The organism is Segatella hominis (assembly GCF_019249725.2).
Taxonomy (GTDB): Bacteria; Bacteroidota; Bacteroidia; order Bacteroidales; family Bacteroidaceae; genus Prevotella.
This window is the reverse complement of the sequence record NZ_CP137559.1, coordinates 3,316,374-3,431,716: the sequence shown is the minus strand read 5'-3', so window position 1 is coordinate 3,431,716 and position 115,343 is coordinate 3,316,374. Positions and strand designations below refer to the sequence as shown.

The window sequence follows — 115,343 nt, the reverse complement described above, 5'->3', positions numbered from 1 at the left end:
GCTGATGCTGTCCAAGCGACTCTACTTCTGTGACTTCCAGACCCTTTATACCTATCCGGGTATCGGAAAACTGGTAAAACCGCAAATGGATTTGGAGAAAACATTCGCAGTAGACTGTGAATATTACTTCGGTAATTATAATAAGGTTATCAACATCGTAGAAAAGACGGAAAATCCGGACCAATACATGAAGTTCTACTATAACCTCGTGATGGCGCAAAACGGATATCTTCCAGACAACCTGCTGGGATTCCAGAATAACAACCTGGGTACATTCGAGAAACTGGGACCAGACACCCCAACCCTCACCATCAAGACCCTGAACGAACTGTATTGGGTTCTGGGCGACATGACTTTCTGCGAACGTGCCACAATGCTTGCCAATGTCTGCTCTCCGAATAACCGGAATATCAGAATGGTAAAGCGACTTGCCGAAATCAATCTGGTGAAGGGCGACTACGCTGCAACCCGCAAATATCTCCGTATCCTGCAAAAAACCTTCGTATGGAGCAGATGGGCAAACCGTGCTTTCTCATCACTTGGCAGAAAAGCAACAACTGATGAAAAAGCCCTCTTGCAACAATACATAGAAAAGCGCCCGTTCATCAACCGGAAGGATACGCTACGACTGAACGAGAATTGCCACACCATCATGTGTGAACTGGCAGAAAGTAATCCGAACAACAAAATTGCCATCGACTACATGCTCTGCAGCGATCTCCTCCTGAAAGACATGGAAACCTTCAAGCGGGATTATGATACTTATTATCTCAAACAGAAAAACGTTTCCTACGAACGCCTGTATCAGGAGGCTCTCATGATTTATCTGGCAGGAACCAAGGCTAAGCCGGAAGAATGGGCAAAGTATATCAAGCGTCAAGATGTTCTGCAGCGTTTCCATCAGTATAATGAAGAACGGGGCAACCAGGCTTTCTGCGATACCTACTGGTATTACTTCGACAAGGCAGAGGTGCCTAAGTTGAACATCAACTGAGGAAATAATTGACGCTAACTGTTTATTTAAGAAGAAAAATGAAATACAAGAATATCCTATACAGTGCCATGGCGGGCATACTGTTGCTCGCCTCATGTGCCCAGACTCATGAGAATGCTGAGCAGGTAGACCACCTGCCCAACATGTATCCCGACTATGCCGATGTAACGATTCCGGTCAATATCGCTCCTCTCAACTTCGAGATACGCGACAAGAACCTTACCAACATCGAAACCACACTCACGATTGAGGGAGCAGATGCCAACGATGCAGCCAACACTCTTACTGCCACCAGCAACAGCCAGAATCTGAAATTTGATATGGACGACTGGAAGGCTTTCCTGCAAAAGGCTGTGGGCAAGAACATCAAAGTTCAGATATATTCAAAGAGCAATGAGGGAGAATGGACGGCGTTCAGGCCCTTCACCTGGCAGGTAGTAGGCGACAGTCTGGATGCTTATCTCACCTACCGACTGATAGAACCCGATTACGAAGTATGGAACAAGATACAGATTAAGCAGCGCTGCATAGAGAATTGGCAGGAGAAGATTCTCGCCGACCACAATCTGCAGGAAAACCGCTGTATGAACTGTCATGCTTTTGGCAACCAGGATCCCAACCTCAGTATGGTATATATAAGAGGTGAAGGCGGAGGAGCCATTCTTAACCGCAATGGCAAGCTGCGCAAGCTGAACCTGAAGAATGCCAACATGATTTCTTCAAGTGTATATTACGGTTTCAGTCCATCGGGCAAATACGTAACGTTCTCTACCAATATCATCATTCCAGCCTTCCATGCCAATGCCGACAAGCGACTGGAAGTATATGATTCGAAGAGCGATGTATATGTTGCCGACCTAGACAACAACCGCATCATCTCCTCGCCACTTACCTCCGACAGTACACATCTTGAGACATTTCCTACTTTCTCACCGGACGGGAAATACGTTTATTACTGCGTAGCTAACAGAAAGGGACTTGAAAGTACGAACCTGAAGGGATTGAAATATTCGCTGGTCCGCATCCCGTTCGATGAAAAGACAGGGAGTTTCGGAACCGAGGTAGATACTCTTTACAAAGAGCGTTCAGTCTGCCATCCTAAGATAAGTCCTGACGGCAGATACTGCCTCTTCACCGTTGCCGATTACGGCACCTTCCCTATCTGGCATCCAGAAGCAGATCTCTGCATGTTAGACCTACAGACGGGTAAGATAGACAGCCTCAGCATCGTGAACAGCGAGAAGAGCGATACCTATCACAGTTGGTCGCATACCGGCAGATGGTTTGTCTTTGCCAGCAAGCGCGATGATGGTCTTTACGGCAAGCCTTACTTCTGCTACGTAGACCGCCAGGGCAAGGCTCACAAGCCTTTTGTTCTTCCACAGAGGGAACCAACCTTCTACGATGATTGCCTGAAGAGTTTCAACATACCGGAGCTGAGCCGCGGCCCCGTTCCATTCGATGCCATCGATATAGAGAATGTAATGAAGCAAGATGCAGAAAAGTTCAAATAAAAAACAAAAACGCTCCTGTTACCATATTGCAACAGGAGCGTTTTTTATAAACATACATTTGAATTCTTCACTCTTCGTTCTTCACTCTTCACTTACTTAACCTTCGTCGGAATCCTCTTATCACTCATAATTTCATTTCCTGCCGCACGGGCATCCAGCTCTACTGGCTTCGAAGTGAAATCAGGGGTATTATAAGAATCCAGCAATTCATCGTAGTACTTCTTCGGATTGCGCTGTGGCAGCAGGAATGGCTTGCTAACATTGCCCTTATCATCAATGCAGGCAAGGTAAAGACGGGTATAGAGTCCGTCGCCACGGCGGGATGTAAAGACAAACCAATGTGAATCCTTGCTCCAGTTGTGCCAACTGTCCGTATTCTTACTATTGGCTGCAGCCAGAGGCTTAGCCTGACCTGTCTTCAAATCCAGCAACCAGTTATCCGCTTCCTTATGCCAGATAGGGAAACAGCCATAATCGCTCATCGTAAACATGATGTACCTACCATCATACGAAGGACGAGGATGGGTAGCACTCTTGCCCAGTTCACGTGCATTGAAGATGGTATCCACCTTGTTGCCAAACTTACCCGTAGCCGCATCGAAACCAATCTTGCAGATATTATACTTGATATCCTTGTAACCGCTTGGGATAGGCTCTGCGGTAGAAGAGCAGAAGTAGAGCGTCTTACCATCAGGCGAGAATACCGGATAAGTCTCGTAATGGTCTTTCGTCATCAGGAGAGAATCCAATATCAACTCATGGGTTGATGGCTGATAAACGAAGACATCCGATGCCTGGTCGAAGACTTCAATTCGCTCATCCTTCACGGCATGGAAACTCTGATGGGTGGTATTGGTGCTGTAGGCGCAATACTTGCCCGATGGATGCCAATAAGGATAAACCATCGAACCCTTCAGGGAATCATTCTTAGCCTTCAGCCACTCCCGCTTGCCGTTCTGCGAAACCAAGGTAGCACCATGGTCACCACGCACATGGAAGGTAAACTGATCGGGATTGGTTCTGTTTGCCGTATGACAGTTGAGACAGGCACCCGGTGCTGCCGTATTCTCAAGGATTGCCGTTTCCTCAAAGTTACTCAAGTTGCGCTGATAAATGCCCAACTTGCCATACACCTCATAACCAGGAGCGATGCGACGATAAGTCAAGCCCCAGTCGTTCAGCTCGTATAGGCTGACATAGATATTGAAGTCCTGATACTTGAACCTTTCACCATTTTTCAATACATACACTGAGACGGTGAGTTTTTCACCCTTGTTCTTTTTCAAGTAATCATGCCATTCATCTACCTCAAACTCCGCATACTTCTTGTCGTAAGAATATAGCCCCTCTATGGTTTTCGGACCATGCACACATACATACATATCCTCAATATCCTCGTCCGCCATGTTAAAATCGAGCGGTGCGATATTGGCAGGAACTGTAACCCCAACATAATCGGGGAATATCTTAGGGAATTGATTGATTTCCTTAGCATCTTTCCACGCCGGAGGGTAACAACATGCACTAAGCGAAGCCATCACCACTCCAACCAACAGAGAGCACAATAAAGATTTTATCGTTTTCATTTTCTAACCAAATATTATCAACGTGTATTATGCACTAATTATCAGCAAGATTGCCAACTTAACATTTAACACTTAACATTCAACATTAATATATAGTTTTCTTCTCCTCCTTCTTTCTGGCAGCCTCATCAGCCCCCTGCACCATCACATAGTACCAGGCATTGGATACATACGGCTGCTGACTGAGTTGAGGATCCTGCGGATTCTGCATATAGAGCTGGATGAAGTTGAGCGTATTGTTCACATTCTGCGCATCCACACTATACGGGATGGTACGTGGATCGCTATGTGTCTTCATCCAGTTACCGATGAGAATCTCCTGGAAGGTACGTGGAATATGGTCGTAACCCACGAATCTGCCCAGCGGATAATACTGCATGAACTTCTCCATATCGCGCTGCAGGAGTTCGTAGCACATCAAATATTCGTATGCCATCTTGTTATGGTTATCATTCAGGAAGAGCAAGCCCAACATCTGGTCCATCTCCCGGTCACTGAAGAGGAAGTCCTGCTTTTTCTCACGATACTTTCTCAACTTTCCATAAACGGGATGCCGGTTGATAGCCTTCTCATTACCCAGCAGCGCCATGGTCTGGTTCGCCCAGTTGCTATAGAAGAGCGTCTTCTGCAGTCGGCGGAGCAGCTTGGCTGCTACCTTGTAATTACCGTTGATGATTTCGCACTCTATAATCCTGCGGGTCAAGCGGGCACTCTTGCGATAATTCGGTATCGCCTCCTGCGCTTCGAACATATATCTTTCGGCATCATTCACCATTCCCAGACGGAAGAAGATTTCTGCAGTAGATACCGGCGAAATCATATCGCGGGTAAAGGTAGGGAACAAGCCCTCGCCTCCATTCTGATAGAACTCGAAAAGGCGGTCGGCAAGCATACCCTTCTGACTCAAGGCAAGATTCACACAAGAAACACTGAGCGGTGTGGTTGCCGACTTCTTCTCTGCCTTCTCTATAATCTTATCCCACTGTTCGGTGCGAACCAGGAAATCATAATCTATCAGGTCGTAGGTCATCTCATCAAAAGATGCCTTGATACCAAACCATGAAGCCACAATCACCAATACATAGCTCAACACTATGACCACTTTGGATTGCTGCAACTTCTGCAAGGATTTCCGGTGGCATGGAATCATCCCCAGGAAAGGAATCACAACAGCCCATACCATCACAACAAAAGGCAACGGAGATACAGCACCCGGATAGCGATAATAATTAAGTCCGGCAAAGATGCGATACAAAGGATATTGCAAAGTCTGCGTGGTCAATAATATCCAGGCGATAGTAAGAATAAGAATGACGGCAGAATAGCCTATTCCGGAAGAAACATTTCCCTTCTGCTTGGCATTCTTCAGCGTATCACCTATCATCAGGGCGGCATAAAGGAATACCACCGGACCCAGGAACCAATAAACCAATGCCGTGCTAACCAGTTCGAACACCACCTTCACCAACCGGTTATGGAATCGGTTATGTATCCATCCCATCACCAAGGCTCCGAAAAGTGCAACCACAAAAGAGAGCAGCACATTCTGGTCGCCCATGGCACACCATAAGGCGATACTTGGAAGGAAACTCAGGAGATAACCCGGGAAATCATGCCTTGCTCCATATTGTTTCATCAATCCCCATACGGCAGCCTGAATGCCCATCAGCAGCAAAGCGATGATGGCACCGCCCAATACAGGCATATAATAGAACTGTACCAGAAACTCACTGATATAGTCAGCCAATCCTCCCGGCAGTACAATGCGCTCCAGGAAATAGCCGGTATCAAAGAGAAACATCTGATACTGTTCCTGAAAGCAGAGTCCGCCTACGAATGGCACTGCCCAAAATATCACGACCGCCACACCGAAGAGCAGCGACAGCAGCGGTTTCCAAGTTTTTATCATCAAATTCTTCATGATTCTCCAATCTAAATTTTTATTCGTTTATTCTCTCACAGTCACTTTCGGACGATCATCCGAAAAGATCTGATTGCGGGTTTCCTTTATATCCAGTTCCACCTTAGTCTTTGTGAAATCCGGTACATTATAGGCATCAAACAGCCCATGATAATATTTCCACGGATTGCGCTGCGGAAGAAGGAAAGGTTTGGTTGCCTTACCCTTATCATCAATACTCGAGATGTAGAGACGGGTATAGTTTCCGTTACCACGCTTGCTGACGAAGACAAACCAATGCGAGTTGCTGCTCCAGTTATGATAGCTTTCGCTCATCTTACTGTTCACCGCTGTCAGCGGATAAGTCTGCCGGGTCTTCAGGTTCATCATCCACAGATCAGCATCTGGTTGCACGATAGGGAAATTGCTTCTGCTGCATCGTGTATACATCAGCCATTTTCCATCATACGACGGACGAGCCAAGACGTAACTCATATTCGTCTTCGGACCATTCAGCAGCGTATCCACTTTTTCTCCAAACTTCCCCGTTCTGGCATCGAAAGGAATACTTACCAGCGAGCACTTCACTTTCAGATACTCAGCCGGTACACGGCAAGCTTTCGAAGTACTATAATATAAGGTATTGCCATCTGCACTGAAAGCAGGGAATATCTCCAGCCAATCGGGAGTCATCAGTTTCTGGTCTGTTACCAGCTGATTGTTACGCGTATCCAGTATCACGATATTACTGAAGTCGTGATAAACTTCTATCGGCTTGTAAGTTCCCACGAAGAAACACTGGTGAACGGCATTGGCAGCATAAGCCACATAATTGCCTTCCGGATGCCAGTAGGCATAGCTTCCGGCAGCCTTGGTAGAATCGGTCTTGGTATCTATCCATTGCTGCTTGCCATTCTTCATGATCAGGGTACCTCCACCCTCACCACGTATCTGGCAGGTCAGTTGTCGGGCATCAGTACGATTGGCTGTATGGCAATTGAAACATCTGCCCGGCAAGGCGGTTTCTGTCATGATAGCCGTTTCATCAAAGGTATGGATATCGCGCTGATAGATGCCGATGTTGCCACCCACTTCGTAGCCGGGAGCGATACGGCGATAGGTCAAACCGTAATCATCCAACCGATAAGGACTCACCATCATCTGGAAATCCTGATATTGCTTCCACTTGCCATCCTTACGGGTACAGACGGTAAAAGAGATGCTGCCACCGATGTTCTGCTCAGTAAGCTGATGCCAGTCTTCCACATCAAAGTCTGCCCATTCACCACTGACGTGCAGTTCCCCGCCCTTGCTTCCTTTTGCCACGACATCCACCACATCTACGGTATCACCTTTGATATTGAAGTTCATCGGAGCAATATCAGCAGGAATGGTCACCCCAATATAGTCTGGATAGATACTAGGCTTACGATTCACCATGGTAGGATTCTCAACCGATGGAGTACATGCGGTTATCCCCATCCATACGGCGATGAAAGCATAAATTATCTTTTTCATTCTTCGCCTCCTTTCTGTTTACTCATCATTCGTTTTACGTATTCTGCGTATGGCGAACCCGGCACATTACCTTGATTCTGTATGCACTTCACAGCATCCTGATAACCCACAGGCATCTGCATATAGCCACCATATTGCTGTACCCAACTGCCATAACGCATGAATCCCTGGATATCTCCCTTCAAGAGCATCTGCCCCATGAAATAGTCGAGCGCCATTTTGTTTTCCGGATTGTTGATGAAGAGCAATCCCATCATCTTGTCAATCTCATTATAACTATAAATCATCTCCGTCTTGAAGCGCATTCTTCTAGCCCTTCCCAAATCAGGATCATGACTGATAGCCGTATCATTGCCCAGCATCGCTTCCATCTTCACAGCCCAGTCATGATAGAAGAGCGACTGTTTCAAGAGATCGATATTCTTACGTGCAACGGCATACTTGCCATTCACAATCTGACATTCGGTAATGCGCTTCATCAATCTGCCACTCATCTTTCCATTCAGGATGGAAGCTTGCAAATCGCTGGCATAGCGAAGAGAAGAATTCACGAGCCCCAGACGCCAAAAGGCTTCCATCGTAGGATACATCGACATGTTATCGCGGGTACGGGGAGCCAGCAAGGCATCTTCCCCACTCTGATAGAAAGAAAACATGCGGTCGGCAAGCTGACGGGTCTGAGCAAGAGCAAGATTTACGCAGTTGCTGGTATAGAACACCTGTACCTGATTCTCCTGCGCATCATGGATGATATCTTCCCACTTCCCGTTACGCACCTGTTCGTTCTGCTTGAGCAAAGCATAGAGGTCCTTGTCATATCCCCATTTCTGCCCCGGATACCGCATAGGCACGCGATAATAGTTGATACCTGTCATCACAGACATCAATGGATATTGAACCAGAAGGGTACTATAGCAAATCAGCTGGATAGCCAGGAGATAGAGAATAGACAAAAGATAGGTAATTGAAACGGAAGGGAGTTTGCCTTTCTTTACTTGTATCAGGAAAGAAGCCACACGGAGGAAGACATAAAGCCAGGTTGCCCCGCCTCCAATCAGCCAGAATATGACGGGTATCAGAAGTACATCTGCCCACGCTATCTTTGCTCCCCATCTTCTGGTAGCAAGATTCATCAACCATGTTGACAGCAGGGCTAAGGTCAGAGCTACCGGAAAAGACAGGAGCACTTCGATATCTCCCATCACTTCCAGCAACAGGATAGAAGGAAGAAGAGCTATGAGCATTCCATACCACTTCAATGGTTTGGCTGTATAACTCCTGATTACCTGATAGGTAAGCGACAGGAAAGCCACGAAGAGAAAAGCCAGAATGGCAGCACCCAAAACTGGAACATAATAGAACTGTACCAGGAACTCACTGATATAATCAGCCAAACCACCTGCCACACTCAGGTCATGCCAAAAGTAGTCGGCAGACCAGAGAAAGAGTTGGTTCTGCTCTTGGTAACATAAGGCTTGTGGATAACCACAATACCAAAAAAGGAAGATGCATAAGCCGAACAATGCGACCAGAGTCATTTTCCCATATCTAGAAATGAACTTTTTCATGTACTCAATAGATTAGTCCGGATACCCATTTTTATCAACATCTTCTACAGCAGACAACCTACTTGGCAGAAGGTTACATGTTCTGAAGAAAATCCTTAAACACTCCAGCAGGCTGACGCTTGAGGAAGGCGATGTTATATTCTTTCAACTGGTTCTGCATCTCCTTACCCTTGGTCATCAGCAACTGGTCAGTGCCTTCCTGACGGGCTTGCATACGAAGCTGGTTGTAGGCGCTGTTAAACTTCATGATCTGATCTTTCCATACCTGGAGAGAATCGTTCTGAGGAGTTCCCCCGGAAATACTGTTGGTACCAACAGTAACCTTGATGTCGCCCGGTTCGGAAACAACCAGCAAGTCCTGAACCCCATCACGATAGTGATAATCTACGCGAATCACCTTCATCTCTGTAGTATCGGCAACAAATTCAAATTTGCCGTCCTTGATGACAACAGAGTCTACATGGGCAGCATCCTGCAGTCCGAACATAGGCACAAGGAAAATCTTCTTGCCATCCCATCGGTTCGATTCCATCGTACCATGGATACGGCAATTTCCCTTTTCGGCAGACTTACAACCTGCCATTACTACCATACTCGTAACGGTCATCAGAGCGATAACCATCAATAAAATCAATTTCTTCATTATACTCTTAGGTTTAATATTTATCATCGTTGTTTACTTACAGTTCCATATTGGTTTATGGACTTGTATCAGAAGTTTCTCTATTCACATACAAAAGTACAATAAAAACTCGTAAACACCAAATTTTTTCTGCATTTATACAAGATAGTACAGAAGAAAAGCAATAAAAGTCAAATCCTGCTAACGTAATGAAACGAAAAAACCCCATTCTCTATTTCGCCCCCAACTTGGGGGTGAAGAACCAAAAACTCTTCACTCTTCACCTTATGCCCTGAAACGCCCATAAACAGGGCGTTTCAAGGGGTGAAGAGTTATCAGCGACTCTTTACCCACTCTTCACCACTCTTCACCTAGGCACGAGGTTTCGAGGCTTCGAGGCATAAGAAGAAACTCAAATCCGCCAAACAGAAAGGTGAAGAGTGGTGAAGAGTAGGTGAAGAGTGCCCAAACACTCTTCACCCCTCGGAATACCGATAAACACAGGGGATTCCAGGCGAAAGGTGAAGAGTGAAGAGTATTTCTACATAAGCCTTGCATTAAAACGAAACAAAGCCATTTGGGATGGCTGTTCTAGGCAAACAGCCCACTAGCAGCTAAAGCGCCAGTAGGCTGTCTGTGGTTTGCCAGTTAACTGTCTGTATTAAACAGCCTTCTTTTTACCAATTCACTGCAGGTTAAAACAGACAAATAAGAACAGCATTCAGTATATCAAAAAAAAGAAAAGCCCCGACTACAGAACGGCAGCCGGGGTTTAGCCTCATTGATATGATAATCATGACGATTATCAAACTTACTCATTTTCTAAAGACTTTCAAGCCACTTTTGACCAGCTTTCGTCTTAGACCAAACAACTAGCCCTGCACCAATAGCGCTAGCCAGGGCAAATATAATAGTTAACATTTCCATATCTCTATTATTTAAGTTTTACTTTAAGAATTTCGTTACCAAAACTAGTTATCTCTCTATACTCTGCTCATCTAACAAAAAGTCGAAGAGTCCAATCGTGACGACACCATCATCATCAATCTTTCTCTTAATATCATCTTTCACAACAATTACTTTTCTAAAATTGTCAGCGATATTTATAAGAGAACGACGCTCCTGTTTCTCTTTATCCTTAGTTGGCATATTAAAAGCCGACTGAATATACACACGTTCGGGACCATTATTTACTACAAAATCAACTTCTAGTTTACTACGTTTCCTTTTTCCATTCTCGTCCGTTGTCCAACATTCAACTAAACCGACATCAACCAAGTAACCTCGCATTCTTAGTTCATTATAAATGACATTTTCCATAATATGTGTTTCTTCTTGTTGTCTGAGATTCAATACTATATTTCTCAATCCCAAATCACAAAAATAATACTTAGTCTCTGTACCAATATACTTTCTACCTTTAACATCATACCTGAGAGCCTCTTCTATAAGAAAAGCATCCTGTATGTCTGAGATGTATTCATTTATTGTCTTATCAGTTATTTGTAATTGACTTACAGATTGAAAGGTATTACATATCCTGGTCGGATTAGTAGAAGAGCCTATTCCTGATGCTAAAATACGCACAAGTTCACGTAACCCCTCTGGCACTTTAATTTTATTACGCTCTACAATATCCTTAATATATGTCACTTCATAAATATCCCTAAGATAGCTACGTTTGGCTCTTTCTGTACCTAAAGACAAAATCTGGGGAAGTCCTCCAAAAGTATAGTAGTCTTTCCATGCTTGCGAGCGTTCTCCCCCCACAGCACCATAATATTCAGAAAACGACAACGGCCAAATTCTTATTTCCTGTCCTCTTCCACGGAATTCGGTAACAACATCTTTGGACAGGAACTTCGAGTTTGAACCTGATACATAAACTTCAGTATTAGGAGTATGCATTAGGCTAAGCAATACTCCTATAAAATCATCAACAAGTTGAATTTCATCAAGAAAAATAAAATTTGTTTTGCCATCACTTTTTATACGAGAATCAAGATAATCAAGCAAAGCATCAGGATCACAAAGTTTGCGATTACGTCTATCATCAAGAGACACTTCTATCAGATGCCCTTCATCTACCCCATGCTGCAAAAGATACTGATGAAAGATTTGGAACAGCAAAAAGGACTTTCCACATCTTCTTCCACCAGTTACTATTTTTACTAGTCCATTACCTTGACCAGCTACCAACATTTCCAAATATTTTTGCCGAGTTATAATCATTGTATTCCGATTTTTTGTGCAGTTGCACAGATTTTCGGAACAAAGGTAAGAAATACTGCTGAAAATCAACTAATAAAGCATTAATAATTAAGAATAATTATCATTTGAATGTATCTTTTCTGTAAGAACACTAAGTTTACAATTATCTTCTAAGAATCCCATAATTACTTTATCATTTCTGCCCACATTTTACGTGCAGCTAATACACCTGGATTCTTATTCCAATCTATTGCAGGCTGAGCCTTGAACTTACGTTCTACCTCATCTGCACGTTTTTTGAAATTCACAGTCTCTTCACCAAACAAGGTTGGAATTGCTTTTATTGCTGTTGCCATATAAGTATATTTTGAACTTCTTTCTTAGACTTACTTGGATAAAGAATCTGTTTCAATCCTTCATTAAATCAGCCATTAAATCATCCACGTTATCAAATACGTCTTTCTTTGCCCATTCTTCACCTCGCTTATATGCTTCTAAGTGAGTCTGGGCTTCATGAAGTACGGATTTATCTCTTAATTCTGTCATATACCCTACCTCCTTTATTATTTTATTCTTTTGACTTCTGCTATTATCTTCTGTTCCAAAGTGTGGAATTCAATTGTGTCGTATGATAACATCTGTAATCCTCCTTTTTTGTATTAGTAATTGCGCAAATGTATGATAAACATACAGGATCTAACGTACGTATATTCTTGCATACGTCCGCTATTTTTTCTAATCCATAATATTTTAAGATAATGTTCCAATCACTCCATTGACCATACTCCAAGACTCTTTGTACAAAGAATGAAGGATATGTATCCATATCAAGTTGGGATCTATCTACATCCCAAAACAATACAGGTGACAACTGGTTGATATATTTTTCTTTATCCATACAATTATACTTAAATCATTAACCGCAGCAAAGGTACGATTATTTATCGTAACCGCCAAACATTTCGGATAAAATTTCAGCATAAGGCAAACAGAAAAGCCCCGACTGTAATCACTACAGCCGAAGCCTAACCTAATCGTTATACTTACTTGTTTTTATCTAACTGCTTCAACAAGAAATCCTCCAATGTTTTCTTGTCGGGCAACTGAAGCATATAAGTGGAAACAAACAATTGGTTATCCATACCAGCCAAGGCATACTCCACCATTTTCTTACCCTTTCTCGTACAGAGCAAAATACCAATTGGAGGATTGTCCCCAGGCTGCATCTCATTTTCTCGATAATAAGAAACATAAGCATTCAGCTGCCCGAGGTTCTCATGCGAGAACTCCGAATCTTTCAATTCCAGAATGACGCTACAGTGAAGATACCGATTATAAAACACCAAGTCTGGATAATAATACTCGTCATCTATCACTATACGTTTTTGACGAGACTCAAAACAGAAGCCTTTACCTAGCTCCAAGATAAATTCTTGCAAATGAGTAATCAAAGCATCCTCTATATCCTGTTCTGTAACGACCTCTTGAGCCCTCAATCCCAAGAATTCAAACGTAAAAGGCTCTCGAATCTGCAGTTCATTAGAATCATGCCCTTTCATACTTGGGAGAGACAACATCTTTTCGGGATTAGTACTAATACCAGCTCGAACATAGAGATTGGTACTTATCTGTCGACGCAACTCACGAACAGACCAAGTACACTTGATGCACTCCTGTTCGTAGAAGTAACGAGCAAGGGGATCGTCTATCGCCATAATCTCACGTATATGACTATAGGATAGCCTTGAAATCAAAATAGCTCCCGGGGTCATAAAATTATGAGACGCTGTCGCACTTTTTCTAGCTATAAACTTGATTCCCTCAGATTTATGCGACGCTGTCGCACAAATTCCTTTATCCTTAATAATATTCATAGGAGCTAGATTATCTGCCATCTGAGGATAAAGATTATAAAACTTTCGTGCCCATTGGAACAAAGTCACATTTAGACCTTTACGTTCCACCTTTTCCTCCAACTTCTTAAGAAGACGCGAACCATACTCAGCACGGTCTTTACCATGCTGTTCAAACTCCACGATATAATAGCCAATGAGCCAATTGCGCATCGTTTGCATACGATTGATAGCTTTGACGGCACAAGTTTGTGCTGCATCATGAGTACTTTGAATCACATGCGTCAACTCCACGAAAGAGTGTTCTCCATGCTTCCAATCATCAACAGGAAGTTCCATCCCATCATGATTATAAATAATAGAATCTTTTGCCATAGCAGCCAACATTTAAACCATTCCGCAAATGTACGACAAATAATTGAATATACCAAACATTTCGGATAATATTTCAGCATAGGGCAAAAAGAAAAGCCCCGACTGTAATCACTACAGCCGAGGCCTAACCTTATTTATATTATAATCACAACGATTATCATTTTTTGCATTTCTATTTACTAAAGGCAACAGAACCACTATCTAAAAAAGTAACCTTAAAACCTTGATAAGCAGTGAATCCATTAATCTTAGTCTTATAGTCGGAGCCTACACTCACAACTTGGTAATCACCTTTTGGTATAAAATAATACCATTGCTGATAATAAGTGGCACTACCTAAAATCCTATACAAATTACCATCAGAAAGGCGCTTCAAAGAAACGACACCATTTATATAATCTTTACTAGAGTCTACTATAATCTTTGAATAACCAGGAGGTATTGCCTGTTCATAATGCATCGAATATGGTCCATAAGATTTTGCATACTCAACAACAGGAGTTTCAAACTTAGACTCCAAGGTAAAATATCCAACGGAAGGAACATCGAAAGAATCTCCATTTTTCAATTCTCCTTTTGCAGTATTACAACGCTTAACATTACTCATTGATACCACAGTATACTTTCCATTCGGAATAAAATACATATAAGGAGCTCCATTTGAATCCTTGGCTACAAGTTCAAAAGTTTCACCTGATGCATTCTTTATTATCATAGAAGGAATTGCTGAACACGTCGTACCCTTTACAAATACAACCTTAGTGCATCCATCAGGAGTTGGAGTAGAGGTGTCAGAGGCTAATATTCTCTGTAATTCACCAGCATTAACGGAAAGTAAATTGCATAACAAGAATAGAAATAAAAATATCTTTTTCATAAAACATCATATTTTATAAGGTGTTGGATTTGAAAAACAATTCCAACACCCATATAATTACTTATTAGGAATCTTCTTGAATGACAAGAACCAACCTTCGGTACCAGATGATGACTGGGCTGCGAGGATAAGTTTATCTCCCGTTGCCTTGATAATCTGATACTTGTAACAACGTGCATTACCATCGTTTGGAAGTACACCCAGCAAAGGAACAGTACCAGAGAATGTCATAGTGCCAATATCCCAACCTTGCTGAGAAGGTTTATCGTTAACGGCTACAGTACCAGTTTCACCACGACTAGTCTTGACACCTTCGCTCAAGCTAAGAGAGAACCAGGCATCAGGTAAGCCATCACCTGCTAAGCCCTTACCACTAGCCTGACCTTCCAAGTCGGCTCCAGCATTGAAGCCCCACCAAGAAGGCCCCTGGTCGCTTCCCCAGCCACCATTGCCCCAGCACTTATCGGATGAATCATCCCAAGTCCATGTAGAGGTAAGATAATTACCATTGGCATCCTTTCCAAATACTTGGTCAAAGATAGCAGGTAACTTTGTGTAGTTTGTCACTGCAACACCTTTCTTAGAAGACTTTACTACAGAGCCATCAGGATTGATAGTCTCAATATAGTAATTAGCCTGGGTCACAGGAGGCACTACCTGAGTTTTCAAAACTCCAGTTCCTTGTGTTACAAGACCGTCATTATCTGCGTTATAGATCTTAACATAACAAGAAGGAGATACAGTGAATGTAAGGTTATTATTGCCTTCACTCTCCTGAGTAATGGTAAAACCATTTGTCAATTCCTCGGAACTAATATTAGAACCAGGTCCATTATCTTCGCTTATTGGGTCACATGCAGTGAACAATAAAGCCAATAATGGTATCATAAACAATATCTTTTTCATAATTCCATTGTCTTTAAAACATTAAACGAACAAATATTACTCCTTCCAACCATTATACTCACCAGATGCATCAGTATAACCAGCATTCTGCTGAAGCATACCATGATTCAAAGTGATTTGGTTCTCTGGAATCTTAGCAAAGCCGGCAGTTGCATTATAACGAGTAGTATAGCCACCATTCTGAGCTACATTCTTCGATTCTGCACCTGCAGTATAAATTGGCTGATTCGTCTGCTTCTCAAGAGCTGCAGCTGCGATGTGCCAACGACGGATATCATTCCAACGGGTACCCTCGAAAGCCAACTCCCAACGACGTTCTTTCTGAAGATCTGCCAAAGAATAAGAAGTATAATAGTTTGCTACTCCTGTTGCACGCTTATGAACTTCATTCATACCAGCCACATTTTCTTCCAGCTCCGACTGCATCAAAAGTACATCGGCATAACGAATCAATACCAGGTCATGGATGTTACCAGTCTGCATATAGTCATTATTCTGCCAACCATCCAATCCATACATAGCCAACTCAAAGACCTCCATATAATCTTTTTTATAGGCAGAGCCCACAGGTGTCTTACAAGAGACTGGTCCTATCTTCATCTGATAGTAATCAGTTTCCTGGATAAAATCAGCCCAACTTGCACCACCATGCCTATAAGCAGGCATATCGTTGACATTTTTTACAGATGCGTCCTCTCGAACATCCGTATTCTTAGGGTTAGCCACCTTCCAGTCATTAACAAGATTAGGAGCTACAGGACCTGCACCCCAACCCTGACCGAATGGGAATGTATCAGCATAAGGCTGGCCACCACGAACACCGAAGTGAAGAGCATAACCATTACAAGTTCCAATACCCCAACCTTTATTCCAGCTGGCAGTCTTGTTGAACTTAATAGCAAACATAGACTCTGGATTAGCCTGATTATCATCCTCTGCCCACTTTAAGTTCTGTCCCTTTGTATAAGGGAAGTCCTCAACTGTATATTTATTGGTATAAGCCCATAACTCACGGTAGTCTGGAACCAAAGCATAACCAGCAGACTTGCCATTATTGACACAGTCATCAATCAAATCGCTAACCATCTTCTTTGTCAGAGTGGTACCATTAGGTAAAGCGACCTCTGTCTTTGGAGAATAATTTGTACTGGTCAAATCCTTGATTTCTTCACCATTGCAATAGAAACCTGTATAGAACAACCAAGCACGACCCAACATAGCCTCTGCAGCATACTTGTCAACATGACCATTGGTCAAACGCTGAGCAGGCATTGTTGTTGATGCTTCATAAAGATCCTGAAGAATCTGACCCCAAATCTCGGCTGCAGATGGAGGAGTTGTATTGTCTGGAGCCGTAGATGTAAGGTTCAATGGAACACGACCATACATAGATGCCAACTCATAATAATAGAAGGCGCGCAAGAACTTAGCCTCACCCAAAGCCTGAGCTTTAGCCGTAGCCTCCATCTCCACATTTTCCAAAGCCTCAATCAAAGTATTGGCACGGTTGATACCCTGATATCTAGCCTTCCAGAAGTTCTCGGTCATATTGGTACCATAGTTGCAAAGCAAGTCACAAGCCTGCATCAACTTATCATTGAAACCACCACCACCCAGCATATCATCACTGGCAAGAAGAGACCAATACAAGTATGATTCTTGTGGATTCTTGGATATCTCATTCAAATTCTGATATACACCAGCCAAAGTCTGGTTAATCTGCTCAGTAGTCTTAGGGAAGTTGGTTGTATCAGCTTCCTTCATGCTTAAAGAGTCTAAGTCGCAAGACGACATGCTCAAGGCAACAATCGCCGCACTTATATATAATGATATTTTTTTCATTGCAATTTCGCTTTTAGAATTTAACATTAACACCCACCATATAAGTACGTGGCTGTGGATAGTTACCTACATCTACACCAGTAACCCATGCCTCATTACCATTAAGGGACATACCATTTTCTGGATCCATACCCTTATAACCTGTTATTGTAAAGAGGTTCTGAGCAGTGAAGTAGAGACGAAGCTGCTGGAATGGACAATTCTTCCAGATATTCTTGAAGTCATAACCGACTGTCAGGTTCTGCAAACGGAAGTAACTTGCATTCTCAACATAAATATCAGAAATCTGCTGCCAGTTTACACCCGTATTACCTGGAGCGAGGAGAGGATACTTGTTAGATGTACCTTCACCATGCCAGTAGTCATAAACCTCTGTGGTATAGTTTTCGTACTGACCATCGGTAAACTTACGCCAAGAACGAGCTACCTGCTGCCCAAAAGCGCCATAAGTAGTAGCGCTCAAGTCGAAGCCCTTATAGCCGATATTGAAAGAGAAGCCCATTGTGACATCAGGATGAGGATCGCCAATATCGGTCTTATCATCTGCATTGACAACACCATCACCATTGACATCAACAAACTTCAAGTCACCAGGCTTGATACCTGTACCCTGAAGAGAGTTAGCGGCATTGCCCTTGCAGTTCTTGTCAAGGTAAGCCTGAACGTCTGCCTCATTCTGCATAACACCTTCTGTCTTGTAACCATAGAAACATCCAATAGCATGTCCCTTCCACATACGAGCCATATTACCAGTATTCTGAGCCAAGAGATCCTTACCACCCTCAATGAAGTCGGCATCACCCTTAATCTCTGTCACCTCATTCTTATTGATAGCCATATTCCAGTTCAAGCCATAAGTGAAGTCCTTACCCACTTTATCATTCCAATTAAGTGCAAGCTCCACACCCTTGTTCTCTACAGTACCTCCGTTTACCCACTGAGTACTGAAACCAGAAACAGCATTAGCCTGGACATTAATCAAGAGGTCTTTGGTCTTCTTACTATACCAGTCTGCAGTAAAGCCCAAGCGACCATGCAAGAAACGGGTATCGATACCAATGTTCAACTGCTCAGAAGTCTCCCAAGACAAATCTGGGTTTGAAAGGCGGTTTGGATAAGCACCTGTAGTATTGCTAGTCTTGTCGTTGAAAGGATAAACACCATACTCACCAAACTCAAAACCAGCACGCCACTGGCTACTTGGCAAATTACAGTTACCATTCTGTCCCCAACCTGCACGAAGTTTCAAGAAGTCCAACCAAGAGGCAGTACTTTCCATAAACTTTTCATTAGAGATTACCCAACCAGCAGATACAGAAGGGAAGTAGCCCCAACGCTTATCTGGAGAGAAGTTAGAAGAACCATCAGCACGGATAATTGCAGTCAACATATATTTCTCATCAAAGTCGTAGTTGACACGAGCAAAGTAAGACAACTTGCTCTCATAACCAGCAGGTTCACCTGTAACGACAGATGCCACAGCATTGCCATCAGCCAAGCTAGGATAAGCATGTGCAAAATCCTTAAAGATAGAACCATTAACAGTCGCATTAACAGTCTCTCCATAGTCTGGTCTAGACTTGTAATACTCCATACCTACCAAAGTATCGAAGTGGTGTAACTTGGCTATATTGAACTTATAATTCAATGTGTTAGTCAACGTCCAATTCCATCCCAAGCCAACATTGTCAGACAACTGATCCTTATCACGGCTAGCGCCCTGGTCATTCAAACGATATTCAGCCAAATAGCATCTCCATGAATTAGACCACTGCTTATAAGCAATCTGGCCACGATAGGTCAGACCTTCAATAGGTGAAATCTCTGTATAACCTACAGCATTCAAGTTAAAAGACTTGCCCTTATTTGCACCAGACTGGTTATTAACCATTGAAGCAATAGGGTTGCTTGTATATGAATTGAAAGCAAACCAACCGGCAGAACCAGAGTTCTTCAAATCGTCATACATAAAATAATTACCATCCTTGTTATAAATAGGTACACAAGGATTAGCGCGAAGCATGTCAGAAAGAACATTTGAATATTGGTTACCAATCTGAACACCCTGATTCTGCTTGTGCTGATAGTAAACATTCTCACCGATCTTAATTACATCACGCTTACCTACACGGTAAACAACATGCTCAGAGTTCAAGCGGAAAGTGAAACGGCGGAAATCAGACTTAACGACATTGCCGAGAACACCATCCTGATACTGATAACCTACACCCATAGAGAATTTAGACAAGTCGTTACCACCTGTCACATTCAAAGAATGGTTGGTTACGATGGCATTCTTATTGCGAATTGCATCAATCCAATCTGTACCTGCATTAGAACCATCCTGGTATGCATTCAACAAATCTGCATCAATATACTTAGACCAATCATAAGCAGAGCCTCCATTATTGTAAGATACCTGGTCTTGAACAGCCATATACTGCTTTGCTGTCAACAACTGAGGCTTCTTATACATATTCTGCCAACCCACGTTAGCATCATAAGTAACCTGAACCTTGCCCATCTTACCTTGTTTGGTAGTTACAAGGATTACACCATTGGCTGCGGCAGAACCGTAGATGGCACAAGATGCGGCATCCTTCAATACGTCGATACGCTCGATGTCGGCAGGATTCAAAGCATTGATGTCACCACCAGAAACTCCATCAATTACATAAAGAGGAGCGGTAGAGCTGTTGGTACCGGCACCACGGATAGAAATTTTAAATCCATCACCTGGCTGACCGGAAGCCGCCTGAATGTTAACACCAGGAGTCTGGCTCTGCAAAGCGCCGAGCACCTGTGTGGTATTCATCTTCTGAATATCATCACCCTTTACCTCGATGGTAGCACCGGTAACGAGCTTCTTCTTCTGAACACCATAACCTACGACAACAACTTCATCGAGAGTCTTGTCGTCTGTCTTCATTGTAATTTTAAGACTAGACTGGTTACCTACAGCAATTTCCTGTTTCTGGTAACCGATATAGGTAATTACAATAGTAGAACCAGGCTTTACGTTCAAGGTAAAGTTACCATCAAGATCTGAAACGGTACCATTACCAGGGTTGCCCTTTTCTACTACACTTGCACCAATAATAGGACCTTCTGCATCGCTCACATTACCGGTTACTTTCTTTGCCTGCTGTACAGCATTTACGCTCTGACTAGGAGATGCCGCCCATGCTTCAGTTGTATAACTCAAGCCTAACGATGCTAACGCTCCCACAAGCAGCATTGATTTTTTTAAGTTCAAATTCATACTTTAGTACTTTCTAGGTTGAATAGAATTAAACGTTTGTTGACTCTGACTATCAAAAATAGTCATTCTTTTAGTTCCCGACATATCTATCAGATACGAAGGAAACAAACAGGTTAAGTTGAATTCGGTTTCATAATGGTTATTGTTTATATTGTTTATTATTGTTTCATTTCATCATCAATCTGAAGTCATTTTTAATGGAACTATAAGTGACAAACAGATTTTCGGTTGCAAAGTTACATTTCTTTTACGAAAAAAGCTGATACTATTTTGCTAATTTGAAGTATTATTTTGATTTTAGTTATTTTTTTTAATAAATCCCGATAAACACTAAAGATTTATTAACATTCTGTGTTTTTCTTACACTTATTATATATGTATGTTTCGTTAACTCTGAGCAAAAAAGTATTACCTTGCCGCTATTGAGCAGCAAGGTAATTACGTACAGGATTGGCATACATCTCGAGAATTCTCTCTCTCAAGTAAGCTTCATCCTTATTTGGAAGGTCAATTTTCGCAAGCTGACCAGCCATATATTTTTCAAATTTTGCCTTATCTTCGGCAGTATATTCTGCCTGATGAGCAGTTGAGTTTTCAAGCAAATCAAGAGCCACATAGTTGCCCGGATAGAGGCGGTAGTTCTTGAATATCTGCTCATCCATGTAGGCGGCTACCTTATTATATATATCCTGCTTTGGCATATCCGGATCCAGAGAATCAAGATACTCATCAAGACATGGGGCTGCATGATAATGTACGTGTCCCTTATAACCGAAGATACCTGTCTGCATACTTACCAGATCATCAGTAGGTCCCTTTTTCCACTCCGCATGATCACGCTTCTGCTGGAATTCCTTTGCCTTCAGGAAATCGCATGGGTCATACTCATAACTGATAGACAGAGGAACCAGATGCAACTGCTTCAATCGTTCTATAATACTTCCCTCACCACCCATAGACATCATCTGGAGAATTGATTTCTGGGTACGGTCATTGCTATCCTTGGCACGACCTTCACGCTGGGCAATCCAGATATTCTCATTTTTCTCCTTGATAGCAAAGTGCATATAGTCGGAAAGACGCTTACTGGACATCAACATCTGACGCATACTCAAGGCACGCTCTACGATGAATGCCTTGTTGACACGTACCAGATCCTTGACCCATGGAAGAGACAGGAGATTATCGCCGATGGCTATCTCGCAAGTCGTTTTGAACTTGTTCTCTATCAGCATGACATCGAGGATAGCAGAATCGAGCACAATATCACGATGATTACTGATGAAGGTATAGTTGCGGGTATTGTCGAGTGACGAACAGTCCATCTCGCAGCCCGTAGCCGCCTTCTTCAATATGCCAAGAACGAAGTCATAAGCGAAAGCCAGCTGGAAATCAAGATTTGTCTTACAAGCCTTCAACTTTTGGGCAATCATTTCCAATGGTACCTGTGGATACAGGTATGCCAACACTTGCTTGAACTGGTCGTTTGCCAGCAAACGATCAAATACCTCTGGGAGGTCTTCCGGCTCCCAAGGTCTAATGGTATCAAATTCTTGAGGGATTTTCATGATGTAAAGCTTTTAAAATTGATTCTCTACAATGTCACTGAGCACATCCTTGATATCAAGTCCTGCGGCACGAACCTGCTGCGGAATGAAACTTGTAACGGTCATACCCGGTGTCGTATTGATTTCCAGCATGTTCACCTTATCCTTACCGTTCTCATCCTTGGTGATGATATAATCAATACGGATAATACCATTAGCATGAAGGATATCATAGATGCGGGAAGTAGTCTTAGCCACTTCTGCTGCAGTTTCAGGAGAAAGACGAGCAGGAGTAATTTCCTGTACCTGTCCATTGTACTTGGCATCATAATCGAAGAATTCATTGCTGGTCACCACCTCAGTAGCAGGCAAAACCACACACTTGTCGGCAGTCTTGTATATACCCTGAGAAATTTCAACACCATCCATGAATCCCTCAATCATAGCTTCCTCAGCCTCCATAAAAGCCAGACGAAGAGCAGGAGCCAACTGGTCTGCCTCCTTAACCTTGGAAACACCAAAACTGCTACCATCAGCAGCAGGCTTTACAAAGCAAGGCATACCGATGCGCTTGGCTATAGCCTCATCATCATATTCCTCACCACGGCGGAGCAAGATGCTATCAGCTACATTGATACCAAATCCACGAAGATAATTGTTGAGTACATACTTATCAAAAGTCATAGCCTCTACAAGAACACCACTTGTAGAATAAGGCAAATGAATCAGGTCGAAATAGCCCTGCATTACACCATTCTCACCAGGCTGACCATGAATCGTAATATACGCATAATCAAAATACTTGCGCTGTCCATCCTTGACAAAAGAGAAATCATTCTTGTCAATTTCGGCAGTATCACCATTATCAAAGGCTACATGCCAGTCGGTGCCCTTGACATCGACTATATATATGTTATAGCGCTCTTTATCAAAGAAAGAGTACAAACCCTGACCTGAGCGCAATGATACGTCGTGCTCAGAAGAATCACCACCGCAGACGATGGCTATCGTTCTTTTGTTATTTTCCATCTCTTATTTATATTTAATGAATTAGAATCTGTTTTTATCTGTCACTTTTGACCTATAGAATCATCACTTAGTCTGGAACGTATCTTGTGTGGTTCCTGCGATGAATCCTCTCCACTTCTCTATGAGTTTGCGGAAGTCATCAGGCCACTCGCTATCGAAGTCCATCTGCTGTTGGGTAGTAGGATGCACAAAACCAAGTGTCTTGGCATGGAGTGCCTGTCTTGGGCAGAGTTTGAAACAATTTTGTATAAAAGCCTTGTAACTGCTACTTCTCTGTCCTCTCAATATTTCTGCACCACCATACGTCTCGTCCATAAAGAGCGGATGACCGATATGCTTCATGTGAGCACGAATCTGATGGGTTCTACCTGTCTCCAGCACACACTCCACAAGCGTGGTATATCCAAAGCGCTCCAATACCCGATAATGCGTTACCGCACTTTTACCGATACCACTATCCGGGTCGAACACCTTCATACGAAGACGATTCTTGGGATCTCTTCCGATGTTCCCCTCGATACGACCTTCGTCCTCAACGATATTTCCCCATACCAAAGCATTGTATCTGCGATGGGTGGTCTTATTGAAAAACTGCTTTCCCAAAGAGGTCTTGGCACCAGGAGTCTTTGCCACAACAAGCAAACCAGACGTATCCTTATCAATACGATGCACCAGGCCCACTTCCGGATCGTTGGCATCAAATTCCGGCATATCTCTCAGATGCCAGGCTACAGCCTGAATCAGCGTACCATGGAAATTACCAGCGCCAGGATGCACTACCATACCAGCCTCTTTATTTACGACCATCAACTGGTCATCTTCATAAACCACATTGATGTCAATCTCCTCTGGTTTGATGCTGGTCTCATGTCTTGGACGGTCCATCATCAACGTGATCATATCATTCGGGCGAACCTTATAATTACTCTTTACAGGTTTCCCGTTGACATGGATAAAACCGGCATCAGCAGCCTGCTGAATACGATTACGGCTCTGGTATGCCATTTTATCAGCCAGGTATTTATCAATTCTCACCGGATCCTGATTAGCATCCACCTGCACCTTCCAGTGCTCATAGAGTTCACCATCCGACGAGGACGACTCGCCGATAGGCTGAAATTCATCATCCAACTCTTCATCAAGCCCATCAACATCTCCAGCATCATCAAAACCGAAATCATTCTCCACTGGAGCATATACCTTATTATATATATAATCTAAAAATCTCATTCGTTCGTACAATTGAATTCTTCACATATCTTTCTTCATTCATCACTTACCTATTCTACCACTTCTTTATGTGAATGCGAAGGAGTCAAAGGCTCAGTGGTCTCCGTGCCAGGAACGACCTCAAAATTGTCAGCATCTCCCGACTCTTGAACCTCCTTCTCAAGCTCTTCCTGTTCATACTTAGGATCAACATAGTTGACGGAATCAGCAGCATCACGCTGACCATTTCCCACCTGTACCGTAAGAATCGCATCAATGGACACCTTATCACCAGCAACCACATGCTTTCCCTTGACCAGGATACCATAAACCCAGTCTTCCTCACCAGGTATATACTGAGGAGCACCCAACTTGAAGCCCATGGCAGTCAACTTAGCCATAGCCTCTCGCAGAGAACTGTTGTCAATCACATCAGGGATGGTCAAGGTAGGTGTGTGATCAGAGTTGATAGTCACATAAATCACTCGTCCAGCCTTTACCCTTTCTCCAGAAACAGGAGATTGTTCCAAGATACAGTCAGGAGGAAGATTGCGTACATATCCCGTATCCGTCACTTCAATCTGAAGTCCGGCATCATCAAGGATACGCTCAGCGTCAGCGAAACTCTTATATCGAATATCCGGAATCAGAATAGCCTCACCATGATGAGTATAGAGTTCAATACCGAACTTAACGCCCACACAAAGCAGTGCGACAACCACTCCCATAGCGAAGAGATTGCCCCAGAGATACTTGCTCTTAAACTTATTAAAAAATTCAGATGAAGTCATTCTATTTCATTTTTGTCTGCAAAGATAGTATAAATCGAAGACAATACAAAATAAAAAAATGATTTTTTCAATTTATTGTTGAGAAGAAGGCTATAAATACAAAAGAGACCTAAAACAAAAAGAGGTAAAACACCTAAAGGTCTATAAACACAAAAAGCAGCATAGGAGTTATCCCTGCTGCTTTCAATGTCATCGTTAATTCTGAAGCCCAACGAATATTATTTTCCGTGGTGCTCGTCAGACACAGTTAACTTCTTACGGCCATGAGCACGGCGAGAAGCCAATACACGACGACCATTCTTTGTTGCCATACGCTCACGGAAACCATGCTTGTTCACGCGACGACGATTGTGAGGCTGAAATGTTCTTTTCATTTTTCTTTATTATTTTTTTAATTAATATTCCAAAAAAGAGGGCATAACACACCTTTCGGGCTGCAAAATTACGCATTATTTCTGAAATAACCAAGAAAACTGCAAAAATTAGCTTAAATATTTATGTTTTTTTCGATAATTGCTTGGGTTTTTCGTGATTTTACCGTAACTTTGCACCGTTTTACAGAAATATAATATAATTCAAAATAAACAAAATGATTAATTCACAGGAAATTAAGATTGGTACTTGCATCCGCATGGATGGCAAAGTTTGGGTTTGTATTGACTTTCAGCACAGAAAGCCAGGTAAGGGTAATACTGTCATGAACACCAAGTTGAAGAACGTGGCTGACGGCCGTGTTTTGGAGCGTACTTTCCAGGTAGGTTTCAAGTTGGAGGATGTTCGCGTTGAGCGCCGCCCTTATCAGTATCTCTACGAGGATGCTACTGGTTGCATCTTTATGAATCAGGAGACTTTCGAGCAGGTGCCTATCGCTAAGGAGAACGTTACTGGTGGTCAGTACATGAAGGAAGGTGATGTTGTAGAGGTTGTAACTGATACAACTGATGGTACTATCCTCTTGGCAGAAATGCCTGTTAAGACTACTTTGAAGATTACTCACTCTGAGCCAGGTGTTAAGGGTAACACTGCTACCAACGCTACTAAGCCTGCTACTTTGGAGACTGGTGCTGAGGTTCGCGTTCCTTTGTTCGTAAACGAAGGTGAGACTATCCAGATCGATACTCGTGACGGTAGCTACCTCGGTCGTGTAAGCGAGTAATTCCTCGCCTGTTCCTATCAGAGTTCTAATCAACTAAACTTGAATCATATATGAAATATTCCATCATTGTCCCTGTATTCAATCGCCCTGATGAGGTGAGTGAACTACTTGAGAGTTTGACACACCAGACCGTCAAGGACTTCGAGGTCATCATCGTTGAAGACGGCTCTAAGATTCCTTGCAAGGAGGTTTGTGATGCGTACAAAGACAAGATGGATATTCAGTATTTCTTCAAGGAGAACTCTGGTCCAGGACAAAGTCGCAACTATGGTGCCGAGAGAGCATCAGGCGAGTATCTGTTGATACTTGACAGCGACGTAGTCCTCCCTGAAAATTATCTCAAAGCAGTAAATGATGAATTGAGCCGTGAGCCTGCTGATGCATTCGGCGGTCCTGACAAGGCGCATTCATCATTTACAGATACCCAAAAGGCTATATCTTACTCCATGACATCTTTTTTCACCACCGGTGGTATCCGTGGCGGCAAAAAGAAGATGGATAAATTCTATCCCCGTTCATTCAATATGGGTATCCGCAAGGATGTTTATCTCAGATTGAATGGTTTTTCTGCCATGCGTTTCGGAGAGGATATAGATTTTTCTATCCGTATATTCAAAGCAGGCTGCCGTTGCCGCCTCTTCCCTGAAGCATGGGTATGGCACAAGCGCCGCACCGATTTCCGTAAATTCTGGCGTCAGGTCTATAATAGCGGTATTGCCCGCATCAACCTCTACAAGAAATATCCAGAGAGCCTCAAGCTCGTGCATTTACTTCCAATGGTCTTTACCGTTGGCATCATAGGCACGCTGTTACTCCTGTTCTTTGGTTTCTTACCATACCTATTGGGCACAGAGCACATTTTCCCAGTACTTGGCAATGCCATGGCAGCATTGGGTTGCATCGGCTTATTCTTGATCCTACTCTATATCGTAGCGTTAGTTATCGACAGTACCAAACAGAATCAGAGTTTGAAGATTGGCATACTGAGTATCCGAGCAGCGTTTACCCAACTGATGGGCTATGGTTGCGGATTCCTGTCTGCATGGTGGAAGAGATGCATCTTGGGCAAGAGCGAATTCAGCGCTTACAACAAGACCTTCTACAAATAAAGAATTCCTGCGAAAACTTTTCAAAATTAACAAATATGAGCGAAAAACTATCCATAGCGAAGTGGGCTTCAGAAGACCAGCCTCGCGAAAAGCTCGAAAGTTTAGGTCCCAGTGCATTGTCAAATGCAGAACTGTGCGCCATCCTTATCGGTTCTGGTTCCAGAGACGAAAGTGCTGTAGAACTGATGAAACGTATTCTCAACAATTGCGACAACAACCTCAATACACTCGGCAAGATGACCCTACAGGAACTACAGCAATACAAAGGTATGGGACCTGCCAAAGCCATCACTTTACAAGCAGCTTGCGAACTTGGCAAGCGCCGTGCTCTTGACAAAATTGGAGTACGTCCCGACTTAGGCTCATCATTGGCTATTTACAACTACATGCTCCCCCGCATGCAAGATCTCGATGTGGAAGAAGGTTGGATTCTCCTGATGAACCAGAACTTCAAACTCATTAAGGCTGAACGCATCTCTCATGGCGGTATCACAGAAACAGCCATAGATGTCCGCCTCATCATGAAAGAAGTGTTCCTCAACAATGCCACCATCTTGGCTATCTGCCATAACCATCCCAGCAACAATCCTATTCCAAGCAAAAACGATGATCTGCTGACCAACCAGATCAACAAGGCCTGTCAGATCATGCGCATTTTCTTCATGGACCATGTCATCATCACGGATGGAGCCTTCTACTCTTATCATGACAAAGGGAAACTGTAAATATCAGCATTTCTCAAGCAAATATCAGCTCAAAGAGCGAAAATAAATCACCTTTTATTTTGTTTTCTCTGTATTTTATGCTACCTTTGCAAAATATAAGCAATAATCATACAGGTAGCATTTCGTGTGCCCCTTCACAAAAAGAATAAAGAATTTATGACACAAGAAGAAAAGACAAAAATAGAAGAGAAAATCGTAGATGTACTCAAAACCGTTTACGACCCTGAGATTCCTGTGAATATCTGGGAATTGGGAATGATCTACAAGATAGATGTCAAAGACGATGGCAATGTAGATATTGACATGACATTTACTGCCCCATCATGCCCTGCTGCCGACTTCATTCTGGAAGATGTGCGCACCAAGGTGGACAGCGTAGATGGTGTCAATTCAACAAACGTCAACCTTGTTTTTGAACCTGCCTGGGATCAGAGTATGATGAGCGAGGAAGCTCGCGTAGAACTTGGCTTCGAATAAAGACAAAGCCGTTGAATTCTTCACTCTTCATTCTTCACCTTCACTTAAAAAGTTTCGCTTATGAAAAATGTATATTTCCTTTCAGATGCACATCTGGGTTCGTTAGCCATACCGCATGCCCGCATGCAGGAACGCCGTCTGGTACGCTTTCTGGACAGCATCAAGACAAAAGCCTCTGCCATATATCTTTTAGGCGATATGTTTGACTTCTGGAACGAATACAAATATGTGGTACCCAAAGGGTACACCCGCTTTTTGGGAAAACTCTCTGAGTTGACCGATATGGGAGTGGAAGTACATTTCTTCACGGGCAATCATGACCTCTGGACATACGGCTATCTGGAGCAGGAATGTGGGGTCATCGTGCATTACAAACCTCAGACCGTAGAAATTTACGACAAGGTATTTTTCCTGGCTCATGGTGACGGACTTGGAGATCCGGACAAGAAGTTCAAATTATTGAAATCCATGTTCCACAACCCTACCTGCCAACGCCTGCTGAATGCCATCCATCCACGATGGGGAATGGCATTGGGACTGAACTGGGCAAAGCATAGCAGACTTAAACGGACTGATGGAAAAGAAGAACCATACATGGGCGAAAAGAAGGAATTCCTCGTCCGTTTTGCCAAACAGTATATGCAAGGGCACAAGAACATCGACTACTTCATGTTTGGCCATCGCCACATCGAACTGGATCTCATGCTCAGCAAGAAAACCCGCATGATGATTTTAGGAGATTGGATCTGGCAGTTTACTTATGCCGTATTCGATGGAGAACACATGTTTATGGAAGAATACGTGGAAGGCGAAAGCCAACCATAACAATAAAGGGCAGCCAATGAAGCTGCCCTTTATTGTTATCGCTGTATTCTTCCTCCTGAAGAAGTCATATTATGGATAATCTCCTCTTCCGACACCAGATTCTGGTCACCTGGAATGGTATTCTTGATGGCACTTGCCGACAAGGAGAAGTCCAGACAATATTGATTTTCATCGCCCCATTTCTGATGAGCATGTATATAGGCAGCCACAAAAGCATCTCCTACACCCATCGGGTCAATGATAGGCTGAATATCGTAGATTCTGGTAGAATAGAGTTTGTCTTCCTGAGAATCGTAAAGCAAACCACTCAGGGTATGATGACTGCTGGCAATCTGATTGCGTACTGCCATCACCATTTTCTTACACTTAGGGAAGAGTTTGTGCATCTTGCGGAAATACTCCAGATAAGCCTCCTTATCTATCTCATAGTTTTCATCCAGAGCCTCAAAAGGAATATGAGGTACACCGCTGGCAACCTCCCACTCATTTTGGTCGCCAAAGATAATATCGCTGTATTGCATCATCTGGAAGAGCACATCATGAGGTTCCAATCCGTATCCCCAAAGATTCTTACGGTAGTTGATATCGCAGACAATGGTCAAGCCATCCGATACCGCCAATTTGATGGCATCCATGGTAGATTCCATCGCATCACGGCTGATGGCACAAGTAATACCTGAGCAATGGAATACAGCCGCATCAGCCAAGACCTTATCCCATTTCACCATATTCCTTTTCAATGAATAAAAAGAAGAATTCTTGCGGTCATAAATCACGCGGGAATTACGCATCGCCACGGCTTCCTCAAAATAATAAGTACCCAGACGTTCTCCGCCACGTACCACATGCGAAACATTCAGACCATACTCTCGGAGATGCATCAGCGCAGCTTCTCCCATTTCACCATAAGGCACACGGGTGACATATTCTACGTTGTTTCCCAAATAAGCCAGAGAGATAGCGACATTCGCCTCACTGCCTCCATAATTGCCTTCCATGCGACGGCCCTGGAATAAACGTTGATAACCAGGCTTAGAAATTCTAAGCAAAATTTCTCCGAAAGTTACAATCTTTGTTTTCATCTTTTTATCATTGAGATTAATACCTAGTAATAATATAGCTGATGAGTATGGCTTGTTTCACAAAGACAAAGCCTAAGTGTTATAGTAAAAGAATTAAGGTGAAGCATTTCTATCGTTGCAGAAAAGCTTCACCTTATTATATATAGGATGATTACTTATTAGCAACCAAATCCATAGTATCGCGAGCAATAACGATTTCCTCGTCTGTAGGAACTACAACTACCTTCACCTTACTGTCGTCAGTAGAGATGATAGCTTCCTCACCACGAACCTTGTCGTTAACCTCCTTATTGATCTTGATGCCAAGATACTCCAGGTTCTTGCAAGCTTCCTCGCGAAGGTCGGTCTGGTTCTCACCAACACCAGCTGTAAATACGATAGCGTCAACGCCACCCATAGCTGCTGTGTAAGCACCGATATACTTCTTGATGCGATACTCGTACATGCGGAGAGCCAGCTGAGCCTTCTCGTTACCCTCGTTGGCAGCGTTCTCGATGTCGCGCATATCAGAAGAAATACCTGTAATACCGAGCACACCACTCTTTTTGTTCAGGAAGTCAGCCATCTCCTGTGGCTTCATGTTCAACTTCTCCATCAGATAAGTAACAGCAGAAGCATCGATGTCACCACAACGTGAACCCATCATCAAACCAGCCAATGGAGTCAAGCCCATTGAAGTATCCAATACCTTACCATTCAATACAGCAGCTACAGAGCCACCGTTACCGATGTGGCAAGTGATGATCTTAGAGTTGTTCTGGTCGAGACCGAGAATCTCACAAACACGCTTAGAAACATAGCGGTGAGATGTTCCGTGGAAACCATAACGGCGTACATGATACTTCTCATACAACTCATAAGGAATTGCATAGAGGTAAGCGTAGTCTGGCATTGTGCTGTGGAATGCGTTGTCGAATACACAAACCTGAGGAGTGCCTGGCATCAAAGAGTCAACGGCACGGATACCCTTCAGGTGGCCAGCGTTGTGAACTGGAGCAAGGTCGCAAAGTTCCTCGATACCATCCTCAACGCTCTGATCAACAATAACGCTCTCCTTGAACTTATCACCACCCTGTACGACACGGTGTCCTACAGCGTCGATTTCCTTCAAGTCCTTGATAGCGCCGATTTCTGGGTCGAGCAAGCACTTGAACACGAAGTTCACACCTTCCTTGTGGTCAGGCATATCGTGCATAATCTGCTTCTTCTCACCATTAGGCAATTTCACCTTGATGAATGCGTTATCAAGACCGATACGCTCTACACCACCCTGTGCCAATACAGACTCATCGTCCATATTATATAACTTGTACTTGATAGATGAACTACCACAGTTCAGAACCAATACTTTCATAATGTTAATTTTGTAATGTTATTGATTGAATAAAGTTAGTTTACGCCTTCTTAGCATCCTGTGCCTGGCAAGCGGTGATAGCTACCATGTAGTAGATATCATCTACAGAGCAACCACGAGAGAGGTCGTTTACAGGACGAGCGATACCCTGAAGGATAGGGCCGATAGCGATGGCACCACCCAAACGCTGAACGAGCTTGTAACCGATGTTACCCACCTCAAGGTTAGGAACTACCAATACATTAGCCTTACCAGCTACATCAGAACCTGGAGCCTTCTTGGCAGCTACCTCAGGAACAAGAGCTGCATCGGCCTGAAGCTCACCATCAAGATGAAGCTCTGGGAACTTCTCCTTAGCGATTGCTACTGCGTCTGTCACCTTGTCGATGATATATACGCTCTTACCAGTCTCCTTGTTGATAGCATCCTTAGCACTACCCTTTGTAGAGAAGCTCAACATAGCAATCTGAGGATCCTTAATACCTGCTACTGACTGAGCTGTATGAGCTGTAGTATAGGCAATCTGAGCAAGCTGGTCTGCTGTAGGGTTTGGAGTTACAGCAACGTCACCCATTACCACTACGCCATCCTGACCATACTGCTTTTGATCAGAGATGAGCAACATAGCACCACTTACGCAAGTGATACCTGGAGTACACTTGATAATCTGAAGAGCTGGACGGAGCGTATCACCAGTTGTGCTCAATGCACCTGAGATCTGACCATCAGCACCCTCAGTCTTGATAATCATACAACCGAGGTAGAGGTTGTTCTTAGTTACAAGTTCACGAGCCAGCTCTACTGTCATGCCCTTCTTCTTACGAAGTTCAGCGAGCTTCTCAGCATATTCCTCAGTCTTAGGGTTGTTTTGTGGATCAACGATAGTAGCCTTGTCGATGTTGTTAAGACCCCACTGTGCTGCGAGATTCTTAATATTGGCAGGGTTACCGATGAGGATGATGTCTGCGAGACCATCAGCCAAAACTTTATCGGCTGCTTTCAATGTACGCTCCTCTTCTGCTTCAGGGAGCACGATGCGCTGCTTATCAGCTTTAGCGCGAGCTACAATTTGCTGTAATAAATCCATTTTATTTTTTTATTTATTTAATTTTTGTTATTTGCTAAGTAGATTTGTCCTAGATGAGGCATCACATTCAGGCATAAACCCGTTTGTTTGCCACATCGACTTTGCAAAAGTACATAAAAAGTTTGATATAAGCTAAATATTATTGTGTAAAAAAAGCTAAAATCAGAGATATTACTATTTGTAAAGGTTTACGGAGCAAGAAAAGTGAAGAACGAAGAGTGAAGAGTGAAGAATTCAAGAGTGAAGGCATATGAATTCTTCACTCTTCACTCTTCGTTCTTCACTTAAATAATTTCCTGCGTCAATATACTCTCCAACTCCTCTGCAGAAAGTCTCAGTTTAAACTCACCCTTGATAGCCACACTAATTCTTCCCGTCTCTTCCGATACGATGACGGCAATGGCATCACTACTCTGCGAAATACCCAAGGCTGCACGGTGACGGAGACCTAATTCTTTAGGAATATCCAGATTATGACTCACAGGGAGAATACAACCAGCCGACATGATTCGCTTGTTGCTTACCACCATCGCGCCATCATGCAAAGGCGAGTTTTTGAAGAAGATGTTCTCTATCAACCGCTGGTTAATCTTAGCATCTATCTCCTCTCCCGTATCCATGATATCCTTCAGCGGAACTCCCCGCTCGATAACGATCAGGGCGCCCACATATTTCTTTGCCATGCTCATACAGGCCATCACGATAGGCATGATGGTTTCCTTATCCGCCTCCCGCTGACTATCCTTGTTGGAATGGAAGAAGCGCACCAATCGCCTCATCCCCTTCTGCGAACCTATCTCATAAAGGAAACGGCGGATATCTTCCTGGAAGATAACAATCAGCGCAATGACTCCCACGCTCACCAACTTATCCAAGATCGAACCCAGGAGACGCATTTCCAACACCTGACTCACAAAAAGCCAGATAAGCACAAAGAGCATGATGCCCACAAATATGTTGAGGGAGCGGGACTCCTTCATCAAGCGATAGACATAGAATAGCAGTGAAGCTACCAGCAGGATGTCTAAAGCATCTTTTATACCGAATTCTATCATTTCAACTTAATCTTTATCCATCATGGCATCTACAATCCTTACAGCCTCGACAGCCTCCTTCACATCATGGACACGCAGTATCTTGGCACCCTTCATCAGAGCAATGGTATCAAGCACCGAAGTGCCATTGAGAGAAGTGGTAGCATCACCACCCAACAGCTTATAGATCATGCTCTTACGGGAGATACCCACAAGCACAGGAAGTTCCAGCACATTCAGCTTTTCCATCTCATTGTATATCTGATAATTCTGAATGAGATTCTTGCCGAAACAGAACCCCGGATCCAGAATGATATCCTTGGCACCAAGATCACGCAATTGCTGCACTTCCTTGGCAAAGCCCTTCATCATTCCGGCAAGTGTAGGCTGCACAGACATTAATATATAAGGTACCTTCAGTTCACCAACCAACTGGAACATCTCCGGATATTCCTCATGACGCTGCTCAAGTGGAACATTGACAATGCCCGTGATACCACCTTCCGATACATCATTAATGATATCAGCCCCCCACTCTTCTATACACTTGCGTGCCAAGGTTGGGCGATAAGTATCTACGGAGACGGCAGCATCCGGTTGCTCCCTGCGAACGATGTCGAGAGCGAACTTCAGTCGTCTTCCCTCCTCCTCTTCCGAAACTTCATCAGCACCCGGACGGGTAGAGAAAGCCCCGATATCGATGATGCTTCCACCTTCAGCAATAATTTGGTTGGCTCTGTTGGCAATTTCCTCCTCAGTCTGTTTTCTACTACCAGAGTAAAAACTGTCGGGTGTTACATTTAGAATACCCATCACCTGAGGAGTATTCAGATTCATCAATCGTCCCTTTATATTGATTGTATATTCCATTTATCAACTATTTTCTTGCAAAAATAGAAAGAATATTCGAGATAACTCGCTTTTTTTAAGAAAATTGTTTGATATTTCCACGATTTAAAGTACTTTTGCACTCAAAACAATAGTTATAGACTATGGAAATTTCAGAACTCTATCAGATTTACCAAGCGCACCCGGTGATTACCACCGATAGCCGCGACTGTCCAGAGGGCAGCATCTTCCTGGCTTTGAAGGGCGCATCGTTTGATGGCAACAAGTTTGCCGACATGGCTTTGGAGAAAGGCTGTGCCTATGTGATTATTGATGAAAAGGAGTATGCCAAGGAGGGCGATGAGCGCTATATCCTCGTAGAAGATTGCCTCACCACCTTCAAGGAACTCGCCCGTGAACATCGTCGCCACTTCGACATTCCTGTTATAGGTATCACCGGCACCAACGGCAAGACCACAACCAAGGAATTGGTTTCTGCCGTGCTCGATGAGAAATACAACGTGATGTTTACACAGGGCAATTTCAATAATGATGTCGGTGTTCCTAAGACGCTCTTCCGCCTCACTCCAGAAAATGAGATTGCAGTTGTAGAAATGGGTGCCTCCCATCCTGGCGACATCCAGAAACTCGTGGATTACGTGGAACCTACCTGCGGCATGATTACCAATGTGGGGCGTGCCCACCTGCAAGGTTTCGGCAGTTTTGAGGGAGTAAAGAAGACCAAGGGCGAACTTTACGATTTCCTTGCAGCCAACGATGCTTTGGTATTCATCAATGCCGACAACGAGCATCTGATGCAGATGGCAGACCAGCGTAATATCAACCGCCTCATCACCTACGGCAAAGATGAGAACTGTGATGTTTGGGGAGAGGTTATCTCCTGCGCTCCTTTCCTGAAGTTCCGCTGGCGCACCGAGAGTTGCGACTGGCATGAGGTTCAGACTCATCTCATCGGCTCTTACAATATCGACAACATGCTTGCCGCCATCACCATCGGTCTTCATTTCGATGTGAAGCCTCAGCAGATAGACCACGCTTTGGAGAATTACATTCCAAGCAACAACCGTTCACAGTTGGAAGAGACGGCACACAACAAGCTGGTGGTAGATGCCTACAATGCCAACCCATCGAGCATGGCAGCCGCCATCGAGAATTTCCGCGTGATGGATGTACCCCAGAAGATGGCTATCTTAGGTCAGATGGGCGAGCTTGGAGAAGTAAGTCACGAGGAACATCAGAAGGTAGTTGACCAACTGCAGGCTGCCGGCTTGGAGAATGTCTGGCTGGTAGGCGATGAGTTCAAGGATATCCCTTGCAGTTACCGCAAGTTCCATGATGTAGAAGAGGTAAAGGCTGCCATCAAGGAAGCACAGCCTCACGACCATTACATTCTCATCAAGGGAAGCAATAGTGTCAAGTTATTTCAGCTTCCAGAATTATTATAAGGATTTAGAATACGCCCCCAAAAATTATTTTCTGCCCAAAGCATAATTTCTACGTGGGCAAGGAGATTTTTTTTCCTTGGGCAGGGAAAAATGAAAGTGGGGTAAGCCCCAAGAATAAAGGCGGTGTTCCGATTTCACTCGGAGCACCGCCTTTGTCTATTTTTTCTCAAACATCCATACGGATGTAAGTTTCCGTTTTATTCTTCAAATTACCTGATTTTCAAGAATATAACTTGTTAAAAATCGACCTAACTTAACGATGCGCATCATTGCACCTTAACGATGCGCATCATTAGCACCTAATAAAGCGCATCATTAACACCTAATAAAGCGCATCGTTAGACCTCTATAAAACGCATCGTTAAAATTCATACATTTGCTTCCTTTTTTATCCCCTTAAACTCAGCTCCAAAAACTTGTCGCATAACTGAAATACCCCATCATCTTGCGTGATAAAATCTCTGTCCAGTAAGGTCTTGACAGCTCCTTGTACGGTGCTTGCCCCAAGATGATACTTCTGCAAAAACCCTTGTGACATCAGAGAAGAGGGTTTTCCTTCCAAAGCGATAGCCGTAAGCACCTGCTTCTGCTTGGCTGTCAACTGGTATATCAACGCTTGATAGGCAAAGCGATGCTGGGCAAGAATTCCATCAATCGCAAAAGTATTCCGGCGAAAGATCGCCTTCAATAATAAACGGATTTAACTGTACCATAAGCATTTACGTCATTATTAATTTTACGTAACGAAGAATTCATAATGCAAAGATACGATGAATATTTGTAAACGGCAAACATTTATCGGAAAAAAGTATCGGGCATTCAAAAAAGTATCTTAGGATACTGCCTATGTATCTTAACATACCAGGCAATGTATCCTAAGATACTTTGCAATATAGCTTCATGTGCCCATGAAGCCTGTTTCATCGGCTAAAGGAATAAGTTTCATCTTAGGATGAAGCCTACTTCTTGCACATCCCCAGAAAATACTTATGTATCTCTAAACTGTCGTTCAATTCCGGATGGAAGGCGGTAACCAGCTGGTTACCCTGACGGGCAGCTACAATCTTGCCATCTACCTCGGCAAGAACCTCGGCATCACCCCACACCTCTTTAATATATGGAGCACGGATGAAAGTCATAGGAATATTGCCCTCAATGCCCTTCATCGGAGCCTCAATGTAGAAACTGCCCAACTGGCGACCATAGGCATTTCTCAAAGCCGTGATATCCATGGAAGCAATGCGATGACTTGGCTCACCCTCTATCTTCTTGGCAAGAAGAATCAAACCAGCACAAGTACCATAAACAGGCAAGCCTGCTGCAATGGCCTCCTTCACAGGTTCCATCAATCCGAGTTCATTCAAGAGTTTTGCCTGGGTAGTACTCTCGCCACCAGGAATAATCAAGCCATCCTTAGGCTGCTCCCAATCCTTCAACTGGCGCACCTCAAAACTATCCACACCCAACTGAGCCAACTTCTGTCTATGCTCAGCAAAAGCACCTTGTAAAGCTAATACTGCTATTCTCATATTTTTCCTAATACAAAAGCCCCTTCTTTGCAGGAGGGGCCTTCCAATTAAAACATCATCATCTATTACTTACCTCTTTCAGCCATGAGGAGCGCAATCTCCTGCTCGTTGATACCAACCATCGCCTCACCGAGATCCTCACTCAACTCAGCCAACATCTTAGGGTCGTTATAGTTGGTAACTGCCTTCACGATAGCCTGAGCACGCTTAGCAGGGTTACCGCTCTTGAAGATACCAGAGCCTACGAATACACCCTCAGCACCGAGCTGCATCATCAGGGCAGCATCGGCAGGAGTAGCCACACCACCTGCTGCAAAGTTAACTACTGGCAACTTACCATTCTCGTGAACATACTTCACCAGGTCGTAAGGAGCCTGCAATTGCTTGGCAGCCTCGTAGAGTTCATCCTCGCTCATAGAAACCAAACGGCGGATTTCGCTCTGCATCATACGCATGTGGGTAACAGCCTGAACCACATCACCAGTTCCTGGCTCACCCTTGGTACGAATCATAGTAGCACCTTCAGCGATACGACGGAGTGCCTCACCCAGGTTCTTGGCACCACAAACGAATGGTACATCAAACTGAGTCTTGTCAATATGATAAACATTATCTGCTGGAGAGAGCACCTCGCTCTCGTCGATATAGTCGATTTCGATAGCCTGAAGAATCTGAGCCTCAGCGAAGTGACCGATGCGGCACTTAGCCATTACAGGGATAGAAACAGCCTCCTGAATACCCTTGATCATCTTAGGATCGCTCATACGAGAAACACCACCTGCTGCACGGATATCAGCTGGAATACGTTCCAAAGCCATTACTGCGCATGCACCTGCAGCCTCTGCGATTCTTGCCTGTTCTGGAGTTGTCACGTCCATGATCACACCACCCTTGAGCATCTGAGCCAAGTTGCGGTTCAATTCTTGTCTATTTTCTGCCATAATTTTATTCATTTTCTTAATTACGGCTACAAAGGAAACACTTTTCGATGAAACAGCAGAAAAATGTTCCAAATTCTGCAAACATTGAGTCATTTTGTATAAAGGATGATTCGCAAAAGTATAAGCCATATTCCGAAATATGCAAAGCTCTACACAGATTGAGCGGCAAAGAGCAATCTACAAGGAAGCTTTCCTTTAAAACTTATATAATAGGTAAAACCTTGACCTTCTATCCGAAAACTATTAAACAATAATAATTTAAGGGTTTTATCATCTGAGCATCTTTATTTTTTCGTATCTTTGCGAAAAGTTTCGTTACGAAAAAAATCGATTATGGAAAATCCGCTTTGTTCTCATTGGTTGATACCCCATACTTTACAGACAGAGTGAAAGAAGTGGACAACATCGTACAGTTTCTCAAAAGCGAGAACCACCTTGTTCTTATGTCACCACAACGTTTTGGCAAATCAAGTCTCGTAAAAAAGGCTGTTACTCAAACCCAGCGACCATACCTATGGCTCAATATACAAGCCCGATGACAGACAAGGTATCGGTTTCATTCCAACCATCAACCGACAATGGAACAACTGCAATAGAAGATGTTTTAGACAGACAAGTATGTAATGGTCAGTATCTGCGAAGGCAACAATCCTACACAAGACAGGAACCAACCTACCAGCACGATGACCAGTACCTTATTGCGTTTAAGCAAGAAAGGCTACATCATCCGAAGTGACAGATATGAAATAGAAGACCCATTCTTCAGGAAATGGATACTCAAGAATATGATTGAGTAAGATTATATATTGAGAAATCGCCAGCGAAGTCTTTCTACAGCTTCACTGGCGATTTTGCAAGAGAGGTTTATCTATGTGTTAACAAAACAAACTCGCTCCAAATTGGACTTGGATTGGATATCAAGAAGTTTCAACTCTATATTATCTGATTCTTTTTATTCCATATCAAACGCATTTTAGTTTCCCTCTTAGTTTTATTAGAAAACAGCAAAGAAAAGTCTATTCTTCCGGAATACCAAGTCTCTTCATTTCTACCTCTGCTGATGTTTGATCCTCTCTTTCTTTTATCTTATGGAAACGATATGTTAACGTCAATCCTACTTTTCGAGTTTCATACTTTGTATTAAAACTAGATTTAACATTATAAATCTGCCTACAAGCACGATTTCTATCTCCATTAAAAATATCATACCCATCTAATGATAACCGCAATCTATCGTTCAAGAAAGATTTTTTGATACTCAAATTGACAGAAGAAGATGATTTTACATTTATCGACTCCATGTATCCACCCCAAACTTGTTGCCAAGACAGAGAGAGCAGGAAATGCTTAGGAAGCCGGAAATCATTATCAAAATTAAGAATTGTCGACGGATGTCCATCATGAAATGTTGTTCCATCAATACCCGGATAATGCATTATTGACTTCTGAAAGAATCCCGTCAACGACGCAGTATAGCATTTATAGGTCTTACGCCAATTCAACATCGCCGACAATGCTTGACGATGCGACAAATTATCTTGTGACGAAACCGTTACTGCCGAATTACCTTCCAAAGAATAAATCACCGGCAATAATGGACGATAAACATAATCATAATTTAATGTAAGAAACAAAGACTTATACATCAACAGATAAGACAAGCTATGAGTGATGGCTGTCTTCAACTGGCTATTACCCTTAGATTGCTCATAACGGTTCACATACGTCACATTATCATTCATATCTGCATAATTAGCCCGCTCTGTTCCTATCGAATAGCTAAGATTCTGCACCAACAATCCATGACTATAACCCAGGGTTACTGACGGCAAGAATGTATTATCACTATGCGACTCTATCACAGACGCCTTTTCATTCTTCCGACGAGAATATAGATTCTGATAACGTATTCCTGTACTCAAAGAAAAGTCCCCCAAGGGTAATTCGTAGTTGATAAATACTGCATTTTTAACTTCCTTATTCTCAAAACGACCATCGAACTTCAACCGTTCATAATCTATCTTGTCTATTCCCTCACTATAGCTGAAATCATATCCCATACCCATAGTGCCCCATTTTCCAAAATCATGGGTAGCATGGAAATTAGAAGCCAGGACATTCCATTTAGAATGTCCCATATATGAAACCTCAGAGCTCGTACCTATATGATTTTCCTTTAAAGCAGAATTAGTGTTCGATGCTTTAGAAATATAATCCATCACTACACTCACGTGCCAGGCATGATTCAAACTTGCATCATAATACATATTGACATGATGCGTAAGGAGGTTGTTTTTGGATTTATTCTTATCAAAGAGATAATATGCAGGTCCTGCATTTGGCACTACACTAAATGTATCCCGAGTCTCAACCTTTCCATCCGTGTACATTCCACTATAAAGCATCCCTAGTTCTGATTTATCAGACAGATGATAAGTCATACCAGCAGAATAAGTATGACTACCAGAATGCGTTAAGCTTTCAATATGTTGCATTTTATTCCAAATGGTATCAGCCAATACCTGTTTATTATAATCAGAACTTTCGGAAGCATTATTTCTCCTATAGTAATACTTACCATACAAATCTATTTTTCCTGAATTGTATGTTGAAGAGAAACCTGTTTTATGAGCCAAATGCTTTGCCTGAGTGACATTTCCGATGACATTAAATGCCACACCATCTCCTAAAATCTTAGTTTTTATATCAATCACAGGTGAACCCGACGTGTCATAATCCGCCCCTGGCATGGCAACGATTTTTAAAGATTTGATTTGATCAACTGGTAAGTTATCGATAAGACTTTGATCTCTCACCTTACGCCCGTTTAAATAATAGACCGGTGCTCCCTTACCCAACACATTGAACGAATTCCCTAAATGTAAGACACCAGGAACCTTACCAATCAGTTCATATATATCATTCTGATGGTTAAGAATAGAATCATGCTCTACGTCTACGAGTAAATTATGACCAGACAACTTTATGTTTTTGCGATGCCCTATCACCTCTATATCAGATAGAGAGATTGCTGTAGAATCCGAGATACCAGTCATGTTTTTGGCAACAACGCTACTATCAGAATCAAGGATAGCAATGTTTGCAGGAACAGGTCTAAAATATTGCCCACTGTCTATCACATTGTTCTTAGCTTGCAACAGAAGCGCCCCCAAGAACAACATGGATATACTTATAAAAAATCTCTTAACAACCATATTAATATAACCTTTAAGTTTAAAGAATCACCTTTGTCATTTACTGAGTCCACTTAAAAAAGTAAGGCTTGTTGAAAGTAGGCTCAGTAAATTAAAATGATCTCGGTGCAAAATTACGGCAAATTGCTCAAACCACCAAACTTTTTACATCATTTCTCACATAATATTTGCCCCCTAAATTATTATATAAGAAGCCTTTCGACAGCCGTGAGTTTCTGGGATGGGTAAACCGCTATGCCAAGCGCAAAGACTTCAGCAATTCTCGTATGATAAACATAGGTGCCTACACCGTAGATACAGAGACTCATGTGCTCAGCTTCCGTGGCTGCAGCGAGAAGACACTGGGCAATACCGAGTTTGCTACACTCAAGCCGAAAGATGTTAAACAATAATAATTTAAAGGAGTTTATCTTCTAAGCATCTTTATTTTTTCGTATCTTTGCGAAAAATTTCGTTACGAAAAATTTCGATTATGGAAAATCCGTTTAAATTTGGCTCATTAGTTGATGCTCCATACTTTACAGACAGAGTGAAAGAACTGGACTACATCGTACAGTTTCTCAAGAGCGAGAACCACCTTGTTCTTATGTCACCACGACGTTTTGGTAAATCAAGTCTCGTAAAAAAGGCTGTTGTCCAAACCCAACGACCATACCTATGGCTCAATATGCAAGCCGTGCTCAGCAAAGAAGATTTTGCGGCAAAGCTTCTGAAGGAACTGCTCAATCAATTCAAACTGGAAAAGATGAAGCACTATCTTCGTAACTTCCGCATCATTCCTTCTATCAACATGAACCCGATGACAGACGAGCTATCGGTTTCATTCCAACCATCAACCGATAATGGAACAACTGCAATAGAAGATGTTTTAAATACAATTCAGAAGGTTTCTACACCTCAAAACAAACTGATTGTTGTCTTTGACGAGTTTCAAAGCATCCTGGAAATCGATAAAAACATGGATAAGCAGCTCCGTTCCATCATGCAGGAACAGACAGACATCAATTACATCTTTCTGGGCAGCCAGGAATCGATGATGACAGATATCTTTGAACGTGTGAAGTCTCCGTTCTATCATTTTGGAATGCTGATGAGACTCAACAAGATTCCATACGAAGATTTCAAATCATATATTGCAGACAGATTGAAAGATGTATCAGAGCAGCCTACTCAAATTGCAGACGAGATACTGGCCTTTACAAGTTGCCATCCATACTACACGCAACAGCTTTCATTCGCAGTTTGGAACAACCTGGAAGCTGGCAAAAACGAGGATGTACTCCAACTCGCCATAGAAGACATCATAACAACTCATGATTTAGACTACGAACGTTTATGGTTGAATTTCAATAAGACAGACAAGTATGTAATGGTCAGTATCTGCGAGGGCAACAATCCTGCACAAGACAGGAACCAACCTACCAGCACGATGACCAGTGCCCTATTGCGTTTAAGCAAGAAAGGCTACATCATCCGAAGTGACAGATATGAAATAGAAGACCCATTCTTCAGGAAATGGATACTCAAGAATATGATTGAGTAAGATTATATATTGAGAAATCGCCAACGAAGTCTTTCTACAGCTTCATTGGCGATTTTGCAAGAGAGATTTATTTATGTGTTAACAAAACAAACTCGCTCCAAATTGGACTTTGATTGGATATCAATTAGAGCGAGTGCTTATCCAGTGAAATCCCAATATTCTTGCAGCCTCATTGATGCCCAACATGGAGACACCTTCCGTTGTTGCAAAACAAATCTTCAACAGAGAGTCCAAAGAGTATTCCCTGTCGAAATATCTACATATCATCTGCAAGCAGGTGATACCGCATTGCATGCTTGCAAATGTTGGTGAACAACCTTAATATTACGCATAAACAATTACAATACTGACGTTTTTGTCGTTCCGTTAAATTTCAAATTGCTCCCATGATTAATCTTCTTGCCATAATCTAAAGTATAACTTGCAGATAATGACACATAGCGTCTATCCCATGGACGGCTTTGATAAGAATAACTATCAATATAATCAGAGATAAGCCAACTCTTCGTATTACCATTTTTAAGTATGAGGGAATTAACCTGTAATTTAACAAATAAATTTCCCTTGGTATATTGTAATCCTAACTTCAAATTATCTGAGAAGCGAGTAAGGTTGGAACTTCCACGCATATATCCTTCTCCAGAACTATAAGCGTAATTGAGATTTACAGTCCAGAATTTTCCTAGTCTGCAATACAAGGTAGGATATAGTCCCCAATAACCGTTGTTTATATGAAACAGACCGGAATGCCATTCATGCACATACGAAACTTTAGAACTCAAACGAATCTTACCATGTGCAAGGTTCAAAGATGGAGTCACATTGATATATATTGGATTGAACGAGCCACTATTAATCATCTCCTTTACCATCAGTCCATTTATTTCATGCCAATAAGGTACAATATCATTGATGATATTATCCCAACTAAAGGATGAATTAAGAGAGAACAAATTAGAAGGCATCCATGTATATGACAAAAGGGCATAGGCCTGGCGTACAGTTTTCAAATCAGCATTACCCTTGCTGCCTGTCACCTCATCGTCCTGGCGCACCACTGTATTGTAGTAAGTAGGATTAATAGAACTTTGAGTGATGTTAGCCTGTACATAAACGGAATGCTTCTCGTTAAACCGTCCACTAAGCGTCATGCCTCCATTAATATAAGCCTTTGTCATCGTTGGTTCATCTTGAACCTTATAACTCTGTACAGGTATGGACATTTTCAAACTGCCACTCCACTTTTTAGAGAACTTATGATTATAATTTAAGTCAAAGGAATAGTAAGAGTTCACTAATTTCTGATAAGTATCGGCGGTTCCATAATAGTTCGTGCGATAAATCTCAGAGTTGAGTTGAGCAGTAAACACCAAATAATTTTGTTTATAAACAGGCAATCCATAACCTAGCCATAAGCTTGGCAAATAAGCATTTTCCCTTGTTCCATTGATGATGCTTTGACCTTCCGATTCCATTAATTGATAATCCTCGCTACCCTTGTTGTGGTTATAGGAGAAAGAAAGTCCACCATATACATAAGCACGATGAGGCAGTCCCTCCAGATAGAATTGTGAGCTCACATAGGGCGTAAGAGATTGAGAGGTAGCATCAGAAACAGAAGAAGTCTCTTCAGACTCATTGTATCTAATGTTCTGTCGGGTATAAATATCAGGAGTTTTGTTATATCTCACACCAGCTTGAACCAACCAAATCAGATTATTGGAATCATATCTGGCGCTGATACCTGTAGAATAAATTCGCTGCTTTTCAACTTGCTCATAGTCAACCTTTTTGTTAAGCGTAGAAGCATCATTATAAGTATAAGTGATATTCCTGTTACCTCTTATTTCATGAGCATTTTTATAATATGCTTCCACAATTGCCTGATAAGTCATATGTCCCTTCTTCAGCTTTCCTGCGACATCATAATCACCACTATCATAGTTACCAAAGCTTTGGTTAGTCTCGGCCATTACATAACCTCCATATTTGTATTCACGCAATACAAAGTTGACTACAGCCTGATAGTTTTTATATTTTGCCTCAGATGGTGATTGTAAGAATTCCACACGGGCCACCTCTTTTGGTCGAAGAGTTTTCACCTCCCAATCGCTAGCCTCAAAACCATTGATAAAGAAATGAACTTCCTTGCCCCAATTTGTCTCAACTTTATTTGTAAATTCATCTACATGCAATCCTGCCACCATCATACGAGCCAGCAATGCAGAATAATTAGATGAAGACTTGCGTTCTTCAGGAGTTGGAGTGTATGAAACACCATCTTTGATTGCAACGTGATTCTTAGCAGTGACCACCACCTCTTTGATATGCTGAGTTTTCACAGAATCTACCTCTTGAGCAGAAACTGTAGCCGAAGATGCCAACAAAGTCAACAACAACAATTCTTTCATACTATTTTCTCTTTATATTAATTAAAATTATCTCGGTGCAAAATTACGGCAAATTGCTCAAACCGCCAAACCTTTTACATCATTTTTACATAATATTTGCCCCTAGATTATTATGTAAAAATGATGTAGAAAAGTGCGTGAGTTTAAAAATAAATTAGTACTTTTGCAGTTTATAGTATCAGACAACAAAACGCATAGGTATGAAAAGGTATTATAGTATAACGATTTTGGCAATCATAGTCATCACATTGTTGCAAGGATATAACATTTCCCTGCAATACAAAGACTATCTGCACTATAAAATAGAAAAAATAATGACTCATTCCATTTATTGCCTAACTATGGCACAATATTGCCCTCTACTGGGGCAACTTTTTGCCATTTCCGGGCACAAAGTGATGCGTCGGGAGAAAATTTTCGGGAGGTCTACCATACTACTTTTTTCGATATTTCCTCAGTTGGCTGGATTTCATTATTTCTTTTGGCTAGACTCATTTTAATTAACAGGCTTTGGTTGCCTGAAAGCAGAAGGCGTTACCCCTCTCATCTTCTTGAAGAACTTGGTGAGATGAGCCTGGGATGAGAAGCCGAAAGCGTTGGCTATCTCCTGCACCGTATGCGTGGTGGTAGAAAGCTCGCGCTCTATCTCCTTCACGATGTATTCATCGATGATTGCCTTCGGCGTCTTGCCAGAGATACGGCGGGTAACCTGCGCCAGATAACGGCCACTCACATTCAGCTGGTCGGCATAGAAATGCACATCGCTATAGGTGCGGCAGAAGTTATTCACCTGCGAGATAAACTGGTTGTAAAGCTCAGAACTCCTGCCCTGCAGATTGCTCTCCCTAGCCAGTTCTATATTGATAAAATCCTGCGCCATCGCCAACGCCTCTTCCATCTTCTTGCCCTGGTTCAGATAGATGGCAAGGGCAGAAGAGAAACGGTTGATGAGACCATGCGAATTGGCATTGTCGAGGCGATAGATCCGGAGCCCCTGCTTCTCGGCAAGCTCCAGGAGTCGGGAGTTCTGAAGAATGATGTCACTCTCCTTCTTTCTCGCCACGACTACCGAACAGAGCGGCAGCAGACGGTACTTGATCTGGCTCACCACATCCTCCGTCATCAGCGCATCGCCCTGACTAGACCAGATTGCTGGAGCATAGATGATATGAGCAGGACGATACCGGGTCAGGGCATCGATGACCACATTCAGCGTCTCCACCCTGCGTATCATACCTATCTTCACTATATCGGGCTGCATATCGTTCATGATAGCCTCTATCTGCCCCGAAACAATCTCGGCAGGAATATCGAAGAACTCCTGGATACCCAGGGTATTCTGCACGGTGATGCTGGTTATCGCCGATACGGCATAACCTCCCAATTCGAATATCGTCTTGATATCCGCCTGCACACCAGAACCACCCGTACTGTCAGAACCCGTAATGGTCAATATCGGTTGTATCGTCTTCATACCCTAATTACTATTGAATTCTTCACTCTTCGTTCTTCACTCTTCACTTAATTCTTCACTTAACTCTTCATATACTCCGTCGGCGTCATACCAAAAGCCTTGGAGAAGCACTTAGAGAAATAACTGTTGTTGGAGAAGCCCACCGTGTACATCACTTCAGAAACGCTGAACTTACCTTCTTTCAACATCACGGCTGCCTTGTTCATTCGGAGTTCACGGATATACTCTACAGGAGTTTTTCCTGTCATCGCCTTCAACTTACGGTACAGCTGCTTGCCTCCAATACCTAATATCTCCTGCAAGGTGGTCACATTGAAGTCTGAGTCTATCATGTGGGTCTCTATCGTCTCGGTAATCTCCTTCAGAAGCCGTTGGTCTGCAGCATTTAAAGCAGGTTCTTCTGCCTCCTTTTTCTCTATCTTCACACCTAAATAACGGTTGGTTAGTTCCAGAATTTCATCAAATGAGCGATGAGTCACAGCGGTCTTCAAATCCTCTGACAGACGATTGAAGAAACTGATACGTGCCTCTACCTGCTCCAGGATTTCAGCCTTCTGCCTGCGCTCCTCCGTCAGGCGCTCACGCACCAGATAGAACTTCATGATTCCCCAAGCCAATACAATAGCCAACAAAAGATAAACTAACTTTGCCCAAATGGAAAGATACCATGGTGGCAATATCGTAATATCAAGAGAATACACTTCGGCTCCTATATTACCCTCACCATCCACGACATGCACCTTCAGATGATAATTACCATATGGCAAACCATTATAGCTGATATCCAACCTTTTCTTATTCAGATAATGCCAGTCGTGATCACTACCTTCCAACCGATAAGCATAGACAGCAGAAGGATGGTCGGAGAACGGAAGATCTGTCAGCTGAAGGGTAAAGCTATTCTCATCACTTGCAAGTTCCAACTCCTTCATATTGCGAGGAGCTGCATCTTGCCATTGATTTCCATTGACCACAATACCTGCCAACATCAGTTTGGTCTGCAACCCTTTCTCCATCGGCATATCGGCACGCAGACAGATATAGCCATCGTTGCCACCCATCATTACCATGTGCTGAGCCTTAGAATAGAAAATGGCTAAAGGAGCAATAGAAGAAGGAATCTTGAAACGGGAACTCTTGCCACCCAAATCGATGACACAACATTCCTTACCGCTCACCACCCAGGTCTTGCCATCCACATCACACATAGTAATCACTTTTCCGCCTATCTTCCATGTCTTCGTCTCCAGCTGCGAGTGGTTGGCAGAAGGATTTATCACAAAGCATTTTACCTCTGTGTTTCCACCTGCCCAGACATTTCCTTTAGAATCAGCCATCAAATAGTTGATATCATCCTTGTGCTCAACAGGAACCACCTTCATAGTTTGCGGATTGATACGGTCCAAGCTACTGAAACTGGAAGCCCAAACCATACCTTGTGCATCTATCACCATCTGTCCTACATGCAAACCTGAAAGTGCATTCTTACCTTGGTCGGAGAAATGATAATCAGCCACGATGGTAGTAGAACCTGAAGAATGGGTCATCAAAGACAGAAGTCTCTGCTTGCTGATGACAAAGATGCCTCCCATATAGGAAGCCATCCACATTCTGCCCTGCTTATCTTCCAGCACATCGTATGCCCAGGCTGTAGAATATTTGCCAGTCTTGTCGCAGATGATAAAGTTATGCATCTGTTTGGTTTGGCGATTGTAGTAGTTGACTCCATGATCCGTACATACCCATACGTCCCCCTTGCGATCTTCATAGATTTTACGAACACGATTATGACTCAGGGGATAAGACGAACTGTTCTGCTTATACCAGGCAACATTGCCATCCGATGCATTTTGACTGGCATTCATTCCAAAACGAATCAAGCCATTGGTTCCTCCCAACCACCATTCTCCATCTCTGGTCTGACAAATTTCATGCAGACAGTTACCTTCCCCCGAAAGAGTGATCTTATCAAGCGAGGTATATTGGAAATAAGTATGCGTGGAAAGACGGGATAGACCATTATCCGTTCCTATCCACACATTCTGCCACTTATCCACAAAACAAGACCAGACGATATTATTAGGAATGGAAGAAGCATCACGGGAGTCGTGCTCGAAATGCAGAATGGAATTGTCCAAAGACAGGCGATAGAGTCCATTATCTGTTCCAATATACAGATTGCCATTGGATTCTTCTGCCAAACACTTGACGGAATTACCATTCAACTGAGAAATCCTGGTAAAATTCTTCAGTTGTAAGTCTGCACAATACAGGGCACCTTCTGTACCTATCCAGTAGCAACGGCGCTTGGCATCGTAAGCCAAGGCATTGACAAGAGGTTGCTGACTGTCGGGAAGCAGGATACGTTGCTTGTTCAATTTCGCCCAAGAATTCTTTCCGTTTAAAGCCTGCTTTTTTACTGAATACAAACCCGATAGAGTTCCCACGAGCAATCCCTTAGGTGTATCCAGCAAAGCATATACTTCGCTGCCAAAAACTATCTGTCTGTATTTCAGGAGGATCGCTCTCTGTTCCAAAGTGCTTTTTCTTCCATTATCCTTTGTTGCATCAGCAGACGGCTGTACATAAGAATTAGATTGCAGATTGAAGCACATCATACCCTTGTCTGTAGCGAGAAATAACTGCTCTCTATCTACAGCCATTGCATAAACGCGGGTATTAGAAAAAGTATGCTCTGTATATTGCTTATAACTATGATAACCATCATAGCAGTAAAGTCCATTCTCTGTACCAAGCCACATCATGCCCTGACTGTCTTGCTGGATAGAACAAACCGTCTGTGCCCCATCCAGAGCCACATTAACAAAACGTTGCGCATTAAGAGCACAACTCAAAAAAAGCATGATAAAAAACATGCCAATATGCTTAAGAGTCAACTTCATAAGTGCAAAAATACACATTATTAAGCATACTTGCAAACATATTGGCATAAAAAGAATTAAATACACTTCAAGACCATCGTCTTTTCTATATTTCTCTGGGTATCTTTCACCTTGAGCGTGATATCACCCACCTGTTTTTTACTTTGTACAACAACTACCAGTTTACCACTGAAAAGTTTCATTTGTGGCTGTGTAAAAGGCTCAAGCGAAGTAGCATCGCCATTACATGCTGCCTTAAAGATTCCAGCACCAGTTACCTCGAAAGTCAGTTCATCATCGGCAAGCGGACATTCGTTGCCATCCTTATCCAAGAGACTCACGGTGACAAAGGCGAGGTCATTGCCATCAGCATTCAGAAGCACATTGTGCTCATCTGTACAGCCCTCTACCATACAAGCGATAGGCTCATGATCAGGAGTTTCTACACTGAACTTCATTTGGGTAGGTTCACCGGCTGTACGCTTCACGTCCTCGCCTACCTTGTCGCCATACTGATTGTAGGTAACCACGCGAATCTCACCAGGTTCGTACTTCACGTTGTTCCAACGGAGGCGATAGCGGTCCAAACGACTTGACTTATCCTTGCGAACCCTACCCTGACTCTTGCCATTCACGAAAAGTTCACCTTCCACACCATCTGTATAGCAATAAACCGGAGTTACCTGTCCCTCACGACCTGTCCAATTCCAATGAGGAAGAAGATGGGTGGTATGCTGAGTTTCATTCCAGCGGGAACGATACATGTAATATCTATCCTTTGGAAGGCCAGCGAGGTCGCAGATGCCAAAGTAGCTGCTGCGGCTTGGCCAGTAGGTATCGTAAGGAGTAGGCTCGCCCAGATAGTCGTAACCCGTCCACACAAACTCTCCAATCACCCAACTGTAATCATCCTGCATCTTCCAATCATCATCTGGAAGATTACTCCAAGAACAATATTCTGTATCATAGCTGGAGCACTGACCATCTGGATATGGGTTGTTATTGCAAGCACGCACCTCTACCGGGAACTTATACACACCACGAGAGCTGACTGTAGATGCCGTCTCGGAGCCCAAGAGGAATCCCTGAGGCAACTGCCCTATATTCTTATAATATTTATGTACGCGATAGTTGAAACCGGGAACATCCATCACCTGAGCAAAGCCAGATTTCAGGGCAGCCTCAGCCTTATCCATTCCCTGAGTAACAGGACGAGAAGGGTCATACTGATGGCAGAGGTTCTGCAGATGCTTGGCTATCTCCATACCCTCCTTGCTCCACTGCTCAGGAATCTCGTTGCCGATGCTCCACATGATGATGCTTGGATGATTACGATGATGCTTCACCAAGTTGGTGATGTCCTTATCGCTCCATTCCTTGAAGAACTTGGCATAACCATTCTTACATTTAGGATAAATCCACATATCGAAGCTCTCTGCCATCACCATCATACCGAGGGAGTCGCAGATTTCCATCTGCATGGTAGAAGGCATATTATGAGCAGTACGAATGGCATCGCAACCCATCGCCTTCATCGTTTTGATCTGGCGGATAAGCGCAGCTTTATTCTCTGCAGCACCCAAAGGACCGAGGTCGTGGTGCAGGCAGACACCCTTGATCTTGCGGGTAATGCCATTGAGCTGGAAACCATTATTCTTGGATACCGAGATGGTACGGATACCGGTCTTCAAGGTCTGGATATCAGCCACCTTCTTTCCTTCATATCGGGTTAACTTCACCTGATAGAGATAAGGAGATTCCGGAGACCAAAGCTGAGGACTTGCCAGCTTCAAGGTAGTCTTGATTTCTGGAGTAGCACCCTGGATGGTTTGCTCAGCTACCTTAGTACCTTTCTCATCAAGCAAGGCGATGACTGTCTTGCCAGACTTACCTATCTTTCCTTCCAAAAGAGCATTTATCTCTACTTCAGCTTCCTGCCTGTTGGCTTTCAAAGTACGCACGAAAGTATCCCAGGTAGAGAAGTTTTCATTGCCATACAGTTCAACAGATACCGGACGATAAAGACCGCCACCCGGATACCATCGGCTACTCTCCTCTACATTATTAAGATGTACCTCTATCAGATTATTCTTGCCAAACTGGATAAAAGGAGTAATGTCGATACGGAAAGCATTGTAACCATATGCCCACTTGCCAGCTTCCTTTCCATTTACTGTAACTACAGGCTGGCTCATGGCACCATCGAAAACCAAGACGGCACGCTTGTAACCCTTTGGAGCCGTCCAGTTCATCTTATACATCCCCTCACCTATCCAAGGCAGCGCACCCGAGCGGCCTGACTTCTCAGACTTCTCTTTCTCACCATTCTGCTCAATAGCCACCATCTGCAGGTCCCATTTCTTATCGAAAGGACCCGAGATAGCCCAATCGTGAGGCACGGCTACCTGAGACCACACTTTGCCATCGCGGGAGAAATCCCACGATGGTAAATTGATAACCTTTCTGCTCTGCGCCTGGCACATGGTAGAGAACGCCAGGGCGAGAGACATAAAAGTAATGCTTTTCTTGATCATATCTTTTATTTAATATTCTTATTTATATGCATCGAATACAGCAGTTGGTTTACCGGAGTTATCAAAAGCTCCCTTGGTATAAGCAACCCAACCCAAAGTACTATAGTTGGCAGGCTTCCAGTTGTTGTAAACCTCAGGTTCCCAATAGAAGATACCTTCGCAGGTAGGAATAGCCTTGCAGCCATCCACCATCTTCTCCATCATTGGCGCAGCCTGATCAGAACCCCACCACATACCTATCTCTGAAACAATGACATTGCAATTGTACATCTCTGATAAAGTCTTGATATTATTCAGGCAACTGGTGGTTAATTCCTGCCAATTGTTATCTTCTGGATAAAGTGACATACCGATGACATCCCATTTTCCACCCTTCTTCTTCAATTCGCCAAAGAGCCAGGTATAACGGCCGAGATTATTACCCTCATCCACGTGCACAATGACTTTAGCCTGTGGATAAACTTCCTTCACGGCATCATAGCCAGCATTGACATAAGCAGCAAAGTTGGCAGCATTCTTTGACGCTTTACCAGTTACAGCCTCATCGCTGCTGAAGAGCATTCCATCACGGGTTTCATTACCCACCTGTACCCATTCTACGTTGGTGACACCTCTCTCTTTCAAGGCAGATAATACATCCTTGGTATGATTAGCTACCGCCTGTTTCATCTGCTCGAAAGTATAACCCTGCCAAGCAGCAGGTACTTTCTGGTTTCCCGGATCTGCCCAAGTATCAGAATAATGGAAATCAATCATCAAGCGATAGCCGAGCGCCTGTGCACGACTTGCCTTGGCGATGACATCATCCTTACCGCACCAACCACCTTCCGGATTTACCCACACGCGAAGGCGGATTGCATTTGTACCAAGGTCGCGAAGAAGCCACATGCATTCCTCTGCCTTGCCATTCTGATTATAGAATTTCACACCGTCCTGCTCCATTTCTGTGAGCCAACTGACATCGGCTCCCTTAGCGAAACCGCTCATATCGTATGTTTTCTCCTTTTCAGGAACTGGAGAATCGTCGCTGCTGCAACTTGTTCCTGTGATAGAGAACAAGAGCGCTGTAGCCAGCAACATGGCTTTTCCAAATATATTCTTCATTTTTTTTGCAAAGATAATAAAAAAATTGATATGTTATTCATATTTCCATGTCATCGTGTTGAGATCAACCGTAATCGTTGCTGATTCCATGCTTTTAGCATCATCATTAAACCAGATGTCCCAACCTTGGCGATTGCTATCATCTCCTTCCTTGTTGTCCTTCAACCAAGGCTCCTCTGTCAAGGTCCATCCCAAAGCTACAGATGGGAAGGTACCCCAACGGGTATTCTTTGAGAAGCGGGAAGAAGCATCTTTCAACACGGTCATGCTCTCAATATCAGCTGGGTTGATCATGCTGAGGAAGTTGCTGGAATTACCAGAAATGCCACCTTGTTCCAATGGTACACCATCGAGTACGATAAGAGGGTCATTACTTGCATTGAGCGAAGCACCTCCACGTACACGAATGGTACTACCAGCAGAAGCCGAACCGCTGTTCGACATGATTTGCACACCAGAAACCTTACCATTAATCAACTGTTCTGGTGATGATACTAATCCTTTATTGAAGTCTTTGGAGCTTACTGTTGCTACAGAACCCGTCAGGTCACTCTTACGAGCTGTACCATAACCGATGACAACTACATCCGTGAGAATCTGACTATCGGATTCAAGTTTCACTTTCATTCGATCGGATATCTCAACTACCTTATCGATATATCCAATATAAGAGATTTTGACTTTCTTTGCAGAAGAAGTCACTTGCAGTTTAAAGTTACCATCAAAATCAGTAACCGTACCGCTTTTCTCACCTTCCACCATCACCGTAGCACCGATGAGTGGTTCACCATTTTGAGCATCTGTCACCTCACCTTGAATCATGCGTGATTGAGCCAAAAGCTGCAAACATCCCATGAGGAACAATGCTACGAGAAGAATACTTCTCTTAGATTTACTCAAGATTACATTCATTGTTAGTTTACTCTTTTAGGTTTGTTGATTTATTAAAATTGTTTCGACTGCAAAAGTACCAAATAGAGCAAAAACAACAAGACAGATATCAGACAAAGATAAATAAAAAACGGACAAAAGCCTGTATTTATCGAGCTTTTGTCCGTTTTGTAGTTAATCTGGCAAGAAACTTTTATCCGTTTCTATTCATATCGCTATGAAAAAAATCACTTAGTAGAAACAACTTTTTCGTTAGAAAATAACTTTCTTTACGCTTGCAACACCATCAAAGTTGATCTTCTTTACAATATTGATTCCCTTCTGAGGTGCAGAAAGACGGGAACCAGCCAAATCATAATATTCTATACGAGAGAATATATGGGTCAGTTGCCTGGAGATAGGCCTGCAGTTGAGAGAAGTTGTCAGCCTTCACCACCTTGCCACCAGCGCCACCAGTAGTACCACCTGCACGATACCAATTAGAGCCTGCCACACCTTCGTAGGCAGCAAAGCCATCCATTGAGAAGTCACGACCATCCTGAATCTGTGCATTTGCCATCATTGAGAAGCCACAAAATAAAGCAGCAGCCAAGATGGTTTTACGGCAAGTTACCTTGAATGGTACTGAAAGAATAGGGTTTATATGTTTCATTGCAAAGTTTAGTTTTGTTTGTTGTTTTGAGAAAAAAGGGCTGTCCTCATCAAGAAAAGACAGCCCTTAGTTGATTTCATTTCATATATTTTTCCCTCATTGGGGAAAACATGTGTTTATTATTCTGTTACAGGTACAAGTTTGATGAGAGCGATTGTAGTTGTATCACCCTTTGTAATCTTATGAGCACCAGCCTCAAGCACAACTGTTGTAGGAGCTCCTGTCTGCTTTACGCCATCTACCTTTACATTAGTGTTTGCACCAGAAAGACCATAATATACATACAGAGTCATCTTCTGAGATGTGGTGAAAGAAACTTCTGTTTTACTTTCCATCTTAAGACTTGCTGTATAAGTTGTACCTTCAATAACTGTTTCTTCCTTTTTAACATTCTTAGCTTCACCTGTCAAAACAAATGCACTATTAGAAGGAACAGCCTCTTTTCCGTTCACAGTAAAGCTGCATGTTACAGTACCCTCAATAGGAGTTACTGTGCTGCCACCTTCTGAACCACCAGTAGAGCCACCAGTGCTACCACCTTCAGTAGAACCACCTTCGCCAGAAGCATTGCTCTCACCGAACACCTTAACAACACCAGAAGTATAAGCATCAAGAATGCTTGCCAAAGCAGGCCATGGCTGCTGGTGACCATTTGTTACGACTGTTTCATCAGGAATAACGAAATCAATATCGCCATGATTCAAACGACCTGCACCATAGAATCCTTCTACAATAGCAGGAACATCTTCTGCCTTATCTGCAGCGTATGCATACATGAGGCTTGAGTTGGTATCGAAGTTGTTGTAAGAAGTACCACCTACCAAAGTCTTTACGCTTGAAGGAACCTGCTCACTTGGGGCAGAAACCTCGTAAGCATCAAAACTTGTATTATTGTTTGCGTATGTGATATAGCTGAAGTTATCAGGTTTGTTGGCAAATACATTGCCGTATGCCTTAATCAAGCCACCTTTCTCACCAGAGAAAGTACCATCACCCATAGCATCAGTACCCTGCAAAGAGCTCATGATAGGACGCTTAACTGCATCAAAGTAATTAGACTCCATGAATACACTTGAACCACTGGTTGCACCAATACCATAAACATCATTGTGCTGATAGTAGTTGTTGTACATGTGAACACTCATAGTACGAATACGAGCCATACGAGAGTCTGAATGGTCGAACCAGTTGTGGTGATAAGTGATATAGTTAGGGCCACTTTCACTCGTCATACCACACATAGAAGCCTTACCATTATCCCAGAAGCGGTTGTATGCTACAGTTATATACTGGGAGTCACCCTTGATATCTACAGTACCATCACCCTTGGCCTGGTCAGCAGCGCCACCCTTCTTGCCATAGAAGAGATCCATGTTGTGAATCCATACATGAGAGTTATCAGTATCAAGAGACATAGCATCATCCAGGCAACGCATGATAGCAAAGTTACGGAACTCTACACTCTTGGTATTACGAAGCAAGAAACCAAATCCATATACAGTAGCATCATCACCGACTCCTTCGAAAGTCATGTTCATTTCAGAGTGAGCACCCTTACCTTTAATCTGCAAACCTTCTGCAGAACTTGAAATTCTGTCCAAGTCAGAAAGGCTTACCTTACCGATGATTCGGAAGACGATAGGAGTTGTATCCTCACCCTTTTGATAAGCATCAATAATAGACTGAAGACCCGTAATCGTCTCTGGCTTGCCTGTATCAACTGTTGTAGAAACAGTCTTGGCCGTCTTGGCTGTAATATACAGGACCTTAGCACCAGCCTTCAAAGTACCATCATTATTATAAGCACCTACACCATCATACTTGAAATGAGCAAAGCCCTCACGATTGTAGCTCTTTACTACCAAGTTAGAAGCTGTATTGGCACCAGTAATCTCTGTACCTTCAGCATTGACAGGAACAACCTTTACAGAATAAGTACCAGCCTTCAAACCGAGAACATCAGCACGATAGTAAGAAGCATACTGACGAATCAACTGAGCATCAATCTTCTTGTCATCTACATATACATTATAAGAAGAAGCGCCCTCGAATGGAGCCCACTTCAAGTAGGCAGACTCCTGCCAGCCCTTTGCCTCAGTAATCTGAATCACACCTGCAGGATTTTCAACATCACCACTTTCGCCCTGATCGGCCTTCTTAGCAAAACTGATGGCTTGAACAGAAGCATCATACTCATCATTCTCTGCACCAGACTTAGGAGTAATAATAGTCTTGTCACCTTCGAACTTAACACTTGTCAAGTCGGCAGTATTATAATACTTCACATCACCAGCATTGGTGGTAACATACATCTGATTGACCTTGCTGTTACGAGCAACGGCATTGGTAATTTTGTCGGTAGAACCAGGAGTAACGGTAGATCCGCCACCTACAGTCTCAACCTTGATGCTATAAATGTTCATACCACCACCATTGGTTTTCAACACGACATCACCATCAGCAGTTACAGTTCCAACGTTGGTAACCTGATCTTTTGTAGGAGTACCAAAAGAACCAGAAACCGAAGTCAAGTTAGCAGCATCTAAACAACGAGCAGTAGAAGTACTACCAGTCTTGCAGCTAACTGTTACTTTCTGACCAGCCTTCAGACTTGGAATAATCAAAGAAACACCATTTCCATTCAATTCCAAGCGAGAAGAGCCATAATTCAAGCGGACTTTTGCTTTTCCTTCGGATTTATCAGCAGGAGCACCAGCAGTAAACTTCAAGCCCTTAGTATAAGCCAATTCTGAGTTATTTGCAACAAGAGCTTCATTCTCCAAAACTAAGGTATAGCAGTAGCGATCAGTTCCCAATACCCAATTGGCATCAGCTGCACATAAAGCCTTATCAGCCTCGCTCATTGCACCAAATGTCCATGTCTGTGCCATGGCTGCACTCAAGCTCATCAAGAGGAGTGCCAAAGTAAATACCATTTTCTTCATTTTACGTTCCTCCTTTTTTACTTGATAATTACTTTCTTACCATTCACGATGTAGATACCCTTAGACAATCCCTCAAGAGAATTACCTACGAGTTGACCATTTAGGTTAAAAACCTTACCCTGCAATGACTTCTTAACCTCTTCTATCTTGTTGATTCCTGTAGTAGAATCATAAGAAAAAGAAAGAGACACAAGCGACATATCCTTCGTTTCAGAAGAATTGTCCGCATAATTGAGCGTTACGTTATCACCATCGAAGGTAATCTCGGTGACGGTTTTGTCTGAGACATTACCATCAATTTTAACGGTCTGCTTGTTGTTCGCAAAAACAACGGAAGCAAACATACCCGCTAAAAGCAGTAAATAAGTTTTTTTCATTTTAAACTAAAATGTTTAGTAGATATATATTATTTTGGTTTTTATGATTTACTTTTACGCTGCAAAGGTAGCCAAAATTCTGATACAGCAAACGTTTTCGTTTCACTTTTTACACGCAAACGTTTTCATAAGTGTCAATATGCCATTAAAACGAAATATATAAAACATTAGGGAAATTAAAAAAGCCGAATCTTGTTACGAAGATTCGGCTTCTAATAAGAAGTGGTACCACCAGGAATCGAACCGGGGACACAAGGATTTTCAGTCCTTTGCTCTACCAACTGAGCTATGGCACCAACTAATATGAACAAACAAGAATTCTCATTTGCGGGTGCAAAGGTAGTACTTTTATTTGATTCCACCAAATTTTTCCGCACTTTTCTTTCAAAAAAGTTTAAAATTTGCCTTTTTATTTTGAAATATATCAGATTTTATGTACTTTTGCAAGCAATAAAAGCGGGATTTAGCGCAGTTGGTAGCGCACGTCGTTCGGGACGATGAGGTCGCTGGTTCGAGTCCAGTAATCCCGACCAAACTAAGAGTTTACTTCCCGTAAACTCTTCATTAGATCATATTTTAACTTTAAATGCGAAAACGATATGCTTAAACTAAAAGATTTCTTTTATCTACAGCGTAACGACCGACAAGCCATTCTGGTTCTGCTCGGTATCATCATCATTTGTCTTACTCTCATTATCATTGTGGGAAAAGTCAATACGAAAGAATCAAGTTTGGAAAACGACTATTCTGCAGATAATAACCCCAAAAGCATGACTGGCGATAATCACCAAGAATCATCAACTGCAGATAAAAACATTAGCGAAAAGCATCCTTTATATTATAAGGTAGAGGGAACAATTCACGAGTTGTTTCCTTTCGACCCTAATACTGCCGACAGCACCCAGCTTCTCAAACTCGGTTTACAATCATGGCAAGTACGAAGTATCTATAGGTTTCGTGCTAAAGGCGGCATCTTCAGAGAAAAAACTGATTTTGCCCGTCTGTACGGACTTACCAAGAAACAATACGAAGTACTGGCACCTTATATTATAATAGGTGAAGATTACCGGCCTGCATCCGACTACTATGGCAACAGCAGAGCCCCCAAAAGAAACTACCGGGAAACCCAGTATGGGAATGGTGCAAACACAAGTACGTATTCACAAGCAAACAATGGCGCTAATTCTACAAATGCTAATGGAAACAACATCTACAGTTATCCACAAAAACTGAGACCGGGGCAACACGTCATCGTCAACTCTGCCGACACAACAGAACTGATGAAGATTCCAGGCATTGGCAGTTATTATGCTAAAAGCATCACAAGATACAGAGAACAATTAGGAGGCTTTGCATCCATTAACCAGCTGAAGGAAATAGATGGACTGCCAGAAGAAGCTCTGTCTTTCATCAAAATTACTCCTGGAGAAGTGAGAAAGTTGAATATCAATTCTCTCTCACTCAATCAACTTCGACGTCACCCCTACCTCAACTTCTACCAAGCGAAAGAAATTTGCGACTATCGACGGTTAAGAGGTCCTTTCAAAAGTCTGGAGGAACTAAAACTCCTCAAGAACTTTCCATCAGCAGAAATAGAGAGACTTAAGCCCTATATCATATTCTAAAAAAGGGTGTGTCATCAGTCAATGACACACCCTCTTGGATTTCAAATCAAAACACTCCTAACTGATGCAGGAATATAGTTAATATACATAATGGACAAACGATACGCACCATAAAGAGATAAACACCGAAAAGAGAACCTTTCAAAGTTCCCCAATTCGTAAACTCATCTCTGACCACTTTTTTCGGCACATACCAACCTAAGAAAATACAGGTTGCAAAGGAACCCAGCGGCATAAACAACTGAGAAGTAAGATGGTCGCAGAAATCAAGAAAGTTCAAATGAAAGAGACTCAGTTCTGGCATGGCTCCACAAGATAAAGAACAGAAGATACCAATAATACAACAGGTTATAGTCTCTACCCAGGCACCCTTCTTGCGAGTTACTTTCAATTCCTCATAAAACATGGCAGTACCGATTTCGTGCATAGAAATAGTGGAAGTCAATGCTGCCAACACCAACAATGCGTAAAACAGTACAGAAATAATATACCCCACAACAGGCATAGAACCAAATGCCTGTTGGAAAACATTAGGCAAAGTGATAAAAATGAGTGAAGGACCACTATCCGGATTAACACCTACAGAGAATGCTGCTGGGAAAATCATCAATCCCGCCATGATGGCAATAATCGTATCTATCAATGCTATCTGAGTGGCAGATTTCAAGAGATTGGTTTGTCTGCTAAAATAAGAAGCATAGGTACAAAGACAAGCGGTACCGAGGCTCAAGGAGAAGAAAGCCTGTCCCAAAGCCTCCAGCATCACGTTCTCATCCACTTTTGAAAAATCAGGCTTCAACAGAAACTCTATACCCTTGAATGCACCAGGCAGAGAACAAGACGAGATGACCAATACAATCAGTAAGACAAAAAGCATTGGCATCAATATTTTGGAAGCTTTCTCTATACCATTACGCACACCCTTGACAACCACACAATGGGTAATCAAGATAAAAGCAATCGTCCAGAAAGTCGGTTTGATGGGATCAGAAGAGAATTCTACGAAATATTGCTTTACATAACTGACATCTCCATGAATACCTCCCAACAACGAAGCATAAAGATACTGCATGCACCATCCTGCCACTACCGCATAGAAGCCCAGAATAATCATGGACGTAACAACTCCCATGACACCTAAGATTCCCCAAGGTTTTCCATTTGAAAGATTATGATAAGAACGCGCTGCATTAGCAGCAGAATGACGTCCGATAATAAATTCACCTACCATACCAGGAATACCCAGCATGAAGATACATACCAAGTAAATAAGAATGAAAGCAGCACCTCCATTCTGTCCAGTCATATAGGGAAAACGCCAGACATTTCCCAAACCTACTGCAGAACCAGCAGTAGCCAGAATGACTCCCAGCTTGGAGCCAAAACTACCTCTATTTTCCATTTCGAAAGAATTCTAATAAGTACTCCATATTCATCATGGTAAAGTACTCATGGGTTATTAATTACAAGATTCCGTCCAAGATTCCCAATTGATTCAGGAACACCAAGAGAATCAGAATAGGACAAACGAACCGCACCAAAAACAGATAAATACCAAAAAGATTTCCCTTTAAGGTTCCCCAATTGGTAAACTCATCCTTCACTAACTTCTTCGGTACATGCCATCCGATGAACAAGCAGGTAAGGAAACCGGCTATAGGCAAGAAGATCTGTCCTGTAACAAAGTCAAACCAATCAAACAAGGTTTTACCCAAGAAGGTCAATGAATCTGTAGCACCCAAAGAGAGCGAACAGAAAGCACCGATAATTGCACAGGAAACCGTAACGATAACTGCTCCTTTCTTGCGGTCTATCTTCAGTTCTTCATAGAAGAAAGAAGTATTCACCTCATGCAATGACATCAGCGAAGTAAGTGCAGCCAATGACAAAAGTATATAGAACAACAAGGAAACAATCCATCCCAAAACAGGAATAGAAGCAAAAGCCTCATTGAATACATTCGGCAAAGTGATGAAAATCAAAGAAGGACCACTATCTGGAGATACACCTACCGAGAACGCTGCAGGGAAAATCATCAGACCGGCAAGAATCGCGACCAGAAAATCGATGAGCGAGATCTGCAATGCCGATTTGAAGAGATTGGTTTGTCTGCTAAAATAGGATGCGTATGTACAGATACAGCCCATACCTATACTTAAGGAATAGAAAGACTGTCCTAAAGCACCTAAGAAAACGCCCCTGTCAACCTTACCGAAGTCCGGTTTCAAAAGGAACTCAACACCTTTCCCTGCATCTGGCAGGAGACAAGCAGCAGCCACGATAATCAGCAAAAGGATAAACAGGATAGGCATCATAATCTTAGATGCTTTTTCTATACCGCCTCTCACTCCATGAATAATCACGAAATGACAAATCAGGAAAATTACCACCGTCCACATGACAGGTCGGATTGGATCTGAAGAGAAATCCTTGAAGTAATTAGCCACAAAAGCAGGATCACCATGCAATTCTCCCATGACGCTGGCATAAACATACTGCAAGCACCAACCTGATACAACTGCATAATAACCCGTGATCAGAAATCCAGTAAGCACCTCCAGATATCCGATCCATTTCCATGAATTACCATTGGCCACTTTGGTATAAGCACGAGCCGTATTGGATGCTCCATGACGACCGATGATAAATTCGGATATCATACAAGGAATACCCAACAGGAGTACACAACCAATATATACCAAAATAAAGGCGGCACCACCTTCCTGCCCAGCCATGTAAGGGAAACGCCATACATTACCAAGTCCAACAGCACCACCAGCCGTAGCAAGTATCAAACCAATCTTGCTACCAAAACTTCCTCTACTATTTTCTGTCATTTGAAATACTTTCTCTTTATACGAGTGCAAAATTATAAAATAATTCGCATTTAAACGTATAAATCGAAAGTAAATATCTCAAATTAGTTCACTTTTTGCAATTTTATGCCTTTTCAGATACTTTTTTATCACTTTTGTTCCGAAAAAGCGACAGAAACCGTACCCCTTAACGATATTCTTCTGGTAGAGTATTGCGCCAAACCACAAAAGGGAAATTCAATAAATGTGAATTATAGAAGCGCTTATCACCAGTCACCTCCATTCCGATGAAATCCGGTTTCTCGTAGGCTTCTTTTTCATCACTAAGTTCCACCTCAGCCATGACAAGACCTTCGTTATCACCATAGAACTCATCCACTTCAAAGGTATGCTTACCACTCTTCACCAGATAGCGACGCTTATCGATGACACCACCCTTACAAAGTTTCAAGAGATGTTGAGCCTCATCCATGGTGATTTCCTTTTCAAACTCATAACGCGTCATTCCTCCATTTACAGACTTACCTTTGATCGTAAGATAAGCCTTGTCATCACGCGTACGTACCCTCACGGTAGCTCCATCAGCAGGAATATAGCCCTGCTGAATATGGCTATTAGAAAAGGCGGCGCTTTTATATGCGTCGCCCTTCTTTACGAGGAATTTTCTTTCAATTTCTAATCCACTCATAGTTTCCATATTAGAAACAGGAAATCACAGATAAAAATAACTTCCCATTTCCGGTTCATAAATTATGCGAAAGAAGATGCATAAATAGCGAAGATAATAGCCAAAGCTATCAACACGCCAAATATCCACTTGATGACTTTCTCACCTTTCGCAGCCTGCTTCTTCTCATAAGCAGCATGCTTTGCTCTTCTTAAGTCTTTATTACTACTCATAGTCTTTTAATATTAGGTTATTATTACTATTCTTCATTCTCGGAAGGGAATTCCATCAGGTATGCCTTGATAAATCCGTCTATCTTACCATCCATTACGCCATCAACATCCGATGTCTGATAATTGGTACGATGGTCTTTCACACGACGGTCATCGAAGACATAGCTTCGAATCTGACTTCCCCACTCGATCTTTTTCTTACCAGCCTCTATCTTAGCCTTAGCTTCGAGACGTTTCTTCATGGCACGGTCGTAGAGTTGACTCTTCAAAAGCAACAATGCCTTGGCACGGTTCTTCGGCTGGTCACGCGTCTCAGTATTTTCGATAAGGATTTCCTCTTCCTCACCCGTATCAGGATCCGTGTACCAATATCTCAATCGGACACCAGACTCTACCTTGTTGACATTCTGACCACCCGCTCCACTGGAACGGAATGTATCCCAAGACAACTTGGCTGGATCTACATACACTTCGATGGTATCATCAACCAGCGGAGTAACGAAGACACTGGCGAAACTGGTCATACGCTTACCCTGAGCATTGAAAGGAGATACACGCACCAGACGGTGCACACCATTCTCACTCTTCAAGTATCCGTATGCAAACTCGCCACCTTCAATCGTCATGGTGACGCTCTTGATACCAGCCTCATCACCTTCCTGCATGTCGGTAATGGTCACCTTATATCCATGAGCCTCAGCCCAGCGCATATACATACGCATCAACATCGAAGCCCAATCCTGACTCTCCGTACCACCGGCACCAGAATTGATCTTGAGTACACAGTCCATAGGGTCCTCCTTCTGGCGAAGCATATTCTTCAATTCCAAATCTTCTATCGCCTTGATAGCCTTATCATAGTCAGTATCCACTTCCTCCTCGGTCACCATCTCATCTTTATAGAAGTCGAAAGCAAGTTGCAGTTCGTCAGCATAGAGACGTACTTGCTTATAGCCATCCAGCCATTTCTGGATGCCTTTTACTTTCTTCATCTGCTCCTGAGCATACTTAGGATCTTCCCAAAAGTCAGGAGCCTGAGTGCGGAGCTGTTCCTCCTCAAATTCTACTTTTTTCTGGTCTATATTCAGATAACGATGGAGAGCGTCAGCACGATCCATCACATCTTTCAACTGGTCAGCTGTTATCATTTTTATTACCTTATCCTTTAAATAACTTCCTGTTTCTTTTTCCGATACTTCACCATGAAGTTACTCTTCATACATCTTGTCTATCTCTGCCTTATAGTTTTTATTGATAACTGGTCGGCGAATCTTCAGCGTATTGGTCAACTCTCCTGCTTCCATAGAGAAATGGTGAGGCAAGAGCGTAATACGTTTGATCTGCTCATAATAAGCCAAATGCTGCTGAAGAATCTTGACACGCTCCATCAGCATCTTCTGTACCTTCTCGTTGGCACAAAGTTCTTCTCTTCCAGAGAAAGGAATATGATGTTCACGAGCCCAGTCTTCTACCAATCGGAACTCCGGCACAACCAAGGCTGAAACGAACTTACGCTGGTCTGCAATCACGGCTACCTGATCGATGAATTTATCCACCAAGAGCAGAGATTCTACCTGTTGAGGAGCAATATACTTACCGTTCGAAGTCTTAAAGAGATCCTTGATTCGTTCAGTCAGGTACAACTCTCCGTCCTTCATATAGCCGGCATCACCTGTATGGAAGAAACCCTCCTCGTCAAACGCATTTGCATTTGTCGTATCACGATGGTAGTAGCCCTTGGTAATAGTAGGACCTTTCAACAAGACCTCATTGTCTTCACCTATCTTAATCTGAATATTAGAGATAGGACGACCTACGGAACCAATGGTGAATTTCTTATCCAGATGAACACAGGAAACCGTAGCAAGACTTTCGGTCAAGCCATAACCTACCACCATTCCGATACCAACAGAAAGGATGAATTCCTCAACTTCAGGACTCACGTAAGCACCAGCAGTAGGGAAAATATTAGGATTCTCCAAGCCCAACTGCTTGCGCACCATGCTCAAGACAGTCTTATTGACTACCTTATATTCAAGTTCAAGCGTCAAAGGAGGACGCTTACCATTGGCAAGATATTCCACATTACGCTTGCGGCCAACAGCCAAAGCGTGATTAAACAGTTTCTTTTTGAACGAAGGAGCCTCATCCATCTTAGCCTTCACAGCAATATACACTTTCTCCCAGAATCGAGGCACACTACACATACAAGTAGGATGAACCTCTCGCATGCTTTCCTGTATCTCATGAGGGTAAGTGTTGATAAAAAGTCGTGCACCTTCACTCAAGCAGAGGTAAGACCATGCACGTTCAAAGATATGTGTGAAAGGCAGAAAGTCGATGACACGATCCTTGTCTGTAACAGGGACACACTCATCATTCGCCTTAATAGCAGCATGATACTGTCCGTATGTAAGCATCACTCCCTTGCTATCACCAGTAGTACCACTGGTATAGAGGATATCAGCCAAATCATCCATATTGGCCTGCTTATAAAGTTCCTCCACTTCTGTCTGGCGAGGAAGATTCTCACCCAACTTGATGAAATCCTTGAAATATAAAGCTGCGGGATCATGAGTACTGATACGTACACTGGAATCAAAGATAACGATGCGCTCCAAAGATGGACAAAGCGCAAAAACACGATGGGCCTTGTCATACTGTTCCTGTTCACCTACGAAGAGGATACGCACTTGGGCATCGTTGACCATATATTGAATTTGTTGCTCACTACTCGTAGCGTAAAAAGGAATAGCACAAACTCTCACTCCGTATGCTCCAAAATCAGTATATAGATAATGTACACAGTTCTGTGAGAACACGGCAATCTTGTCCTGAGGCTTCAAGTTCAGGTTGAGCAATGCATTGCTAACTTGTTTCACTCTCAGAGAGAACTGATTCCACGAAACAGTTTGCCATTGTTCACCGCCAAACTTCTTAAAAGTAAGCGCTGGTTTATCACCGTACTTTTTAGCCAAGTCGTGAATCAGTACTGAAAGATGACTATTGATTTGCATAAGCTTTTGTTATTTATATGGGTGCAAAGATACGGCAAATAGAGGACAAAACAAAATAAAAATGGCATTTTTTCCATTTTGTCTGCTCTTTTTTTCGTAACTTTGCCACAGAATTCAAAAACGAGGGAGATTATGATGACACAAGAACAATTCACCAATGATGCCGTTGAGCTGCTGAAGAAGCTCATCGCCACCCCATCTGTAAGCCGTAATGAAAAGGATGCTGCAGATATCATGGAACAGACGATCCGCAGTTATGGTTTTGAACCTCAGAGGGAAGCCAACAATATTTGGGTGATTGACCCGCACTTTGATGAAAGCAAACCTACTTTGCTGCTCAATGCACATATTGACACGGTAAAACCTGTAGACTCATGGCAGCGCCACCCCTATGCTCCTACCATAGAAGGCGACCTTCTTTATGGTTTGGGCAGCAACGACTGCGGAGGCGGACTATGCTCACTACTACAGATATTCAGAATGCTTACAGAGAAGCCACAGAGCTATAACCTTATTTATCTGGCTTCTGCTGAAGAGGAAGTATCGGGCAAAGATGGTATCAGCCGTGCTCTACCGCTATTGCCTAAGATAGACCTCGCCATCGTTGGTGAGCCAACTGGCATGAATCCAGCTGTAGCAGAAAAGGGGTTAATGGTCTTAGATGTCATCGCTCATGGAAAGAGCGGCCATGCTGCCCGTAACGAAGGAGTAAACGCTATCTATGAGGCACTGGATGATATGCGCTGGATTCGTGATTACAAGTTTGAGAAAGTAAGCGAGTTCTTAGGTCCTACCAAAATGACATTAACGGTAGTGAATGCTGGTACTCAGCACAATGTGATTCCAGACAAGTGTACGATGCTGGTAGATATCCGCACCAATGAATTTTATGACAATGAGGAGGTCTATCATTTTATCTGCCAGCACTTGAAGAGTGAAGTAAAGGCTCACAGTTTCCGTTTGAAATCATCCCGTATTGATCCTGAGCATCCTCTTATTAAGAAATGTGTAGCCATGGGAATGAAGCCTTTCGGTAGTCCTACCCTTAGCGACCAGGCTCTGATGCCATTTCCTTCCTTCAAGTTGGGACCAGGAGAGTCTTCCCGCTCCCATTCCGCAGATGAGTTTATCAGAATAAGCGAAATAGCTGATGCTATTGCCAAATACAAAGAGCTCTTAGATGGCGCTGCCATCTAAGAGCTCTGCTCGATTCATCTATATTATATGTTTACCTGCAGAATTACTTCACTACCTTTTCAGCAGAAGCATTTGCGCCATTGATAGCTGTACCAGGAGTACCATCGTTGATAAAGAACTTAGCATTGAGGTATGCTGTAGGAATCGTTGCCTTATACCATCCTGTCTTACCATTATGAGAAGCAGAAGCATCGTAAGTCATCTTTACACCTGGCCATACAGAAGAAGATGTTTTACCATTATAGAAATAGCAATAAACATTCTCCCAGCTGGAAGCGTTATCGAAGTAAACATACTCTGGATCAACGATCTCATCTTCATGTACCTTGGTCACAGTATTGCTGTATGTTCCGTCAACATAGTAGCCGTGGTTGACAAACTCCACGTCAGCAGTTAACTTATTTCCATTACCATCCAAGAAAATGAGTTGAGCAGGAGCAGTTGTCTCGGTGCCATCATAAGTCCACTTGAAGACATTCTTTCCAGAAACACTCTTACCTACAAGAGGCAACTTTTTATTGATAGCATCATTCCATGCACCAGCATACTTAATTACAGGACTAACCTTGTTATTCCATACATATACGGCTGCAGCCGAAGAAGGCTGAACAACTAAGCCATTAAACGTCATGCCAAAAAGCAAGACAAGTAAGTTAAATAATAAGTAATTCTTTTGCATAATTAAGTTTAAAGATATTTAGTTACTAATCTATTCCGATTGCAAAAATATCCATAAATTCCTTAAGTATTAGCAAGATATTAAGAAATTCCCAAGTTTTTCGTGAGCAAACGTTTGCACAAATATCTGAACTTTTGAACAGGTTTTCAAGAAAGTGTTTCTTACAAAAAATCCTTATATATAACAACAAAAAGATGGCGGCCAACAAATTATGCAATTCGTTAGCCGCCACCCTATTTTTCTATCTTCCAAGCCAAGCTTCAGGATTCAGTTTTGCCGTTTCCTTACGCAACTGGAATTGAAGAATATGATCAGATCCTACAGCACCTAAAGCTTGACGAGTGGAAACTCGCTGTCCCTTATGAACGCTGACAGATTTCAAATTACAATAGACAGAGATATAAGCACCATGACGAACAAGGACATTCCACATTCCTCCATATCCGAAGACAGCACTAACCTCACCATCATAAATGCTACGAGCCACACAACCAGGTTTACCTAAGATATTGATACCCTTATTATCCAGTGTGACGCCCTTTAAGCCTTCTACATTATATTGTCCGAAATGACTCACAATGCGATAACTGCCGCTAATCGGCATCGGCAAGCGACCACGATTAGACTCGAAACCACCACTCAACATACGGTCAACCGTACTCAGGGTAGCCGCTTCCTGCGCATCCTGTTTAGCCTCAGCAATTTCCTTCTTACTGCGCTCAGCATCAGCTTTAGCCTTCAACTCGGCAGCCTTACGATTAGCCTCAGCCTCACGGGCAGCCTGTTCTGCAGCAGCTTGTTTGGCAGCCTGTTCTGCAGCAGCTCTGGCAGCAGCTTCTGCAGCAGCACGAGCAGCAGCCTGAGCCTTCGCCTTTGCTTTAGCCTCAGCTTGTCGGGCAGCTTCCTCTTGAGCTTTCTTTGCAGCCTCCTGTGCCAATCTTGCTTCTTCAGCAGCCTTACGTCTTGCAGCCTCAGCAGCAGCTTCGCGCGCTTTTGCCTCAGCAATTCGTCGGGCATTTTCACGAGCAGCTGCTTCTGCAGCAGCTTTCTTACGAGCCAATTCTGCAGCTCGCTTTTTGGCTGCAGCAGCTGCAGCAGCCTTGCGTTTAGCCTCAGCTGCAGCACGGGCACGGGCTTTTGCAACTTCCTGTGCTATCAATCGATCAATCTGAGCATTGATGGCAGCATCCTTCTGGCGCTGGTCTGCAATAACAGCCTGAATAGTCTTCTGTTGCTTTTGAAGTCCCTGAACTACCACTTTCTGTTCCTGCTGTTTTCCTTCCAGTACAGTCTTCTCCTGTTTTCCTTTATACAACAGATTATTCTTATGACCCTTGACCGTCTGCAGTTGTCTGTGCTTGTCATTCACCTGGTTTTGTTTCGCCTTAACAGCTTCACCCTGAGCTTTTTGGAAAGCAGAATATTGACGGATGAAAGACAGGCGGCGATACATCTGTGACAAACTCTTGGCACTAAAAATAAACATCAGCTTCTCCTGTACCGAATGATGACGGCTCATATATCTCATCGAGCGGATATACTTGTTTTTACGGTCCTGCAACTGCTGTTCCAAGGTCTTGAGCTGAGCATTCAAAATACCGATATTGCCCTCAATATGCTGAATATCCTTCTGGATACCTTCAATATTCTTCTGTCGCTGATCTATCTCACCATTGATAGCCATCAGGTCTTGCAAGCGTTTCTTCACATCCTCCTTATTCCTACGAAGAGCCTGTTCCTGCTCCCTGATTTTCTTTTGGATATTGGCACGCTGACCCTGCAATCCTCTGATAGAAGCATTGCTATAGGTAGCAGCCTTTCTCTCTGCTTGAGAAGGGGTAGCATGAGTTGTTTTCCTGGCAACCGGCTTTCTTCTTACAACTTTCTTTTGAGGAGTTTTACGAACTACCTTCTTGTGAGCAGTTACGGTCGCTTTCTTCCTCGTAGTTTTATGTTGCGCAAAAGGAGAAAGCGTAAAAGAAAGTGCTAATATGAATAATAATATACGTCTCATTACATATTCATGATTTTACTGAGGACATCCTCAGGAGATACCTTTTTATATTTATCTGACACCTTAGTCTCTGCCTCCCAATTACTATCTGTCTTTACCGCATTCATATCAATGGAAATCTGCATTTCTTTGTCAGATTTCGCCAAATCGGTCATAAACTTCAGTTTCAGAGAGGCTGGGAATTGTTTTACTCCTACATTCTTAAAATTGCTATAGTCTATATGAAGCACCGAATTGCTGTTGGCTGTCTTATACTTCACATCAGACTGTAAGATACGACCTGTATTACGGTCAGCACCCCAGGCGTAGGTCATGTTCCCCTGTTTGAAAGTAACTGGCACCACATCGCCGGCAGCATCCAAGTCGGCATCAAATTTCTTCAAGTCTGATTCAGAAACTCTCTGGTTACCAGGCAACAAGAGTTGATTCCAGAACAAGGCTTGCAAGGAATAGAAATTAACTCCCTGTTTCTTCAGGAAATCCACCTGATTGTAATCTGCCTTGATATATTCCTTGTGCAAACGGTCGATAATCAGCACATAGTCTGGAGTGAATTCCAGTCTGCCAACCTCTGTACCTAAAATAGGAATAAAAAGTTGGATACGAATCACCTGGTCCTTTCTCATACGAAGAGCACCAGGCACAGAAATGTCCTTGCTGCCCATCTGAAGACTGAACGACATATTGCCAACAATATTCTTAGAATAGACCTGGTTGTCAGAAACTTTCTGCACGAAGGTCAATTTCTTTAACGCTTCACTCTGGTGCCCGCGACTGGAATTTGCATTCTGGGACTGGGAAGTAGAAGTCGAACCATTCCCTTCTACAACCTTCTTGGTACCACATGCACCCAGTAAAAGCGGCAGACAAAGAGCTATCACTTTGACGAAGTTTTTATTTTTTCTTTCCATTTCTCAATTTATTATTCTTTTTCGCACCACTTCGACTTTGAGATTTGCGATCAGGAGTTACAGCCGAACCACCTGTCATTCTCTTGATTTCTTCCTCCGTGATGTATCTTTTATTCTTAATTTTCGTCATGATACCTTCCGATTTATTGCCAGCATCATACGACTGTTTCCAAAACTTCAGAGCTTCTTCTGTTAGTCCATTCATAGCATAAATATCCCCAGCATGCTCGATGACGGTATTGTTGTTCTGAGTCGAATCCAGATTGGCAATAGCCTGGTCGATATAGATTTTTGCCTCATGATAACGCTCTTCCATGAAGAGAATCCAGGCATAGGTATCCAGATAAGTACCATTTTTCGGTTCCGCCTTGATGGTCTTAAAACTCATCTGCTCCGCCTTGTGCAACTCTTTTCCCTTCAAGCTGATATAATAAGCATAGTTATTGAGCGCAGCCACATTATCATCCTTCCATTGCAAACAGGAATCATAGGCAGCAAACGACTCATCTTCCAAACCTTTCTTGTTCAAGATATCTCCCATAATCATATACAGGTCAGATACCAAGGCAGGTGAACTCTTTTCATTTATCTGTGCCAATCCCTTTCGGAAAGTCACGAGAGTAGCATCATCATCCCCTTTCATATAATGCGCCATTCCTCCAAAATAATAGAATACCATCTCATCAGGATTGTATGCCTGAGCCTGGTTGGTCATGTCAATAACCTCATCATATTTCTTTTGGTCCCATAGACTTTGTACCAGTTGCAAACGGGCACTCGCATTATCGGGAGCAATCGTCAGAACTTTCTGGAAAGCAGCATCTACAGAATCCTGCGGCATCTTCTTCAAGTCCATATAAGCAGCTCTCAGTTCTGCCAATTCACCAGAAGGTTTAGGCACATTGAGTATCTTCGTGAAGAGATTCAATACCTCAGTCGAATCACCGCCATTACGTTCATTCTCCTGAATAAAAGAACGAATCATCACGATTTTTGTTTCCAATTCCGTATTTTTTCCCAGCAAGATACGGTCCAGCATCTGTCGTGCCTGTTCTTTCTGACCAGTAGCATTGTAATAATCATATAGCGAAGACTCCGCATAGGCATTGTCAGGTTCCTCCTTGAGAACATCCGTAAAGAGCTTATATGCTTCCTTTTGTCTGTCGTGCTGCATCAGCCAGTTACCCAACATCGTCTTATAGACCATATCAAGAGGGTGCTTATCAGAAAGGCTTTCCAATTCCCGATAAGCAGCTTTGCTATCCCCCATCATTTCATAGACACGCATTTTAGACAGGGTAAACTGCTCACTCTCGCCCTCTTCCTTTTCTAATCGGGCAATCGTAGAAAGCATTTTCGAGAAATCATTTTTCTGCTGATAAAGCTGGAGAAGAATGCGCAAAGCATCCGTATTATCATGATTATGCGCATAAATCAGTTCATACGAATCTATCGCTTTATCATACTGTTGATTGCCAATATAGTACTGCGCCAGTCGCTCCGGATAGGTCTGGTTTTCAGGATTAAGACTAACAGCCTTTTCCAGACAGGCTAAAGCGATGGAATCCTTTTTCATTTGTGAGTAATACACCGACTGGAAATAATACACCTCAGCCGCATGGGGATTGATGGCACGGGCATGCTCCAACAAGTCGAAGGCAGCACTATAGTTGCCTGCACCTTGTTGGCGGATGGCCTCCAGGAAGAAGTAATCAAAGCGTTTCTTATCATTTGCAGGAATTGTATCCTGTTCAACAGCATCAGCTTTAACTTGCTTTTTCTTACGCGCCAAAGATGGCAAAGTGGCAGTTCCGAGCAACAGAGCCACCATTCCCAAAGCTATATATTTAGCACTAATCTTCACGTTAATCGTTTCCTCTTAAAAAATATTGATTTAACACCAGAATACCTTTATTCTTATTTGACTCCAGTATGTCCATATCCGCCTTCGCCACGTTCAGTTTCATCAAGACTTTCCACCTCAACGAATTCCCCTTGTTCGTGCTTGGCAATAACCATTTGTGCAATACGCTCACCCTCATTTATAACGAAATCTTCCTGAGAGAAATTGATGAGCAATACCATGATTTCACCACGATAGTCAGCATCGATTGTTCCAGGAGTATTGAGCACGGTAATGCCATGCTTCAGAGCAAGACCGCTGCGAGGGCGAATCTGCGCCTCCAATCCTGCAGGCAAAGCCATATAAAGTCCTGTAGGCACAAGTCTTCTCTCCATGGGATGGAGTACGATAGGCTCGTCAATGTTAGCACGCAAATCCATGCCCGCACTCTGAGGTGTGGCGTATGTTGGCAGAGGCTGGCGCCCCTTGTTGATAATCTGGATTTTAATCATAATTACACTTTTAAATATTTCAAGTTGCTTGGCTTTTTAAAGTAAAGCACAGCATAGATTGTGCAAAAATACTGCTTTTTGAGCACAATAAGGAATTTTTGAAAGAAAAATGCAAGATTTTAAACAAAAATAAGTGCTTTTTATTTTGCATTATGCAAATAAAGGTGTATTTTTGCGTCATGGAATGGAAAAAACTCATATCAAACAAGCGTTTCGGACAAGAGCATAAGCATGCCGAGCGCCATGACGATCGCTCTGAATTCAAGCGCGATTACGATCGCCTTATTTTCTCCTCAGCTTTCCGTCGCTTGCAAAACAAGACCCAGGTATTCCCTCTGCCAGGTAGCATCTTCGTGCATAACCGCCTCACCCATAGTCTGGAAGTGGCGAGTGTCGGAATGTCGCTTGGCAACGATATTTCCCGCCGCATCATAGAGAAACGTCCTGAATTAAAAGACACTCTTTTCGAAGAAATCGGCACCATCGTGAGTGCTGCCTGTCTTGCCCACGACTTAGGCAATCCTCCATTCGGCCATTCAGGCGAGAAAGCCATCCAGACCTTTTTTACTGAAGGAGCAGGACTTGCAGTTAAAGACAAGGTTAGCAAGAAGTTTTGGGACGACATCACCCATTTTGAGGGAAATGCCAACGCCTTCCGCATCCTTACTCATTGTTTTAAGGGAAGACGTCAGGGCGGTTTTGTGATGACCTATTCCATGCTTGCTTCCATCGTGAAATATCCATTTGCCAGCAGTCTGGCTGGAAGTCACGGTAAGTTCGGTTTTTTCACTTCCGAAACGGAATCGTATCAGCGAATTGCGGAAGAATTGGGCATTACCTGCTTCTCTCAACCAGGTGAGCCACTCAAGTATGCCCGTCATCCCTTAGTATATATGGTAGAGGCTGCAGACGACATCTGCTACGAAATCATGGATATTGAGGATTCCCACAAGTTGAAAATTCTATCATTCAAGGAAACAGAAGAGTTGCTTTTAGCTTTCTTTGATGAGGACACCCAGCGCAGGATACAACAGCGCATAATCGACGAAGGGGTAACCGATGAAAACGAAAAGGTGGTTTATATGCGAGCCAGCGTTATCGGCAGACTGGAGAACGAATGCGTCAAGACTTTCATCGAGCATGAGGACGAAATACTTGCCGGCACTTTCCAGGGGAGCCTCATCGACCATATTGCAGAGCAACAACGTAATGCCTACAAGCAATGCGAAAAGATTTCCTTTGCCAAGATTTACCACAGCAAACCAGTACTTGACATAGAACTGTCTGGTTATAAAATTATGGCTACGCTGATGGAGGTGTTTATTGATGCCGCCATCAACCCGACCCGTTTCTATTCCCAGCAACTCATCCGCCGTGTAAGCAGCCAATACGACATCAACAATCCCGATTTGGAAGAGCGCATCATGGCCGTGATAGATTACATCAGCGGCATGACAGATATCTACGCATTAGACATCTATCAGAAAATCAATGGCATCAGTTTGCCGATTGTGTAATCCGGAAGGTAATCGAAAATTTGAAGAGCGAAACGAGAAAAGCCCTTCACCCTTCACCAATATATCATAAACGCTTGACATCCAAGCGGTTACAAGGAAAATAACTTAAAATCACCCTTCACCACCCTTCATCTTAAGACTAAGGTTAGTCGTCTATTAAGGCTAAAGGTGATCATCTATTAAGATTAAGAGAGAGGAAGGGTCATTGGTCCATGATGCATTTTACTCATCGAACTTTGAAATTTAATGTCTATATTTTTCACAACCAGCAAAATTTCGAGTCAAACAAATACCCAGGCAATTGTAGCTAATAAAGGGCAAAAAACGACAAAAAAGATGAAGAGCGATGAAGGGTGATGAAGGGTGCGTTTTTACCCTTCACCCTCAAACCTCCTGTGTTTATCGGCATTTTAGGAGAAAAGATGAAGGGTGAAGGGTAAAATCGCATTCCGATTTGAAATTTTCTACGCTATAAAGATTTTTCTAAAATTCACCACATCTATTTTCAAATAAATACCGCTACAAACATTTTCTATAATAAGGAAGCAAGAGAACAGAATACCCAGCAGATATTCTTGTTCGCTAAGTAGGCAAAGCGCTGTTCGCTAAGTAGGTCAAAAGCGCCTTTGGAAGGGCACTATTGCGCCAAGGTAAAGGCACCTTTGTGCTCGGGTAAGAGCACAATTGTGCCCCCGAAAAGCACAAGGGTGCACAAGTCAAACACCACCCGTAAACCCGAAGCCCAGATTTCTATCTTTCAGAGATGCTATCTAAAATCAAATACGCGATCACAAAAATCACTTTTTGTCACAGTCCTTTTGTCATAACGTTTCTCTGCACGAATTTTCTGCATCGGATAAGACTTAGCAACCTGCAACTTGATTACATAGATGTAACAAGTATCATAAAGGCAAAACATATCCGGATCCGCAATCACACAAGAATCAGGCAAGGCAATTGAACCAATTGTCGCCTTATAAAACTCCATTTTAGCCTTTGCATCAATAGGTAATTCAATGCTCTGCAATTGCTCATTCCAATATTTCCAGTCTCTCAATGTATCTACCCCAGAGAAATCTATCATCAATGTATCATTGGTACAATTTTTAATTTGAAAGAAACTACGCCTATCCATAACACAAGCACTACAAGAACACAATAAGTTGAAACCTATTAACACTAAAACTTTTTTCATTACTTCTATTTGCATGATAAAAAATCTATATTATTTCCTTAGCCCATCCTTCCCTAATCCACTTTATAATATTATCCTTATTGTATCTGCAAAAGCCCTATTTTGTAGGGGTGGGAAACTTTAGTTATTTACAGCTTAAAAGTTGAAATTTTATGCTTATAAACGACAATGATATTATTATTCCCTGCAGATTTCACTATACTTGGTTGCCATTTGAACTTAGCTAGAGCCGTTCCGTCAGGATAAATCAACCAATAATTGGACTTGTCTGCATTGTTTTGCAGACAAATGGCATCATCAATTTTAAAACGAACAGCAAAAGTCTCACCAAGCTCATACTTGTCAAGTATATTCATGTGTTCATCCAAGACACAAAGTTTATTTTTATCTGTCAGCATCGGGCAAGTGCTAGCACCTGCTTTAACCAAAGTAAGTTTTGGAGCCATACCATGGAAAGCATATAGGTCATGATTCGGAATCAAGAACAACGAGCCAAATTGTTTTTTATCCCAATCCTTGACATTGATGGTCGAATCTTGGAAAGAACAATATACCGTCTTTTCCGAGCCAGCCAAAAATACGCCATTATCCGATAGGAAACCGTCGTTCATGACATGCTTTTTGTCATATAAAGGCAAAAATTTCTCCAGTTTACCTGTCAAAGCATCAAAAACAGCCAAGAAAGGCTTGCCACATTTAATACGTCCACGCATCATACTATCCCCATATCCGTAATTTAGCATGAACACTTTCCCATCTCGCATCATCAGCTCTGACGTAGAGGATTCCTTGTCCTCGAAGTTATACTTCCACTTGACTTGCAAGCTATCAGTACCCAAGCAATACAAATAGTTACGGTCGCTCACATAGATGCAAGCGTCTTTTTGAAGGATATTTGAAGTCAATCCAGTAATAGTATATGGATTGAGATTATAATAAAACGTCACAATAGGAGAACTAAAACCAACAGCTGATGCAACAGAGACAATATTTGTCAAAGCCAGCAACGCCATTCCCTTTGTGTCCTTTATACCTGTTTTAGCCTTGACCTTCCACATTTTGCCTGTTGTTATGTCTATCTCGTTGATATCATCCCCGACAACTACCAGATGAGTAGAGTCCACCATGACAGCTCTTTCCCAACCAATATTTCTCGTCATAGGAATATCAGCATTCCATAACAGTTTACCATCATGCAAACGATAGGCATAGGTATTGCTAGAACCTATTTTATCCAATCCTACAACTATATCCAAGCTATCATTGATATAGACAGGGTATAGATATTGAGTCCACAAAGATTTACCAGTTTTGCTATCAGACAACGTTAGCAAAGACTTGCCATTGCTTTTCAAGGTAGTAGATAACAGAACACCTTGCTTTGTTATAGAGTGTACTGTACACAACGACAAATCCAATGTTTTCTCCCAAAGAATGCCTAAATCCTTTGCATTCAAAGCATACAAGCAACCAGAAGTTGTCGGCTTACCTTTCTTGGTAGTATCACATGCAAGTACCATGACAAGACTGTCGTAAGTTGCCACAGACTGAATATTTTTGTTCAACTCCAAGGTTTTGCCCCAAAGTTGCTTGCCGTCATTAGTCTCTGCCACAGAGACCGAATCCACTACGTTTTGCGCTGTAACATTTATTGAGAACAACAGCAACAAAAATAACATTAACTTCTTCATATTTACGAGATTTATATTTTTCAGAATCTTACCAATAAACCAGCAGTGAGCATACTCTTGCACCCAGCATTCCACTCGCAGAAATACCTAAAACTTTCTCCACCTAATGACATACCAACTAAAGTCACATTATATCCCAAATCGGCTTTGGTTCGATTACACTCAAAGCCAGGCACAGTAACTTTCTCTTTCAGCAAAGCCAATCCTAAGCCTGCACCCGAATAAGCGCGAAAGATGCCGTAGCCCGATGTAAACCAAGTATAGGTAATAGCTGGAAGTGCATACATGCAAGACAAATCCGAATTTCCACGAGGTTCTGACGGTTCTACCGTATCATCAACATAATTACACCATTCACTAGTAGTAAAACCAACAGAAGCACCAACCGACACTTTCTTTGAAAGGCGATACTTATAATCTATTCCTATATGAACTGGAATTGCAAAACATTCCGAGTCACCACCACTATATGGAATAGGCTTTGTCAGTTTGTCATGTTTATCTATCACATACAAATTCAACAAGCCCACACCAAAGTATAGTTCATGGCGTTTGCCAATATCTTGCTTACTCGACAATGAGGTTTGAGCATGAGACATAAGTGTTCCCAACAGCCACAAGCCTACAAACATCATTACCACTTTAGCAACATCATCATTCAACACCTTTTCTAAAATACGATCTCTACATTTCATAAGCTTCAATATTTTATATTCGTATCAAACTTACCATCTTTATCTCTTGCGATTGTCATTCTACGATGATACTTTCACGTCATCTATACTCAAACAAACGTTTTTTAAAATCCTTTTTCGTTACACACCTTCTATCATAGAGCTTTTTCTTTCGGATATTCTCTAGCGTATAAGTTCTTACAATACTCCATTTGATAGTATATATATAAAACGTATCACTATTCATTGGCCAGAAACCTCTAGACTTTGTACCTGGTGCTACACAATAATAATTAAAGATTACATTTTTCTTTCCATGGACATTCACGGAAGTTGTATCCATAGAAATTAAGTCTATCGTATCTCTACAATGGAGATTCCAATACATATCGTTGCTCAATGTATCGGACTCTGTCAAATCGATTAACAATGTATCTTTAGTGCAATTTTTAACACAATAGCCTGCTGGCTTTGAGTCAAAGAAACAAGAGCAAAGAATTAAAGACATGAAAATAGGAAATAGTGCATTCCTTATTAACTTTATTGTACACATAATATTTATTTGATTAATTTCAACACTAAACATAACACTTTTCATATTACATAAGAACAAAAAAACGCTCCCACTTCCTCACCTATTCAAGAGAGGAAATGGGAGCACAAAATATTATGGTTAATTGTCTTTTTCTTTATAAATAACATTGTTAGCTCCACTCGTAATCTTAAGAGCTTCAGGATGTTCTTGGATAAACGTATTGATGTGGCGCACACGCTTTTCTTCCAATATTTCATCAACGGCAATCAAGATGCCGGTCTCCTCCACATCACCAAAACCATAGTTGATGGCTGTGCCGAAGAGCTTCATCGTAGGACTCAAATTCATGTAGGCATTAACCAACGGAGGAATGTTGAAACCAAGTTTACGCACCTCGCTATTCAAAATACGATAGTCTGCCTTGAAATCAGACTCAGTAAAGATAGCAGCCAACTCAGACTCTGGAGTTTCCAGTCGAAGAGGTTTCATCGGAATAACCAGGTTTTCCTTATCATCAAAATGCTTCTTGAGGAAGTAGAGAATCATGTCGCGACCTCGACGGATGTAGGAAGGATACATCGTCATCTTGCCAAAGAAATACTTGAGTTCAGGATAAAGAACCGTCAAGGCTCCCAAACCATCCCATAGATTATCTAAAGCGAAGATACTTTTCGAATTCTTGCGAACATTCTGATATTCAAGAGAAACGAACGAGCGCCCCAACTCTACCGTATAAGGCATATATTCCTTTAAAAATTTTTCAGAAAAGTGGAACATGTGACTTGTTGCCAATATAGGCTGTCCGTTCTCATCTAATTTCCAGTCCTTTCCCAACAAATAGCGATAACCACCGATAATTTCATCAGCCTCAGGATTCCAGACAATGAGTTGCTTATAGCAATTCTCTCCGAAATCAAACTCATCCAAGTCCATCGACTTTCCAGAACCACCACCAGCGGTACGGAAAGCAATCTCACGCAAGCGGCCGATTTCCTTCAGTACATTAGGAGAATCATTAGCCGTTACAATATAGATTTCGTTATGACTTTTATTAGTCATACGAAGTTGCTTGTCGGGAGTTAACTCACTCTTCAGCAAGGCTTTGTCTATTGGTTGTATAATCTCTTCTTCCATTTTCTTTTTATAGAAATCCTATAATTCGTAAACTTTATCTTCTACATACTGCGCCCACTCTGTAGCCGTTTTACTTTTATCAAAAGTTTGCCACGGAATCGGCTTTCCTATTGCTATTCTGAAATGCTTGCCCACATTCTTGTACATCTCATCTACCAGAAACATCATGGCGAGATTGAACGGCAGATGCTTGTCACTAAATCTGGCAATACGATAGAAACGTTCTGAGTTCTGACCGCCGAAATGAATCGGCACGACATCTCTCTGATATTCAACACTCTTAGAAATGAAAGTCTTTTTCCAAGGGATGTCATGAATCGTACCATCATCACGCTTGCGACTATTAAGTCCTGCAGGGAACATCAACATGTGATTTTTGCTCTGGAAACCAGCCTCTACCATACGAGGGAAGTCACGACTGTTACGTCCGGTTTTATTGATACCGATGCTCACAGGTTTCAAACCAGGAAGATTGAGCAGGAGATCATTCACCAGATAACGGAAATTACCATCATAATGCTGTCCGATGATGGAACCCAAAGCCACTCCATCCTGTCCACCCAAAGGGTGATTAGAAACAAAAGTATAGAGCTTGCCATCATTCTTGTCAGGCAAGTTTTCAGCTCCTACAATTTCGATATCCATCTTCAGATATTTCACACACTCAGTCAGCCACTCCGTACCCGACAGATGGCGACTTTCCCATAAGAACTTATTAACCTCGTCTTCGTGAACGAGTTTCTTGAGCCAAGACACGACAAATCCAGGCACAAATTTAGCCTTTGCACCCATCTTGCCTTTCAGTATCCTATCTATGTCGATTGTCTTTTCTATTGCTTCACTCATTTCATTATTCAGCTAAACTAGCTGCAAAAATAACTCAACTTTTTTAAATACGTGCCATTTTTGCGAAAAAAAATCAAAAAACACATAAATTTAGTTGGAAAAAGGCAGTTTTCTCTTTATTTTTGCCCACTTTAATACGTTTTTCCCCGCATCAAAGTACGCTTACGAAACAAGCTCGTTTCCCGACACAATCAACTTTTTTATTAAGTTTTTAAAAAATTGTGGGGAAAAGTGGGGGAATATGGGGAAAAATGTGTACCTTTGAACCCGAATTCTTTTATATAAGATGTACGTATGCGTTTTTTAGGCAACATAGAGGCTAAAACTGACGCGAAGGGACGTGCCTTTCTGCCAGCTTCTTTCCGCAAGATTCTTCAAGTTTCTGGCGAGGAAAACCTTGTCCTCAGAAAAGACGTCTTTCAGCCCTGCCTGGTCGTTTATCCAGAATCCGTATGGAATGAACTACTGGACCAGTTGAGAAAGAAACTCAACCGATGGAATGCCAAGGAACAGCAGATATACAGAACCTTCATAGCAGACGCCATCTTGCTGACGCTCGATGGCAACGGACGTTTTTTGATTCCGAAGAGACTGCTCAAACAGGCTGACATAGAACAGAGCATCCGCTTCGTCGGCATGGGAGATACCATAGAAATCTGGAAAAACGAGGAAGAAGGAGAAACCTTCATGGAACAGGAAGAGTTCAGTAAGGCATTACAGGAAGTAATGTCATTTAATAACGAAGATTAAGCTACAAGAGAGATGGTAAAGACAGCAGAAACATATCATGTGCCGGTACTTCTCAACGAGAGTATAGATGGCCTAAATATACAACCAGGTGGCATCTACGTGGATGTTACCTTTGGAGGTGGTGGACACTCTAAGGAAATCCTTGCCAGAATCAACGGCAACGGCCATCTCTACAGTTTCGACCAAGATGCCGATGCTGAAAGAAACGTTGTGGCCAATAAAGACTTTACCTTTGTATGTTCCAACTTCAGATATTTGAAAAACTGGATGAGATACTATGGTGTGGACGGAATCGATGGTCTGCTCGCAGACCTGGGTGTTTCCAGTCATCATTTTGATGACGAGACACGCGGCTTTTCTTTCAGATATGATTCCCCTCTCGACATGAGAATGAACAAGAGAGCTGGAAAAACTGCTGCAGACATTGTGAATGACTATGAAGAAAGCAAGCTGGCAGACATTTTCTATCTCTATGGAGAACTAAAGAATTCCCGACGTATTGCCTCTGCTCTCGTCAAAGCCAGAACAGAAAAAAGAATAGAGACTACTACCGATTTCATCAAGGCAGTAGAGCCTCTTTTCAAGAGAGAACGGGAGAAGAAAGATATGGCAAAACTCTTCCAGGCGCTCCGCATCGAAGTAAACCACGAAATGGATGCACTCAAGGAAATGCTGAAGTCTGCCACAGAAATATTGAAACCTGGTGGAAGACTTTCCGTCATCACTTACCACTCTCTGGAAGACAGAATCGTCAAGAACGTCATGAAATCAGGCAATTCTGAGGGAAAAATCACGCAAGACTTCTTCGGCAGAATAGAAACTCCGTTTAAACTTATCAACAATAAGGTAATCGTCCCTAACGCTGAAGAGCAGGAAAGAAACCCTAGAAGCAGAAGTGCCAAACTTAGAATCGCAGAAAAGAAATGATGGAAGATAATAAAGAAGACAAGTCCAAACTGGAGGTCGAAGAAGATAAGTCCAAGCAGGAACTGAAGGAAGACAAGACTAAAGGCGAGCCGAGGGAAAACAACGATAAACTTGAACTGAAACAAGTTATCGCAGAACAGGCGATAGAGGGTGAAGCTCCCCTATCTTCCAATTTCTCGCTACGCAAAATCCTTGGTGGTGACATCCTGACTGCACGCATCATACGCCGGCAGATATGGTTGGTCATCCTGGTCGTTTTTTTCGTCATCATTTACATATCCAACAGATATAGTATTCAAAAAGACTTGATAGAAATAGACCAATTGCAAAAAGAACTGCAGGATGCTAAATACCAAGCACTTTCCAGCAGTAGCCAGATAACAGAGAAGAGTCGTGAAAGCAACGTATTAGAAATGCTCAAAAACAATAAAGACAGCGTTCTACACATTGCCACACAACCTCCATATATAATAAATGTACCCGAACAATGAGCAAGTTTGATGCAAAAAAAGTGATGCCCAGATATCGTGCCATTTCATTTGGCCTGATTTTCTTTGCCGTATTAGTAGTCGGCAAGTCACTATATATCATGACTGCTAAGCGCGACTACTGGATGAAGGTAGCCAGCAGACAAAAGAAAGACTCGGTGACCGTTAAGCCTAACCGAGGAAATATCCTGAGCTGTACAGGACAACTCCTTGCCAGTTCCTTGCCTGAGTTCAAGGTATTCATGGACTTTGTTGCTCTCAGCGAGGCAAAAGGAGATTCCTTATGGAACGTCAAGGAAGATTCTATCTGCGATGGACTTCATAAAATATTCCCAGACAAGAGTGCTGCAGAGTTTAAGGCTCACCTGGAAGAAGGAAAAGCCAAGAAGAAGAGACATTGGGTGATCTACAACGAGCGTATCAACTACAATACCTTCACGGAAGTGAAAGATTTGCCTCTCTTCAGACTTGGAACCAACAAGAGTGGATTCCATTGGGAGGAATACAATGCCCGTAAACGTTCGTACGGTTCGCTGGCTGGCAGAACTATCGGTGCAATGTTCGGCGCTAAAGATACGGCGAGATTCGGACTGGAATTGTCGTACGACTCCATTCTTCGCGGTACCAATGGTATTGTACACAGAAGAAAAGTTCGCAACAAGTTCCTTGACATTACCGATACTCCACCTATTGATGGTGCAGATATCGTAACCACAATTGATGTCGGCATGCAAGACCTTGCAGAACGTTCGGTCATTAACGAGTTGAAGGAAATCAACGGAAACGTAGGCGTAGCCATCGTGATGGATGTGAAGACTGGCGACATCAAAGCCATTGTAAATATGGAAAAATGCTTTGATGGCGAATACCGCGAAATCCACAACCATGCTGTCAGCGACTTGCTGGAACCGGGTTCGGTATTCAAGACCGCCTCGTTACTGGTGGCTCTCGACGACGGTGTGGTTGACACAACTTACTCTGTAGAGACCGGCGGAGGTGTATGGCCGATGTACGGACGAGACATGAAAGACCATAACTGGCGAAAGGGAGGATATGGAAGACTTACTTTTGCCCAGACATTATGGTACAGTTCAAACATCGGCGTGAGCAGAATCATCGATGATCATTATCGCAACAACCCTGAAAAGTTTGTAAAAGGCATACATCGTATAGGTCTGGCGGATGATTTAAAAATTCCACTTGTAGGTGCAACACCGGCAAGAATCCGAATGCCTCACAAAAACAGTCATGGACAGTACGACAACTGGAGCAAGACGGCATTGCCATGGATGAGTATCGGCTACGAGACGCAAGTTCCGCCTATCTCTACGCTCACGTTCTACAACGCAATCGCCAACAACGGCAAGATGATGAGACCCCGTTTTGTAACGAAGGTTGTCAAGGATGGAGAAACAATCATGGAATTCCCACCGGAAGTACTCCATGAGCGTATAGCCAAGGAGCAAAGCATCAAGAAGATACAGACCATCCTTGAGCAGGTGGTCAGTATCGGATTGGGAAAGAAAGCAGGTTCACCTAACTTCCTCGTTGCAGGAAAGACCGGAACTGCCCAAATGTCTAAAGGTGCTGGCGGTTATAAATCAGGTGGCGTCAACTACCTCCTGAGTTTTGCCGGTTATTTCCCTGCAGACAACCCACGCTACAGTTGCATCGTCTGCATACAGAAATCAGGACTTCCTGCATCAGGTGGCGGAATGAGTGGTAAGGTCTTCCATGAAATCTCAGAAGGTATCATGGCTCAAAGTCTGAAACTGGATGTAAAAGATGCACAAGACTCTACATCAGTCATCATACCAGATGTTAAGAACGGAAACATACTGGCTGCCGACTACGTCCTGACCCATCTCGGTATAAAGACCAATACCAACTGGAGCGGAAGTTACCTGACAGGAAATCCAATTTGGGGAAAAGCCGAAAAAGTTGGCAACCGTTATGTAAAACTTGAAAAGCAAAAGCAATACGGTAAGGGAACGGTACCAGACATCATCGGTATGGGAGCCCGAGATGCAGTATTCATGATGGAAAGCAGAGGCATAAAAACCAGATTGTACGGAAGAGGAAAAGTTACCAAACAATCCCTCATGGCGGGCAAACCGGTTAAGCAAGGTGCCTTCTGTGTCATCACGCTTGAGTGATGAGCACAGATTACATCTTACTGCTACATTTTGCAGCAAAACGATAAAGTCAATATAATAAGGTATATGATATACCTATTTAATATATATAATAGTAACATATAAAAAAGAAACGATATATGAAGTTACAAGAATTGCTCAAAAACATCAAACCGATCCAAATAATCGGAGATGCAGAAATCGAAGTCACAGGAGTGAACATCGACTCTCGAAAGATTAAGGATGGTCATCTCTTTGTTGCAATGAAAGGAACACAAGTAGATGGACACAAATTTATCCCAAAGGCCATTGAGCTTGGGGCGAAATCCATATTGTGTGAAGATTTACCTCAGGAACCTGTTGAAGGGGTTACCTATATTCAAGTAGCTTCTACAGAGGATGCTGTCGGAAAAGCTGCTACCATCTTCTATGGCGACCCATCCCGAAAATTGAAACTTGTAGGTGTCACCGGTACAAATGGAAAGACTACCATCGCCACCTTATTATATAATATGTTCAGAAAGTTCGGCCATAAATGCGGTCTTCTTTCTACAGTATGCAACTATATTGAGGACGAGGCAATACCAGCAGACCACACCACACCTGACCCGATAGAACTGAATGAACTTCTTGGGAAAATGGTAGAGGCAGGATGCGAATATGCATTCATGGAATGTTCTTCTCATGCTATTGCACAAAAGCGTATCGGCGGTTTGAATTTCGCAGGCGGTATCTTTACCAACCTGACCCGTGACCATCTCGACTATCACAAGACTTTCGAGAACTACCGCAATGCCAAGAAAGCATTCTTCGACGGTCTTCCAAAGACAGCTTTCGCCATTACGAATGCTGACGACAAGAACGGCATGATTATGGTACAGAACTGCAAGGCAGCTATCAAGACCTACTCTACCAGAAGCATGGCAGACTTCAAGGCAAGAATTTTGGAATGCCATTTCGGAGGTATGTATCTTGAGGTAGATGGCAGAGAAGTTGGGGTGCAGTTTATTGGCAAATTCAACGTAAGCAACCTGCTTGCCGTATATGGCGCAGCCATTATGCTGGGAAAACAGCCAGAAGATATACTCGTAGTAATGAGCACTTTGCATAGTGTCAACGGTCGTTTGGAACCTATCCAATCACCAGAAGGCTATACCGCAATCGTTGACTATGCACATACTCCAGACGCATTGGAGAATGTTCTCAATGCCATCCACGAGGTACTGGACGGCAAGGGAGGTGAAGTCATCACCGTATGCGGAGCTGGCGGTAACCGAGACAAGGGTAAGCGTCCTCTCATGGCACAGGAGGCAGTAAAGCAGAGCGACAAAGTGATCATCACCAGTGACAATCCACGTTTCGAGGAACCACAGGACATCATCAACGATATGCTTGCAGGTCTGAATGCGCAACAGATGAAGAAAGTCATTAGCATTGTAGATCGCAAGGAAGCGATTCGTACAGCTTGCATGATGGCCAAGAAGGGCGATGTAATCCTCGTTGCAGGAAAGGGTCACGAAGATTATCAGGAAATTAAGGGCGTAAAGCATCATTTCGATGATAAGGAAGTAATACGTGATATATTTGGAATTAGCCAAAAATAATCTGAGGAATCAAATAGAAAAGAAGAAACTTTAAAAGAAAAATAAGAAAATGTTATACTATCTCTTTAGATTTCTGGAGCAATGGGGTATCTCAGGCTCTCGCATGTGGGGATACATTTCATTCCGCGCTCTGCTGGCTCTGATTGTATCATTAATCATCTCTGCCTGGTTTGGCGAAAAGTTCATCAAGTTCCTCAAGAGTAAGCAAATCACAGAAACACAGCGTGATGCGAGCATAGACCCATTCGGAGTCAAGAAAATCGGTGTTCCTTCCATGGGAGGTGTCATCATCATCATGGCCATTCTGATTCCTGTGATTCTGTTGGGCCGTCTGCGCAACATCTATCTCATCCTGATGATTATTACCACCGTCTGGTTGGGATTCCTTGGTGGAATGGATGATTTCATCAAGATTTTCAAGAAAGACAAGGAAGGATTAAAAGGAAGATATAAAATCGTAGGTCAGGTAGGTATTGGACTTATCGTTGGACTTGTGCTATGGGCTTCTCCTGATGTGAAGATGAACGAAAACTTAGCCATTGAGCGTCAGGGACAGGAAACCGTAGTCAAGCATCGTACGGAAGCTACAAAATCTCTGAAGACTACCATTCCTTTCATCAAGGGGCACAACCTGGACTATTCCAACATCACAAGTTTCTGTGGTAAATACAAGACTGCTGCCGGTTGGATACTGTTCGTCATCATGACTATTTTCGTGGTTACAGCCGTTTCAAATGGCGCCAACCTCAATGACGGTATGGATGGTATGTGCGCAGGAAATTCAGCAATTATAGGTGTGGCATTAGGCATTTTGGCATACGTTTCGTCACATATCCAATTTGCCGCCTACCTCAACATCATGTATATTCCGGGTTCAGAGGAACTGGTAGTTTTCTTCTGCGCATTCATTGGAGCGCTCATCGGTTTCCTATGGTACAACGCCTACCCTGCTCAAGTATTCATGGGCGATACCGGTTCGCTGACCATCGGTGGAATTATCGCTGTAGGTGCCATCATCATCCACAAGGAATTGATGTTACCTATCCTCTGCGGTATCTTCTTTGTAGAAAGTCTGAGCGTTATCGTTCAGGTATATTACTACAAGCTCGGAAAACGAAAAGGAGTAAAACAACGCATCTTCAAGCGCACTCCTATACACGACAACTTCCGTACACAGGAAAGCCAACTGGACCCAGAATGCAAGTATCTTCTCAAGAAGCCTAAGGGTGCATTCCATGAGTCTAAGATTACGATCCGCTTCTGGATTGTTACCATTATTCTGGCCGCATTGACCATCATAACTCTGAAGATTAGATAAACTGGCTGTAATTGTCAGACATATAAAATAACAATATGAAAAAAATTGTAATTTTAGGAGCCGGCGAAAGCGGTGCAGGTGCAGCCGTGCTGGCAAAGAAGGAAGGTTTCGAGGTTTTCGTCTCTGATATGTCAAAAATCAAAGACAACTATAAGAAACTGATGGATGACCACAATATCGAATGGGAAGAAGGTCATCATACTGAAGAGAAAATTCTGGATGCCGATGAAGTTATCAAGAGTCCTGGTATTCCTAAGGAAGCACCTATGATTCAGAAGTTGATAGCTAAAGGCACACCTATCATCAGTGAAATCGAATTTGCTGGCAGATATACAGATGCTAAGATGATCTGCATCACAGGTAGTAACGGTAAGACCACAACTACTTCTCTGATATATCATATCATCAAATCGGCTGGCTATGACGTAGGTTTAGCTGGCAATATCGGCAAAAGTCTTGCATTACAGGTTGCAGAAACTCCTCATCAATACTATGTCATTGAGCTGAGCAGTTTCCAATTAGACAATATGTATCAGTTCAGAGCTAACGTGGCTATCTTGCTGAACATTACTCCAGACCACCTGGACCGCTACGATTTCTGCATGCAGAACTATACTGATGCCAAGATGCGCATCACACAGAATCAGACTGAGGAAGATAGTTTCATCTACTGGAACGACGATCCTATCGTGAAAAAAGAATTAGAGAAATACAACCTCAAGTCACATCTTTGTGCATTTGCAGAGAACAAAGAAGAAGGAACTGTTGGCTACATAGAGAATGGCAAGTACATACTCGATTTTCCACAGGCATTTGAAATGCCACAGGCAGACATGAGCCTCAGCGGAAAGCACAACATCTACAACAGTCTGGCTGCAGGTCTGGCTTGCAACATTGTAGGCATCAGCAAAGAAATCCTCCATAAGGGATTAAGCGACTTCCCTGGCGTGGAGCATCGTCTGGAAAAAGTAGGAAAGTTTGATGGTGTATATTATGTCAACGATTCCAAGGCGACAAACGTGGATGCATGCTGGTATGCACTTGAAAGTATGACAACTCCTACTATTCTTATCATTGGAGGTAAGGACAAAGGTAACGATTACAATCAAATAAAAGACCTGGTAAAGCAGAAGTGTGCCGGCATCGTATATCTCGGAGCAGACAACCAGAAGTTACACGATAATTTTGACGAGCTGGGTATTCCTGTACGTGACACCCATAGCATGAAGGACTGTGTAGCTGCCTGCAAAGAACTTGCTAAGCCAGGCAATACCGTTTTACTGAGTCCTTGTTGTGCAAGTTTTGATCTGTTCAAGAACATGGAAGATCGAGGCGAGCAATTCAAGACTTTAGTCAGATTATAATAAAGATAGGAAATAATCAAATGAACAAGAAAATAGGCAACATATTTAAAGGAGACAAGGTAATATGGATGGTGTTTTTCTTCCTTTGCATGATTAGCATTATTGAGGTATATTCTGCCTCAAGTTCGCTAACATACAAAAGCGGCAATTACATGAAGCCTGTCATCCGACATATAGGATTCATCATCTTTGGAATCTTCACCATGATTTGCATGCTCAAAGTAAAATGCAAGTACTTCAAGATTGCCACTCCATTCATGCTTGCCATTTCTTTAATCATGCTGATTTGGGTATTGATAGCCGGTCAGGCTACCAATGGTGCATCAAGGTGGGTAAATTTTATTGGTTTCCAATTCCAGCCTTCCGAATTCGCTAAGGGAGCAGTTATTCTGGCCGTGGCCCAGATTCTCAGTGCCATGCAGACAGAGAATGGCGCCGATAAGCGTGCGCTCAAGTATATTATCGTTGCATCATCCATTTTCATCCTGCTGATTGGTCTTGAGAACTTATCCACAGCCATGCTGCTATGTCTCACCATCTTTTTCATGATGATCATTGGAAGAATTCCTAAGGCACAACTCGGAAAACTATTGGGATTAGCCATAGCATCTGGAGCGATAGTAATTGCAACGGTGATGCTTGTAGGAAAAGACAAGAATCAGTCAACAGGTGACAATACGCTTACAGAGAATATCAAGAAAGAGGAAAAAGAACCTGGCTCCATCGAAAAGCTATTCCATAGAGCAGATACGTGGAAGTCACGAATAGACAAATTCCTGGACCACAAAGATGTTGCTCCAGAAGATGTTGACTTGGATAAAGACGCACAGGTTGCTCATGCAAACATAGCCATAGCCTCATCCAACATCGTGGGCAAAGGACCAGGCAACTCGGTTGAGCGAGACTTCCTGTCACAAGCCTTCTCCGACTTCATCTACGCCATCATCATAGAAGAGATGGGAATAACCGGAGCCGTATTTGTGGTCTTCCTATACATTATATTATTATATAGAGTAGGAAGTATAGCCAACAGATGTGAGAACAACTTTCCTGCATTTCTCGCCATGGGACTTGCCATACTGCTCGTCACTCAGGCATTGTTCAATATGCTCGTAGCAGTAGGTTTAGCACCAGTTACCGGTCAGCCGCTTCCACTCATCAGTAGAGGTGGAACTTCCACCGTCATCAACTGTCTATATGTTGGAATCATATTGAGTATCAGTAGAAGTGCCAAGAAAAAAGACGAGTGCAATACAGAAGCAAATACATCAAAATTGGCTACTGCATAAAAAAACACTATAAAAAATAGTGAAAAATGTAGAATTGTTGATTTTTTTATTTATCTTTGCGTAATAAATTAGAAAATTATGAATAATGAACTGAGAATTATAATAAGTGGAGGTGGAACTGGAGGACATATTTTCCCAGCTGTATCCATCGCCAATGCCATCAAGGCCAAATACCCTGAAGCAAAGATTTTATTTGTTGGAGCATTAGGCAGAATGGAAATGCAACGTGTTCCTGCTGCCGGATATGAGATTAAGGGATTACCTATCTGCGGCTTTGATCGTAAGCATCTGTTCAAGAATATTGCCGTGCTCTTCAAAATATGGAAAAGCCAAAGAATGGCAAAGAAAATCATCAACGACTTCAAGCCAATGGCTGCAGTCGGTGTTGGTGGTTATGCCAGCGGTCCTACTCTTAACGTATGTGCAAGCAAGGGTATTCCTTGTTTAATTCAGGAACAGAATTCATATGCAGGAGTAACCAACAAGTTACTCGCAAAGAAAGCTGACAGAATTTGTGTGGCATACGAAGGAATGGAACGTTTCTTCCCTGCTGACAAGATCATCATGACAGGAAACCCTGTACGCCAAAACGTATTGGAGACTACTGTTACAGTGGAAGAAGCAAGAAAACAATTCGGACTTGCACCTGAAAAGAAAACCATTCTTCTGGTAGGTGGTAGTCTCGGAGCAAGAACCATCAATGAAAGCGTATTGCAAAACTTGGATAAAATTGCCAAAAGTGATATCCAGTTTATCTGGCAAACAGGTAAGTATTACAAGGCATCCATCGCTGAACAGATGAAAGGCAAGGAATTGCCAAATCTCAAAATCATGGATTTTATCAGCGACATGGGAGCGGCATACAAAGCTGCTGACTTAGTTATCAGTAGAGCTGGTGCCAGCAGTATCAGCGAATTCTGTCTTATAGGAAAACCTGTCATTCTGGTTCCAAGTCCTAATGTAGCAGAAGATCACCAAACGAAGAATGCCATGGCACTGGTAAATAAAGATGCAGCCATCTATGTAAAAGACTGTGAAGCACCTGGCATACTTATCGACAAGGCGATCAATACGGTCACAGATATTCAAAAATTAAACTCACTTAGTGAGAATATTAAAAAATTAGGTTTAAAGAACTCTGCCGACGTCATTGCCGACGAAGTTGTAAAATTAGCAAGAAAGTAATGGAACTGAAAGATATTAAAGCAGTATATTTCGTAGGAGCTGGCGGTATAGGCATGAGCGCTATCGCAAGATATTTCCTCAACAAGAAGTTGGTTGTTGCTGGTTACGACAAAACCCCTTCTCACCTTACTCATGATTTGGAAAAAGAAGGCATGCTCATCCATTATGAGGAGAACACAGACCTGATACCAGAGGCTTGCAAGGATCCAAAAACAACATTGGTCATCTTTACTCCAGCCATCCCAGCAGAGCACAAGGAACTTGTGTATTTCCATGAGAATGGATTTACCATCGAAAAACGTGCACAGGTATTGGGCACTTTGACTCGCACCCATAAGGGGTTGTGCGTAGCAGGAACTCATGGCAAGACCTCTACATCAACCATGTGCGCCCACATCATGCATCAGAGTCATATAGACTGTAACGCTTTCTTGGGCGGTATTTCTAAAAATTACGGCACCAACTACATACTTTCCGACAAGAGCGACTATGTAGTCATAGAAGCTGATGAATTCGATCGCAGCTTCCATTGGTTGCGTCCTTGGATGAGCGTAATTACAGCAACAGACCCAGACCATCTGGACATCTATGGAACAAAAGAAGCATATCTGGAAAGTTTCCGCCATTATACAGAACTTATCCAACCGGGAGGTGCACTCATCATCCATAAAGATCTGGAAATGAAACAGAACGTACAGGATGGAGTTAGAATCTACGAGTACAGTCTTCATGAAGGAGATTTCCACGCAGAAAACATCAAGATAGAGAATGGCGAAATCACATTTGACTTCATCTCTCCTATCGAAAATGTAGAGAACGTAGAACTCGGTCAGCCTGTGCCAATCAACATCGAAAATGGTATTGCCGCAATGGCAATGGCACAATTGAATGGTTGCAAGGCAGAAGAACTCAGACAAGGAATGAAGACATACGAAGGTGTAGAAAGACGCTTTGATTTCAAAATCAAAGATGCCAAGCACGTATTCCTATCAGACTATGCCCATCATCCAAAAGAAATCTACCAGAGTGTAAAGAGCATCAGAGAGTTGTATAAGACACGAAAGATTACTGCAATCTTCCAGCCTCATCTTTATACCAGAACACGAGATTTCTACAAGGATTTTGCAGAAAGCCTGAGCATGCTTGATGAAGTAATCCTGTGTGACATCTATCCAGCAAGAGAGGCTCCGATACCAGGAGTGACCTCAAAGCTCATCTACGACAATCTCAAGCCAGGAGTAGAAAAGAGCATGATACACAAAGAAGATGTACTGGATCTTGTAAGAAGTAGAGATTTCGATGTTCTTATCGTATTGGGAGCTGGCGACTTGGACAACTACGTTCCGCAAATGACAGAAATTCTTAAGCAGAAATAATGCGCATCAACTGGAAGAAAACGATTATCATCACACTGGATTTCGCCATAGGTATATATCTGGTGTTTGCATTCACCAAGCTGAACAAGCCTGATGAATCAAACTTAATATGCACCAAGGTAAACATCAACATACAAGATGAGATGACCAATGGCTTTCTTGATGCAAAAGAAATAAAAAAGAGACTGAAAGCAAAAAAGATCTATCCTTTAGAGAAACCTTTGAACAAGATTAGTACTCGCCATATAGAGGAGACTCTGATGCAAAGTCCTTTCGTCAAATCTGCCGAATGCTACAAGACTCAAGACGGTCTCGTTGATATCAACCTCACTCAACGCATGCCGATCGTAAGAATCAAGAGCATCAATAATGAAGACTATTATGTAGATGACCATTATCAGATTATGCCCAACACCAAATACACCAGCGATATGATTATCGCCACGGGCTACATCAATAAATGGTATGCTCAAAAATACGTCTCGTTATTAAGCAAGGCTTTGATGACTAACGAGCTGTGGAGAAATCAAATAGAACAAATTAACGTTCTACAAGATAAAGGAATAGAACTTGTTCCTCGAGTAGGAAACCATGTCGTCTATCTGGGCAATCTTCCAGAAGCAAACGCTGTGGAAAAACGGGAGAAAGACATTCAAGACTTCGTAAACCGAAAGATGTCACGCTTGGAAAATTTCTACAAATATGGACTATCCAAAGCTGGTTGGAACAAATACTCATATATCAATCTGGAATTTGACAACCAGATTATTTGCAAAAAGCATAATAGCAACAGCTAGTATAAATAGCTAATAAAAATAAAAAGAATCAGATAATATATAAAGACTATGCCAAAGGAATTTATAGTAGCAATAGAGCTAGGGTCATCCAAGATGACGGGTATAGCAGGCCAGAAGAATTTAGATGGCAGCATCACTGTACTAGCACTCGTGGAGGAAGACTCGTCTTCTTGCATCAGAAAAGGTGTCATCTATAACATAGACAAGACTTGCCAGAGCTTGACTAACATCATAAATAAATTGAAAACAATTCTCAAGCAAGACATTTCTCAGGTCTATGTCGGCGTAGGAGGAAGATCTATCAAGAGCGTCAAGAACATTATTGTAAAAGATTTACCTACCACATCCATCATTACTCAGGAAATGATTAATGAGCTGATGGATATCAACCGCAACATGACATATCCTGATCAGGAGATATTGGATGCTGCAACACAGGAATATAAGATAGATAACCAATATCAGATAGACCCTGTCGGCATACAATGCAATCATCTGGAAGGTATTTTCCTCAATATCTTGTGGAAAAAGAATTTCTACAACAACATTTACGCTTGTTTTGAAAAAGCTAACATTCCTATAGCTGAAATGTACTTGGCACCTCTCGCCATGGCAGACAGCGTATTGACTGACTCTGAGAAAAGAGCAGGCTGCGCATTGATAGATTTAGGTGCTGACACGACGACGGTATCTGTATATTATAAAAATATTCTTCGCCATCTGTCAGTCATTCCACTTGGAGGCAATAATATTACCAAGGATTTGACTTGTCTTCAGATAGAAGAGCAAGAGGCTGAGAATATGAAACTGAAATATGCTAAGGCATATACAGACATCAAGAATATCGATCCAACTCTCAACTATTCCATCGACAAGGACAGAGTTGTAGAGAGCAAAAAGTTTATAGAGATTGTTGAAGCCAGAGTAGAGGAAATAGTTGAAAATGCCTGGTATCAAGTCCCTATAGAATTTGCTGACAAACTCTTGGGAGGTATTATTATTACGGGTGGCGGAAGCAATATGCCTGAAATAGAGAAGGTATTCAGAAACCATACCAATACTCCTAAAATCAGATTCGCTAAGTTTGTTACCCAAACCGTAAAAGCGAAAGATGCAAAGATCAATAACCACGATGGTACCATGAATACCATTCTGGGACTTCTTGCCAAGGGTGACATGAACTGCAGTGGGGATGAAATCAGCAACGATTTGTTCACCAATAACATGGAACGACCTCTTGCCGCAGACAGTACGCCAAAAGCTTCTCGCAACCCTAATGAAACTGCAGGAACAGGAGTTGTACCTACTCCTGCTCAAAAACGTGAAGAAGAGTTGAGAAAGAAGAAAGAAGAAGAAGAAAGACTGGCTAAAATCGCAGAAGAGGAAGAGAAAGAGCGCGAAGAGAAAAAGCGCAAAGAAAACAGTTTCCTCCATAAAGGATTCAGAAAACTCAAGGATTTCTTCCTGGATACGATTTCTGAAGAAGAATAAAAATGTTCGAATAGTAGAGTAAACGCTCTAAGAATGGACTATAATTAGGATAAACTCTAAAGAATATAAAGATTATGCAAGATAGCAAACCACATATCCTTGATTTCGGTGAACCGGAAAAGGAAAATAGCATCATCAAAGTGATCGGTGTAGGTGGTGGCGGCGGCAATGCAGTCAACCACATGTACCGGGAAGGCATTCACGATGTAAGTTTTGTACTTTGTAATACCGACAATCAGGCACTTAATGATTCTCCTGTACCTGTCCATCTCCAATTAGGAAAAGAAGGACTTGGAGCCGGCAACAAACCAGAGAAGGCAAAACAAGCTGCCGAAGAAACATTGGAAGACATCAAACATATGCTTAATGATGGTACCAAGATGGCTTTCATTACTGCAGGTATGGGCGGAGGAACAGGTACTGGAGCTGCTCCTGTCATTGCACGCGTCAGCAAAGAACTGGGCATATTGACAGTCGGCATCGTAACCATCCCTTTCAAATTTGAAGGTCCGCGAAAAATCGACCAAGCACTCGATGGTGTTGAAGAAATGTCTAAACATGTAGATGCATTGTTGGTTATCAACAACGAAAGACTTCGTCAGATTTATCCTGATCTGGCGGTTTTGGATGCATTCGGCAAGGCAGATGACACACTAAGTGTAGCTGCCAAGAGTATCGCAGAAATCATTACTGTACACGGCCTCATCAACCTTGACTTCAATGATGTCAAAACCGTCCTCAAAGACGGAGGCGTTGCCATCATGAGTACTGGCTATGGTGAAGGTGAAGGACGCGTCAAGAAAGCGATAGATGATGCATTGAACTCACCTCTGCTCAATGACAATGATGTTTTCAATTCTAAAAAGATCCTTCTTAGCATTGCCTTTGCAAGTGAAAAGAAAGACAATCCAGGTCTTACCATGGACGAAATGAATGACGTAAACGACTTCATGGAAAAATTTGGTGATGACTTTGAATTGAAATGGGGACTTGCCATTGACCCTGAATTAGGAAGCAGGGTCAAAGTAACCGTCTTGGCTACAGGTTTCGGATTGGAAGATGTAGAAGGTATGAACCGCCATCTCAAGAAACATACAGAAGAAGAATCCCGACGCCTTGCAGAACAAGAAGAAAAAAGAGCAGAGAACGAGGAAAGAAGAAAAAGATATTATGGAAGTGACGGTACAACGACTCAGTACAAACGTCACCCACATATCTTCCTGTTCAAGCCAGAAGATCTGGACAATGAGGATGTGATTCTACAAGTAGAAAACACACCGACATATAAACGTACAAGACAGACTCTTGAGGAAATCCGAAACATCGCTTCAGGAAAAATCGAAGATGATGAAAACAGAAATGCAGATGGAAACGAGCCTGTCCAGGGAGTCATCAGTTTTGCATAAGTGAAATCCTCACAAAGGATTCAGCAGAACAATTCCTGAAGTACTGACAAAGACTTCAATTCGGGAAATCCGGGAATATGAAGACGATAATATTCTATCATCACCTCTACAGAATGATTCCGCTCCTGGCGGGACATCTTGTAGAGGTGCATTGTTTTATAGTCTAATCGGAACATTTGCAAAAGATGAAAAGAATCACTTTCTGATAAATAATGAGAATGAGCAGGGACGAAAGGTACAAACTTCCCCTCATCCAAATCAAAATACTTAGATTGTTCCAACCCTTCACTCAAATTGGGTCCAATTCCCATATAAAAACTTAATCTCATTAAAAACAGCAAATGAAAATTAGCAATTCCTTCATGAGCACCATCAAACCAAACCAAACTATCAAAAACAAAATAAAATAAAGGAAGATTCTTCTGCTCAAATTTGGTAGCATACAGCAGGAACTCTGCCAAAAACAGAGAAACAGATATTTTAATAGGAGAAAAAGGAATATCCTCATAAGGATAAAGAATACCTATATTTTTAATACGCTGCAAATTCTGGCTAACCCGGTAATCAAATTCTAAAGTTACCAAAGTCAATGGCTGGAAATATTGTCTCTTGGAATTACTCTTTGAAGATTTTGGAATTTTCACCAAAAAGGACACTCTTCCTCTGGATTCCGTCAGAAAATCCACAATAAATTGCGACTCTCCATATTTAATAGAATGTAGGACAATTGCTCTTGTTTTTTCCATCATACGAACGTTTTTAGATGATTTTGAGGGCAAAATTACAAAAAAACACGCATTTAGAGAAAATTTTCCCGAAAAAATTTGCATGATTAAAATAAATGTAGTAACTTTGCACCCGCAAAACAACAAATGGTCCCTTCGTCTATCGGTTAGGACGAGAGATTTTCATTCTCTAAAGAGCAGTTCGACTCTGCTAGGGACTACATAAGAAAATAAAAAAATAAAATATTAAGATGGCAAATCATAAATCATCAATCAAGAGAATCCGTCAGGACAAAAAGAAGTCTTTGCACAATAAGTACTATGCAAAGACAATGCGTAACGCTGTACGCAAGTTGCGCAACATGACTGATAAGGAAGAGGCTGTAAAGCTCTATCCTACAGTTCAGAAGCTTTTAGACAAATTGGCTAAGATTAACGTTATCCATAGCAACAAGGCTGCAAATTTGAAGTCAGGTTTGGCTCAGCACATTGCTAAGTTGGGCTAATACAACGTTAAAAGCTAAAAAGATATATAAGGTTGCAATTCTTTCGAATTGCAACCTTATTTATTTTATATCGAAACTAAGCATTTCACTATTTTTTGCAGTTTTTTAGCAACAAAAATTGCATATTCTCATGTTTTTTCCGTATCTTTGCACGATAATAATACTAAGCAAAGAAATGGCAGAAAATACAAACAACGCAAATAATTATTCAGCGAGCAACATTCAAGTCCTCGAAGGCTTGGAAGCTGTTCGTAAGCGTCCTGCGATGTACATTGGTGACATCTCAGAAAAGGGTCTCCACCATTTGGTCAACGAGACCGTTGACAACTCCATTGATGAAGCCATGGCTGGATATTGTACAGACATTGAAGTTACAATCAATGAAGACAATTCTATCACCGTAGAAGACAATGGTCGTGGTATCCCTGTTGATATGCATGAAAAGCTTCACAAATCCGCACTCGAAGTCGTTATGACAGTACTTCACGCAGGTGGTAAATTTGACAAAGGTTCCTACAAGGTATCTGGTGGTTTGCATGGTGTAGGTGTAAGTTGTGTAAACGCACTCTCTTCACACATGAAATCTCAGGTATTCCGTGAAGGTAAAATATATCAGCAAGAATACGAAAAAGGTAAGCCTCTCTACCCTGTCAAGGTTATTGGTGAGACTGAAAAGCGAGGTACACGCCAGCAATTCTGGCCAGACCCAACTATTTTCACCCACACCATTTATAAATGGGATATTATCGCAAGCCGTATGCGCGAGTTGGCATTTCTCAATGCTGGTATAAAGATTACCCTTACAGATCTCCGTCCAGACGAAGAAGGAAAAACCAAACAAGAGGTTTTCCATGCAAAAGATGGTCTGAAAGAGTTTGTAAGATACGTTGACCGCCATCGCACTCACCTGTTTGATGATGTCATCTATCTCAAGACAGAGAAACAAGGCATTCCTATAGAGATTGCCATCATGTATAATACAGACTATACAGAGAATATTCACTCCTACGTAAATAATATCAACACGATAGAGGGTGGTACTCACCTTACTGGTTTCCGCATGGCTTTAACCCGTACGCTCAAAGCTTACGCAGAAGCAGACCCATCAATCTCCAAGCAGATAGAAAAGGCAAAGGTAGAGATTGCTCCTGAAGATTTCCGCGAAGGCCTTACTGCAGTCATCTCTATCAAGGTTGCAGAACCACAGTTTGAAGGCCAGACTAAGACCAAATTAGGAAACAGCGAAGTACAGGGTGCCGTTCAGCAGGCTGTCAATGAAGCTTTGGCAGATTATCTGGAAGAACACCCAGATGAAGCTAAGCGTATTTGCGAAAAAGTAGTTCTGGCAGCGACAGCACGTATCGCAGCCCGCAAAGCTCGTGAAAGCGTACAGCGAAAGAACTTCATGACTGGTGGCGGTCTCCCAGGAAAACTTGCAGACTGCTCTATCAAGGATCCTAAGGAATGCGAGATTTTCCTTGTCGAGGGTGACTCTGCTGGCGGTTCCGCAAAACAAGGTCGCGACAGATTCCATCAAGCAATCCTTCCTTTGCGCGGTAAAATTCTGAATGTAGAAAAAGTACAATGGCACAAAGTCTTTGAGGCTGAGTCCGTTATGAATATCATCCAGAGTATCGGCGTACGCTTTGGAGTAGATGGTGAAGATAGCAAAGAGGCTAATACAGAAAAGTTGAGATATGACAAGATTATCATCATGACCGATGCCGATGTCGATGGTTCTCACATCGACACACTTATCATGACTCTCTTCTACCGCTTTATGCCTAAGGTTATCGAGGAAGGACATCTCTATATTGCAACTCCACCTCTCTACAAATGCTCATTCAAGAATAAAGTCAGCGAATACTGCTATACCGAGCAGCAGCGCCAGGCTTTCATTGATAAATACGGAGAGGGACAAGAGGATAAAAACATTCACACACAACGATACAAAGGTTTGGGTGAGATGAATCCAGAACAATTGTGGGAAACTACTATGGATCCATCTACACGATTACTCAAACAGGTTACAATAGAGAATGCTGCACAAGCAGATGAAATTTTCTCTATGTTGATGGGTGATGATGTTGAGCCTCGCCGAGAATTCATTGAACAAAATGCAACCTACGCTAATATTGACGCATAATAAATACAAGGCAGGCTCATTAAACAAGCCTGCCTTGCATTTATATTCAGTAATAGTACCTTATTTACCAGAAATATAATGACTAAAGAATTCTTTTTTAGCCTTACTCTATGTGCTATAAGTTTAACTGCAAATGCACATAAAAAGGCAACTACAACGCAAGTTCCACTTACCTTATGGTACAACCAAGAGGCACATGCCTTTGAGGAATCACTACCTATCGGCAATGGTAAGTTGGGAGCATTAGTTTATGGTGGAGCAGATAATGATTCTATTTACCTAAATGACATCACCTTGTGGACAGGTCAACCTGTTAATCCGCAAGAAGGAGGTGATGCATATAAATGGATACCCAAAATACGGGAAGCTCTGTTTAAGGAAGATTATAAGACAGCCGATTCCTTGCAACATTTCGTACAAGGACACAACTCGGAATTTTACCAGCCTTTAGGTCTGATTCAGATAAAGGACTTTAATCAAGGGGAAATCAGCAACTATCATCGCCAATTAAGCTTAGATAGCAGCCTGGTATCCATCAGTTTTGTGCGTAATGAAGTTACCTTCAAAAAGGAATACTTCGCCTCTCATCCGGACAAAATGATTGCCATAAGACTGAGTGCCTCTAAAAAAGGAACCATCAATAGCGACATTTCTCTCACGTCGCTAATTCCTCATCAAGTGAAAGCATCCCAAAAACAACTCACTATGTCGGGCCATGTTCTGGGTGATGAAGAAAACAGCATACACTATTGCTCCATACTGCAAGTCAAAAACACAGATGGAAGCATTAATGCCAGTGACTCTACCCTACACCTTACAGGAGTAACTGAAGCTATTATCTATCTGGTCAATGAGACCAGTTATAATGGTTTTGACAAACATCCTGTCAAAGAAGGAGCACCCTATTTAGAAAATGTCACTGACGATATCTGGCATCTGACAAATTTTACATACAAAGAATTACGACAAAGACATTTATCAGACTACCAAAAACTCTTTGGCAGGGTAAAATTCAACTTATCTGATGCAAAATATGATGTCCAGAATCCAACAGATAAACAATTGCTATCGTATAGCGACGAAAAGAAGCATAATCCTTATCTGGAAATGCTCTATTTCCAATATGGCAGATACTTGCTTATCAGCAGTTCACGAACAAATGGTGTACCAGCCAATCTTCAGGGGCTTTGGGCTCCTGCACTCAAGTCACCTTGGAGAGGAAATTACACCATTAATATCAATCTGGAAGAAAATTATTGGCCGGCAGAATCAACCAATCTTCCAGAACTGGTAATGCCTGTTGATGGACTTGTAAAAGGTATGGCTGTAACAGGTCGCCATAATGCCCAACATTTTTATGGCATAAACAAAGGTTGGTGTGCAGGACATAATACTGATGCATGGGCTATGTCAAATCCTGTAGGAACCGGTAACGAAAGCCCTCAATGGAGTAATTGGGCTATGGGAGGTGCCTGGCTTGTACAGACACTATGGGATCATTATGACTATACAAGAGATATTAATTACTTAAGAGATACAGCCTATCCTCTCATGAAAGGGGCTTGTGATTTCATGCTTGAATGGCTCATAGAAGATCCTCATAATCCTGCACAACTGATAACTGCACCATGTACATCTCCAGAAGCTGACTACATCACCGATAAAGGATATCGAGGAAGTTCACTATATGGCGGCACAGCAGACTTGGCGATTATCAGGGAACTATTCAAAAATACGATTAAAGGTGCCCAAGCACTTGGAATAGACAAAAATTACCAAGTACGCCTGCAAAGTTCATTAGAGCGCTTACGCCCTTATCATATAGGAAAAAGAGGTAATCTCATGGAATGGTATCACGACTGGGACGATCAGGACTGGCATCACAGACACCAATCACACTTATTGGGTCTATATCCTTTCCATCAAATCTCGTTAGCGCAAACGCCAGATTTGGCGCAAGCAGCAACAAAGACTTTAGAAATAAAGGGCGATAAATCTACAGGATGGAGCACAGGATGGCGCATCAATCTATGGGCACGCCTACATCGTCAGGACAAAGCTTATCAAATACTGCGCAAATTGCTTACATATGTGAGTCCAGAGAAATACAAAGACCGGAAACACCATTCAGGTGGAACCTATCCTAACCTGTTTGATGCGCATCCGCCATTCCAGATAGATGGTAATTTCGGTGGAACAGCTGGCATCTGTGAGATGCTTATGCAGTGTGATGGAGAAAACATGGACTTGCTTCCTGCACTCCCAGACTCATGGAAGCAGGGAAATATCCAGGGAATCAAAGCCAGAGGAAACTACACCCTCAACCTCTATTGGAAAGACAAGAAGGTTTCAAAGGCAGAGATTATTAGCCATGCGGATGGAAGATTAACCGTAAACTACAACGGGAAATCTAAAAAAATAACACTTAAAAGAGGAACAAAAAAAGTTCTCAGATGAAAAGAATCGAAACTTTTATATTAGCAATGCTTTGGGTACTAAATTCGAGCGCACACGAATTTAGTACTCATTGGATTTCCTACCCTATATCCAACGACTCATCAGAAGTTCTTTTCTGCCACGTTTTTCCTTCACAAGGGAAACCCAAACAGGGAAGCATTACTTTTGCAAGTTGTGGTAGAATAAAGGTATTTGTCAACGAAAGAAATATTAGTCCAAAAGCCTATTTCTGTAATCCTGACTCTGCAACGGTTTTCATATATACATATGATATAACAAGGTTTCTGCAACCGCATAAGAATACGATTGCTGTATGGTACGCTCCAGAAAGTGGCAGAGAGCCATCCAAACAGCTTTCTATGGAATATTATGGATATGATGCTAAGGGTAAATATTTCTACCACAAAGCAAATGGAGACTGGAAATGTTGTATACTAAAAGGATGCTATATCAAAAAAGAAATAGAAGCATTTGACGCATGCAGTTATGACAACCAGTGGAAGTCTCCGGATTTCGATAGATCCAAATGGTTAAATCCATTAGGAGCCTACAACCAATCAAGGGACTACAGGTTGATTAACAATCCTTTTGAGCGTGGACTTTGTACTATTCGACATATTATGAGTCCAATAGATGTTTATCGTGACCAAAAGAGTATTTATTACGACTTTGGCAAGGCGTTCAAGGGAACGCCAAGAATAACATTAAGAGAAGCTAAAAGAAAAGAGACTATTAACATGGATGGATTCATATATACTTGCAATGGCGAATTAGATGAACAAGCTTTCCGAAGATTCACTAATAAAAGCCAAAGAATTATTAAAATCTATAGTAATTCTCAGTATTTCAAAGAATCTCAAATTGTTAACATAGAGGGATTAGAAAATGAATAAAGAATATTCTAACACACAAAAAAATATAATTCTAAAACCATGACAAATTTAAATACAAAAAAAGAGATTTCTATTGCACAAGCAAAAGAAATCAAGTCTGAATGCAAATTTTTAAATGACGAAATTTGCTATATTGAAGATATTGACGTAGAAGACCTGCCATCAGAGAAAACGGAAGTGAAATGCATCACTCTTATTTTATGTTTGGAGGGTACTCTACGTTATGATATAAATGGGCATACTGTTATTGCAGAGAAAAACAGTATCCTCTATTTTGCGAGTGGGCAATACGTAGATAACTTCAGAGTTATATCTTCTACTTTTAAAGGAAAGGCTTTACTTATAAAAACTTCTAACATTAACCTGCTTGCAAATAATTTCACAAATATTTCTACTTTAACAAACGAATTAACAATCATAGATAAAGTAAAAATTGATACATGCGACATAAATAGTATAAACAGTTTACTGACACAAATAAAGACATTCATGGACAAGAAACAAGACAGATATCAAATGATTATTGAACTTGTCCATGTTATCTTTGAGCTATCATTGTCACAAGCAAATTCCTTTGACAAGCACGATGAACCAACAAAAGACCTGCAATTATTTGAACAATTCATCGATTCTATTGAGAAGAACATTCTTACTCAAAGGAATATTTCTGAATATTACAAACTCCTGAATATTTCATCAGGCAAATTAGAAAAGATTGTTCGAAGTACCATCGAGCAAAGCCCTAGAGAATATATACAAAAGCGTCTTGTAACGTATGTTTGTCTCATAGCAGAATATACGGACAAAAAACAAATGCCAATAAAAAAGATTGCAGAATTAGTCCACTATAAGAATCAGTGTACTTTATCTGAATTGGTAAAAAAACATATCGGCATTAGTCTGTTGCAATATCTAAATCTTGAACCAGAGAAGCAACATCGCATAATTCATCGTACCAAGGCTGACCAAAACGCTGTACTAAAGGTCCTTCCAAAAACTTGTATACGGGAAGATTTAATTCCTGACCTTTTTTAATGGCAGCCTTACAGATACGCCATTTGTTATAGTTAATGCCATACACTTCATTACCAAAATGCTTGACACGGATGGGATAAAGTGCACATGAGATAGGTTTCATAAAATGAGATTTTCCTTCACGATACGCACGTTCCAAAGCACAGAGACAGCAATTAGGTATCGTATGACCATCATTCATATCCTGAAGGTCTTGGTAGCAAGTAAACACGCAATCCTTGCCATTTACAATACTTGTTACCAAATCACCTTCGATATCTGTATATGCAACACCCTGCTTGTCAATAACAGCCTGTGCTGAAGCCGATAAATCATCCCAAACGACATCCAACGCATTCTCTATTTCCATGATTTCATCCAAGGTAACAGGAGCTCCCGCATCGCCTTCGATGCAGCACTCGCCCTTACAGGCATCAAGATCGCAACAGAATTTTTCGGTGATGATATCAGGTGAAACCAATACGTTGCCCACCTGCAGAATACGCAGTTCGTCTTTCTTCATAATGTTTTTTGAGATGAATATTAAATAATGATAGCTACCCACGATGGATAGCTATATATAAAAGTGGATAGCTATTATATTAAAAGGTGTGCCTACCATTGGATAGGCGCAATCCCGTTCTGCTGCAGATACGCATTGCAGCGGGAGAAATGATGATTGCCAAACCATCCGCCTCTGTTGGCAGATAATGGCGAAGGATGCACACTTTCCAATATCAGGTGCTTGCTCATATCGATGAGGTTAGCCTTGCTACGGGCATAACCACCCCAAAGGATAAACACCAAGTGCTCCTTATCCTTGCTGAGCGCCTTGATGGCAGCATCGGTAAACTCCTCCCAGCCTTTGCGCTGATGACTTGCCGCTTGATGGGCACGAACGGTCAACGTGGCATTGAGAAGCAGTACTCCCTGTTTAGCCCATCGAGTCAAGTCGCCCGACTGAGGCATAGGAGTGCCGAGATCCATCTGGATTTCCTTGAAAATGTTGATGAGTGATGGAGGGAAAGCAATACCCGTAGGCACAGAGAAACTCAATCCCATCGCCTGTCCCGGCTCATGGTAAGGGTCCTGCCCGATAATCACCACCTTCACATCATCGAAAGGACAAAGATTGAAGGCATTGAAAATCAAGCGACCAGGAGGATAACAGGGTGTACGAAGGTATTCCTCTTTTACGAAGTTTGTGAGGTCAACAAAATACTGCTTGTCGAATTCTTCTCCTATATGCTGTCTCCAACTTTCTTCTATCTTTACGTCCATAATGATTTAAGTTAAAGAAGTCAAGGCTCCAAAAAGCCTTGACTTCCGAAATTATTATTAATCAATAATCAAGTTCTCACCAGTCATATCAGCTGGCTGCTCCAAGCCCATGATGTGGAGGATAGAAGGAGCAACGTCTGCCAAACGGCCATCCTTTACGGTAGCTGAGTTGTTGTCAGTTACGTAGATGAATGGAACTGGGTTCAAAGAGTGAGCGGTGTTTGGTGTACCGTCCTCGTTGATAGCGTGGTCTGCATTACCGTGGTCAGCGATGATGATAGCCTCATAATCGTTAGCCTTGGCAGCCTCGATAACGTCCTTTACGCAGTTGTCAACAGCGTGAACAGCCTTAGCGATAGCGTTGTAGATACCAGTGTGTCCTACCATATCACCATTAGCGAAGTTAACAACGATGAAGTCGTACTCCTGTGTGTTGATAGCACCAACCAACTTATCCTTTACCTCGTAAGCGCTCATCTCTGGCTTCAGGTCGTATGTAGCCACCTTTGGAGAAGGAACCAGGATACGGTCCTCGCCCTCGTATGGAGTCTCACGACCACCATTGAAGAAGAATGTTACGTGCGCATACTTCTCTGTCTCTGCAGTATGGAGCTGCTTCTTGCCCTGTGCGCTCAAGTACTCACCGAGAGTGTTCATTACGTTCTCCTTAGGGAAGAGGATGTGAACACCCTGGAAGCTTGCATCGTATGGAGTCATGCAGTAGTACTGCAAGTCCTTGATGGTGTGCATGCCTTCCTCTGGCATATCCTGCTGAGTCAATACCTGTGTCAACTCCTTGGCACGGTCGTTACGGTAGTTGATGAAGATAACAACATCACCCTCCTGGATAGTACCGTCAACCTTAGAGTTATTGATTGGCTTGATGAACTCGTCTGTTACGTCCTCATCGTAGCTCTCCTGCATTGCCTTCACCATATCGTCAGCCTGCTTACCCTTACCCTCAACGAGCAAGTCGTATGCTTCCTTTACACGGTTCCAGCGCTTGTCACGGTCCATAGCATAGAAACGACCTACGATGCTTGCGATGTGTGCACCGTTCTTGTCGCAGCAAGCCTGAACCTCCTCGATGAAGCCCTTACCACTCTTAGGGTCTGTATCACGACCATCCATGAAGCAGTGAACGTATGTCTCCTTCAAACCATATTCCTTACCGATCTCAATCAACTTGAAGAGGTGATCCAAAGAAGAGTGAACACCACCGGTAGAAGTCAAACCCATCAAGTGGAGCTTCTTACCTGTCTTCTGAGCATAGCTGTAAGCGTTGATGATCTCCTGATTCTTCAAGATGTCACCGCTCTCGCAAGCCTTGTTAATCTTAACGAGGTCCTGATATACCACACGACCTGCACCGATGTTGAGGTGACCTACCTCTGAGTTACCCATCTGACCTTTAGGAAGACCTACGTCCTCGCCACAAGTCTGGAGAGTAGAATGTGCTGAAACTGCTGTCAAATAATCGAGATAAGGAGTTGGAGTCTTGAAGATAACATCACCCTTATCATGCTTACCGATTCCCCATCCGTCGAGAATCATTAAAAGAGCTTTTTTTGCCATAATTACATAAAATAATTTAAATTCGAATTTCTGCCTGCAAAGTTACAACAAAATAGGTGAAGGACAAAATAAATTAAGATAAAAAAAACTCCCACCTTTCTAAAAAGATGAGAGTTGATAACAAGATCAACAGGTTCGCAGGATATATCCCTTCTTGATGACAGCTTCGATACTTACCTTTCCATCCAGGTTCAATGCCCGGCGAAGATAGGTAATCTGCACGTTCAGGGCAAGGGAATTGGAGTATGAATCATCACCCCATACTTCATTCAGTATGAAATCCCGCTCTACAAGCTGGTTCTGGTTCTCGGCAAGAAGCTTCAGAATTTCAGCTTGACGAGATGTGATGACTACTCTGGAATTACCACATTGCAGTTCATTCTGCGCATAGTAGAAAGCAATGGAACCGATAAAAACAGCAGATTCTTCACCTTTGCCGCCTTCTTTCGGTTGCTTCAACTCATAAATCATATTCTTCAGGAACTCATGGCGAATGCCATCAATGCGTTTCTGGAAGACTATGGTCTTAACCAGATAATACAGACATCCTATCAAGATGAAAAAGAGAAAGACGCTTCCTATCAATTGCCACATCATGGCTTTGAGCGTTCGAGTAATAGGAATAGGCACCTGAAAAGAAATACCTTGGCGAAACATTGGGTTCGTCTGATACTTCACCATCACCACACGTGACCATCTACCTTCGACATCATATTTTGCATTCAGGAAGACGGTCTTGTAATCCAGATGTCGAAAAGAGGATATCTTCCCATATCCCTTATCATACAGTAATCTTTGATAAGAAGCCAACGAGGGATGCTTACCTATATAAGCCAGATATCTGCTAATGATGAGATAAGCATCATCACCCGTAAGATCAGGATCATTCAAACGGACAAGAAAGCGATGATTGTTCCAAAAAGAAAGCGTTGTACGGCTACATCCCTTCTTCATATCATATTCAGATTCTACCTTGAGCATAACCGTATCTCTTCTACCTTTCGTAGATGAATTTTCCTGCAACTTTTTTCTATTCTTCAAATCTTGTGCTAACACTTCATCACAATCCTTCTTGAATTGCTCTACCTGCTGGTCTAAGCTATATTGACATTGAAGATGAAGCCAATAAGCCTGCGTGCAGAACAACAATACGATTGCTACTCCACATACCATCCATACTATTTTCAGCTTACTGTTACTGTTCATACTTTCCTGATCTTTTGAATTTTGACGGCAAAGTTACTGAAAAATCCGTAAACAAAGGCAAGAGTAATAAAATAATAATAGACGAAAAGATGCAAAAGTAATAACTCAGTAACAGAAATCATCGATTTCATCGGATGATCTCAGTACCTTTGCATCACAAAAACGAAAGAAACAGATAAAATAATGAATAATTGACGAAGATTATGAAAAAGGTATTATTAATAGCATGGCTTGCATTATATGCTTGCATGCTCCAAGCTCAAACAGTAAACCTGTTCGATGAATCAAGCATTGGCATGGGAGATTCCATTGATCAGGTAAAGTATCAGGTAGTATATGATGCCGAGTATATTTACGAAAAGAAATATACCAAGACCGACACCCTCATTGGCCGCATCGAAGAGAAAATGCTCTTGCAGATTGGCAACAAGTATTCCGCATTCTACAGTTATCCGATATTCCAAAGAGACTCTACCATCTCCGCAAATATGGCAAAAGGAATACCTGTCAATTTCTCCGGTAATGGCGGACAGATTAATTGGAAAGTATATAAGAACTATCCAGAACAGGGCAAGACTGCCTATCTCGATTTCTTTGCTGCTGACAGATATTTGTGCATTGAACCGATGGAACCGATAGACTGGCAACTCACAGACAGTATCGATTCCATCTGCGGTTACGAGTGCCACCAGGCTATTGCCAAGTTTAAGGGTAGAACATGGATTGCATGGTACACGGAAGACATCCCTATTGACAATGGTCCCTGGAAGTTGAGCGGACTGCCGGGATTGATTCTCAAGGCTCACGACTCCGAGAACGATTATGGATTTACAGCTGTAGGACTCACAACAGGCAAAGGCTCCATACCTATCTATTATAAAGGTAAGACTTTCGAGCCTATCGACCGCAAATCATTGACCTCCATTTACAAAAAATACTATGCCGATCCAATCGGTTATCTGCTTCAAGATGCCAAGTATGCTGCAATTGTAAAGATCAAGGATGAAAAAGGAAATATCCTGAAGCATTCCAAGCGTGCTGAGCCATACAATCCGATTGAAAGATAATTAGCAGTTTACTTTTTTGCCAGACAAGCGTCTTAAAGACATTAACAAGATAAGTGTCTAATGTAAAATAGAAAAAAGATGAAGAAAACAATAGTTCTTTTCACTATTCTGTTCGTGGCGTGCCATGCGTTTGCCCAAGAGAAGATTAGCGGTTATGTTGAAGATTCACTTACACACAACCGTCTGACCAACGTATCGGTTACGCTGCTGCGCAATGGAAAGCCCTTGAAGTTTACACGCAGCAAGGAAGACGGAACTTTCCTGATTCCCATAGCACAAAAGCAAACTGGCGATATGCTGCAAGCTTCCTATATGGGCTATAAAAAGCAAAAAACGGCGGTTTCATCGGGAAAAGAAACCATCATCAGTATAGCTTCAACAGCTTTTGTCTTGAAGGAAGTACAAGTAAAAGGCTCTCGCATCACGGGTCGAGACACCATATCTTTCGACCTCACCCGCTTTGCCAACGAACGAGATAACTCACTGAAAGATGTACTGAAAAAGCTGCCAGGCGTGGATATAGAGAAGAATGGCCGTATCAACTACAATGGTAAGCCCATCAACCGATTCACCGTGGAAGGTCTAGACCTGACCGGTGGCAAATATAACCAGCTGGAAGAAAACATCAAGGCGAAAGATGTGAAAAAGGCCGAAGTCATCGAGCATGACCAGCCTATCAAGGCGCTCCAGGACAAGACCTTTACGGATAATGTAGCGATGAACATCGCCCTGAAAGATAGTGCCCGCGACAAACTGATGCCTACTCTCAAGCCCTACTTACTCGTAGGGCATCCATCCCACGTAGGCGGAAGCATCAATATCATGCAAATTGGCAAGAAGAAACAGATGATGTATGATGCAGAATACGACAGAACAGGTAAAAATCTCGGCTATGCACTTAACCAACTCGCATCTTACAGCAATCGTCTGGCTCCAGCCTCCCTTCCATCATGGATATCAGTACCATCGCTTGACGCTCCTATCGACGAAGAACGCCTGCGCTTCAACACCTCGCAAAAATACTCCATCAACCATATCAAGAAGAACAAGGACGATGCAGAGACTCGCATAGAAGCCAACTATCTTCGTACGGTAATCCGACAAGAGCGAGAGAACATGAGTATCTACGACCTCGGCGGCGAAGCTCCCACAGTTACCACGGAGCACAACCACAAGACGATGATCAGCGATGCCTTCAATCTGCAATGGGAGAACAAGGTAAACAAGGCTGAGCATTATGGCAATGAGAGCATCAGCCTCAGCGCAGCACAAAACGATGGTTTGTCAAACATCAACGACACGCTTACCCAACGTGTCCGCATCCCAAAGATCGACCTCTCGGCAAGTATCTACCGCCTCTTCGTCTTCAAGAAAAGTCAACTCTCTTGGCGTAGCACTGCCGACTATCACCATGGTGTGGCGGACCTCTACGTTAACGACGAACGCAATCGCATCCGCACCAACCTTTGGCATACAGCCCACGCCTTACAGTGGATGAGGAATCGCTTCCACTGGACACAGGAATATAGAATGAGTATCGACCTCAACAACATCTATGCGAAATATCAGAAAAGAAGCGATGAAATCGGAAAAAACAACGGATTCACCGAAAACAGTCACGATGAAATCGGCCAAAACAGTCTTAACATCACAGGGAAGTTCACCCCTTACTGGCAATACAAGACCGAGACGTTCCGTATGTCGTTCTCTCCCGATTTCATCTGGGAACGCTTCACCTATCCACAGAAAACTCTACTTACCATATCACCCTACCTTTACTTATATAAGAAATTGGATTTCCGTAGAGAGTTGACTATCTACACAGGATACAGTACTGGAACAGGCAATGCCACCAACTACGCCATGAAGCAATATCGTCAAAGTTATCGCTCTTGGTACACTTCGAGCGACATCATTCCGATAACTCGCTCTCTTTATGGCAAGTTGAGTTACGACTACAAGCGCCCTATCAAGGAAATCTTCTTCAGCGCATCGGTCAATGCCAGCAAAAACTGGATGAACACGGCATCCGACCTACGCATCGAGGATGGCAAATACTATACCTCATTATATAAGCAGGACAGCAAGAGCAACAATCTAGGAGCATCACTCTACATATCGAAGGGCTTCTACGACCTGCATCTGAAAACCCGCCTGGAGGGCAGTTACAACTACAGCAAGGGTGAGCAATACAGCAGCGGCAAAGCCATCAGCTACACCGCGGACAACTATACTGTGAAGCCTAGTATCGACTTCTCGCCGTCCTGGTGTGCCTTTAGCTATGAGGGAGAATTCTCTTTTTACAACTCGAAACGTCAAAAAATGGCGAAGTCATCGTTATTTAATTGGCGTCAAAGCGTATCTGCCACCGCTACCATCAGCCATGTGGACCTCTCCTTCTCGCTCGTACATTATCACAATGAGCTGCAAGAAGGCAACCACCTAAACACCCTCCTTGGCGATGCCTCAGCAGTTTGGAGAATGAAAAAGCTCCGCCTTTCAGCAGAGCTTCGAAACCTTTTCAACAAGAAGAACTATATGGAAACCATCTATAGCGGCATCAGTACATTGACCGACAGCTATTATCTTCGCCCTCGCGAACTGATGATTTCCGCCCAGTATTCCTTCTAAACAAGAACTCCCATCTCAGAAAAGAGACGGGAGTTCCTTGTTTTTGAGGACAAAAGACAAGGTTATAGGGGATTTTGACTTTTTAGTTGATTTTTATTTGGAACATAATAATATTTTTTGTATCTTTGCAACTGATAATATCTTATTATTATCCAAACGATTATGCAAGAAACGAATAATATATTAGCAATATTAGATAACTACCTCCACGACAATCCTGATGAGATTGCAAAGGAGATGGCAAACGACTTCAGAAGACGAAGAATAGAGAAGAATCTGACACGTGAGCAAGTGGCAGACAAGTCAGGTGTTGCCGTCAGCAACATCACCAGATTCGAGCAAAAGGGCCTCATCTCCCTCAAAAATCTGATAGGTATCGCCATAGCTTTGGACTACACCTCAGAAATCAAGAACGTCTTCTCGCAACCCAAGTACTCCACCATGGAGGAGTTGCAACAGATAAAAAGAAACGCTAACAAGAAAAAGGCTTACAGACAATGAAACATATAGAATCTTTAGCCGTGAAATATCACCAGGAGAAAGTCGGCACACTGTCATTGAGTGCCGATGGAAAGGTATGCACATTCGAGTATGACAATCAGTGGTTGGCATCTGGCTTTAGTATATCTCCGTTGGAATTGCCACTGAAGCCTGGTCTTTTCATTGCCAAAGCCACCCCTTTCAACGGGAACTTTGGCATCTTCGAAGACAGCCTTCCCGATGGATATGGTAGATACCTATTGCATAAAGCCTTGCTAAAAGAGGGTATCAACGACTTTGAGCTATCTGCTATCGACCGACTGAGCATCGTGGGCAATGGAGGTATGGGCGCATTGACCTACGAACCTATAACTTCTATCCAGACAGGACACGAGATTGAGGACTTTGACCTTTTACAAGCCAAAGCCTTGGAAGTATTAAAGGAGCAACAGGATAATGACGCAGGATTATTATTATATAATAGTGGTAATAGTGGCGGTTGTCGCCCGAAAGCCATTTTTACAAATGGGGATGGTCATTGGTTGGTCAAGTTTCGCCATACCTATGACCCACAAGATATGGGAAAGCAAGAGTATCATTATAACAAGATAGCCAAGCAATGTGGTATCCAAGTACCCGACTTCAAACTGGTAAACAACAAGTATTTTGCCTGCCGTCGCTTCGACATTTCTCAAACAGGCGAACGCATTCACGTAGCCACAGCTGGAGCCTTGCTCAACGTTCCCCTTTCCAACCCCATTCTCGATTATCTCAACCTTTTGGCGCTTACAGGTTATCTTACTCAGAGCCAAGAGGATGTGGAAGAGATGTTCCGCCGCATGGTTTTTAATTACATAATGGACAACAAGGACGACCACTGC

Annotated in this window: 93 protein-coding genes, 2 tRNA genes and 1 pseudogene (2 of these 96 cut by a window edge); 36 read left to right on the top strand and 60 right to left on the bottom strand. The window is 42.5% G+C overall.

Annotated features, from left to right (window positions below):
- Window positions 1-994, top strand: the 3' portion of a protein-coding gene (locus tag KUA50_RS13920; protein ID WP_218455976.1) for a DUF6057 family protein. The gene continues 701 nt to the left of window position 1, outside the view; 994 of the gene's 1,695 nt are visible here — the last part of the coding sequence; the start codon falls outside the window, past its left edge; the stop codon is at window positions 992-994.
- 38 nt (window positions 995-1,032) lie between these two features.
- Window positions 1,033-2,508, top strand: coding sequence for a TolB family protein (locus KUA50_RS13915; RefSeq protein ID WP_218455973.1), 1,476 nt, complete (start codon window positions 1,033-1,035; stop codon window positions 2,506-2,508).
- Window positions 2,509-2,600: 92 nt separating this feature from the next.
- On the opposite strand, the gene KUA50_RS13910 is transcribed toward KUA50_RS13915, so the two are convergent.
- From KUA50_RS13910 to rpmH, 19 genes are all read right to left on the bottom strand, one after another.
- Window positions 2,601-4,094 carry a TolB family protein gene (locus tag KUA50_RS13910; protein WP_256624105.1) on the bottom strand — a complete coding sequence of 498 codons (1,494 nt, stop codon included), beginning with the start codon at window positions 4,092-4,094 and terminating at the stop codon, window positions 2,601-2,603.
- Window positions 4,095-4,179: 85 nt separating this feature from the next.
- Entirely contained in the window at window positions 4,180-6,015 is a 1,836-nt protein-coding gene (locus KUA50_RS13905; RefSeq protein WP_218455971.1) for a DUF6057 family protein, read from the bottom strand.
- A gap of 27 nt (window positions 6,016-6,042) precedes the next feature.
- A complete protein-coding gene (locus KUA50_RS13900; RefSeq protein WP_218455969.1) occupies window positions 6,043-7,512 on the bottom strand; it encodes a TolB family protein in 1,470 nt (489 codons plus the stop codon).
- Window positions 7,509-9,080 carry a DUF6057 family protein gene (locus KUA50_RS13895; protein WP_318346048.1) on the bottom strand — a complete coding sequence of 524 codons (1,572 nt, stop codon included), beginning with the start codon at window positions 9,078-9,080 and terminating at the stop codon, window positions 7,509-7,511. Before KUA50_RS13895 ends, KUA50_RS13900 begins: the two co-directional genes overlap by 4 nt.
- A 73-nt stretch (window positions 9,081-9,153) precedes the next feature.
- Window positions 9,154-9,723: a DUF4369 domain-containing protein gene (locus KUA50_RS13890; protein ID WP_218455963.1), complete on the bottom strand. Its 570-nt coding sequence runs from the start codon at window positions 9,721-9,723 to the stop codon at window positions 9,154-9,156.
- Window positions 9,724-10,677: 954 nt separating this feature from the next.
- On the bottom strand, window positions 10,678-11,934 hold the full coding sequence (locus KUA50_RS13885) for an ATP-binding protein (protein WP_218455962.1): 1,257 nt from the start codon (window positions 11,932-11,934) through the stop codon (window positions 10,678-10,680).
- A gap of 164 nt (window positions 11,935-12,098) precedes the next feature.
- A complete protein-coding gene (locus KUA50_RS13880) occupies window positions 12,099-12,269 on the bottom strand; it encodes a hypothetical protein (protein WP_218455961.1) in 171 nt (56 codons plus the stop codon).
- Between the two features lie 52 nt (window positions 12,270-12,321).
- Window positions 12,322-12,459, bottom strand: a complete 138-nt coding sequence (locus KUA50_RS13875) for a hypothetical protein (RefSeq protein ID WP_218416265.1) — start codon at window positions 12,457-12,459, stop codon at window positions 12,322-12,324.
- Between the two features lie 43 nt (window positions 12,460-12,502).
- Window positions 12,503-12,739 (bottom strand): DUF6922 domain-containing protein, encoded by a 237-nt coding sequence (locus tag KUA50_RS16935; protein ID WP_413777468.1) that lies wholly within the window; start codon window positions 12,737-12,739, stop codon window positions 12,503-12,505.
- Between the two features lie 217 nt (window positions 12,740-12,956).
- Window positions 12,957-14,141 (bottom strand): PDDEXK nuclease domain-containing protein, encoded by a 1,185-nt coding sequence (locus KUA50_RS13870; protein ID WP_022121106.1) that lies wholly within the window; start codon window positions 14,139-14,141, stop codon window positions 12,957-12,959.
- A 172-nt stretch (window positions 14,142-14,313) separates the two neighbouring features.
- Window positions 14,314-15,018, bottom strand: coding sequence for a hypothetical protein (locus KUA50_RS13865; RefSeq protein ID WP_022121105.1), 705 nt, complete (start codon window positions 15,016-15,018; stop codon window positions 14,314-14,316).
- Between the two features lie 57 nt (window positions 15,019-15,075).
- Window positions 15,076-15,924 carry a hypothetical protein gene (locus tag KUA50_RS13860; protein ID WP_218455959.1) on the bottom strand — a complete coding sequence of 283 codons (849 nt, stop codon included), beginning with the start codon at window positions 15,922-15,924 and terminating at the stop codon, window positions 15,076-15,078.
- Between the two features lie 36 nt (window positions 15,925-15,960).
- A complete protein-coding gene (locus KUA50_RS13855) occupies window positions 15,961-17,766 on the bottom strand; it encodes a RagB/SusD family nutrient uptake outer membrane protein (protein WP_218455958.1) in 1,806 nt (601 codons plus the stop codon).
- Window positions 17,767-17,779: 13 nt separating this feature from the next.
- On the bottom strand, window positions 17,780-21,028 hold the full coding sequence (locus KUA50_RS13850) for a SusC/RagA family TonB-linked outer membrane protein (RefSeq protein ID WP_218455957.1): 3,249 nt from the start codon (window positions 21,026-21,028) through the stop codon (window positions 17,780-17,782).
- A gap of 419 nt (window positions 21,029-21,447) precedes the next feature.
- Window positions 21,448-22,596 carry a 1-acyl-sn-glycerol-3-phosphate acyltransferase gene (locus KUA50_RS13845; RefSeq protein ID WP_022111198.1) on the bottom strand — a complete coding sequence of 383 codons (1,149 nt, stop codon included), beginning with the start codon at window positions 22,594-22,596 and terminating at the stop codon, window positions 21,448-21,450.
- Between the two features lie 12 nt (window positions 22,597-22,608).
- Entirely contained in the window at window positions 22,609-23,604 is a 996-nt protein-coding gene (locus tag KUA50_RS13840; protein ID WP_022111199.1) for a D-alanine--D-alanine ligase, read from the bottom strand.
- Window positions 23,605-23,667: 63 nt separating this feature from the next.
- A complete protein-coding gene (locus KUA50_RS13835; RefSeq protein WP_256624101.1) occupies window positions 23,668-24,834 on the bottom strand; it encodes an RluA family pseudouridine synthase in 1,167 nt (388 codons plus the stop codon).
- 50 nt (window positions 24,835-24,884) lie between these two features.
- Window positions 24,885-25,604 (bottom strand): PASTA domain-containing protein, encoded by a 720-nt coding sequence (locus tag KUA50_RS13830; RefSeq protein WP_022111201.1) that lies wholly within the window; start codon window positions 25,602-25,604, stop codon window positions 24,885-24,887.
- A gap of 218 nt (window positions 25,605-25,822) precedes the next feature.
- Window positions 25,823-25,978, bottom strand: coding sequence for a 50S ribosomal protein L34 (gene rpmH / locus KUA50_RS13825; RefSeq protein WP_004351099.1), 156 nt, complete (start codon window positions 25,976-25,978; stop codon window positions 25,823-25,825).
- 215 nt (window positions 25,979-26,193) lie between these two features.
- Here rpmH and efp point away from each other — a divergent pair, with 215 nt between their 5' ends.
- The 5 genes from efp (at window position 26,194) to KUA50_RS13800 (ending at window position 29,896) form a co-directional block, all read left to right on the top strand.
- Window positions 26,194-26,760 (top strand): elongation factor P, encoded by a 567-nt coding sequence (efp, locus tag KUA50_RS13820; RefSeq protein WP_022121096.1) that lies wholly within the window; start codon window positions 26,194-26,196, stop codon window positions 26,758-26,760.
- A 50-nt stretch (window positions 26,761-26,810) separates the two neighbouring features.
- On the top strand, window positions 26,811-27,869 hold the full coding sequence (locus KUA50_RS13815; RefSeq protein ID WP_218455956.1) for a glycosyltransferase: 1,059 nt from the start codon (window positions 26,811-26,813) through the stop codon (window positions 27,867-27,869).
- Between the two features lie 35 nt (window positions 27,870-27,904).
- Window positions 27,905-28,594 carry a RadC family protein gene (gene radC / locus KUA50_RS13810; protein ID WP_218455954.1) on the top strand — a complete coding sequence of 230 codons (690 nt, stop codon included), beginning with the start codon at window positions 27,905-27,907 and terminating at the stop codon, window positions 28,592-28,594.
- Between the two features lie 156 nt (window positions 28,595-28,750).
- Window positions 28,751-29,071: a metal-sulfur cluster assembly factor gene (locus KUA50_RS13805; protein ID WP_118117253.1), complete on the top strand. Its 321-nt coding sequence runs from the start codon at window positions 28,751-28,753 to the stop codon at window positions 29,069-29,071.
- 60 nt (window positions 29,072-29,131) lie between these two features.
- Window positions 29,132-29,896, top strand: coding sequence for a UDP-2,3-diacylglucosamine diphosphatase (locus tag KUA50_RS13800; protein WP_218455953.1), 765 nt, complete (start codon window positions 29,132-29,134; stop codon window positions 29,894-29,896).
- Window positions 29,897-29,931: 35 nt separating this feature from the next.
- Here KUA50_RS13800 and KUA50_RS13795 read toward each other — a convergent pair whose 3' ends face one another.
- The 5 genes from KUA50_RS13795 to folP form a co-directional block, all read right to left on the bottom strand.
- Window positions 29,932-30,978, bottom strand: coding sequence for a sugar kinase (locus KUA50_RS13795; protein ID WP_218455951.1), 1,047 nt, complete (start codon window positions 30,976-30,978; stop codon window positions 29,932-29,934).
- 151 nt (window positions 30,979-31,129) lie between these two features.
- On the bottom strand, window positions 31,130-32,332 hold the full coding sequence (locus KUA50_RS13790; RefSeq protein ID WP_218455950.1) for an acetate kinase: 1,203 nt from the start codon (window positions 32,330-32,332) through the stop codon (window positions 31,130-31,132).
- 40 nt (window positions 32,333-32,372) lie between these two features.
- Window positions 32,373-33,419: a phosphate acetyltransferase gene (gene pta, locus KUA50_RS13785; protein WP_218455949.1), complete on the bottom strand. Its 1,047-nt coding sequence runs from the start codon at window positions 33,417-33,419 to the stop codon at window positions 32,373-32,375.
- Between the two features lie 284 nt (window positions 33,420-33,703).
- Entirely contained in the window at window positions 33,704-34,474 is a 771-nt protein-coding gene (gene cdaA / locus KUA50_RS13780) for a diadenylate cyclase CdaA (protein WP_218455948.1), read from the bottom strand.
- Window positions 34,475-34,480: 6 nt separating this feature from the next.
- The gene (gene folP, locus KUA50_RS13775; RefSeq protein ID WP_218455947.1) at window positions 34,481-35,323 is read right to left on the bottom strand and encodes a dihydropteroate synthase; all 843 of its coding nucleotides are present in this window, start codon (window positions 35,321-35,323) and stop codon (window positions 34,481-34,483) included.
- Window positions 35,324-35,445: 122 nt separating this feature from the next.
- On the opposite strand from folP, the gene KUA50_RS13770 reads away from it, so the two are divergent.
- The gene (locus tag KUA50_RS13770; protein WP_218455946.1) at window positions 35,446-36,747 is read left to right on the top strand and encodes a UDP-N-acetylmuramoyl-tripeptide--D-alanyl-D-alanine ligase; all 1,302 of its coding nucleotides are present in this window, start codon (window positions 35,446-35,448) and stop codon (window positions 36,745-36,747) included.
- A 388-nt stretch (window positions 36,748-37,135) separates the two neighbouring features.
- On the opposite strand, the gene KUA50_RS13765 is transcribed toward KUA50_RS13770, so the two are convergent.
- From KUA50_RS13765 to pdxS, 3 genes are all read right to left on the bottom strand, one after another.
- Window positions 37,136-37,435: a hypothetical protein gene (locus tag KUA50_RS13765; protein WP_218455945.1), complete on the bottom strand. Its 300-nt coding sequence runs from the start codon at window positions 37,433-37,435 to the stop codon at window positions 37,136-37,138.
- A gap of 271 nt (window positions 37,436-37,706) precedes the next feature.
- Window positions 37,707-38,276 (bottom strand): pyridoxal 5'-phosphate synthase glutaminase subunit PdxT, encoded by a 570-nt coding sequence (gene pdxT / locus KUA50_RS13760; protein WP_218455944.1) that lies wholly within the window; start codon window positions 38,274-38,276, stop codon window positions 37,707-37,709.
- Between the two features lie 65 nt (window positions 38,277-38,341).
- The gene (pdxS, locus tag KUA50_RS13755; RefSeq protein ID WP_117587530.1) at window positions 38,342-39,217 is read right to left on the bottom strand and encodes a pyridoxal 5'-phosphate synthase lyase subunit PdxS; all 876 of its coding nucleotides are present in this window, start codon (window positions 39,215-39,217) and stop codon (window positions 38,342-38,344) included.
- A 514-nt stretch (window positions 39,218-39,731) separates the two neighbouring features.
- Between pdxS and KUA50_RS13750 the strand changes: the two genes are divergently transcribed.
- Complete coding sequence (locus tag KUA50_RS13750) at window positions 39,732-39,953, top strand: hypothetical protein (protein WP_218455943.1); 222 nt, start codon at window positions 39,732-39,734, stop codon at window positions 39,951-39,953.
- 280 nt (window positions 39,954-40,233) lie between these two features.
- On the opposite strand, the gene KUA50_RS13745 is transcribed toward KUA50_RS13750, so the two are convergent.
- Window positions 40,234-42,432, bottom strand: a complete 2,199-nt coding sequence (locus KUA50_RS13745; RefSeq protein WP_218455942.1) for an outer membrane beta-barrel protein — start codon at window positions 42,430-42,432, stop codon at window positions 40,234-40,236.
- A 167-nt stretch (window positions 42,433-42,599) separates the two neighbouring features.
- On the opposite strand from KUA50_RS13745, the gene KUA50_RS13740 reads away from it, so the two are divergent.
- Together KUA50_RS13740 and KUA50_RS13735 are read left to right on the top strand one after the other, a co-directional pair.
- Entirely contained in the window at window positions 42,600-42,824 is a 225-nt protein-coding gene (locus KUA50_RS13740; protein ID WP_218455941.1) for a hypothetical protein, read from the top strand.
- A gap of 80 nt (window positions 42,825-42,904) precedes the next feature.
- Window positions 42,905-43,975, top strand: coding sequence for an AAA family ATPase (locus KUA50_RS13735; protein ID WP_218455940.1), 1,071 nt, complete (start codon window positions 42,905-42,907; stop codon window positions 43,973-43,975).
- 120 nt (window positions 43,976-44,095) lie between these two features.
- Here the strand turns inward: KUA50_RS13735 and KUA50_RS13730 are convergent, their stop codons facing one another.
- The 11 genes and pseudogenes from KUA50_RS13730 to KUA50_RS13680 all read right to left on the bottom strand — a co-directional run bounded on the left by KUA50_RS13730 (window position 44,096) and on the right by KUA50_RS13680 (window position 59,541).
- Complete coding sequence (locus KUA50_RS13730; protein ID WP_256624098.1) at window positions 44,096-44,242, bottom strand: cysteine peptidase family C39 domain-containing protein; 147 nt, start codon at window positions 44,240-44,242, stop codon at window positions 44,096-44,098.
- Window positions 44,243-44,313: 71 nt separating this feature from the next.
- Complete coding sequence (locus KUA50_RS13725) at window positions 44,314-46,386, bottom strand: hypothetical protein (protein ID WP_218455938.1); 2,073 nt, start codon at window positions 46,384-46,386, stop codon at window positions 44,314-44,316.
- 496 nt (window positions 46,387-46,882) lie between these two features.
- Entirely contained in the window at window positions 46,883-47,860 is a 978-nt protein-coding gene (locus KUA50_RS13720) for a hydroxymethylpyrimidine/phosphomethylpyrimidine kinase (RefSeq protein ID WP_218455937.1), read from the bottom strand.
- Between the two features lie 59 nt (window positions 47,861-47,919).
- On the bottom strand, window positions 47,920-50,763 hold the full coding sequence (locus tag KUA50_RS13715; RefSeq protein ID WP_218455936.1) for a two-component regulator propeller domain-containing protein: 2,844 nt from the start codon (window positions 50,761-50,763) through the stop codon (window positions 47,920-47,922).
- 56 nt (window positions 50,764-50,819) lie between these two features.
- On the bottom strand, window positions 50,820-53,276 hold the full coding sequence (locus KUA50_RS13710) for a glycoside hydrolase family 2 TIM barrel-domain containing protein (RefSeq protein WP_218455935.1): 2,457 nt from the start codon (window positions 53,274-53,276) through the stop codon (window positions 50,820-50,822).
- 18 nt (window positions 53,277-53,294) lie between these two features.
- Window positions 53,295-54,380 (bottom strand): arabinogalactan endo-beta-1,4-galactanase, encoded by a 1,086-nt coding sequence (locus KUA50_RS13705; protein WP_218455934.1) that lies wholly within the window; start codon window positions 54,378-54,380, stop codon window positions 53,295-53,297.
- 240 nt (window positions 54,381-54,620) lie between these two features.
- Window positions 54,621-55,292: pseudogene (locus KUA50_RS13700) on the bottom strand (carboxypeptidase-like regulatory domain-containing protein); the annotation flags it as partial.
- Window positions 55,293-55,623: 331 nt separating this feature from the next.
- Entirely contained in the window at window positions 55,624-55,923 is a 300-nt protein-coding gene (locus tag KUA50_RS13695; RefSeq protein ID WP_218455933.1) for a hypothetical protein, read from the bottom strand.
- Between the two features lie 119 nt (window positions 55,924-56,042).
- On the bottom strand, window positions 56,043-58,868 hold the full coding sequence (locus KUA50_RS13690; protein ID WP_256624095.1) for a pectate lyase: 2,826 nt from the start codon (window positions 58,866-58,868) through the stop codon (window positions 56,043-56,045).
- Window positions 58,869-58,885: 17 nt separating this feature from the next.
- The gene (locus tag KUA50_RS13685; RefSeq protein WP_118119388.1) at window positions 58,886-59,245 is read right to left on the bottom strand and encodes a subtilase; all 360 of its coding nucleotides are present in this window, start codon (window positions 59,243-59,245) and stop codon (window positions 58,886-58,888) included.
- Between the two features lie 223 nt (window positions 59,246-59,468).
- A tRNA-Phe gene (locus KUA50_RS13680) sits at window positions 59,469-59,541 on the bottom strand.
- A gap of 161 nt (window positions 59,542-59,702) precedes the next feature.
- On the opposite strand from KUA50_RS13680, the gene KUA50_RS13675 reads away from it, so the two are divergent.
- Together KUA50_RS13675 and KUA50_RS13670 are read left to right on the top strand one after the other, a co-directional pair.
- A tRNA-Pro gene (locus tag KUA50_RS13675) sits at window positions 59,703-59,778 on the top strand.
- 66 nt (window positions 59,779-59,844) lie between these two features.
- Window positions 59,845-60,870 (top strand): helix-hairpin-helix domain-containing protein, encoded by a 1,026-nt coding sequence (locus tag KUA50_RS13670; protein ID WP_218455932.1) that lies wholly within the window; start codon window positions 59,845-59,847, stop codon window positions 60,868-60,870.
- A gap of 46 nt (window positions 60,871-60,916) precedes the next feature.
- On the opposite strand, the gene KUA50_RS13665 is transcribed toward KUA50_RS13670, so the two are convergent.
- The 6 genes from KUA50_RS13665 to KUA50_RS13640 form a co-directional block, all read right to left on the bottom strand.
- Window positions 60,917-62,272, bottom strand: coding sequence for a sodium-dependent transporter (locus KUA50_RS13665; protein WP_218455931.1), 1,356 nt, complete (start codon window positions 62,270-62,272; stop codon window positions 60,917-60,919).
- Window positions 62,273-62,333: 61 nt separating this feature from the next.
- Complete coding sequence (locus tag KUA50_RS13660; RefSeq protein WP_218455930.1) at window positions 62,334-63,707, bottom strand: sodium-dependent transporter; 1,374 nt, start codon at window positions 63,705-63,707, stop codon at window positions 62,334-62,336.
- Between the two features lie 166 nt (window positions 63,708-63,873).
- Window positions 63,874-64,374, bottom strand: coding sequence for a CYTH domain-containing protein (locus KUA50_RS13655; RefSeq protein WP_218455929.1), 501 nt, complete (start codon window positions 64,372-64,374; stop codon window positions 63,874-63,876).
- A gap of 62 nt (window positions 64,375-64,436) precedes the next feature.
- On the bottom strand, window positions 64,437-64,586 hold the full coding sequence (locus tag KUA50_RS13650; protein ID WP_218455928.1) for a hypothetical protein: 150 nt from the start codon (window positions 64,584-64,586) through the stop codon (window positions 64,437-64,439).
- Between the two features lie 26 nt (window positions 64,587-64,612).
- Entirely contained in the window at window positions 64,613-65,734 is a 1,122-nt protein-coding gene (gene prfB, locus KUA50_RS13645) for a peptide chain release factor 2 (protein WP_218455927.1), read from the bottom strand.
- 60 nt (window positions 65,735-65,794) lie between these two features.
- Window positions 65,795-67,603 carry an AMP-dependent synthetase/ligase gene (locus KUA50_RS13640; RefSeq protein ID WP_218455926.1) on the bottom strand — a complete coding sequence of 603 codons (1,809 nt, stop codon included), beginning with the start codon at window positions 67,601-67,603 and terminating at the stop codon, window positions 65,795-65,797.
- A gap of 132 nt (window positions 67,604-67,735) precedes the next feature.
- On the opposite strand from KUA50_RS13640, the gene KUA50_RS13635 reads away from it, so the two are divergent.
- Window positions 67,736-68,800 (top strand): M20 family metallo-hydrolase, encoded by a 1,065-nt coding sequence (locus KUA50_RS13635; protein ID WP_218455925.1) that lies wholly within the window; start codon window positions 67,736-67,738, stop codon window positions 68,798-68,800.
- 43 nt (window positions 68,801-68,843) lie between these two features.
- Here KUA50_RS13635 and KUA50_RS13630 read toward each other — a convergent pair whose 3' ends face one another.
- From KUA50_RS13630 to dut, 5 genes are all read right to left on the bottom strand, one after another.
- The gene (locus tag KUA50_RS13630; RefSeq protein WP_318346047.1) at window positions 68,844-69,479 is read right to left on the bottom strand and encodes a starch-binding protein; all 636 of its coding nucleotides are present in this window, start codon (window positions 69,477-69,479) and stop codon (window positions 68,844-68,846) included.
- A 241-nt stretch (window positions 69,480-69,720) separates the two neighbouring features.
- Window positions 69,721-71,493 (bottom strand): murein hydrolase activator EnvC family protein, encoded by a 1,773-nt coding sequence (locus tag KUA50_RS13625; RefSeq protein ID WP_218455923.1) that lies wholly within the window; start codon window positions 71,491-71,493, stop codon window positions 69,721-69,723.
- Window positions 71,493-72,404 carry a DUF4292 domain-containing protein gene (locus KUA50_RS13620; RefSeq protein WP_022109828.1) on the bottom strand — a complete coding sequence of 304 codons (912 nt, stop codon included), beginning with the start codon at window positions 72,402-72,404 and terminating at the stop codon, window positions 71,493-71,495. Before KUA50_RS13620 ends, KUA50_RS13625 begins: the two co-directional genes overlap by 1 nt.
- Complete coding sequence (locus tag KUA50_RS13615; RefSeq protein WP_318346046.1) at window positions 72,388-74,268, bottom strand: tetratricopeptide repeat protein; 1,881 nt, start codon at window positions 74,266-74,268, stop codon at window positions 72,388-72,390. The genes KUA50_RS13620 and KUA50_RS13615 overlap by 17 nt, the downstream gene beginning before the upstream one ends.
- Before the next feature lie 53 nt (window positions 74,269-74,321).
- Window positions 74,322-74,759 carry a dUTP diphosphatase gene (gene dut / locus KUA50_RS13610; RefSeq protein ID WP_022109830.1) on the bottom strand — a complete coding sequence of 146 codons (438 nt, stop codon included), beginning with the start codon at window positions 74,757-74,759 and terminating at the stop codon, window positions 74,322-74,324.
- Window positions 74,760-74,938: 179 nt separating this feature from the next.
- Between dut and KUA50_RS13605 the strand changes: the two genes are divergently transcribed.
- A complete protein-coding gene (locus tag KUA50_RS13605; RefSeq protein ID WP_218455922.1) occupies window positions 74,939-76,276 on the top strand; it encodes a deoxyguanosinetriphosphate triphosphohydrolase in 1,338 nt (445 codons plus the stop codon).
- 766 nt (window positions 76,277-77,042) lie between these two features.
- Here the strand turns inward: KUA50_RS13605 and KUA50_RS13600 are convergent.
- The 5 genes from KUA50_RS13600 to KUA50_RS13580 form a co-directional block, all read right to left on the bottom strand.
- Window positions 77,043-77,471, bottom strand: coding sequence for a hypothetical protein (locus KUA50_RS13600; protein ID WP_287855613.1), 429 nt, complete (start codon window positions 77,469-77,471; stop codon window positions 77,043-77,045).
- A 128-nt stretch (window positions 77,472-77,599) separates the two neighbouring features.
- Entirely contained in the window at window positions 77,600-79,162 is a 1,563-nt protein-coding gene (locus KUA50_RS13595) for a PQQ-binding-like beta-propeller repeat protein (RefSeq protein ID WP_218455920.1), read from the bottom strand.
- Between the two features lie 20 nt (window positions 79,163-79,182).
- A complete protein-coding gene (locus KUA50_RS13590; RefSeq protein WP_218455919.1) occupies window positions 79,183-79,797 on the bottom strand; it encodes a hypothetical protein in 615 nt (204 codons plus the stop codon).
- 712 nt (window positions 79,798-80,509) lie between these two features.
- A complete protein-coding gene (locus KUA50_RS13585) occupies window positions 80,510-81,505 on the bottom strand; it encodes a GNAT family N-acetyltransferase (protein ID WP_218455918.1) in 996 nt (331 codons plus the stop codon).
- Window positions 81,506-81,523: 18 nt separating this feature from the next.
- Window positions 81,524-82,351 (bottom strand): acyltransferase, encoded by an 828-nt coding sequence (locus KUA50_RS13580; protein ID WP_022110212.1) that lies wholly within the window; start codon window positions 82,349-82,351, stop codon window positions 81,524-81,526.
- Window positions 82,352-82,645: 294 nt separating this feature from the next.
- Here KUA50_RS13580 and mraZ point away from each other — a divergent pair, with 294 nt between their 5' ends.
- The 13 genes from mraZ to ftsZ all read left to right on the top strand — a co-directional run bounded on the left by mraZ (window position 82,646) and on the right by ftsZ (window position 98,481).
- Complete coding sequence (gene mraZ, locus KUA50_RS13575; RefSeq protein WP_022110211.1) at window positions 82,646-83,101, top strand: division/cell wall cluster transcriptional repressor MraZ; 456 nt, start codon at window positions 82,646-82,648, stop codon at window positions 83,099-83,101.
- Window positions 83,102-83,113: 12 nt separating this feature from the next.
- Window positions 83,114-84,028, top strand: a complete 915-nt coding sequence (gene rsmH / locus KUA50_RS13570) for a 16S rRNA (cytosine(1402)-N(4))-methyltransferase RsmH (RefSeq protein WP_022110210.1) — start codon at window positions 83,114-83,116, stop codon at window positions 84,026-84,028.
- On the top strand, window positions 84,025-84,519 hold the full coding sequence (locus tag KUA50_RS13565; RefSeq protein WP_413777431.1) for an FtsL-like putative cell division protein: 495 nt from the start codon (window positions 84,025-84,027) through the stop codon (window positions 84,517-84,519). The genes rsmH and KUA50_RS13565 overlap by 4 nt, the downstream gene beginning before the upstream one ends.
- Window positions 84,516-86,672 carry a penicillin-binding protein gene (locus KUA50_RS13560; RefSeq protein WP_218455917.1) on the top strand — a complete coding sequence of 719 codons (2,157 nt, stop codon included), beginning with the start codon at window positions 84,516-84,518 and terminating at the stop codon, window positions 86,670-86,672. Before KUA50_RS13565 ends, KUA50_RS13560 begins: the two co-directional genes overlap by 4 nt.
- A 119-nt stretch (window positions 86,673-86,791) precedes the next feature.
- Window positions 86,792-88,255: a UDP-N-acetylmuramoyl-L-alanyl-D-glutamate--2,6-diaminopimelate ligase gene (locus tag KUA50_RS13555; protein ID WP_218455916.1), complete on the top strand. Its 1,464-nt coding sequence runs from the start codon at window positions 86,792-86,794 to the stop codon at window positions 88,253-88,255.
- A gap of 49 nt (window positions 88,256-88,304) precedes the next feature.
- Window positions 88,305-89,573 carry a phospho-N-acetylmuramoyl-pentapeptide-transferase gene (gene mraY / locus KUA50_RS13550; RefSeq protein ID WP_218455914.1) on the top strand — a complete coding sequence of 423 codons (1,269 nt, stop codon included), beginning with the start codon at window positions 88,305-88,307 and terminating at the stop codon, window positions 89,571-89,573.
- Between the two features lie 35 nt (window positions 89,574-89,608).
- Window positions 89,609-90,937 carry a UDP-N-acetylmuramoyl-L-alanine--D-glutamate ligase gene (murD, locus tag KUA50_RS13545; protein WP_218455913.1) on the top strand — a complete coding sequence of 443 codons (1,329 nt, stop codon included), beginning with the start codon at window positions 89,609-89,611 and terminating at the stop codon, window positions 90,935-90,937.
- A 20-nt stretch (window positions 90,938-90,957) separates the two neighbouring features.
- The gene (locus KUA50_RS13540) at window positions 90,958-92,226 is read left to right on the top strand and encodes an FtsW/RodA/SpoVE family cell cycle protein (protein WP_218455912.1); all 1,269 of its coding nucleotides are present in this window, start codon (window positions 90,958-90,960) and stop codon (window positions 92,224-92,226) included.
- Window positions 92,227-92,304: 78 nt separating this feature from the next.
- The gene (murG, locus tag KUA50_RS13535) at window positions 92,305-93,411 is read left to right on the top strand and encodes an undecaprenyldiphospho-muramoylpentapeptide beta-N-acetylglucosaminyltransferase (RefSeq protein ID WP_118118472.1); all 1,107 of its coding nucleotides are present in this window, start codon (window positions 92,305-92,307) and stop codon (window positions 93,409-93,411) included.
- On the top strand, window positions 93,411-94,787 hold the full coding sequence (gene murC, locus KUA50_RS13530) for a UDP-N-acetylmuramate--L-alanine ligase (RefSeq protein WP_218455911.1): 1,377 nt from the start codon (window positions 93,411-93,413) through the stop codon (window positions 94,785-94,787). The genes murG and murC overlap by 1 nt, the downstream gene beginning before the upstream one ends.
- Window positions 94,787-95,584: a cell division protein FtsQ/DivIB gene (locus KUA50_RS13525; RefSeq protein ID WP_022110201.1), complete on the top strand. Its 798-nt coding sequence runs from the start codon at window positions 94,787-94,789 to the stop codon at window positions 95,582-95,584. Before murC ends, KUA50_RS13525 begins: the two co-directional genes overlap by 1 nt.
- A gap of 48 nt (window positions 95,585-95,632) precedes the next feature.
- The gene (gene ftsA, locus KUA50_RS13520) at window positions 95,633-97,075 is read left to right on the top strand and encodes a cell division protein FtsA (protein ID WP_022110200.1); all 1,443 of its coding nucleotides are present in this window, start codon (window positions 95,633-95,635) and stop codon (window positions 97,073-97,075) included.
- A gap of 74 nt (window positions 97,076-97,149) precedes the next feature.
- Window positions 97,150-98,481 (top strand): cell division protein FtsZ, encoded by a 1,332-nt coding sequence (ftsZ, locus tag KUA50_RS13515; protein ID WP_022110199.1) that lies wholly within the window; start codon window positions 97,150-97,152, stop codon window positions 98,479-98,481.
- A gap of 20 nt (window positions 98,482-98,501) precedes the next feature.
- Here the strand turns inward: ftsZ and recO are convergent, their stop codons facing one another.
- Window positions 98,502-99,230 carry a DNA repair protein RecO gene (gene recO / locus KUA50_RS13510; protein WP_218455910.1) on the bottom strand — a complete coding sequence of 243 codons (729 nt, stop codon included), beginning with the start codon at window positions 99,228-99,230 and terminating at the stop codon, window positions 98,502-98,504.
- Between the two features lie 227 nt (window positions 99,231-99,457).
- Here recO and rpsT point away from each other — a divergent pair, with 227 nt between their 5' ends.
- The 4 genes from rpsT (at window position 99,458) to KUA50_RS13490 (ending at window position 105,208) form a co-directional block, all read left to right on the top strand.
- Entirely contained in the window at window positions 99,458-99,712 is a 255-nt protein-coding gene (rpsT, locus tag KUA50_RS13505; RefSeq protein ID WP_022110197.1) for a 30S ribosomal protein S20, read from the top strand.
- 175 nt (window positions 99,713-99,887) lie between these two features.
- Window positions 99,888-101,858, top strand: coding sequence for a DNA topoisomerase (ATP-hydrolyzing) subunit B (gene gyrB, locus KUA50_RS13500; RefSeq protein WP_218455909.1), 1,971 nt, complete (start codon window positions 99,888-99,890; stop codon window positions 101,856-101,858).
- A 78-nt stretch (window positions 101,859-101,936) separates the two neighbouring features.
- Window positions 101,937-104,315 (top strand): glycosyl hydrolase family 95 catalytic domain-containing protein, encoded by a 2,379-nt coding sequence (locus KUA50_RS13495; protein WP_218455908.1) that lies wholly within the window; start codon window positions 101,937-101,939, stop codon window positions 104,313-104,315.
- Window positions 104,312-105,208, top strand: coding sequence for a hypothetical protein (locus KUA50_RS13490; protein WP_218455907.1), 897 nt, complete (start codon window positions 104,312-104,314; stop codon window positions 105,206-105,208). Before KUA50_RS13495 ends, KUA50_RS13490 begins: the two co-directional genes overlap by 4 nt.
- An 895-nt stretch (window positions 105,209-106,103) precedes the next feature.
- On the opposite strand, the gene KUA50_RS13485 is transcribed toward KUA50_RS13490, so the two are convergent.
- The 4 genes from KUA50_RS13485 to KUA50_RS13470 form a co-directional block, all read right to left on the bottom strand.
- Window positions 106,104-106,745, bottom strand: coding sequence for a DUF3109 family protein (locus KUA50_RS13485; protein WP_022110190.1), 642 nt, complete (start codon window positions 106,743-106,745; stop codon window positions 106,104-106,106).
- A gap of 92 nt (window positions 106,746-106,837) precedes the next feature.
- Window positions 106,838-107,503, bottom strand: coding sequence for a uracil-DNA glycosylase (locus tag KUA50_RS13480; protein WP_218455906.1), 666 nt, complete (start codon window positions 107,501-107,503; stop codon window positions 106,838-106,840).
- A 57-nt stretch (window positions 107,504-107,560) separates the two neighbouring features.
- The gene (gene gpmI / locus KUA50_RS13475; protein WP_118118493.1) at window positions 107,561-109,078 is read right to left on the bottom strand and encodes a 2,3-bisphosphoglycerate-independent phosphoglycerate mutase; all 1,518 of its coding nucleotides are present in this window, start codon (window positions 109,076-109,078) and stop codon (window positions 107,561-107,563) included.
- A gap of 126 nt (window positions 109,079-109,204) precedes the next feature.
- Window positions 109,205-110,284, bottom strand: coding sequence for a helix-turn-helix domain-containing protein (locus KUA50_RS13470; protein WP_318346045.1), 1,080 nt, complete (start codon window positions 110,282-110,284; stop codon window positions 109,205-109,207).
- 203 nt (window positions 110,285-110,487) lie between these two features.
- Here KUA50_RS13470 and KUA50_RS13465 point away from each other — a divergent pair, with 203 nt between their 5' ends.
- From KUA50_RS13465 to KUA50_RS13450, 4 genes are all read left to right on the top strand, one after another.
- Window positions 110,488-111,351 (top strand): GLPGLI family protein, encoded by an 864-nt coding sequence (locus tag KUA50_RS13465; RefSeq protein ID WP_118118496.1) that lies wholly within the window; start codon window positions 110,488-110,490, stop codon window positions 111,349-111,351.
- A 78-nt stretch (window positions 111,352-111,429) separates the two neighbouring features.
- A complete protein-coding gene (locus KUA50_RS13460) occupies window positions 111,430-113,982 on the top strand; it encodes a hypothetical protein (protein WP_218455904.1) in 2,553 nt (850 codons plus the stop codon).
- A gap of 162 nt (window positions 113,983-114,144) precedes the next feature.
- On the top strand, window positions 114,145-114,483 hold the full coding sequence (locus KUA50_RS13455; RefSeq protein WP_218455903.1) for a helix-turn-helix domain-containing protein: 339 nt from the start codon (window positions 114,145-114,147) through the stop codon (window positions 114,481-114,483).
- Window positions 114,480-115,343, top strand: the 5' portion of a protein-coding gene (locus KUA50_RS13450) for a type II toxin-antitoxin system HipA family toxin (RefSeq protein WP_218455902.1). It continues 252 nt past the right edge of the window; the window shows 864 of its 1,116 coding nt (coding positions 1-864); the start codon lies at window positions 114,480-114,482; its stop codon lies beyond the right edge, outside the window. The genes KUA50_RS13455 and KUA50_RS13450 overlap by 4 nt, the downstream gene beginning before the upstream one ends.

Coding starts and splice junctions, on each gene's coding strand:
- KUA50_RS13565 (WP_413777431.1), top strand. CDS start 84,025: ATGATGGAAGATAATAAAGAAGACAAGTCCAAACTGGAGGTCGAAGAA.
- KUA50_RS13805 (WP_118117253.1), top strand. CDS start 28,751: ATGACACAAGAAGAAAAGACAAAAATAGAAGAGAAAATCGTAGATGTA.
- KUA50_RS13480 (WP_218455906.1), bottom strand. CDS start 107,503: ATGGACGTAAAGATAGAAGAAAGTTGGAGACAGCATATAGGAGAAGAA.
- KUA50_RS13875 (WP_218416265.1), bottom strand. CDS start 12,459: ATGACAGAATTAAGAGATAAATCCGTACTTCATGAAGCCCAGACTCAC.
- KUA50_RS13665 (WP_218455931.1), bottom strand. CDS start 62,272: ATGGAAAATAGAGGTAGTTTTGGCTCCAAGCTGGGAGTCATTCTGGCT.
- KUA50_RS13495 (WP_218455908.1), top strand. CDS start 101,937: ATGACTAAAGAATTCTTTTTTAGCCTTACTCTATGTGCTATAAGTTTA.
- KUA50_RS13660 (WP_218455930.1), bottom strand. CDS start 63,707: ATGACAGAAAATAGTAGAGGAAGTTTTGGTAGCAAGATTGGTTTGATA.
- mraZ (WP_022110211.1), top strand. CDS start 82,646: ATGCGTTTTTTAGGCAACATAGAGGCTAAAACTGACGCGAAGGGACGT.
- KUA50_RS13655 (WP_218455929.1), bottom strand. CDS start 64,374: ATGAGTGGATTAGAAATTGAAAGAAAATTCCTCGTAAAGAAGGGCGAC.
- rpsT (WP_022110197.1), top strand. CDS start 99,458: ATGGCAAATCATAAATCATCAATCAAGAGAATCCGTCAGGACAAAAAG.
- pta (WP_218455949.1), bottom strand. CDS start 33,419: ATGGATTTATTACAGCAAATTGTAGCTCGCGCTAAAGCTGATAAGCAG.
- KUA50_RS13750 (WP_218455943.1), top strand. CDS start 39,732: ATGGCTCAATATACAAGCCCGATGACAGACAAGGTATCGGTTTCATTC.
- gyrB (WP_218455909.1), top strand. CDS start 99,888: ATGGCAGAAAATACAAACAACGCAAATAATTATTCAGCGAGCAACATT.
- KUA50_RS13880 (WP_218455961.1), bottom strand. CDS start 12,269: ATGGCAACAGCAATAAAAGCAATTCCAACCTTGTTTGGTGAAGAGACT.
- efp (WP_022121096.1), top strand. CDS start 26,194: ATGATTAATTCACAGGAAATTAAGATTGGTACTTGCATCCGCATGGAT.
- KUA50_RS13630 (WP_318346047.1), bottom strand. CDS start 69,479: ATGCAAAAGAATTACTTATTATTTAACTTACTTGTCTTGCTTTTTGGC.
- KUA50_RS13835 (WP_256624101.1), bottom strand. CDS start 24,834: ATGAGATTTTTAGATTATATATATAATAAGGTATATGCTCCAGTGGAG.
- KUA50_RS13690 (WP_256624095.1), bottom strand. CDS start 58,868: ATGAAGAAAATGGTATTTACTTTGGCACTCCTCTTGATGAGCTTGAGT.
- KUA50_RS13865 (WP_022121105.1), bottom strand. CDS start 15,018: ATGAAAAAGATATTTTTATTTCTATTCTTGTTATGCAATTTACTTTCC.
- mraY (WP_218455914.1), top strand. CDS start 88,305: ATGTTATACTATCTCTTTAGATTTCTGGAGCAATGGGGTATCTCAGGC.
- KUA50_RS13605 (WP_218455922.1), top strand. CDS start 74,939: ATGGAATGGAAAAAACTCATATCAAACAAGCGTTTCGGACAAGAGCAT.
- KUA50_RS13590 (WP_218455919.1), bottom strand. CDS start 79,797: ATGATGTTTGTAGGCTTGTGGCTGTTGGGAACACTTATGTCTCATGCT.
- KUA50_RS13560 (WP_218455917.1), top strand. CDS start 84,516: ATGAGCAAGTTTGATGCAAAAAAAGTGATGCCCAGATATCGTGCCATT.
- KUA50_RS13890 (WP_218455963.1), bottom strand. CDS start 9,723: ATGAAGAAATTGATTTTATTGATGGTTATCGCTCTGATGACCGTTACG.
- KUA50_RS13855 (WP_218455958.1), bottom strand. CDS start 17,766: ATGAAAAAAATATCATTATATATAAGTGCGGCGATTGTTGCCTTGAGC.
- KUA50_RS13470 (WP_318346045.1), bottom strand. CDS start 110,284: ATGAACAGTAACAGTAAGCTGAAAATAGTATGGATGGTATGTGGAGTA.
- KUA50_RS13640 (WP_218455926.1), bottom strand. CDS start 67,603: ATGCAAATCAATAGTCATCTTTCAGTACTGATTCACGACTTGGCTAAA.
- pdxT (WP_218455944.1), bottom strand. CDS start 38,276: ATGAGAATAGCAGTATTAGCTTTACAAGGTGCTTTTGCTGAGCATAGA.
- KUA50_RS13710 (WP_218455935.1), bottom strand. CDS start 53,276: ATGATCAAGAAAAGCATTACTTTTATGTCTCTCGCCCTGGCGTTCTCT.
- KUA50_RS13800 (WP_218455953.1), top strand. CDS start 29,132: ATGAAAAATGTATATTTCCTTTCAGATGCACATCTGGGTTCGTTAGCC.
- KUA50_RS13705 (WP_218455934.1), bottom strand. CDS start 54,380: ATGAAGAATATATTTGGAAAAGCCATGTTGCTGGCTACAGCGCTCTTG.
- murD (WP_218455913.1), top strand. CDS start 89,609: ATGAAAAAAATTGTAATTTTAGGAGCCGGCGAAAGCGGTGCAGGTGCA.
- KUA50_RS13720 (WP_218455937.1), bottom strand. CDS start 47,860: ATGAAGACGATACAACCGATATTGACCATTACGGGTTCTGACAGTACG.
- KUA50_RS13625 (WP_218455923.1), bottom strand. CDS start 71,493: ATGAGACGTATATTATTATTCATATTAGCACTTTCTTTTACGCTTTCT.
- KUA50_RS13525 (WP_022110201.1), top strand. CDS start 94,787: ATGCGCATCAACTGGAAGAAAACGATTATCATCACACTGGATTTCGCC.
- KUA50_RS13870 (WP_022121106.1), bottom strand. CDS start 14,141: ATGGCAAAAGATTCTATTATTTATAATCATGATGGGATGGAACTTCCT.
- rsmH (WP_022110210.1), top strand. CDS start 83,114: ATGGTAAAGACAGCAGAAACATATCATGTGCCGGTACTTCTCAACGAG.
- KUA50_RS13715 (WP_218455936.1), bottom strand. CDS start 50,763: ATGAAGTTGACTCTTAAGCATATTGGCATGTTTTTTATCATGCTTTTT.
- KUA50_RS13895 (WP_318346048.1), bottom strand. CDS start 9,080: ATGAAAAAGTTCATTTCTAGATATGGGAAAATGACTCTGGTCGCATTG.
- murC (WP_218455911.1), top strand. CDS start 93,411: ATGGAACTGAAAGATATTAAAGCAGTATATTTCGTAGGAGCTGGCGGT.
- pdxS (WP_117587530.1), bottom strand. CDS start 39,217: ATGGCAGAAAATAGACAAGAATTGAACCGCAACTTGGCTCAGATGCTC.
- KUA50_RS13900 (WP_218455969.1), bottom strand. CDS start 7,512: ATGAAAAAGATAATTTATGCTTTCATCGCCGTATGGATGGGGATAACC.
- KUA50_RS13815 (WP_218455956.1), top strand. CDS start 26,811: ATGAAATATTCCATCATTGTCCCTGTATTCAATCGCCCTGATGAGGTG.
- murG (WP_118118472.1), top strand. CDS start 92,305: ATGAATAATGAACTGAGAATTATAATAAGTGGAGGTGGAACTGGAGGA.
- KUA50_RS13580 (WP_022110212.1), bottom strand. CDS start 82,351: ATGAGTGAAGCAATAGAAAAGACAATCGACATAGATAGGATACTGAAA.
- cdaA (WP_218455948.1), bottom strand. CDS start 34,474: ATGATAGAATTCGGTATAAAAGATGCTTTAGACATCCTGCTGGTAGCT.
- KUA50_RS13745 (WP_218455942.1), bottom strand. CDS start 42,432: ATGGTTGTTAAGAGATTTTTTATAAGTATATCCATGTTGTTCTTGGGG.
- KUA50_RS13860 (WP_218455959.1), bottom strand. CDS start 15,924: ATGAAAAAGATATTGTTTATGATACCATTATTGGCTTTATTGTTCACT.
- KUA50_RS13600 (WP_287855613.1), bottom strand. CDS start 77,471: ATGAAAAAAGTTTTAGTGTTAATAGGTTTCAACTTATTGTGTTCTTGT.
- KUA50_RS13910 (WP_256624105.1), bottom strand. CDS start 4,094: ATGAAAACGATAAAATCTTTATTGTGCTCTCTGTTGGTTGGAGTGGTG.
- rpmH (WP_004351099.1), bottom strand. CDS start 25,978: ATGAAAAGAACATTTCAGCCTCACAATCGTCGTCGCGTGAACAAGCAT.
- KUA50_RS13485 (WP_022110190.1), bottom strand. CDS start 106,745: ATGAAGAAAGACGAACTGCGTATTCTGCAGGTGGGCAACGTATTGGTT.
- KUA50_RS13540 (WP_218455912.1), top strand. CDS start 90,958: ATGAACAAGAAAATAGGCAACATATTTAAAGGAGACAAGGTAATATGG.
- KUA50_RS16935 (WP_413777468.1), bottom strand. CDS start 12,739: ATGGATACATATCCTTCATTCTTTGTACAAAGAGTCTTGGAGTATGGT.
- KUA50_RS13585 (WP_218455918.1), bottom strand. CDS start 81,505: ATGGAAGAAGAGATTATACAACCAATAGACAAAGCCTTGCTGAAGAGT.
- KUA50_RS13465 (WP_118118496.1), top strand. CDS start 110,488: ATGAAAAAGGTATTATTAATAGCATGGCTTGCATTATATGCTTGCATG.
- KUA50_RS13555 (WP_218455916.1), top strand. CDS start 86,792: ATGAAGTTACAAGAATTGCTCAAAAACATCAAACCGATCCAAATAATC.
- ftsA (WP_022110200.1), top strand. CDS start 95,633: ATGCCAAAGGAATTTATAGTAGCAATAGAGCTAGGGTCATCCAAGATG.
- KUA50_RS13455 (WP_218455903.1), top strand. CDS start 114,145: ATGCAAGAAACGAATAATATATTAGCAATATTAGATAACTACCTCCAC.
- KUA50_RS13905 (WP_218455971.1), bottom strand. CDS start 6,015: ATGAAGAATTTGATGATAAAAACTTGGAAACCGCTGCTGTCGCTGCTC.
- KUA50_RS13830 (WP_022111201.1), bottom strand. CDS start 25,604: ATGACTTCATCTGAATTTTTTAATAAGTTTAAGAGCAAGTATCTCTGG.
- KUA50_RS13650 (WP_218455928.1), bottom strand. CDS start 64,586: ATGAGTAGTAATAAAGACTTAAGAAGAGCAAAGCATGCTGCTTATGAG.
- KUA50_RS13790 (WP_218455950.1), bottom strand. CDS start 32,332: ATGAAAGTATTGGTTCTGAACTGTGGTAGTTCATCTATCAAGTACAAG.
- KUA50_RS13795 (WP_218455951.1), bottom strand. CDS start 30,978: ATGAAAACAAAGATTGTAACTTTCGGAGAAATTTTGCTTAGAATTTCT.
- KUA50_RS13620 (WP_022109828.1), bottom strand. CDS start 72,404: ATGGAAAGAAAAAATAAAAACTTCGTCAAAGTGATAGCTCTTTGTCTG.
- KUA50_RS13635 (WP_218455925.1), top strand. CDS start 67,736: ATGATGACACAAGAACAATTCACCAATGATGCCGTTGAGCTGCTGAAG.
- KUA50_RS13670 (WP_218455932.1), top strand. CDS start 59,845: ATGCTTAAACTAAAAGATTTCTTTTATCTACAGCGTAACGACCGACAA.
- KUA50_RS13595 (WP_218455920.1), bottom strand. CDS start 79,162: ATGAAGAAGTTAATGTTATTTTTGTTGCTGTTGTTCTCAATAAATGTT.
- KUA50_RS13725 (WP_218455938.1), bottom strand. CDS start 46,386: ATGAAAGAATTGTTGTTGTTGACTTTGTTGGCATCTTCGGCTACAGTT.
- KUA50_RS13460 (WP_218455904.1), top strand. CDS start 111,430: ATGAAGAAAACAATAGTTCTTTTCACTATTCTGTTCGTGGCGTGCCAT.
- radC (WP_218455954.1), top strand. CDS start 27,905: ATGAGCGAAAAACTATCCATAGCGAAGTGGGCTTCAGAAGACCAGCCT.
- dut (WP_022109830.1), bottom strand. CDS start 74,759: ATGATTAAAATCCAGATTATCAACAAGGGGCGCCAGCCTCTGCCAACA.
- gpmI (WP_118118493.1), bottom strand. CDS start 109,078: ATGGCAAAAAAAGCTCTTTTAATGATTCTCGACGGATGGGGAATCGGT.
- prfB (WP_218455927.1), bottom strand. CDS start 65,734: ATGATAACAGCTGACCAGTTGAAAGATGTGATGGATCGTGCTGACGCT.
- KUA50_RS13850 (WP_218455957.1), bottom strand. CDS start 21,028: ATGAATTTGAACTTAAAAAAATCAATGCTGCTTGTGGGAGCGTTAGCA.
- KUA50_RS13685 (WP_118119388.1), bottom strand. CDS start 59,245: ATGAAAAAAACTTATTTACTGCTTTTAGCGGGTATGTTTGCTTCCGTT.
- KUA50_RS13845 (WP_022111198.1), bottom strand. CDS start 22,596: ATGAAAATCCCTCAAGAATTTGATACCATTAGACCTTGGGAGCCGGAA.
- KUA50_RS13840 (WP_022111199.1), bottom strand. CDS start 23,604: ATGGAAAATAACAAAAGAACGATAGCCATCGTCTGCGGTGGTGATTCT.
- folP (WP_218455947.1), bottom strand. CDS start 35,323: ATGGAATATACAATCAATATAAAGGGACGATTGATGAATCTGAATACT.
- KUA50_RS13885 (WP_218455962.1), bottom strand. CDS start 11,934: ATGATTATAACTCGGCAAAAATATTTGGAAATGTTGGTAGCTGGTCAA.
- KUA50_RS13490 (WP_218455907.1), top strand. CDS start 104,312: ATGAAAAGAATCGAAACTTTTATATTAGCAATGCTTTGGGTACTAAAT.
- KUA50_RS13770 (WP_218455946.1), top strand. CDS start 35,446: ATGGAAATTTCAGAACTCTATCAGATTTACCAAGCGCACCCGGTGATT.
- KUA50_RS13915 (WP_218455973.1), top strand. CDS start 1,033: ATGAAATACAAGAATATCCTATACAGTGCCATGGCGGGCATACTGTTG.
- recO (WP_218455910.1), bottom strand. CDS start 99,230: ATGATGGAAAAAACAAGAGCAATTGTCCTACATTCTATTAAATATGGA.
- ftsZ (WP_022110199.1), top strand. CDS start 97,150: ATGCAAGATAGCAAACCACATATCCTTGATTTCGGTGAACCGGAAAAG.
- KUA50_RS13730 (WP_256624098.1), bottom strand. CDS start 44,242: ATGATATGTAGATATTTCGACAGGGAATACTCTTTGGACTCTCTGTTG.
- KUA50_RS13735 (WP_218455940.1), top strand. CDS start 42,905: ATGGAAAATCCGTTTAAATTTGGCTCATTAGTTGATGCTCCATACTTT.
- KUA50_RS13695 (WP_218455933.1), bottom strand. CDS start 55,923: ATGAAACATATAAACCCTATTCTTTCAGTACCATTCAAGGTAACTTGC.